We start from the raw sequence: 114859 nt of genomic DNA, 5'->3' as shown, positions 1-114859 counted from the left end.
GAGGCAGGTGACCTCGGTCGCCGGGTCGAGCCGGCGCAGGGCGTCGGCGGTGGCGAGCAGGGGCGAGGTGTGGCCGGCGGAGCCGCCGCCGGCGAGAAGTACGCGCATCGAGGGCAAATCTAGCGAGCGGGACCCGCGGAGAGTCCGGCGGAGCGGTTGCGTCGGCGTGCCGCGAGCGCGGCAGCGGCCTCCGGCTCACGGCGCGCGAAGCCGATCACCAGCCCGAGGGCCACGAGCGAGGGCAGCAGGGCCGACCCGCCGTAGGACACGATCGGGAGCGGGATGCCGATGACCGGCAGGACGGCGAGCACCATGCCGACGTTGATCATCATCTGGCCGAGCAGCCAGACCACGATGCCGAAGGTCGCGTAGCGGACGAAGGGGTCCTCGGTGCTGAGGGCGACGCGGACCGCGGCGTAGGCGATGGTGAAGAACAGCCCGATGACCAGCAGCGTGCCGACGAGGCCGAGCTCCTCGCCGAGGACGGCGAAGATGAAGTCGGTGTGGGCCTCGGGCAGGTCGCCCCACTTCTGCGTGGAGGCGCCGATGCCCTGCCCGAACCAGCCACCGCTGGACAGGGCGTAGAGCCCGTGGGCCGGCTGCCAGCCCGCGTCGGTGTAGTCCTTGAAGGGGTCGGTGAAGTGGGTGATGCGCTCGAGCCGCTCGGGATCGGTGGCCGCCAGGGCGACCGCCGCGACGCCGAGCACCGACAGACTGAGCCCGAAGAGACGCAGTGGCGCCCCGACGACCCACAGCATCCCGAGCAGGATGGCCGCCAGCACCATCGCGGTGCCGAGGTCGCGGCCCACCAGCACGAGGGCGATGACGGCGAACAGCCCGGGCACCACCGGCACGAGCAGGTGGTGCAGCTCGCGCAGGCGCCGCTCCTTGTGGGCGTAGATGTTGGCGGCCCAGAGCACGATGGCGAGCTTGGCGATCTCCGCCGGCTGGATGTTGACGGGGCCGAGGGCGAGCCAGTTCTTGTTGCCGTTGATCAGCACGCCGAAGCGGGCGACGAGCCCGAGGAGGACGAGGGCGACCAGGAACCCGGGGTAGGCCAGCCTGCGGACGTGGCGCACGGGGATCCGGGACGCCACCCACGCGGCGGGCAGTCCGAGCGCGACCCACATCAGCTGGCGCTTCACGACCGCGTAGGAGTCGTCGTAGGTCAGGTAGGACCGCACGCTGGAGGCGCTGAGCACCATGATGACGCCGATGGTGAGCAGCAGGGCCGACGACCCGAGCAGCAGGTAGTAGGACGCCAGCGGCTTGTCGAGCGCGTCTCGCACCGAGCGCCAGCCCGCAGCGAGCCCGGAGCCCAGCGGTGCACGCCCGACCTGCGCTGCCCCGCCGCGCACGTCAGCCTGCGTCTCGGGCGCCGGCTCCGGGCCGACCTCCAGCCCCACTCCTCCGGGGTTCGCGGTGGTCATCCGTCGCGGCTCCCCTCGGGTCGGTGCGGCTCTAGTCGCTGTCGGGCTGGTCGGGCTGGGTGGTGCGGGCGATGTGGGCGTGCACGGCGGCCGCGAACGCGTCCCCGCGGGCGCCGTAGTTGGCGAACATGTCCATGGAGGCGCACCCCGGCGCGAGCAACACCGTGTCACCGGGCCTGGCGAGCCCGGCAGCCGCGTCGACCACGCGCTCCATCGGATCCCCAGTCTCGTCGGCGCCCACATCGATGACCGGCACATCGGGCGCGTGTCGCGAAAGTGCGTCGGCCACGACCTGGCGGTCCCGGCCGAGCAGGACGACACCACGCAGCCGGCCGCCCACCGCGCCCACCAGGTCGTCGAACCGCGCACCCTTGGCCAGGCCGCCCGCGATCCACACGACGTCCTCGTAGGCGGAGAGGGACGACTGGGCGGCGTGCGGGTTGGTGGCCTTGGAGTCGTCGATCCACGTCACGCCCTCGGCCTCCGCGACGTGGGCGATCCGGTGTCCGTCGGGGCGGAACGCCCGCAGCCCGTCACGCACCGCCTGCTGGCCGACACCGTGGGCTCGGGCGAGCGCGGCGGCAGCCAGCGCGTTGGCGACGAAGTGCGGGGCGGGCGAGGCGAGGTCGCCCAGCGTGCAGAGCTCGGCGGCGCTGGTCGCGCGTTCCTCGATGAACGCCCGGTCGACGAGGAGGTCCTCCACGACACCGAGGTTGCCTGCGGCCGGCATGCCGAGCGTGAAGCCCACGGCGCGGGCGCCCTCACCGACGTCGGCCTCGCGGACCATGTCCTCGGTGGCGGGGTCGGCGAGGTTGTAGACGCAGGCCCGCTGCACGCCGGCGTAGACGCGCGCCTTGTCGGCGGCGTAGACCTCCATGCCGGTCCGGGCGCCCGGGTCGGTGCCGGCGCCCGGCTCGTCGTCGTACCAGTCGAGGTGGTCCTCGGCGATGTTGAGCACGACGGCCGACTCCGCGGCCATCGAGTGCGTGTAGTGGAGCTGGAAGCTGGAGAGCTCGACGGCGAGGACGTCGTAGGGCTCGGGGTCCATCACGGCCTCGACGATCGGCAGGCCCACGTTGCCCACCGCGACGGCACGGAGCCCGGCGGCGGTGAGGATGGACTGGAGCATCTGCACCGTCGTGGTCTTGCCGTTGGTGCCGGTGACGGCCAGCCACGGGGCCGGGGCGGCGGGGTCGCGCAGGCGCCACGCCAGCTCGACCTCGCCCCACACGGGGATCCCGCGCCCGGTGGCCTGGGCGAGCAGCGGCGCGGTCGGCTTCCAGCCCGGTGAGGTGACGACCAGGTCGACGTCGTCGGGCAGCACGTCGGTCGCGCCCGGCTCGAGCCGCACGGTGGCGCCGAGCGTCTCCAGCAGCCGGGCCTTCTCCGCCTTCTCGTCGCTGGTGGACTCGTCGAGCGCCGTCACCTGCGCGCCGAGGAAGAGGAGGTTGTCGGCGGCGGCGAAGCCGGAGACGCCGAACCCGGCGACCACGACGCGTACGCCGGACCAGTCGCTGGCGCGGCCGAGCTGGTCGATGTCAGGAGAAGAGCTCATCCGACGCCGGCGACCCACTCGGCGTAGAAGATGCCGAGGCCGGTGGCCACGGCGAGCCCGGTGACGATCCAGAATCGGATGACGATGGTCACCTGCTCCCAGCCGAGCATCTCGAAGTGGTGGTGCAGGGGCGTCATCCGGAAGACCCGGTGGCCCGCCTGGACCTTGAAGATGCTCCGGAACAGCCCGCTCGCCCGGCTGACCTTGAAGACCGACACCTGGATCATCACCGACAGCGTGATGACGACGAACAGCCCGCCGATGACCAGCAGGAGCAGCTCGGTGCGGGTCATGATCGCGAAGCCGGCCATCGCGCCGCCGAGGGACAGCGAGCCGGTGTCGCCCAGGATGATCTGGGCCGGCGAGGCGTTCCACCACAGGAAGCCGAAGCAGGCGCCGGTCAGCGCTGCCGCGACGACGGCGAGGTCCAGCGGGTCGCGGACCTCGTAGCACTTGGCGCCGGCCTCCAGCGCACAGGACTGGCTGTTCTGCCAGATGTTGACGAGCGTGTACGCCGCGAAGATGAGGATGCACGAGCCGGTCGCGAGGCCGTCGAGGCCGTCGGCGAGGTTCACCGCGTTGCTGAAGCCGGTGACGATGAACCAGATGAGCAGCAGGGCCAGCACAGCAGGGAGCGCGAACCGCTCGTAGTCGCGGATGAACGAGATGTGGTCCGACGCAGGACGCCAGCCGCGCTCGTCCTCGAGCACCGGCGAGAGGGCCAGCACGCCGAACACGAGGGCGACGACGGTCTGGCCGATCATCTTGGCGCGGCTGCGCAGACCAGTGCTGTGCTGTCGGCTGACCTTGAGGAAGTCGTCGAGGAAGCCGACGACGCCGAGCCCCACCAGCAGGAAGATCAGCAGCAGCGCCGAGGCGGTGGGCGCCTGACCGGTGATCAGCTTGGCGGCGAAGTAGCCGATGACGGTCGCCAGCACGACGACCGCGCCGCCCATGGTCGGCGTACCGCGCTTGACGTGGTGGGTGGTCGGGCCGTCGTCGCGGATCGGCTGCCCGAATCCCTGTCGGGTGAAGAACCGGATCGCGTAGCGCGTGCCGAGCAGGGAGATCAGCAGGGAGAGTCCTCCTCCGAACAGGATGGCTCTCATGTGGTGGTTCCTTCCTTGCCGCTCCCGGTGAGGAGGTCGTCGGCGATCAGTTCCAGCGCCGCCCCCCGCGATGCCTTCACCAGGACGACATCAGCAGCCGAGACATTGTGCCGCAGCCAGTCGACCGCTTCGTCACGCCCCGCCGTGGTGATGGTCACTCCCCCGCCTCCGGCGGCGTCGAAACCCCGCGAGATCCCGGCCGCGTCGTCGCCGACGGTGAGCAGCACGTCGACCCCGGCACGGGCGGCGTAGTCCCCCACCTCCCGGTGGGCTGCGGCGGCACCGTCGCCGAGCTCGAGCATCTGCCCCAGCACGGCGACCGTACGCCGACCGGTGCGGTCGCCGATGCCGGCAAGGGTCTCGAGGGCTGCCCGCATCGACTCGGGGTTGGCGTTGTAGGCGTCGTTGACCACGACGAGCCCGTCGCGCCGCTCGGCCAGCTCCATCCGCCAGCGGCTGGCCGGGACGGCGTCGGCGAGCGAGTCGGCGACGGCGTCGAGGTCCAGGCCCGCGGCGAGGGCCATGGCGGCGGCCGCGGCGGCGTTGCGCCACTGGTAGGCGCCGACCTGGGCGAGGTGGACGGTGGCGCCGGAGCCGCGGTGGGCCAGCTCGAAGGACTGCCGGCCCAGCTCGTCGGTGGTGACCTCGCTGACGGCGACGTCGGGGGCCGGGCCGTCCGTCGGGCCGCCGAAGGTGACGACCTGTGCGTCGGTGCGCCCGGCCATCGCGGCCACGAGGACGTCGTCGGCGTTGAGCACCGCGGTGCCGTCGGCGGGCAGCGCCTCGACGATCTCGCCCTTGGCCCGCGCGATCGCCTCCCGGCTGCCGAACTCCCCGATGTGGGCGGTGCCGACGTTGAGCACGGCGGCCACCCGGGGTGGCGCGATGGCGCACAGCTCTGCGACGTGACCGACGCCGCGGGCCCCCATCTCGACGACGAGGTAGCGGGTGTCGGGGGTCGCCCGGAGCACGGTCAGCGGCACGCCCAGCTCGTTGTTGAAGTTGCCGCGCGTCGCGACGGTGGGCCCGGCCTCGGACAGCAGGTGGGCGAGGTAGTCCTTGGTGCCGGTCTTGCCCTGGGAGCCGGTCATCGCGAGGACGACGACCTCGGGCAGGTGGTCCACGACGTGGCGCGCGAGCAGCCCCAGCGCCGCGGTCACGTCGTCCACCACGACGGTCGGCAGCTCGGTGGGCCGGCTGCCGAGCACCGCCACGGCACCGGCGTCACCCGCGGCCGCGGCCAGGTCGTGGCCGTCGACGCGCTCGCCGGCCACGGCCACGAAGAGCCCGCCGTCCTCGGGGGTGCGGGTGTCCACGAACGCGCCGCCGACGACGACCGCCTCGCCGTGGGCGGTGCCGCCGACCACGTCGGCGATCTGGTCCAGTGACATCTCGATCATGCGTCGCTCCCGGGCTCGTCGGCGCCGTCGGGGCCGGCCGCGAGCGCCCGGACCTCCTCGGCAGCGACCACGCGGTCGTCGAACGGGTGCACCACGTCGCCGACCTCCTGGCCGGTCTCGTGGCCCTTGCCGGCGATCAGCACCACGTCGCCGGGACGCGCACGGCGTACGGCCTCACGGATCGCGAGCCGGCGGTCGCCCACCTCGACCACCTCGGCGGGGCCGCGGGCGCCGGCCAGGACTGCGGCGCGGATCGACGCAGGGTCCTCCGTGCGAGGGTTGTCGTCGGTGACCACCACGACGTCGGCGAGCCGTGCGGCGATCTCTCCCATCACCGGACGCTTCACGGTGTCGCGGTCGCCGCCGGCGCCCACCACGACGACGACCTGGCCGTCGGTCAGCGGCCGCAGGGTGGCGAGCACCGCCTCGAGGGCGTCGGGCTTGTGCGCGTAGTCGACGACCACGGTGAAGTCCTGACCGACGGAGACCTGCTCGAGCCGGCCCGGGACGCCGCCGACGCGGGCGATGCCGTCGGCCACCTGTCGCGGGTCGAGCCCGGCGAGCGCCGCCGAGGCGATGGCGGCCAGCGCGTTGGAGACGTTGAACTCGCCCGGCACGTGGATCTCCGTGCGCAGCTCGACGTCGGGGCCGAGGACCGTGAAGCTCGCTCCCCCGGCCGTCAGGTCGACGTCGACCGCCCGCCAGTCGGCGCCGGCACCGCGGGAGGAGTACGTCGACATCGGGATGCCGGCGACGTCGAGGAGGCGACGGCCGAACTCGTCGTCGACGTTGGTCAGCCCGACGCGAGCCCGCTCCGGGGTGAAGAGACCGGCCTTGGCGGCGAAGTAGTCGTCGAGGTCGGCGTGGAAGTCGAGGTGGTCGCGCCCGAGGTTGAGGAAGGTCGCGACGTCGAAGACGACGCCGTCGACCCGACCGAGCACGAGCGCGTGGCTGGAGACCTCCATGGCGCAGGTGTCGACGCCGCGCTCGCGCATGACCGCGAAGAGGCCGTGCAGGTCCGGCGCCTCCGGCGTCGTGAGCTGGGTCTTGACGTCCTCCCCCGCGATCCGGGTGCCGACGGTGCCGATGACCGCCGAGGTCACGCCGGCCTCGGTGAGCCCCTGCTCGAGCACCCGGGTGGTGGTGGTCTTGCCCTGGGTGCCGGTGACGCCGATGACGCGCAGGCCGGCGGCGGGGTCGCCGTAGATCCGCGCGGCGAGGCGCCCGAGCACGCGGCGCGGCTCGGACACCACGAGGGCGGGCGTCCCCGGCGGGAGCCGGTCCAGGCCTGCGGCGTCGGTCAGCACCACGACCGCACCGGCCGCGACGGCCTGCGCGGCGAAGTCCGCGCCGTGGACGCGCGCGCCCGGGAGCGCGGCGTACACGTCGCCGGGTCGCACCCGTGCGGTGCTCAGCGAGATGCCGGAGACGGCGACGGCGAGGTCACCGTGCGCGGCCACCTCGGTCGTGGCCGAGAGCCAGTCGGCGAGCTCGGTCGCAGGGGTCGACCGGGACTGCTGCGGACGCGTCGCACTCTCAGGCTCGTGCACCGGCCGAGGGTATCGAGTCACCACTCGACAGGCAGGCGCGACGGCGTGCCGTCGGTCGGCTCGACGCCGTAGCGGCCCAGGACGTAGCCCATGATCCGGGAGAACACCGGCCCCGCGATCGAGCCACCGCCCCCGTCGACCTTGGGAGCGTGGACCACGACGTAGACCGTGAAGCGGGCGTCGTCGGCCGGCGCGAAGCCGCCGAAGGACACCGAGGTGCTGCCGTCGTAGCCGGTGCCGTCGCTGGCGACCCGCTGCGCGGTGCCGGTCTTGCCGGCCACGAGGTAGCCGGGCACCTGCGCCGCGGGCGCGACACCGTCCTCGGGGTCGACGACCTTCTCCATCATCCGGGCGGTCGCGCGTGCGGCCTGCTTGCTGACGACCCGGGTGCGGGTGGCCACGTCGGTGCCGACGGTGACCCCGTCGTCGGTGACCGCTGAGCCGGCGATCAGGCTCGGCGAGACCCGCACGCCGCCGTTGGCGACCGTGTTGACGGCCGCAGCCATCTGGGCGACGTTGACCGAGAGGGACTGGCCGAATGCGACGCGGTCCTTGGTCTGCGAGGTCATCGCCTCGCCCGGCGTGAGGATGCCGGGGGTCTCACCGCGCACGCCGACGTTGGTCCGCTGGCCGAGGCCGAACTTCTGCAGGTAGGCCACCAGCTCGACCGGCGAGAACGCGTCGGCGGCGAGCACGGTGCCGATGTTGGAGGACTTCGCGATGATGCCCGCCAGCGTGAGCCGGATGTTGCCGTGGTCGAACCAGTCACCGATCACCCGGTCCTGCCGGGCGAGGCTGGGCGGGACCTTGAAGCGCTGGCGCGGGAACGCCTTGCCGGCGTCGATGAGCGAGGAAGCAGTGAGGACCTTCTCCACCGAGCCCGGCTCGTAGGTGTCGCTCAGGGCGCGCGACCCGAGGTCGTCCTCGTCGGCCTCCGTGGGCGCGTTGGCGTCGAAGGTCGGCACGTCGGCGAGCGCGAGGATCTCGCCGGTGCGGGTGTCCATGACGACCGCGGCACCGCTCTCCGCGCGGTACTGGCGCACCGACTGCGCGAGGACCTTCTGGGTGAACCACTGGAGGTCGCGGTCGATGGTGGTGCGCAGCGGCGCACCGTTGTGCGCGGCCTTGAGCGTGCTCTCGCGCAGCGGGATCCGCACGCCCTTGCCGGAGTTGGACTGCCACGTCGCCTCGCCGTCGACGCCGGCCAGCTGCTTGTCGAAGGTGCGCTCGAAGCCGCCGAGCGGCTCGTCGGTGCCCATGTAGCCGAGCAGGTTGGCGGCCACGTCGCCGGAGGGATAGGCGCGGATCGGGTCGTCCTGGAGGCTGATGCCGGTGAATCCGGCGCCGTCGAGCTCGGCGAGCGTGTCGCCGGCGAGGGTGCTTGGCACCCGGCGGGCGACGTACTCGTAGCGGCTGCCCTCCTTGCGACCGCGCAGCGCGGTGAGGGTCCGGAAGTAGTCCACGGAGAGCCGGTCCGAGAGCAGCCGCGCGAGCTCGGGCGCCCGGTCGGCGGTGAGGTCGGGGTCGGCGATGACCATCTTGCCCTTGACCGAGTCGGCCAGGGGTACGCCGTTGCGGTCGAGGATGTCGCCCCGTTCCGCCACCAGCGGCAGCCGCACCGCACCCTCGGCGGCCGCGCGGACGGCGTACGAGCGCGGGTCGACGCCCTGGAGCTGGACGAGCCTGGCACCGAAGAAGGAGAGGACGATCGCGATGAGGACGAACCCGATGCGCAGTCGCAGCATCGGCGCGCCGCGCGAGGCGCCGCGCCTGGTGCGGGTGCTCGGCACTGGTCTCCTCATTTCCCGGCCGGCTCCCTGCTGGATCCGACCTGCTCGACAATCTAGGTGTGTGGTGCCGTCGAACGGCGTGACCGCGCCGTCAGCGGTTGCGGTTCTTGCGGGGCTTGGCGTTCGCCACCCCGGGGTCCGTCGTGGCCTGCTCCTCGACGGTGGGTGCGGCGGGCACCTCGACGTACGTCGGCTCGGGCGCGAGGATCGCCGGCTTGATCGGCGCCGGCGGCTGCAGCTGGATGGCGTTCTCACGGGTGGCCGGCGTGCGCACGCCGGTGGTCTTCCCGGTCTCGAGGTCCAGGAACACCGGGGCCGACGGGATCACCATGCCCATCGTCTGCGCCTCGGTCGCCACGCGCTGCGGGTTGCGGAGCTCGTCGAGCTCCATCCGGAGCGTCTGCTCGCGCGCGGCGAGGGTGTCGGCCTCGGACTCGAGGGCGGACGCCGTGAACGACGCCTGCTGCATGGAGGTGTTGAAGAGGAGAAGTCCCACGATGCCGCCGACCAGGACCAGGCTCACCAGCGTCATGAACGGCACCCGCGGCGCGCGGGACCGCACGCGCGGCACCACGGTGAGGCGGGCCTTGTCGACCGCCTCCTGGGCGATCCGCGTGACGCGGGTCCGGGGCTGCAGGGCGGGACTGCTCATCGGGCGACTCCTGGGGAAGAGGGAGAGGACGGGAGGACGCGCTCGACAGCGCGCAGGCGGACGGAAGCTGCTCGGGGGTTCTCGGCGATCTCGTGCTCGTCGGCCTGCTCGGCGCCGCGGGTGACGAGCCGCAGGGCAGGCTCGGCGCCCTCGGGGACGAACGGCAGGTCCGGCGGCACGTCGAGCCGGGTGGCGTCGGCGAACGCCCGCTTCACCAGGCGGTCCTCGAGCGAGTGGTAGGCCTCGACGACCACGCGACCGCCGACTCCGATCACCTCGATGGAGGCGGGGATGGCGCGGCGCAGGACGGCGAGCTCGTCGTTGACCGCCATCCGCAGCGCCTGGAAGGTGCGCTTGGCGGGGTGGCCACCCGTACGCCGCGCCGGGGCGGGGATCGATGCGTAGAGCAGCTCGACGAGGTCGGCGCTGGTGGAGAAGGGCGTCGTCTCGCGCCGGCGGACCACCTCCCGGGCGATCCTGCTGGCGAACTTCTCCTCGCCGTACTCCCGCAGGATGCGGGTCAGCTCCTGGGCCGTGGCGGTGTTGAGCAGCTCGGCCGCGGTCCGTCCGGTCGTCGGGTCCATCCGCATGTCGAGCGGTGCGTCCTCGGAGTAGGCGAAGCCGCGCTCGCGGACGTCGAGCTGCATCGAGGAGACACCGAGGTCGAAGAAGACGGCGTCGACGTGGTCGAGGCCGAGCGAGCCGACCACCTCGGGCAGCTCGTCGTACACCGCGTGCACGGCGGTGAAGCGGTCGCCGTGAGCCGCGAGCCGCTCGCTCGACATCTGCAGGGCGGCCGGATCGCGGTCGATGCCGATCACCCGGGCGTTCGGGAGGCGCTCGAGGACGGCCTCGCTGTGGCCACCGAGGCCGAGCGTGCAGTCGACGTAGACCGAGCCGGGGGCCTCGAGCGCAGGCGCCAGCAGGGCGACGACCCGGTCGAGGAGCACCGGGGCGTGGCGGGGAGTCGTCATCTGCTCAGCCCTGGGAGCCCAGGTGGGTCAGCAGGAGCAGGGCCAGCGCGAGGCCGCAGGCCGTGGCGGCCGAGAACGCGATCAGGGCGGCCGCCTCGCGCGCCTGGTCGCGCACCCGCAGCGGCGGTGCCGCTGCCGTGCGTGCCACGGGCTGGGTGGTGCTCATGGTCTCGACCCCACTGGTGTGCTGCGGATGTGCTGGCTGGTGCTGCTGGTTGGCGGTGCGGCTGACACTCCCCGTCGTGTGGCACGGGGCGAGCCGCCGCACCAGGTCCCTGCCCGCTCCTCTGCCCCTCTCGGGGGTAGGTGCCCTCTGGTGCCGGGGAAGTGCCCCAGATGGCCACGCGAGGAGCGGGCTCGAGACCTGGTGATACGGGTCGCGATGTCAGCTGTGGAGTTGTCGGGCGGTGCTGGCTCAGATGCCGGGGAAGACCTCGTCGCTGAGCTCGGAGAACTTCTGCTCCTGCTCCTCGGAGTAGGTCGCCCACGAGGTCGGGTCCCAGATCTCGATCCGGTTCATCGACCCGATGACGACGCACTCCTTGCGGAGCGAGGCGTACTCCCGCAGTGGTGCCGGGATGTTGATGCGTCCCTGCTTGTCCGGCACCTCCTGGCTGGCGGCGGCGAACAGCATGCGGACGTAGTCACGGGTGTTCTTCTGCGTGACCGGCGCCTCGCGGAGCCGGTCGGTGAGCTTCGCGAAGTCGGCCAGGGACCAGACGGTGAGGCAGCGCTCCTGACCCCTGGTCACCACGAGTCCCTCCGTCAGCTCGTCCCTGAACTTCGCCGGGAGGAAGAGCCGGCCCTTCTCGTCGAGCTTGGGCGTGTAGGTGCCGAAGAACATCCGGCACCTCCCCTGCTCGGCGGGCAGATCGACCCTGTCCCCCACTTCGCACCACAGTACTCCACTTCGCTCCACCGTCAACCAGATCGCGCGTGTTTCACGCACGAATTTCGGGTTGTCGGGGCGTCGACGGCAGGGCTGCTGGGCGCCGCTCCGGCGAACGATCAGGCGTGAGGGAGCACCGATCCACGCTCAGGAGGAGCCGCGGGCACGCCAGGTGGAGCGCCGGTGGGGAGATCGGGCCACCCGTGGTGGAGCAAAGTGGGGGAACCGGCGGTAACCCGGGTGGGTGACGCCCGTGGCGAGGGGCCGCGCGGGCCGGGCCGGGCAGGTATGTTGCGCGCACCACATACCGTGGAGACGAGCACGTACGAGGGGACGGACAAACGTGACGACTGGGTTTTCCGAGCAGGCGCCCGACCTGGACACCGTTCGGCGGGTCACCGGCGCCGTGCGCCAGAACATCGAGCGCGTCATCGCGGGCAAGCCCGACGTCGTCAACGCCGCCCTGGTCGTCCTCCTCGCCGAGGGTCACCTCCTCATCGAGGACGTGCCCGGCGTCGGCAAGACCCAGCTCAGCAAGGCGCTGGCCCGCAGCATCGACTGCTCGGTGGCGCGCATCCAGTTCACCCCGGACCTGCTGCCCTCCGACGTCACCGGCGTCTCGATCTTCAACCAGGACACCCGCGAGTTCGAGTTCCGCCCCGGCGGCGTCTTCGCCAACATCGTCGTGGGTGACGAGATCAACCGCGCGTCGCCCAAGACGCAGTCCGCTCTGCTCGAGGCCATGGAGGAGCGCCAGGTCACCGTCGACAACGCGACCTACATGCTCGAGAAGCCGTTCATGGTCATCGCGACGCAGAACCCGATCGAGATGGAGGGCACCTACGCCCTGCCGGAGGCACAGCGCGACCGCTTCATGGCGCGCGTGTCGGTCGGCTACCCCGTGGAGGCCGCGGAGATCGCGATGCTCGAGGGGCACACCGCCCACAACCCGCTCGACGACCTCGAGCCCGTCACCGACGCCGGGGAGATCCGCAAGGTGATCGAGATCGTCGGCCGGGTGCACGTGTCCACCGCCGTGCAGCGCTACGCCGTGGCCCTCACCACCGCGACCCGCGTCAGCAACGACCTGCACCTCGGCGCCTCACCGCGGGCGACGCTCCACCTCGTGCGGGCGGCCAAGGCGGTCGCCGCCACGCAGGGACGCGACTACGTCCTGCCCGACGACATCCACGGCATCACGTCCCCCGTCCTCGCCCACCGGCTGCTCCCCAACGTCGAGGCGACGATGAGCGGACGCACCACCGCCGCGATCCTGTCTGGGATCGTGGAGTCGGTGCCCGTCCCCGCGGCGTCCGACTCCACCTCGATTCCACGCGGCAGCCGTGCGTGAGGCACTCGCTGCTCTGACCGTCCGCGGACGGGCTTTCCTCGCGGCCGGGATCACCACCGTGGTGGCCGCGATCGTGGTCGGGCACTCCTCGGTCGTACGCATCGGCGTGCTGGTCGCGGTGCTGCCACTGCTCACCGCCTGGTGGGTCGGACGGTCTCGCTACCGCCTCTCGCTCGTCCGCACGGTCACGCCCCAGCTCGTCGTCGCCGGGCAGTCCGCGACCGTCGAGCTCTCCGTCTCCAACGAGTCGCGCACGCCCACGGGCGTGCTGCTGCTGGAGGAGCGACTCCCCTACGTCCTCGGCACCCGCCCGCGCTTCGTGCTGGAGGGACTCGGGCACGGGTGGCGCCGGCACGCGACGTACCAGGTGCGCTCGGAGCTGCGCGGACAGTTCGAGATCGGCCCGATGTCGGTGCGGGTGACCGACCCGTTCGGCTTCGTCGAGCTCGGCCGCACGTTCCACGCCACGACGCGACTCACCGTCACCCCGCGCACGACCCCCCTGCCGAGCATCCCGCTCGGTGGAGCCTGGACCGGGTCGGGCGACAACCGTCCCCGGGCCTTCGCCACCGGCAGCGCGGAGGACGTCACGGTCCGGGAGTACCGGCGCGGCGACGACCTGCGGCGCGTCCACTGGCGCAGCTCGGCTCGCGTCGGCGAGCTGATGGTGCGCCGCGAGGAGCAGCCGTGGCAGTCGCGCGCGACCGTGTTCCTCGACAACCGCGGCACCGCCCACCGTGGCCAGGGGGCGGCCAGCTCGCTCGAGGGTGCCGTGTCCGCGGCCGCGTCGATCGCCATCCACCTCGCCCACCACGGCTACACGGTCCGCATGGTCACCGCGTCCGGCGACAGCCGCGAGACCGAGTGGCACTCCCACACCGCCGAGGCCAGCACCATCCCGCTCCTCGAGGCGCTCGCCGTCGTGCAGCTCGACCACTCCCCCGCTCCCGACACGCAGTGGCTGGCGGAGCCCGGGCACGGTGGTCTCACGATCGGGATCTTCGGCGGACTGGGCGAGCCGGACCTGCCGTTCCTCCGCCGCCTGCAGCACCACGCCTCGTCGAGCCTGGCGATCGCGCTCGACGTGGACGCCTGGGCGCCCCGCCTGCCTGCCCAGCCCGGCCTGCCCGCGTCCGCCCACCTCACCTCGACCGGGTGGCGATCGATCAGCCTCGGGCCGCGCGACCGCCTCGACACCGCGTGGCAGGAGCTCGGCCTCATGCAGAGCCGGGCCACCGCATCACCGGCAGGAGCCGCACGATGAGGTCCTCGTGGAGCACGCTCCCCCACCAGCTCCGCATCGCCGGCATCGCGCTCCTGGCGGCCTGGACGACCGTGCTCTCGTGGCGCGTCCTGACCGAGGACTTCGGCGGGGTCGCGATCCCGCTGCTCCTCATCGGGGTCGTCCTGGGCGGTGCTGGCGCCCTGGCGCGCTGGAGCCGGCTCCCCGGGCTCGCGATCGTCGCCGGCCAGCTCGTGCTCGGCGGCCTCCTCGTGCTCGGCGCCACGACCGGATCGCCCATCCCGACCCCGAGCAACGTCGACACCTTCATGGCCGCGCTGTCCGACGCCCTCGAGACGTCGCGCAGCTACGCCGCCCCGGTGCAGTCCGGCGTCCCGCCGGTGGACCCGCTGCTCCTCATCGGCGGGACGCTCGTCGTGCTGCTGGTCGACCTGATCGCCTGCACCATGCGCCGGGCCCCGGTGGCCGGCCTCGTGCTGCTCGCCGCCTACACCCTGCCGGTCGCGGTCACCGGGAACGCGGTGTCGTGGTGGCTCTTCGCCGTGATCGCCGGCCTGTTCCTCACCCTGGTCTACATCCAGCACAGCGACCACGTCACCAGCTGGGGCCGCGCGCCCGACGGCGAGAAAGGGTCCTTCTCTGTCCGCACCGGCGCGATCGGCAACTCGGCGCTGGCGCTCGGCGCGACTGCCATCGCGCTCGCGGTCGTCGTACCGGTCGCCGTGCCCACCATGAGCATGAGCGTCTTCGAGGGCAACGGACCCGGCACCCGCGAGGTCGAGGTGCAGGACCCGATGGTCGACCTGCGCCGCGACCTGCGCCGCGGCGAGGACGTCCCGCTCCTGTGGGTCACCACGGTCGGACCCAAGCCGACCTACCTCCGCATCGCGGTCCTGTCCCGGTTCAGCGGGTCGCAGTGGACGCCCGGGGATCGCGAGATCCCCGAGTCGCAGGCCGCGACGGGCGCGCTGCCCCCGCTCGACGGCGTGGGCCTCGACGTGCGCCGCCGCGAGTTCAAGTACGACGTCCGCGTCGGGCCGGACTTCGCCTCGTCGTGGCTGCCGATCGCGGCGCAGACGACGCGGATCGCGGCCGGCAACGACTGGCGCTACGACCTCAACACCCGTGACGTCATCGCCGCCCGAGAGGACGTCACGACGGCCAACAGCACCTACGACTACACCGGCGTCGAGCTCACCTACGACGCCGAGCGGATGAATTCCGCGGTGTCCGGTGCCGGCTCGGTGGCCGGGATCTTCACCGAGGTGCCGAGCACGCTCAACAACGAGATCCGCCGGATCGCGGCGAGCATCACCGCGGACGCACCCACGCGCTTCCAGAAGGCGCAGGTGCTGCAGCAGTGGTTCCGCGAGGACGGCGGCTTCCGCTACGACCTGAGCGAGGTGCCGTCAGCGGGCGACGGCAGCGCAGACCTCCTCGCGTTCCTCAACGACCGGGTCGGCTACTGCGAGCAGTTCGCGGCATCGATGGCGATCATGGCGCGCATCATCGGCATCCCGAGCCGGGTGGCGGTCGGCTTCCTCGAGCCCGAGCGGGCCACCAACGGCTCGTGGGAGTTCTCCTCGCGCGACCTGCACGCCTGGCCCGAGCTGTACTTCCCCGGATCGGGCTGGGTGCGCTTCGAGCCCACTCCCCAGACCCGCACCAGCCGGCCCCCGGACTACACCGAGGCGCAGTTCGCCGCGGTCACCGAGACGCCCACGCCGAGTGCCGCCCGCCCCAGTGAGGACCTGCCCGAGCGCGGCGCCGACGCCGCCGCCGACGCGGCTGCCGACGACAGCAGCGCCTCGTCGATCCCCTGGGTGCCGCTCGTCGCAGGCCTGCTGGGCCTGGCGCTGGTGGGCCTCCTGCTGCTGACGCCCCGGCTGGTCCGCACGGCGCGACGCCGGCGCCGCCTCGACGGGGACGTCGAGGACCTCTGGGTCGAGCTCCGCGACGTCGCGATCGACCTCGGCCACGCCTGGCCGGTGGGCCGGTCGCCCCGGCGCGCCGGCGAGTGGCTCGGCCACCTGCTGGCGATGCCCGTCCACGACGGCTCGCGACCCGACCGTCCACGACGCGGTCGCGACCAGGCGCCCGAGGCGGCTCAGGCCCTCGACCGGCTCGTCTCGGCTCTCGAACGCAGCCGCTACGCCCGCAACCCCGAGATCTTCACCGCCGACCACCTCGCCGGCGACCTCGTCCTCGTCGAGGAGTCGCTCGCCGCCGGAGTGACGTCGCGTGAGGCGCGCCGCGCCGAGTGGTGGCCCACGTCCGTCGTGGGGCAGCGCAGGTCGTGGCGTCCGCGTGCCCGCGCGGGCCGGGCCTCGACCACGACCCCGGACCACGAGTCGACCCGGACGGTCGACGAGCTGGTCGGCTGACCCGACCGGCGCTGGGACGGCGGCGTCGTACCGGAACGTCATGGCGTCCGGCCGTCCTGGCCGCCAGCGACCATGACGTCGATCGATGACGTCATGGCGGCCGGCCGCCCGGACGACCACGTCCCATGACGTCCGTGTGCGCGCCGAGGTCGTACGCCGGAGGGTGACGCGCAGCGGACGCACGAACGCCCGGTCCGAGGACCGGGCGATGGGGTGCGATCAGGTGGTCAGAGGCCGCGCTCGCGGCGGCGGCGCCACCGCTCCTCCATGCGCTCCATGAAGTGGCCCCCGGAGCGCTGGCGGCTGGGACGGTGCGGGCGGCCGCCGTCGACGACGCCGAACCCGGTGCGTCCCGAGGCGCGAACCTTGGGCGTCGCGCGGCCGGGACTGCGCGCGGAGGTGAGGGCCAGGATCGCGCCGGCGAGCATCACCACGAAGCCGAGGACGCCGGTGATCGTCTGGAGGACGGCGGTCAGGTCGAGCAGCACCGCGACGATCAGGAGGCCGATGCCGACGAGGAGGATCGCCCCGCCGAGGATCATGCGGCGACGTGCGGCCCGTTGGAAGGAGGTGCCGCGCAAGGTCGAGGCGAGCTTGGGGTCCTCTTCGACGAGGGCGCGCTCCATCTGCTCGAGCATTCGCAGTTCTTCTTCGGAGAGCTCCACGTTTCCTCCTCACCTCTGGGGCAAGTCTAGGCACCCGCCACCACCTACGGTAGGCGTCCCCGGAAAATTCACCCCCGGGGCAGGAGAGGGACGTCAGACCAGGCTCGCCGGACGGACCGCCGCGGCCCCGAACCGCCGTGTCGCGCGGTCCACCGCGCGGTCCGCCTCGGCCCACCCGTGCTCCGGCTCGCCGAGGACGAGCTGCCGGTGCACCGTCGCGCGCGGCACCAGTCCCTCCACCCGTACGCCGACCAGTCGCAGGCGTGCGCGCTGGAGCCCGAGCGCGTCGTAGAGCCGGGTCACCGCGCGGTGCACCTCGACAGTGACGTCGGTGGCCTCGGGCATCGTGCGCGAGCGGGTGATGGTGGTGAAGTCGGCGAAGCGCACCTTGAGGGTGACGGTGCGCCCGGCCACCTCCGCCGCGCGCATGCGTCCGGCCACGCGGGCCGAGAGGCGCAGCAGCTCGCGGACGATCACCTCGCGGTCGTCGGTGTCGCGCGCGAAGGTCTCGTCGGCCCCCATGGACCGCTCGGGCTCGTGCGGACCTGCCGTCGGGGTGAGGTCGCTGCGGTCGGTGCCCCAGGCCAGGTGGTGGAGCTGGCGACCGAGGTGGTCGCCGACCGCACGCTGGAGGGTCTGGAGCGGGGTGTGGGCGACGTCGCCGACCGTGAGCAGGCCGAAGCGGTGCAGGAGCGCCTGCGTCTTCTCCCCCACGCCGTAGAGCTCGCCGACGTCGAGCGGGTGCAGGAAAGAGGTGACCTCCGCCGGAGGCACCACCACCACGCCGTCGGGCTTGGCGCGGCGACTCGCGACCTTGGCCACCGACACCGACGCCGCCACCCCGACGGAGCAGGTGATGCCCTGCTCGTCGTGGATCGTCGCGCGGAGGTGCTCGGCGATCTCGGCGGGGGTGCCGAGGCGGCGCGTCGACCCCCTCACGTCGAGGAACGCCTCGTCGAGCGACATCGCCTCCACCACGGGGGTGACGTCGCGGAAGGTCTCCATCACCGACGCGGAGACGCTGGTGAAGGTGGAGTAGTCGGGCTGGAGCACCACGACGTGCGGGCAGAGGCGGCGGACGCGGGTCATCGGGAGCGCCGACCGGATGCCGTAGCGGCGGGCGACGTAGTTGGCGGCCAGCACCACGCCTCGACCGCTGCCGCCCACCACGACCGGCTGGTCGACCAGGTCGGGGCGCTCGCGGAGCGCGACGGAGGCGTAGAACGCGTCCATGTCGACGTGGAGCAGTGGGGTCTCGGTCATCCTCCGCCCCCCGAGGGGCGATGGTCAGCGGCGCGCGACGACGTGGAGCTGGGCAGCCAGCGGGAGGTACTCGGGGCGGGTGGCCACGGCCTTCTCGAGCTCGACCAGCGCGGCCGTCGCGCCGGGCTCGAGGTCGAGGAGGCTGCCCGGCACCAGGTCGGCGAAGACCCGGACGGCGTGGACCCACTCGGGGTGCAGACCGGCGCCGGCCAGGAGGTCGACGACCTCGTCGTGGGTGAACCGGCGCCCGCCACGTCCGACCGGGCCGCCCGAGGCGTGACCGGCCGAGCCGTCGGGCGCGTCGTCGAGGAGCTCGCGGGCGGCCTGGAAGTGGCCGGCCATCGCGCGTGCCACCACGGCGGCGTGCCGCTGGGCGACCAGCAGGCTGAGGTGGCCGTCGGGGCGCAGCACGTCAGCGATCGAGGCGAGGGAGGCCGCGGGGTCGTCGACCATCTCGAGGACGCCGTGGCAGAGGACCAGGTCGGCCTCGTCGGCGAGGTCGGGCAGGTCGGACAGGTCGCCCTGCTGGCCCGTGACCCGGTCGGCGACGCCGGCCTCGCGGGCGCGCCGGTCGAGGGAGGCGAGGGCGTCGGGGCTGGGATCGATGACCTGGACGGTGTGGCCCAGCTCGGCGAGCGGGACGGCGAAACCGCCGGTGCCGCCGCCGATGTCGACGATGCGGGCCTGCCGTCCGTCGGTCGCGTCGCCTGGCTCGAGGAGGCGGCGTACGCCCTCCCAGACCACGCCGGTGCGGACGGACTGGCGGCGCTCGCTGGCAGAGGAGCTCGCGGTCGGCTGGGCCATGGGCGCAACCCTAGTGGCTCGACGTGCGGGGTCCTGCTGCGGCCGCACGGGCCGCCGGAGCGGCGGGTCGGTGCGGTGGCGCCGTTCATCCGGGGCTCCCAGGACTGCGGTGCCACAGCGTGCGGGACGGAGGTTGGTCGCCCACCCGGGCATCAGCGCCGGCGGCCGCGGCGAGCTTGCGCCCGACGTCGCGGGCGGGGTCCCCGGCCGGTGCGACGTCGGCGTAGGGCGAGAGCCGGAAGCCGCTGGAGTGTACGAGGGCTCGCCTCCCGGTCGGCTCGTCCGCTCCCTCCGGGAGGGGCTCGGGTCGTCGGGCCAGCTCGGCGCGCACCCGCTCGAGCGCCTCGTCGGTGGTGCGTGCGCGTTGCCACAGGGCGTGCAGCGCGGGCAGGTCCCACGCACCGGTGGCTCGCAGCGAGACGCCCCGGCGGCCCGTGCGCCGCAGCTCGCCGCGCACGAGCAGCAACCAGGACGAGAACACGGTCGCGGCGTAGGGCCCCTGGGCGTCCTCGAAGAAGGTCGCGTCGACCGGGCCGGTGCCGTCGTCGAGGGTCAGGAACACCACCCGTCGCCCCGACCTGATCGGCGGCGTCTGGGTCGCGACCTTCACCCCGGCCACGAGCAGCTCGGACCGGCTGCGCCGGCGTAGCAGGTCGCGACTGCGGGTCACCTCGAGCGCATCGAGGAGCGAGGCGTAGGGCGTGACCGCGTGCTGGCTGACGTCGAGTCCCAGGATCTCCAGCTCGGCGCGCATCCGCTCCAACGTGGTCATCTCCGGCAACCCGGTCGCCCGCTCCCCCGGCCGGCCCGGTTCGTCGCCCAGCTCGAGCGTGAGCTGGACCGACTCGGCCTCGACCACCGGCCGCGTCGCCCGCGACTGCGCCGAGGCGCGGGCCCATACGCCAGCCTCGGCCAGCGCGTGCCGCTCCGTCACCCCCGACGAGGCGCGCACCGTCGGGTCGGTGCTGTTGCGGGCAGCCGCGTCCGTCGCAGCAGCGGTCGCCCTCGGCGGCGCGCTCCGCCTGGTCAGGCCCCGACCGCGTGCCCGCGAGGCCCGGTCGACCAGACGCGCATGGAGGTCGAGCTCGGCGACCTGCAGCAGCAGGTCGCGCCGCGTGATCCGACCGCGCCGGTCGAGGGCCTGCTCGCCCGTCGCGATGCCGTAGACCGCGTCGAACCCGCCGGCCAGCACCAGCCGCTCGAGGGTCGGCCGGGAGACCCGGGCTCGGTGGAAGAAGTCGGACAGCGACGCGTAGTGGCCGCCCCCGCGCGCCTCGACGATGCGGGCCACCTCGGCCGCGCTGATGCCCTTGACGTCGGTGAGGGAGAGCCGGATCGCGTGGCTCCGGGGTCCGTCGTCGGCGTCGTCGGCGCGCTCGACGACGTAGGCCGATGCGCTGGCGTTGACGTCGAGCCCTCGCACGCCGACCCCGACCTGGCGGGCGTCGTCGAGGATCAGGCGCTTGGGGTACATGCCCGGGTCGTGGGTCAGCACCCCGGCGAGGAAGTGCGCCGGCCAGTGGGCCTTGAGCCACGCCGACTGGTAGGTCGGCAGGGCGAACGCGGCGGCGTGGGCCTTGCAGAAGCCGAATGACGCGAAGGCCTCGAGGACGCTCCAGATGCGCTCGACCAGCGCCAGGTCGTAGCCCTGGCCGAGCGCCCGCGGGAGGAACCAGGTCCTCGTCGCAGCCATCCCGTCGGCGCTCCCGAGCGCTCGGCGCTTCTCGTCGGCCTCGGCGTAGGAGACACCGCCGAACCTGGCGATGATCTCGATCACCTGCTCGTGGAAGACCACCACGCCGCGGGTGCCCTCGAGGATCGGACGCAGGTCGTCGTGGAGGTAGTGGACGTCTCGCCACCCGTGCTTGGCCTCGAGGTAGGGCGTGATCATGTCGCTCTTGACCGGGCCGGGGCGGAACAGCGAGATGTCGGTGACGATGTCGTCGAAGGTCTCGATGCCGGACTTGCCGACGAGCTCGCGCTGTCCGGGTGACTCGATCTGGAAGACGCCCAATGTCCTGGCGCTGCTGATGAGGTCGTAGGTCGTGGCGTCGTCGAAGGGCACCTGCGCCTCGTCGTCGAGGTCGACGTGCACACCGTCGACGCGTCGTACCTCGGCGACGGCGTGGGCCATCGCCGACTGCATCCGGATGCCGAGCACGTCGAGCTTGAGCAGGCCGAGCTCCTCGACGTCGTCCTTGTCGAACTGGCTCATCGGGAACCCGGCGTGCGACGCCTCGACCGGGGTGCGGTCGAGCAACGTCACGTCGGACAGCAGCACCCCGCAGGGATGCATCGCGATGTGGCGCGGCAGCCCGTCGAGCCGCTCGACCAGTCCGAAGAAGCGGTCGAGCGCGCCGTCGCCGAGCCCACTGGCCCGCAGCTCGGGCAGGTCGCGGAGCGCCGAGCGGGCGTCGCGGGCACGGACGTGCGGGAACGCCTTGGCGATCGCGTCCACCTCCCCCGGAGGCATGCCGAGGGCGGCGCCGACGTCGCGGACGGCGTGGCGGACCCGGTAGGTGTCCATCATCGAGACGGTCACGCACCGCTCGCCGCCGAAGCGGTCGAGGATCGCGCGGTAGACCTCCTCGCGTCGGGCGGACTCCACGTCGACGTCGATGTCGGGCAGCGAGGCACGCAGCGGCGACAGGAACCGCTCCATCAGCAGGCCGTGGCGGATCGGGTCGACCCCGGAGATGCCGAGCAGGTAGTTGACCAGGCTGCCGGCGCCGGACCCGCGCGCGGCCCGTCGGACGCCCATCTCGCCGATCAGGTCGGTGACGTCGGCGACGGTCAGGAAGTAGGAGGCGTAGCCCAGGGTCCGGATGGTCTCGAGCTCGTCGTCGAGCCGCTTCCAGACCCGCATCCTCGGGCCGGTGCCGTAGCGCCAGCCGATCGCCGCCTCGCTGCGGGCGCGCAGCAGGGAGTCGGCCGTGCGGTGTGGGCCGGCGTCGGGGAGCTCGAGCTCCGGGAAGTGCACCTCGCCGATGCCGAGGTCGGTGCGCGGGTCGAGCGCGCACCGGTCGGCGACCGCCCGCGTGCGGGCGAGCAACCGCCTCGCCTCTCGGTCGCTGTCGCCCAACCCGGCGAGGCGGCAGATCTCGTCGGCCACCTCGTGCATCTGCTTGCCGGTCTTGAGGAATCCCTCGGCGTTGCCGCGCGCGCCGTCGGGGCCGACGTCGCGCAGTCCGGCCGAGCCCAGCGGCACCAGTCGCCGGGCCGCGTCGAGCACGTCGACCGTCGGGGCGTCGAGCCGGTCGGTGTAGCGCACCGCGTTGGTCAGCACCGTCGTGAGGCCGGCACGGCGGGCGAGGCCGGCCATCCGCGCGGCGTGGGCCGACGTGCCCGGCCCCCAGGCACCCCCGCGGCCACCGAGCCGGTGGGACACCAGCTCGACGACCAGGTTGGGGCGCGGCACCACCTCGAGCCACGGCGCGAGCACCGCCGGGCCGAGGTCGTCGCGGCGCCGGGTGGCGACCGCGCCGAGCTCCGAGGACGGCCCGAGCAGCACGAGCACGTCACCGCCCGCGAGGTGGGGAGCCAGCAGCTCGAGCGTCGCGACGGGTCGCCCGCGCTCGCCGGACAGGTGGACCGAGGACACCATCCGGCACAGGGCCGCCCACCCGGCCCCGCCCATGGCGAGGAACGTGACTCGGTTGCCTCCCCCCTGCTGCGGGGAGGGGCCACGTGACACGCCACCGCGCGCCGGCGTACGGCGTCGGGGCGGGCGCCCACCTCCCCCGACCGCCGCGCCTCCGGTCGCCGGGTCGGTGGTCGGACTGAGGGCGAGGTCGACCCCGAGCACCGGACGGATGCCGGCCCGGCGGGCGGCGCCCACGAACTTCACCGCGCCGTAGGTGCCGTCACGATCGGTGAGGGCAAGGGTGTCCATGCCGTGCTCGACAGCCCTCTGGACGAGCACGTGGGGGTGGGACGCGCCGTATCGCAGGGAGAACCCGGAGGCGACGTGGAGGTGGACGAACGGGTCTGACGACACCTCGCCCCGCCCTCAGGCGACGCTGGCGTGCGGGACCAGGCCGAGCGCCTGCTCGACCACGGCGAGGAACCGGTCCGCGTCGCGCACCAGGTCGTCGGCCTCCCGCTCGGTCACGGCCCGGGTCGACCCGGCCTCGGCGGCGGCGCGCTTGCCGGCACCGGCAGCGAAGAAGCTCGCCCACTCGGTCAGCTCGGGAGCCACCTCGGCGAGCAGGACCCATGCGTTCTTCTGCCGGCGGCCCCGCGGAGCCGGGCGGGCCCGGGCCGCGAGCAGGGCGGCCGCGGCACAGAGTGCCGCGACGTGGGCGCAGGCGTAGCGGGTCGGCACGTCGCGCGCCGTGATGGAGTCGCGGAGCGACGTCGCGGACCGCTCGAGGTAGGAGTGCGTGGTGGCCGGAAGCATGTGGGGCCCGACGTAGGGGCCGGGACTGGTCGTCGAAGTCATGGCGTGCCCTCAGTCCAGGCACCCGACGAGCTGCCAGCGCCCGTCGGTCCAGTCGAAGGAGAGGTCGAAGACGCCGTAGGACGGCTGGTCGCCGACCTGCTGCCGTCCGCCCTGGATCCCGCGGCCGGCCTCCACCCGCCACAGCTCGCGCTCGGCGACGAGGTCGGTGATCGTCCTCGACTGCGCGCCGTCGGACCCGCCGTCGGCCCCGCCCTGCCACCACGGACCGGTCTCCACCCAGTGCGCGACGACCGCGCGCACCTTCCACAACCTGCCCCGCCACAGGAACTGGTCGGGGTCCTCCGCCTCGCCTCGTCGCACCTCGACGGGGTCGTCGTACTGCCTCATCGCGCCTCCTCGCATCCGTCGACCCCGGGCCGACCCGGGGGACGGTGGGGGTCGAGGTCACCGCCACCCGGGTCGCATCGAACACATGTTCGAACAACGAGAACGGTACTACTCCCCACCGACAGCCCGTCAAGGGCCGACGCGACTCCGGGACGAATCCCGGGGACGGATCCCGAGGACGGAGGGAGTGGACTGCGCGGAGGACGCGCGGGAGGACGTCAGACCCGACGCAGGTAGGCGGTCGTCTCGCGCTGCCAGAGGAAGAACGAGAGCACCAGGCCCTCGACGATCACCAGGGCCGACAGCACCACGAAGATGACCGGGAGGTGGCTGTCGAGGCAGACCACGCCGACCAGGACTCCGACGCCGGCGGTGGCGGTGAGCACCGGACGGGTCCAGCCGTAGCCGCCGACGAAGAAGGAGCCGAGCACCAGCACCAGCAGGGCGAAGCCGACGAACGCGACGACCGATAGGGCGACGAACCCGGGCACGATGGGGCTGTCCCGCAGCAGCTCGATGCCGCCCTGGGCAAGGAGCTCCTGCGCCGACGGGTTGCCCTTGGCCCAGCCGAGGATGACGTCGTCGCGCATCAGCCAGATCAGCAGCGTGATCACGCCGGACGTGGCCACGATCAGTCCGAGCACTCGCATGCTGTTGACCACGGATCCCGGCAGGTCGCGCGCCATCTTGAAGTCCCCCTGAGGATCGTCGTCGTTCGTCGCTAGGCTCGCATCATGTCGACCGAGCACGCATCGATCACCTCATTTCGAGGGGACCTCACCCGGCGCGGCGGCACCGGTGACGTGGTCATCCTGCCCGACAGCGCCCACACAGCGGCACTCGCCGCGGCGGCGCTGGGGTGCGAGGTCGGCGCCATCGCCAACAGCCTGCTCTTCGACGGTGACGGCGAGCCCATCCTCGTCCTCACCTCCGGTGCCCACCGCGTCGACACGGCGGTGGTCGCCGAACGCATCGGCGTGACCCGCCTCAAGCGTGCCGACCCCGACTTCGTGCGCCGACACACCGGTCAGGTGATCGGCGGCGTCTCCCCCATCGACCACCCGGCACCGGTCCGCACCTGGATCGACCCGTGGCTCCGTCGGCACGACGTCGTGTGGGCGGCGGCCGGCCACCCGGCCGCGGTCTTCTCGACGTCGTACGACGAGCTGGTGGCGATGACCGGCGCGGTCGAGGTCGAGGTGGACTGATGGGGACCTGCTGATGGACGCCCTGGCCCTCACCTTCTCCAGCGGGTGGGCGAGCGGCATCAACGCCTACCTCGTCGTGCTGGTGCTGGGCATCGCCGACCGTGTCGGCTCCTACGCCGACATCCCCGACGTCCTGGGCCGGTGGGACGTGCTGGCCGTGGCCGGCTTCATGTTCGCGATGGAGTTCGTCGCCGACAAGATCCCCTACATCGACTCGACCTGGGACGCCATCTCCACCGCGATCCGGCCGACCGTCGGCGCGGTCATCGGCGTGCTGCTCGCCGGCGACGCGGCCTCGCTGGACCAGGCCGTGCTCGGCGTCGTCGGCGGCGGCACCGCGCTGCTGAGCCACCTGGCGAAGGCCGGCGGCCGGCTGGCCATCAACTCGTCCCCCGAGCCGGTGACCAACATCGGGGCCAGCCTCACCGAGGACGCCGCCGTGCTCGGGGTGGTGTGGTTCTCGCTCGAGCACCCGCAGGCCGCCGCGGCGATCGCCGGCGTCCTGCTCCTGACCGGCCTGGGCCTGCTGCTGGTCCTCACCCGGCTGGTGCGACGCGGCTGGCGGCGCTGGAAGAACAAGGAGCCCGTCGACCGGGCGACCTAGCGGACGCCTAGGGTTCCCCCGTGGCACGTGTGGTGGTGGTCGGAGGCGGCTTCAGCGGCATGGCAGCCGCGGCCCGGCTGGCCAGGATGGGCCACGAGGTCACGCTCCTCGAGCGCTCCGAGCACCTCGGCGGTGCGCTCACCACGGTCGAGCACGACGACTTCGCGTGGGACGCCGGGCCGACCACGACGCTCCTGCCGGCGGTCGTGCGCGACCTGTTCAGGAAGTCGGGCCGCCCGCTCGAGCGCGAGCTCGACCTCCAGCCGCTCGACCTGGTCCGCGAGCACCGCTTCGCCGACGGCTCGTCGGTGCGGCTGCCCGGCGGCTCACGAGCCGCCCAGCTCGACGCGTTCGAGTCCCTCGGCTCGGGCCTCGGCCGGCAGTGGGTCGACCACGTGGCGTCGTACGGCGAGCCGTGGGAGCTGCTGCGCAAGGAGTGGTACGAGCGGCCCTTCGACCCCGACGTCGCGCCGCGCGAGCTCATGGCGATGCTGGACCGGCGCGAGTCGCTGCACAAGCGGCTGCGTCGGACACTCGACGACGAGCGGCTGCGACTGGTCGCCGGCCACCGGCTCGTCATGGACGGCCACGACCTGCGCAGGGCGCCGGTGCTCGCCGGCGTCGACGTCTACCTCGAGCAGCGCTTCGGGTCGTGGACCGTCCCCGGCGGGCTCGCCGCCCTCGGCGTGGCGATGGCGGACCGCCTCGCGCTGCGCGGCGTCGCCGTGCAGACCGGCACGCAGGCGATCGACCTCGTCGTGCGCGACGGCCGGGTCGCGGCGGTCCGGACCGCGGGCGGCGAGGTCGACGCCGACCACGTGGTCGTCGCGATCGACCCGCGACGGCTGCCGGCTCTCGCGTCGTACGTCCGACGCACGATGCCTGCCTTCCCGCCGGTCGTGTGCCACGTGGGGCTCGAGGGCGAGGTGCCCGACCTGCCCCACGAGGTGGTGCTCCACGGCAACCCGCTGCTGGTGGTGCGCACGGGTGGCCGGGCGCCGGACGGTGCCGCTGCGTGGACGGTGCTGGCACGAGGCCTGGTCGCGGAGGACGTCCTGACGGCGCTGGCGCGCCACCGGCTCGACGTCCGCGGACAGGTCGTCGCCCGCGTCGACCGCACGCCGCGCGACCTCGTCGAGGCATGGGGCGGCTCGCCGTACGGCGTGCAGTGGCAGGGCCCCCGCACGGCCCGCTCACGGCTGGGTCCGCGGACGCCGATCGCGGGCGTGCTGGCCGCCGGGGCGCACGCCACCACCGGGTCCGGCCTGCCGTTCGCCGGCCTCAGCGCCGCGTTGGTGGCCGAGATGGTCGGCCGGGTCCCACGTCAGTAGGCGAGCTCCCACACGACCGTGACAGTGGTGGTGACCGACGCCTCGCCCGGCTCGAGGCCGTCTGCCGACGCGTGGGCCAGCGCCATCTTCGGCATCGGCGACGGGCCACGTTCGGCATCGCCCTCGACGATCGTCTGCACGGCGCCGAGTCCCGCACCCGCCATTCCCGCCAGCTGGGCGGCGCGCTCACGGGCGTCGTGGAAGGCGGCCTCGCGGGCCCGGCCGCCGGCTCCGTGGTCCTCGGTGACCTCCAGGGCCACCCCGTCGATCGCGAGCGAGTCGCCGACCTCACCTGTGAGGTCGCCCAGCAGCGCCCCGGCGGTCGCCAGGTCCCGGCATGCGATGGCGTAGGAGTGCCGCGCCTCGTAGCCGGTCTCGCGCCCCTCGTGGTCGCGGGCCGGCCACACCGAGATGCCGGACGAGGCGACCCTGCGCTCCTCGGTGTGGCGGTGCGCGACCTCGACGACGGTGGCGGCGGCCGCCGCCATCGCGGCGTAGGCCTCCGCGACACTGCTCCCCCGCGCCACGGCCGCGAGCCGCACCACCGCGCTGTCCGGCACGACGGACGCGGAGCCGGTCCCGGTCACGGTCACGGTCGGCATGCGCGTCAGACGGTGATCTGCAGGTTGGCGAAGATCTCGCGCGTCGCCTTGGACCGGTTGAGCGTGTAGAAGTGGAGGCCCGGCGCCCCGGCGTCGAGCAGCGTCTCGCACAGCTCGGTCGCGATGGCGATGCCCTCGGCCCGCAGCCGCTCCGGGTCGTCGGCGTACGGCGTGAGGCGGGCCGTGGTCTCCTCGGGCAGCTGGCGGCGGGAGAACTCGACCATCCGCTCCATCGAGCGGAGGTTCAGGATCGGCATGATGCCCGGGATGATCGGGAAGTCGGCCCCGGCGGCGGCGGCCCGCTCGACCAGCGCGACGTAGTCGGAGGCTCGCAGCACCATGTCGGTCACCGCGAACTCGGCGCCGGCGTCGTGCTTCGCCTTCAGCACCCGTGCGTCGTGGTCGAGGTCCGGCGCGTCGACGTGGCCCTCGGGGAAGGCGGCGACGCCGATGCGCATGTCGGTCCGCTCCCGGATCAGCGCGACCAGCTCGTTGGCGTAGGTGAGCCCACCCTCCGTCGGCGTCCACGGCGTGCCGGGGCCTCCCGGCGGGTCGCCCCGCAGCGCCATCACGTGCTCGACGCCCGCGCGGCCGAGGTCGTCGAGGATCGCGCCGATCTCGTCCGTCGTGTGCCCGACGCAGGTCAGGTGCGCGACCGGGAGCATGCTGGTCTCCCGCGCGATCCGCTCGGTGATCGCCACGGTGCGGTCACGTGTCGTGCCGCCCGCGCCGTAGGTCACCGACACGAACGTCGGCCCGTAGGGCTCGAGGTCGGTGATCGCCTGCCACAGCTGCTGCTCGCCGGCCTCGTCCTTCGGCGGGAAGAACTCGAACGAGAACGACCGGTCTCCACGCGCGAGCAGCTCGCGCATGCTCTGTCCCCCTGTTGGCGTCATACGCAACAGCGTACGGACGACCGCGCCGTCATCGACGCCGTGTCCAATGTTTAGGCTGAACTGGTGACGACCTGGGACCCAGCCGACTTCCGCGACCGGGTCCAGCAGGTGCTGGATGCCTTCCTCGACGAACGGGGAGCCGAGCTCGCCCCGCTCGGCCCCGACGCCGGTCGCCTGATCGCCGAGGCCCGTACGGCCGTCAGCGGCGGCAAGCGGTTCCGGGCGGCCTTCTGCCACTGGGGACACCGGGCCATCCGGCCGTCGGTCGACGACGACGCAGCGCTGGCCCGGGCATGCGCCTCCCTGGAGGTGCTGCACGCCAGCGCGCTCGTCCACGACGACTTCATGGACGCCTCCGACACCCGGCGCGGCCGCCCCGCGACCCACCGCGCGTTCGAGGCCGAGCACCGCGCCGCGGGATGGCGCGGCGACCCCGAGCAGTACGGCGCCGCCGCCGCGATCCTGCTCGGCGACCTCCTGCTCGGCTGGGCCGAGGACATGCTGCGCCGCAGCGGCTTCCCCGCCGAGGAGGTCGGTCCCGGGCTGGCCATCTTCGAGCAGTGCCGCAACGAGGTCATCGCGGGCCAGTTCCTCGACGTCTCGGTGCAGGCGCGCGGCCGGGCGGACGTCGAGACGGCGATGACGGTGCTGCGCTACAAGTCCGCCAAGTACTCCATCGAACGCCCGATCCACATCGGCGCCGCCCTCGCCGGGGCCACGCCCGGGCAGCTCGAGCAGCTCGGACGCTTCGGCCTCCCCCTGGGCGAGGCGTTCCAGCTGCGCGACGACCTGCTCGGGGTGTTCGGCGACCCCGAGGAGACGGGCAAGCCGGCCGGCGACGACCTGGTCGAGGGCAAACGGACGGTGCTCGTCGCCCTCGCGCTCGATGCCGCTCCCCGCGCCTCGGCCGAGCGCCTCGACGCCGCGCTCGGGACGCCGCTCACCGGCACCGACGTCGACGAGCTGCGCGGCATCATCGACGACTCCGGGGCGCGCGCACAGGTCGAGGCGGTCATCGGCCAGCTCTCCGACCACGCGGTCGAGGCACTCCGGGCAGCCGACATCGACGCGCACGCGCGCGACGTGCTCGTCGAGCTGGCGGCCGCGGCGACCCAGCGCTCCGTCTAGCTGTGCGGTCTAGTCGAGGCTGGTGACCCCGGGCACGACGGGACCCTCGCCCCGCAGCAGCACGCTGAACGGCACGCCTCGCTCGTCGTTGACCCGCGAGCCCAGCACGCTGAGGGCGATGCTGAAGGCCTTCTCGTCCGCGCGGGCGAGCGTCGACCAGCCGTCCCACAACAGGACGACCCCGTCGCGACCGCTCCCGATGTCGTGGAGGCAGTCGGCGAGGGCATCGAAGTTCTGCCCGTAGTGGTCGGGGAAGTCGAGCGCCTCGCCCACCGCTGCGAGGAAGGCCGGCTTGGTGTCGGCGCCGGTCCAGCCGTCCACCCAGCCGAAGCCCCAGCCGGCGTGCTCGACGGAGTGGCGTACGTCGGCGACGTCGAACGCGCCGTGCCAGAGATGGATCCCCGGGGGTTCGTGTCCTGCCAGGACGGCTGCGAGGCCACTCATGTTCCTACCTCCTGATGCGCGAGAACGAGCTGTAGTGGTCGTCGGTCCAGTAGAGCTCCTCGCCGTCGTCGCCCGCCACGATGCGGCGCGCACCGCGGTGGTCGACGCCGGGAGTGGGGACCGTGTACTCCCGGTAGTAGCCCATCGGCTGGTCGGGCAGCAGCTCCTCGCGGTTGCCGAAGGTGCCGCCGTCGTGCTCGGGCTCGGGGAACGGTCCGCCGGCGTCGATCAGCTCGACGGTCCGTCCCGCCTCGGGCGGGAGGGCGGCGAGGCGTACGACGGGCAGGCCGCTCGCCGGGTCGGTCCCGTCGGTCGCGTCGTCCGGGGCCGAGGACGTGGACGAGGACGAGGACGTGGAGGTCGACCCGCCGTCACCCGCGGGGTCCTCGTCGCCCTGACCGCCGCCGGCGACCAGCCAGGCGACGAGCATCATCGCCGCCGCGAGGAGCAGCAGCCAGCGGTAGCGCTGCCTGCCCGTCGACGCGGCCGGGGCCATCAGTACTCCAGCACCTGGGCGCGGCGCTTGACCTCGCTGCCGCGGTTCTCGCGGAGGGCGTCGATCGGGCGGCCGGGGAGGTCGTCGTCGGTGAACAGCCAGGCGATGCACTCGCGGTCGTCGAAGCGGTGGTCGTGCAGGAGCACCAGGAGGCCGGACAGCCCCTTGACCACCAGGCCGTCCTGGATGAAGTCGGCCGGCACCCGCGGGCCGGCACCCGGCTCGGACACTGCGGCGGCGAGCTCGTGATCGCGGATCATCGTGCGCACCTTGCCCGGCGTCACGCCGAGCAGCTCGGCGACCTGGCTCCAGTCGAGCCACTCGGGTACGAGGGCGGCCAGGTCACGGTCGGCAAGCGGGACGTCAGTCATGCCACCAGCCTATGAGAGCGCCCGCGCAGCAGCGAAGTCGCGCGCGGCCGCCGAAGTTGTCACCCCGGCGGGTGGTCCGTACCGTGCCGGGGATGCACCCCCTCCGATCCGCACTCGCAGCAGCCCTCGTGGGCCTGCTGGCGCTCACGCTCTCCCCTGTCGTGTCCCCCGCCTCGGCCGACCACTTCGACGGCGCACCCGGCCCGATCCACGCCGGCAACACGTTCGGCTGGTACCAGCACGGCGTGTTCCGCCAGGAGTTCATCGGCCCCAAGCCGGGCTTCTGGAAGAAGAAGGGTCGCGGCGTCGTCCGCACCCAGAACGGCATGCTCACCCTGATGAGCACCAAGCGCGGCAGCGTGTCCGCCACCCTCGACCTCACGGGCCACACCTACGGTCGCTGGGAGATCCGGATGCGCGCCCGCACCATGTCGAAGGTCAGGGGCGGCAAGCCGTTCAAGGTCGTCACCGAACTGGTCCCCGGCGGCACCCGTGACCAGCACTGCGGCGGTCGTGACATCGGCATCCAGAACTTCACGCTCGGCACCAACACCGTGAAGTCCTACGTCCACACGCTCCCCAACAGCTCCTACCGCGGGTTCCTCGGCCGCCACCTGCGCAACGACCGCTGGCACACGTACGCCGTCGAGGTCGCCAAGGACCACATCTCCTGGTTCGTCGACGCCCACGTCATCCACACCGAGCGCCGCACCGAGGCGCTCGACCCGGTGCCGCGGCAGCTGAAGTTCGAGCTGCGCGCGAAGAAGGGCAAGACGATGGACCCGGCCCGGATGCAGATGGACTGGATGCGCTACTGGTCGATGCGCGCGCCCAACGAGAAGTCCATCAAGGCTCCCCAGTTCGAGCTCAGCACGTTCAACGGAGGCTGCTGACCGGCCTCGGACCGGAGCACCCACGCGCGGCGGCCGTGGTCGGGGCGACACGCCCGGCCCGGCCGCCGTTCGCGTCCCGCGGCCGGCAGTGGCTAGCGTCGACTGCTCGTTCGCGCGCTTCCCTCCCGCGGGCCTCGGACCCTCGGGCGCAGCGGACGTGACGAGGAGCAACCCCGTGCCCCCACACCCCCGACCAGACCGACCAGCCCGACCAACCGGCCCGTTCCGTCGGATCGCGCGATGCGCCGCCGGGCTCGTGCTCGCCGTGACCACGCTGTCGAGCGTGGCCACCCCCGCCCACGCCGACCACGAGCACCTCCCGTCCGGCCGCACGCTGGTGTCGTACGTCGTCGAGCCGGGCGACACCGTCTCGGGGCTCGCCGTGCAGTTCCACGCGTGGACCGCCGAGATCGTCTCGCACAACCACCTCGGCAGGAACGGCGCGCTGAAGGTGGGCCAGCAGATCGAGATCCCGGTCGTCGGCAAGGCCGGCGGGAGCACACCGACCACCATGTGGCAGCACCCCGACCGAGACCGCGAGAAGGTCCGCCGCGTGGTCGCCGGCGCAGCCCGCAACCACGGCGTCGACCCGCAGCTCGCACTGGCGGTCTCCTGGCAGGAGTCCGGGTGGCAGATGGGCCTCGTCTCGCACGCCGACGCCGTCGGGGCCATGCAGGTGCTGCCCTCGACGGGACGTTGGATGGAGCACTACGCAGGGCGTCCGCTCGACCTGGACAAGCTCGGCGACAACGCCACGGCCGGCGTGCTGCTGCTCAAGGTGCTCTCGCGCCACACGCATCGTCGTACCCACAAGATCGGCGCCTACTACCAGGGCCTCGGCGCGGTGCGGCGGCACGGGTTGTACGACGAGACCCGGACGTACGTCGCCAACGTCGAGGCGATCAAGCAACGCCTCGAGGCCGGTCGGCCACCGTCCTGACGCCCGCTCGCCGCCCTCCACCCCGGGCGCGCCCACGTCGGACGCCACGCCGGAACCGTGCCTGAGCGTGGGCGCAGGCGCTGCTTCCGTACGATGGGCGGGCCGGATCCTTCCCCGTCTCGCCCCTGGTCCGGCTTGGAGGTCGACCAGTGGAGCCACCCGAGCACGCCCGCGCAACCGCGCCCGGCGCGTCTGGCGACCCCCTGGTCGGACGGCTGCTGGACGGCCGCTACCGCATCCTCGCCCGGGTGGCGCGCGGTGGCATGGCCAGTGTCTACGAGGCCACCGACACCCGGCTCGACCGCACCGTCGCGGTCAAGGTGATGCACCCCGGGCTCGGCGACGACCAGGAGTTCGCCCAGCGCTTCGTGCGTGAGGCGCGCGCCGCCGCCCGCCTCAACCACCCGCACGTCGTGGGTGTCTACGACCAGGGCGACGACACCTCCGACGGCACCGACACGATCTTCCTGGTGATGGAGTACGTCCCGGGCCACACCCTCCGCGACGTCCTGCGCAAGGAGTCCCCGATGCCGCCCGCGCGGGCCCTGGCCCTGCTCGAGCCGGTCATCTCCGCGCTCGCCGCCGCGCACCGGGCCGGACTGGTCCACCGTGACGTGAAGCCGGAGAACGTCCTCATCGCCGACGAGGCGCACGGTGGCACCGTCAAGGTCGCCGACTTCGGCCTCGCGAAGGCGGTCAGTGCCGACACCCAGCACACCGCGACCGGGGGCGTGCTCATCGGCACCGTCTCCTACCTCGCACCGGAGCTGGTCATCGACGGCCGCTCCGACGCCCGGGCCGACGTCTACGCGGCCGGCGTGGTGCTCTACGAGCTGCTGACCGGCAGGAAGCCCCACGAGGGCGAGTCACCGATCCAGGTGGCCTACCGCCACGTCCACCACGACGTGCCGATGCCGTCGCTGGTCGAGCCCGGCATCCCCGACTACGTCGACGCCCTGGTGGCGCGCGCGACCTCCCGCGACCGTGACCAGCGCCCGGCCGACGCCACCGTCCTGCTGCACCACCTCCACCGGGTCGAGCAGGCGCTGCGCGAGGGGCTGGCCTCCGACCCGGAGCTGGCCGCCGACCTGCTGCCTCGGCGCGCGGTGGCGCTCGACCTGCCCCCCTCCACCGACGACACCACCCCCGAGCCCTTCGACGCGGGTGCGCTCGCGCTGCTGACCGAGGTCGACCCGCGCGACTCGGGGCTCGTCGACGACGGCAGCCCCGACCGCACCACGGCCCTCGAGCGGCACCCCGCCCCTCCTGCCGGACGGTCCCGTTCCGACGGCCCGGCCGGTGGCCCCGTCACCGAGCCGATGCGCACCGCGGTCGCTCCCACGGGAGCCGCGACGACCACCCTCCCAGCCGCGCCGACCAACGCGCGACCCACCCCGGGTCGCGCCCCGACCCGGGTGGCGCCGGTCGAGACGACCGCGCGCCGCCGGTCGAGGAAGGGGCCGCTGCTCCTCCTGCTGTCGCTGCTGCTGGTCGGTGGCGTCGCGGCCGGTGCGTGGTGGTTCGGCTGGGAGCGCTACACCACCACCCCCGGCGTCCTGGGCCTCGACGAGGCGGCCGCCACCGTCGAGCTGGAGGACGCCGGACTCCAGGCCGAGGCGGGCGAGCCGGCGTACAGCGAGAACGTCACCGCCGGGCTGGTCATCGCCACCGACCCGGGACCGGGAGGCAAGGTGCTGGACGGCGGCACCGTCACCCTGACCCTGTCGCTGGGCCCGGAGCGCTACGACGTGCCCGACCTCGCCGGGCAGACCGAGGACCAGGCCCAGGACGCGCTCGCCGCGACCAGCCTCGCCTTCGGAGCGAGCAAGGGGCGCTGGAGCGAGACGGTGCCCGAGGGACAGGTCATCCGCACGTCGCCGAAGGCCGGCACCACCCTCAAGCCCGGCGCCACCGTCGACCTCGTGCTCAGCCGCGGCCGCAAGCCGATCGAGGTCAAGGACTGGACGGGCAAGTCGTTCGACGACGCCTCGGCCGCCCTCGAGAAGCGCGGCCTGCAGGTGAGCGTCACCAGCGAGGAGTACAGCGACACCGTCGCCGAGGGCGACGTCATCTCGCAGGACCCGCCGACGGCCAGCCTCTTCCGCGGCGACACGGTGTCGTTCGTGGTCTCCCTCGGCCCCGAGCTGGTCGAGGTGCCGCGGGTGCAGGCGATGGGCGTCGAGGCCGCGACCGAGCTGCTCGAGGGACTCGGCTTCGAGGTCCAGACCAAGGAGTCGGACACCTACCTCGGGCTCGGCTTCGTCGCCAGCTCCGACCCGGGGTCCGGCGAGGAGGTCCCGAAGGGCTCCACGATCACGCTGTTCCTCGTCTGACCACCTAGATTTCGTCCGTGCACGCCGAGCAGAACCGTCGTACGTCCCTGCTCGCGGCGGCCGCCCTGCTCGCCCTGGCGGCGTGCTGGGGCTCGACGTTCTTCATGATCAAGGACCTCCTCGACCGGGTCCCGACGCTCGACTTCCTGGCCCTGCGGTTCGCGATCGCCTCGCTCGCCCTGCTCGTGGTGGCGCCGAAGGCCCTCGGCCGGCTCTCCCCCGTCGTCCGTCGGCACGCGATCGTCCTCGGCCTCCTCTACGGCGTCGCCCAGATCCTCCAGACCGCCGGCCTGGCGCACACCCCCGCGAGCATCAGCGGCTTCGTCACCGGCCTGTACGTCGTGTGCACCCCGCTGCTGGCCGCCGCGATCCTCGGCACCCGGATCCCGCCGATCACCTGGGCGGCCGTCGCGCTCGCGACCGTCGGGCTCGGCGTGCTCGCCCTCAACGGGCTCAGCATCGGCTACGGCGAGCTGATCACGCTCGCGTCGGCGGTGCTCTACGCGCTGCACATCGTCGGGCTCGGCGCGTGGTCGACCGCCCAGGACGCCGTCGGCATGACGATCCTGCAGGTCATGGTGATCGCGGTGGTGTGCACGGTGGCGACGGCGCCCGACGGGATCGTCCTGCCCGACCGGGCCGCGGACTGGTGGTCGGTGCTCTACATGGCGGTGGTGGTCGGCGCGCTCGGCCTGCTCGGCCAGACGTGGGCGCAGGCGCACCTCCCGCCGACGCGCTGCGCGATCATCATGAGCATGGAACCGGTGTTCGCCTCGTTCTTCGCGGTCTGGCTCGGCGGCGAGGACCTCACGGCGCGGCTGCTGCTGGGCGGGTCGATGGTCCTGGTCGCGATGCTGACCGTCGAGCTCGCGCCGCGCCGGGTGGTCGAGGGCGAGGTCCCGCACATCGCCGTGTAGGAACCCCCGTCCCTCGGGTGGAACCCCGCGTGGGTCCGTCCCCCTATCGTGGGGCCCGTGGACACGTGTGTGGCGTGCGGCGCCGAGCTGGGGGTGGGGCGGTTCTGCCTCAACTGTGGGCACCGCATCGGCGCGCCCGCGCCGGTCCGCCTCGAGCAGGCACCCGCTCCGCCGTCGCCGACCGTGACCGCCACAAGGCCGGCCCCCGAGCGTCCGGCTCCGGACGAGGCGTTGCCGGAGCCGTCCGGCTCCGCCGCCGAACCTGCTGCCGACTCCACGGCCGCTTCGACTGTCGTGGACGGCCCCGCGCCGGGCACGGACCGCTCCCCGGCCCCGGTCGACCCGCGCGTCCAGGCGGCCGACCCCACCCCGGTCCCGCCGACCAGTCCGCCCGACGTCGTACCCGACGAACCGGGCCCTCCCCCCTCGCGGCGCCCGACGTGGGACCCCCACGAGGAGCTGCTGCCCTACGAGGAGGTCGACGACGTCGACGGCGACCTTCCGGTGCACGGCCTGGCGTGGCTCGGGTGGGTCCTGGGCGCCGCGCTGCTGGTGGGCCTGGCCTTCCTGCTGCTGCGGGTCTTCGACACCGACGGCGACGAGGTCGCCACCGATCCCGCTGACGGTGCGACCGGCACCTCACAGGCGCCGGACCCGGGCGCCGAGCAGACGGACAGCAGCCCGGAGCCGACGGACGACGGCGGCGAGACACCGACTGGCGTCGGCAAGGCGCTCGACCTGGCGCGCGGCGCGACGTTCGAGGTCCCCGGCACGGCGCCGCCGACCACCGACTTCGACGGCAACCTGGTGGCCTACGAGGCCAGCCAGATGGGCGACGGCAACCCGGCCACGGCGTGGCGCACGGCGGGTGACGCGACCGGGGAGACCATCACGGTCACGCTGACCGAGCCCGGCGTGGTCACCCGGGTCGGACTCGTCAACGGCTATGCCAAGCAGGTCGCCGGCGTCGACTGGTACCCCAACAACCGCCGCATCGTCGCGGTCAGCTGGGGCTTCGACGACGGCTCGTCGATCGAGCAGACCTTCGCCGAGCAACCGGCCATGCAGCGCCTCAAGGTCCCGCCGGTGGAGACCGCGACGGTCACCATCACGATCACCGCCGTGACCCCGCCGGGGCTCGGCAGCCTCGGTCGCGACTACACCGCGATCAGCGAGGTGAGCGTCACCGGCCGGCGAGCCGGCTGAGCACCGCGGCCGCACGCTCGGCGTCCGGGCGCGAGACGTCGAGGTGGGTCACGAGACGTACGGTCCGCGGTCCCACCGCAGCGATGCGCACGCCGTCGGCCGCAGCTCGCTCGACGAACGACGCGGCGTCCGGACGCTCGACGACGACGATGTTGGTGTCGATGTCCTCCGGGTCGAGTCCCAGCGCCTCGCCGAGCAGCCGCGCGTTGGCGTGGTCGTCGGCCAGCCGCTCGACGTGGTGGTCGAGGGCGTACGCACCGGCCGCCGCGAGCACGCCGACCTGACGCATCCCGCCGCCCATCCGCTTGCGCCGCACCCGCGCCTCGGCGATCGCGTCCGCCGAGCCGACCATGAGCGACCCGATCGGGGCGCCCAGGCCCTTGGACAGACACACCGCGAGCACGTCGGTGACCCGGCCGTAGTCCGCCAGCGGCGTCCCGGTGGCGACGTGCGCGTTCCACAACCGCGCGCCGTCGAGGTGGACCTTGGTCTCGTTGGCCTCGGCCCACGACCGCAGCGCCCGCAGGTCCTCGATCGGCAGGACCGCGCCACCGGCGAAGTTGTGGGTGTTCTCGACCGACACCGCGGCCGTGCGGACGAAGAACGGACCCATGTCAGGGGCGTACATCGCCTCGATCGCGGCCAGGTCGAGCTGGCCCCGCTCACCGGTCCAGGTGCGCATGGTGATCCCGCTGATCGCGCCGTGGGCGCCGAGCTCTGCTCGTGCGATGTGCGCCGAGGAGTCGCACAGCACCTCCTCGCCGGGCGACACGACGCTCGCCACGGCGAGCACGTTGGCCATCGAGCCGGTGGGGGTGAACAGCGCGGCCTCGTGGCCGAACATCCCCGCGACCCGCTCCTCCAGCGCCGCGACCGTCGGGTCCTCGCCGTAGACGTCGTCGCCCACCTCCGCACGTGCCATCGCCTCACGCATCGCATCGGTCGGGCGGGTCAGGGTGTCGGAGCGCAGGTCGATCACGGGGCGAACCTACCCGGGGTCAGACGCACACGTCGTACGTGGTCGGCGGTCCGTTGCTCGGATGGGGCGTGACCGTGGTCGTCGACGGCGTGGGGCACGGTGGACCGGTCTGCCCCGAGCCCGGAACGTCCGGAACGTCCGGGTCGTCCGGGGTGTCGGTGCCGTCGAGCTCGGTGACGACGGGCGGTGGCGGGGAGTCGTCGCGAATGAGGTCACGCACCTCGCTCTCGGTCAGCACCGTCCAGGTACCGGCCGGGTCGCGCCGCCAGACGCCGCCGCGTTGGAGCGTGACGATGACGAGGTCGCCCGCGTCGACGCGCAGTGCGGCGACGTCACTGGCCCCGACTGCGGGCGGCGCGTCGTCGCACCCGTCGTCGGTGCCGACGTCCTCGGTGATCCGGTCGCGGTCCGCCTCCGTCAGCTCCGCCTCGCGCGTCCAGGTGCGGCCGCCGTCGGTGGAGGCGTCGACGGCGTCCTCACCGATGAGGCGCCAGCAGCGGCTGCCAAGGCAGGTCCTCGACGACCGGTCGAGGGGGCCGTCGAGCTCGAACGACGCGGTCAGGAAGTCGCCCGAGCGGTCGACGCTGAACCTCGCGCCGGTCAGCTCGCCCACGGCCAGTCGCGTCTCCTCTTGTCGCGGTGGACCGGTGAACTCGCCCCGCACCACGCCGACCGCCTGGTAGCCCTCCGACTCGCTGCACGACGTCGCGCTGGTCGCCAGCACGCCCACTGGCAGGACTGCCACGCCCAGGGCGACGGAGACCGTACGACGCCAACCGGCGCCGTCGGAGCGCGCCGTACGGCGATGGATCGCCCAGGCGGCACAGATCGCGGGCAGTGCGACCAGGTCGGTGACGTCGGCGCGGATGATCGTGGGTGTGCCGAACAGGCTCCACACGGCGCTGGTTGCTGCCGCTCCGACCGCCGACGTCTTGCAGAAGACAAAGCCGACACCCGTCGCGGCCAGGGCGGCCGGTACCGCCCGCGGAACGCGCAGCAGCGTCAGCAACGCCCCGAGCAGCAGCGGTGCGACGACGAGACCGGCGACGTCACTGAGCTTGCCGGTGACCCACCCCGGCCACGCCTGCTTGAGGACGTGGTCGTTGAGGACGAGCACGACGAGGGCGAGCACCGAGCCCGGGTGCGCGAGTGCCCGCAAGGATGTCCTGACGTCCGCCATGGCGAGAGCATGGGGCACGCCGACGCGGAGCGGACCACGACCTGCTCACGATCAGGTCACGAAAAGGGTGCGGCGCGCCGTCGTACGACAATCCCGCCAGCGGTGCGTCCGCCACATCCGGGCGCCGAGAACGTGGCTCAGCCACCGCTCGCCGGTGTGCGGTCGGGCGATCAGGCCTTGCGCAGCATCTCCGCCACGAGGAACGCGAGCTCGAGCGACTGGACCCGGTTGAGGCGGGGGTCGCAGACCGACTCGTAGCGGTGGGCCAGGCCCACCTCGTCGATCTCCTCGCCGCCGCCGACGCACTCGGTGACGTCGTCGCCGGTGAGCTCGACGTGCACGCCGCCGGGCCAGGTGCCGAGGCTGCGGTGCACGTCGAAGAAGCCCTGGACCTCGTCGATGACGTCGTCGAAGCGACGGGTCTTGTAGCCGGAGGACGCCTCGAAGGTGTTGCCGTGCATCGGGTCGCAGACCCAGGCGACGTTGAGGCCCTCGGCGGTGACCTTCTCCACGAGGGCGGGCAGCCCGTCGCGGATCTTGCCGGCGCCGAAGCGGGTGATGAAGGTGAGCCGGCCCGGGGTGTTCTCCGGGTTGAGGCGCGCGGCGTAGGCCAGCGCGTCGTCGGGCGTCGTGGTCGGGCCGAGCTTGATGCCGATCGGGTTCTTGATCTTCGAGAGCAGCTCGACGTGCGGGCCGTCGAGCTGGCGGGTGCGCTCGCCGATCCACACGAAGTGCGCCGAGACGTTGTAGGGCTCGTCGGTGCGCGAGTCGATGCGCGTGAGGGACTGCTCGTACTCGAGCAGGAGCGCCTCGTGGCTGGAGTGGAAGTCGACGCGGTGGAACTCGTCGGGGTCGGCGCCGATCGCCTTCATGAAGGTGAGCGCGCGCTCGATCTCGTCGGCGACCGACTCGTAGCGCTGGCCGAACGGCGAGCTCTGCACGAAGTCGGTGTTCCAGGTGTGCACCTGGCGGAGGTCGGCGTAGCCGCCGGTGACGAACGCGCGGACCAGGTTGAGCGTGGCGGCCGAGGAGTTGTAGACGTCCACCAGCCGCTGCGGGTCGGGGATGCGCGCCTCGGGCGTGAAGTCGTAGCCGTTGACCGCGTCGCCGCGGTAGGCCGGGAGGGTCACCCCGTCGCGGGTCTCCTCGTCGGAGCTGCGCGGCTTGGCGTACTGGCCGGCGAGGCGGCCCAGCTTCACGACGGGAACCGAGGCGGCGTACGTCAGCACGACCGCCATCTGCAGCAGCACGCGCAGCTTGTTGCGGACGTTGTCGGCAGTCACGCCGGCGAAGGTCTCGGCGCAGTCGCCGCCCTGGAGCAGGAAGGCCTCGCCACGCGTCACCGCTGCGATCTTGGCGGTGAGGTCGTCGCACTCACCGGCGAAGACGAGCGGCGGCACGGTCCTCAGTCGGGCCACGGCAGCGTCGACCGCCCCGGAGTCGGGATAGGTCGGCTGCTGCTTCGGCCCGAGGGCGTGCAACTGCTCGAGCGTGGGGATCGCGGTCACCTGACAAGGGTACGGCGCGCGCCCCGCCTCGCCCGAACCGTGACCGCCCCCTGAACGCGTGACGCAGCGCACGCCGGGCGGGGCTCCTCAGTCGCGCGGTGCGAGCACGCCCTCGGCGTCGTCCACGCGCAGCCCTCCCGAACGGGTGCGGCTGGCGACGAGGGTGCCGGTGACGACGGACGCGTCGGGGTAGCTGATGTGACCGGGCGCCCCCTGGCGCGACGTGGTCCAGAGCCGGTCCTCGAACCCGATCTCCCCGCGGAACTGGTGGTTCTCCAGCACCAGTCGGTCTGCGGTGGCCTGGCCGAGGACGTACGACGCCTCACCGCGGTAGAGGAGCGAGCCGTGCGACACCTGCAGGATGCCGTCACGCTCGTGGACCGTCTGGTCGTGCACCTCTCCGCTCAGGTAGACGTCGACGCCGCCGTCGACCATCGCCTTCCACAGGTCGGAGCGCACGCCCTTCTCGTAGACGAGGTTGCTGGAGTTGCGGACGCGCACCTTCGGGGTCATCGGGACGTGTCCCTGGACCATCACCCACGGCACGTCGTCCTTGCGGGCCTGGCGGAGGACACCCTTCAGCCAGCGCAGCTGCGCGGGGGCGACGGACATGTGCACGTCACCGCCCCGGCGTTCGAAGACGTCGAGCGTGACGAGCAGGACGTCCGCGTCGAGGCGTACGGCGTAGGCGGTGCGGCGGGCCTGCCCGGAGGGCCGGTCGGCGAACCGAGGCGCTCCGCCCCCGCCCGTCAGCATGTGGTCGGCATAGATCCGCTTGAACTCGGGCACGTGGCGGCGCTTGAAGTCGATCCACGGGTCCTTGCGGGCCCGCCACGGGTCGTCACCGATCTCGTGGTCGCCGAGGGCGGGGTAGGTCGTGAGGCCGCGGTCCTCGAACCGCTCGCGCCAGGCGGGGTAGTAGACGTCCGCGGCGCGGCGCCAGGCCCGGAGGCGCTGGGTCTGGGTCCGCACCGGCCCGAAGACGCCGGTGCGAGCGTCATCGCGGCCCCAGCGTCCCTCGACCAGGTCGCCCGCCACGAGGACGTCGTCGGTGCCGTGCGACGCCATCTCGTCGATCACGTGGTCCAGGGCCGCGTCGTACGCGGCGTTGGTGGAGTTCGCGACCTCCCCCGTGCGCTTGTCGACGAACTGCTTGCGCCCGTCGGCGGTGAGGTCGGCGACGTCCTGGTTGAGGAAGTCGGGGGCCGAGACGAACCGGTAGGCCCCGGTCAGCTCGGGGGCCGCCGGCACGGTCGGCCGGTCCCGCGGCCCGAGTTCGGCGGCCGGCTTCCCGGGGGCGTGCGTGGGGTCGGCGCTGGGCTCGACCGGCGGCACGGTGAAGGTGAGCGCAGGGGGGTCGGAGTCCGGGACGGCGCTCGCGGAAGGCGCGGAAGGCGCGACCGTCGAGCAGCCGATCGCGCCGGCCAACAACATCGCCAGCACGGGCCCCACAGGTCGTTTGGTCACCCGCCCCACCGTAGACGGCAGGGCCCACACACGCGTGCGTGACCCCGCCGTGTCGGCGGGGTGCCTCACTCGAGGTGGTCGATGTCGCGGAAGCCGGTCTTCTTGGCGCGCACGCCGCGGTTGGTGAGCCAGGTCAGCGCCCAGAGGACCACGCCGACGGCGAGCAGCCCTGCCGCGATCTTGTACTGGACCATGTCGGCCTCGAGCCGCGCCCACGGACCGAGGAGGTAGCCGCAGCAGATGGCACCGATGACGGGCAGCACCGACGGTGCGCGGAAGGCGCCCTCGGGGGTCGGGTCGCGGCGCAGGATCAGGCACGCGATGTTGACGATGGTGAACACGGCCAGCAGCAGGAGGGCCGTGGTGCCCGACAGCGCCCCGACCACGGAGGACTCCGAGTCGAGGGTGACCACGGTGATCAGCCCGAGCGCGAGGGCGGTGGTGAAGATGATCGCGGTCCACGGCGAGCGACGACCCGGGAGCACCCTGCCGAGGGAGCGCGGCAGCACGTCCTGCTGGGCCATGCCGTAGATGAGGCGGCTCGCCATCAGCATGTTGATCAGGGCCGTGTTGGCGACCGCGAACACGGTGAGGAACGGGAAGATGTTGTCGATCGGCAGGTCGGGCGCCCCGATCTTGACGACGTCGAGCAGGATCCCGGCCTCGGCGTTGGTGGGCTCGGCGATCTGCCCGGCCGGGATGACCGCGACGACCGAGATCGCGACCAGCATGTAGATCACGACGGCGATGCCCAGGCCGGTCAGCATCGTGCGCGGGAAGATCTTCAGCGGGTCCTGGGTCTCCTCCACCATGTTGACCGAGTCCTCGAAGCCCACCATCGAGAAGAACGCGATGGCCGTGGCGATGGTGACCGCCATGAAGAGGCCCTTGTCGTCCGGGCTCTCGAAGACGGTGACCCGGGAGAGGTCGCCGTCACCGCGGGCGATCACCCAGATCCCGATGCCGATGACGATGGCGAGGGCCGTCATCTCGACGAGCGTCAGCAGCACGTTGAACTTCACGCTCTCGCCGACGCCGCGCAGGTTGATCGCGGCGAGCACGAGCATGAACACCAGTGCGGTGAGCAGGGTCGTGCTGGAGCTGGGGTCGTCGTTGCCGAAGCCGATGAGCAGGTTGGCCGCCAGCAGGTTGGACGACGTCGAGGCGCTGGTGATGCCCGAGCAGACCACGGTGAAGGCCACCAGGAAGGTGATGAAGTGGATGCCGAACGCCTTGTGCGTGTAGAGCGCTGCACCGGCGGCCTGGGGGTACTTGGTGACCAGCTCCAAGTAGCTGAAGGCGGTGACGGTCGCGACCGCGAACGCCACCAGGAACGGCAGCCAGGCGATCCCGCCCACCTGGCCGGCGAGCTTTCCGGTGACGGCGTACACGCCGGCGCCGAGGATGTCACCGACGATGAAGAGCAGCAGCAGCTTGGGGCCGAGGACCCTCTTGAGGTCGGTGTCCTCCGGTCCGTTGACGTCCTGCTGCTCGGCTTCCGTCGCGCTCATCGAGACTCCCCTCATCGGCCCGCGCATCGCACGGCGCCTACTCACAATGGACTTGCCGCGGGGGCGTGGCAACCACCGGAGCACTCGGACAACGTCGTGTCGGCGCCGGGGTCACGCCAGAAGGGGTGAGGCGAGCCCGGAGGGGTGGGGTGGGACGCACTTCCGGGCTTGTATCGATCCAACTACCCTGCTCCCCATGCCGAAGCGTGTTGCGATCCTGACCGCGGGCGGATACGCCCCGTGCCTGTCGTCCGCGGTGGGCGCCCTCATCGAGACGTACGACGCCACCGACCCCGACATCGAGCTGATCGCCTACCGGCACGGCTACCACGGCCTGCTCACCGGCAACAGCATCACCATCGGCGCCGAGGAGCGGGCCGGCGCCGCACTGCTGCACCGCTTCGGCGGCAGCCCGATCGGCAACAGCAGGGTCAAGCTCACGAACGACGTCAACTGCCGCCGACGCGGCCTGATCGGCGAGGACGAGACCGCGCTCGAGGTGGCAGCGGCCCGGCTGCAGGCCGACGGGGTGGACGTCCTTCACACCATCGGCGGCGACGACACCAACACCGCGGCGGCCGACCTGGCGGCGTACCTCGCGACCCAGGGCTCGAAGCTGACGGTCGTCGGGCTGCCCAAGACCATCGACAACGACATCGTGCCCATCCGCCAGAGCCTCGGCGCGCAGACGGCGGCCCAGCAGGCGTCACGGTTCGCGCAGAACGTGCTCGCCGAGCACGGCTCCAACCCGCGGATGCTCATCGTCCACGAGGTCATGGGCCGCGCCAGCGGCTGGCTGACCGCCGCAGCCGCGCGCGACTACATGGCGTGGCACGCCGAGCAGGAGTGGCTCCCCGGCATCGGGCTCGACGGCCGGAAGTGGGCGATCCACGCGGTCTACGTGCCGGAGCTCGCGATCGACCTCGCGGCGGAGGCCGACCGGCTGCGAGGGGTCATGGACGAGATCGGCTGCGTCAACATCTTCCTCGCCGAGGGCGCCGGCATCGACGACATCGTCGCCGACCTGGAGGCGTCGGGCGAGACCGTCGAGCGCGACCCGTTCGGGCACGTCCAGATCGACACCATCAACCCGGGCCGCTACTTCGCCGACCGGTTCTCCGAGGCGATCGGCGCCGAGAAGAAGATGGTGCAGAAGTCGGGCTACTTCTCCCGCTCCGCGCCCGCCAACGACACCGACCTCGCCCTCATCCGCGAGATGGCCGAGCTCGCCGTCGCGTGCGCCCTCGACGGCACGCCGGGCGTGATCGGCCACGACGAGGAGCACGACGACGAGCTGCGCGCGATCGAGTTCGAGCGGATCGCCGGGCACAAGCCGTTCGACGCCGAGCAGGCGTGGTTCACCGGCCTGCTCGCCGACATCGGCCAGGACGCCGGGCGGCCATGACGGCTCACGCCGCCTCCGGGGCCTCCTCCTCGACCCGGTTGGTCACCCGCCGGCCCGCCGCCGGAAGGACCTGCGGCAGCCGCTGCAGGTACGCCGCACTGGCGAGCGCGACCAGCGCCAGGACCCACCACAACGTGGTCTGGCCGTGGGCGAGGAGCCAGGTGAACGCCACCGGCGTCACCGCTCCCCCGAGCCCCCAGCTGAGCTGGAACAGGCCGAGGTAGCGGCCGCGGAGGTGGTCGGGTGCGGCCTCGGCCGCGGTCGCGCTGAAGACCGGCCCACCGGTGAGCTCGCCGGCGGTGTAGATCGCCGCTCCGACGAGCATCACCACGATCGCCAGCCAGACCGGGAGCCAACCGGCGACGACGAACAGGGCGTAGGCGACGACGAAGGTCAGCTGCGCCAGGCCCATCATCCGGGCGCGCACGCGCCCGGTCATGCGGCGTACGACGAGCCCCTGGCCGAGGCCGACCAGCGTCGTGTTGAGCGTGAAGATCGCCCCCACCACCCATCCGGGCAGGTCGATCGTCTCGGCGACGTAGACCGGCAGGGCGAAGTTGAGCACCATCATCCCGGCCACGAAGCCGAGCTGCCCGAGCACGAGCCGCAGGTAGGCGGTGTCGCGCAGCACCACTCCCCAGCCCTCGACCGGGGCGTCGGCGGGATGCACCACTCGGTGGTCGGGCACGTCGAGCAGCAGGACGAAGGCGACCACGAAGGTGACCGCGTTGACGACCACCACCGACTGGTAGGCGACGTCGGTGCCGACCTGCAGCGCGAGGCCGGCGAGCACCCCACCGACCGAGTAGCCGAGATTGCGCACGGCCTGCAGGAAGCCGAACCACAGCTCCCGCTCCCCCGGGGCCGAGATCGCGGTGACGACGTTGCCGAAGGAGCCCCAGAAGGACTGGCGCCCGAGGTTGAGCAGCGCCGTCCACAGCGCGACCGCGAGCAGCGAGTCGGCCCACAGGTAGGCCGCCATGCCGGCCGCCTGGACGAGGTTGCCGATGAGCATCATCTTCCTCGGGCCGAACCGGTCGACGAGGCTGCCGATGACGAACGCACCGGGCATGGTCAGCACCGCGGACAGCGACAGCGCGGACCCGACCTGCACGAGGGACAGGTCGGTCATCGCGAGGAAGTAGAGCAGCGTGATCGGCATGAACAGCCCGCTGCCGACGGTGTCGGCGACGATCGCCGCGACGAAGCGGCGGTGCTCCCCCACGCGGGGGAATCCGAGACGAGTCAGCACAGGCGCATCCTCGCACCGGGGTCGGACGATCACGTGCCCCCGACCCTCGACGAGGTGGGTCTCGGTACGTCCCGTCACGACCTCGCAGGCTCGGTCGTGGGGCCACTCGACCTACCTCCCACGCAGCGGGCCCTCGTTCCTCGCGCCCGCTATGTTTCGGCACATGACCTTCTCGATCGTGGCCCGGTCCGACGACGGCGAGTCGTGGGGCGTCGCCGTGGCCTCCAAGTTCCTGGCCGTCGGGTCCGCCGTGCCGGCAGCGGCGGCCGGGGTCGGCGCCATCGCCACGCAGGCGGACGCCAACCTCGCCTTCAAGTACCTCGGCCTGGCGCACCTCGACGACGGCGCGACCGCGCAGGTCGCCCTCGACCGGCTGGTCGAGGAGGACGAGGGCCGCGAGCACCGACAGGTGGGCGTCGTCGACTCCGACGGCAACGCCGCGACGTGGACCGGCTCCGAGTGCTTCGCCTGGGCCGGCGGGGCGACCGGGCGCAGCGGCGAGCGTGGCGGCTACGCGATCCAGGGCAACATCCTCACCGGACCCGAGGTGGTCGAGGCAATGGAGCGCGCGTGGATCGCGGCCGAGGACCAGCCCGTCGAGCGACGCCTGCTCGCGGCGCTGGCCGCCGGCGACGACGCGGGAGGTGACAGCCGCGGCCGCCAGTCGGCGGCACTGCTCGTCGTACGCGACGGGGCCGGCTACGGCGGGCACGACGACGTGGCCGTCGACCTGCGCGTCGACGACCACGCCGACCCGGTCACGGAGCTCGCCCGGTTGGTCGACCTCAACGAGCTCTACCTGACGGCGTCGACCCCCGAGGAGCAGGTGCCGGTCGACGACGCGCTGATGATCGAGCTGGAGTCGCTGGCCAAGGCCGAGGGCAAGGACAGCTTCCACATGTGGGTCGGCTCGGAGAACTACGAGATGCGGGTCGACTCCGGTGCTCGGCCGGCGTGGATCGACCGGCGCATCCTCGAGATCATCCGAGGCGAGGACGCATGAGCGAGCGGAGCGAGCGAATCATTCAGCGCAGTGCTGGTCGTGCCTCGTGCGCGCACGGAGCGAAGCGAGTACGGGCATGAGCATCCTGGCGATCGACGCCGGCACCACCGGCGTGACAGCCGTCGTCGTCACCCCCGACGGCCGCATCCAGGCGAAGGGCTACCAGGAGTTCCGGCAGCACTTCCCGCAGCCCGGCTGGGTCGAGCACTCCGCCGAGGAGATCTGGCAGGCCACCCTGGAGGCGACGCGCGAGGTGCTGACCAAGGTCGACCAGTCCGAGCTCACCGCGGTCGGCATCACCAACCAGCGCGAGACCGTCGTCCTGTGGGACCGCGAGACGCTCGGCTCGCCCCGCCGCGCCATCGTGTGGCAGGACCGTCGTACCGCCGACATCTGCGACCGGCTGCGCGCCGACGGCCACGAGGACCGCGTCGCCGAGCTCACCGGCCTGCGCCTCGACCCCTACTTCTCCGGCACCAAGCTGATGTGGCTGGCCGAGAACGAGCCGCACACGTGGGCGCTGGTGGAGTCGGGACGGTACGCCGTCGGCACGGTCGACTCCTACCTCATCGCCCGGATGACGCGCGGCACCTGGCACGTCACCGACGTGTCCAACGCCTGCCGCACCCTGCTGCTCGACCTCGTGTCGGGTGAGTGGTCCGACGAGCTGTGCGAGCTCTTCGGCGTGCCCCGTGACGCCCTCCCCGACCTGGTCCCCAACTGGGGCGAGATCGCGCCGACCGACCCCGCGGTCTTCCTCGGGCTCTCGCTCCCGATCGCAGGCGTCGCCGGCGACCAGCAGTCCGCGCTCTTCGGGCAGACGTGCTTCGAGGAGGGCGAGTCCAAGTGCACCTACGGCACGGGCTCGTTCATCCTCACCAACACCGGCACCCGGGTGGTGCGCAGCGACGCCGGCCTGCTGTCGACCGCGGCCTGGCGCTCACCCGACGGCGAGCTCACCTACGCCCTCGAGGGCGCCATCTTCGTGACCGGGGCGGCGGTCCAGTGGCTGCGCGACGGGCTGCAGATCGTCGGCAACGCCGCGGAGACGGCGGCGATCGCTGCGACCGTCGACGACACCGACGGGGTGGTGTTCGTCCCCGCGCTGACGGGGCTCGGCGCGCCCCACTGGGACCCTCACGCCCGCGGCACCATCCTCGGCATCACCCGCGGCACCACCCGTGCCCACCTCGTGCGGGCGACGCTCGAGGGGATCGCCTTCGAGGTCCGTGACGTGCTCGAGACGCTGCCCGAGCTCACCACGCTCCGCGTGGACGGCGGGGCGGCGGAGAACGACTTCCTCTGCCAGCTCCAGGCCGACCAGGTCGGTCGCGCGGTGGAGCGCCCGGAGATCGTCGAGACGACGGCGCTGGGCGCCGCGTTCCTCGCCGGGCTGGGCACGGGCGTGTGGGGGTCGACCGACGACCTGCGGGACACGTGGGCGCTCGACCGGCGCTTCGAGCCCGGTGGCGACCGTGCGGCGCTCGACGCGTCGTACGCCCGCTGGACCGACGCGGTGGAGCGGTCGAAGGGCTGGGCGGACTAGAGCCCGTCGGGGGCCTGTCTCACCAACCGGGTGGCGGCTGCACGTCCTCGAGCGAGGCGTCGGGTGACCAGAAGCCGAGCTCTGCAATGTTGTCGAGCAACTGATGGGGGTTCGCCGCGTCGCTGAACTCCAGACTGACCCGCTCCGTGCTCGTCGGGACGTAGGCCGTGAGGTCGTTCATGCCCTGCATGGGCACAGCCATGTCCTGGTCGTCGATGACAGTGACCTCGACCCGCATTCCGTCATCCTTGAACCAGTACCTCGAGCCGACGCCCATCGATCCCGACCCGGGATGGTCAAAACTCTCAACCGGTCGCGGCCGAGCTCCCTTGACCAACTCGAAGCCAGCCTCCTCAAGGGCGCGGATCACGTCCTCGCTCTCGCCCTCGTTGACCAGGTAGTCCGCCGACAGCCGCGGACAGCCGAGCAGGCTTCGAGAACCGAAGGCACACCAGGACCCACCGAGCTCCCAGATCGTGGGATCCACAATGCCCCCGTCGTACCCGACACGATCGAAGGCCTCCCGGACTTCTGCGCGGGTCGTGACCGCCGGCCAGTACGCAGCGCTGAGAGCCACCGTCCCCCAGACGAGCGCGGCAACAACAGCGGTTGCGCGCATGAGCGCACGAGGCCACCAGAGAGCAGCGGCCGAGCACCCGGCGAGGCCGGCGATCAGGACTGCACAGCCGGGAAGCCACTTCCAGGCCCCCGCCACACCGATCTCGACCAGCCAGATCACGGTGAGTGGAACGAGGAGTGCCCCAATACAGGAGCCCAGGATCCTGGCCGAAGCGACCAACAGCTTCACCCCGGACTCCCTCCCCTGATTGCAGCCGCAAGTCTGGGGCATGGCACCGGCCGGCCGCACCGGAATGACGGGGCCGGTCGTGACATCGTCGTTTTCGAGCGGAGTCAGAGCCGATCGCGAGCCTCGCGAGCGGCGTCGACCTCCGACCGCGCCTCGTCGACGGCCTCCTCGACCTCGGCCTGCGCGGCCTCGGCCTCGGCGAGCTCGTCGTCGACCTCTTCCAGCGTGTCCTCGAGGGCCGCGATCTGGCTGCGGAGCTCGTCGATCTCGGACTGGACCTGCAGGGTCCGCGCCTGCAGCTTCTCCACCGCCCTACGCGCGGCCCGGTGCTCCTTCTCGTGCTCCTTGAGCAGGGCACGTGCGTCGGCGAGGCGCTCGTCGGCAGCCGCCCGGGCCTTCACGTCGGCGTCGGGATCGGGTACGACGTGGAGCTGGGGCCGCTGCGTCGGGTCGGGGGCCGGGGCAGGTCGGGCCTTCGCGCTGAAGCCGAGCGCCTCGGGCAGCGCCACGGCACCGCTGAGGTCGAGGTCTCCGAGCCCGGTCGCGGACAACGACGTCACCAGCAGCCCGCTGCGGACGGCACGCGCGGCGTCCGGCTCCAGCATCGCGGCGGTGAGGGTCGCCTCCACCTGCTCGGCGACGGACTCGGTCGTCCGGACCCCCTCCTCGCGCGCCATCCGGCGCGCGGCAGTGGTCACCGTCGCGGTCAGCTGTCGTCGCTGCTTGGTGAACTCCCGCAGCTGGGTGGCGTCGAGGTTCTCCTGCGCCTCCCGCAGGGCCTCCCCCACGGCCAGCACCTGGTCCACCTGGTCTGGGTCGCGACGCACCAGCAGGTTGACCACCCACGCCGCGGCCGAAGCCTTGCGCAGCCCCTTGATCGAGGCCGCGAGGGCCTTGTCCGTCTTGTGCTCCTTGACCAGCGCGTCGCGGGCAGGCGTGAAGTCCGCGAGGGGCAGGGCGTAGAGGTCGTCGGCGATCTCCAGCAGCGGGTCGGCGTCCGGCATGCCCCGATCCTAGGGAGCGGCGTACTCCATCTCGGTCGGGTACGGCGCCCAGGGGCATTCCTGGGTGACCCCGGTCGGGGTCCAGCCCAGCGACTCGTAGAGCCCGCGCGCCCGTCCGTTCGCCTCCAGCACCCACAGCCGTCGCGCCCCGGCGGCCTCGGCCCGGAGGAAACCCTCGCGCCCCAGCCCGGCGCTCCAGTAGTCGGGACGGACCGCCAGGTGCCGCAGCGTGGCACCGTCGTGGGCGGCAAGGACGACCATCCCTCGATCGTCCTCGACCACCTCGACCGTCACCTCCGGGTCGTCGAGGAGCAGCGCCCAACGCGCCAGCACGTCGTCGTCTGGGTAGGGCAGCTCGCCGAACACGTGCGCCAGCCCGGTCAGGCTCGCGATGCGCTCCAGGTCGCGCAGCGCGACGGCGTCCTCCGTCGTCGCGCGACGCCAGGTCCTCGTCCCGCGGTCGCTCATGGCCGCCCCGCCTCGTCCCAGGCCCGGTGGGAGGCCTGCGTCCGTGCCCACAGCGCCGGCCACTCGTCGTCGGTGACGTCGTCGACCGACACCAGCAGGTCGTCGATCAGCGCGCCGCGCCAGTCGTCGTACGACGTCAGGTCGTGCTGGTCCTTCGACGTCGGTGTCATCACGTGGTGCACCAGGCCGCGGACCGTGCGCTGCTGCGGTCCGTCGATGCGCTGGGCGACGACCACGCGCCGGAACGGCGACTCCGAGCCGCCGCTCAGGGTCGCGTGCGCGGTCCCGATAGCGTCCTCGGCGTGGTCGCGGGAGGTGACCACCATCCCTCGCAGCACCCCACCGGGCAGGTGTCGGTAGGTCCAGGCCGCGGGCCCCGTCGGGCGCCCTGCCGCCTGGGCGCCGTAGCCGGCCCCGATCCCGAACGACCAGCCGTCGACGACGTGGTCGCCCCGGACCAGCGGCAAGGGCTCGGAGAACCCCTCACCGAGGCCGGCGTCAGCCCACCAGTGCCCGCCGGGGTTGTCACCGGTGGGCAGCCCGGAGACGACGAGAACGAGGTGGTTGAGCACGGTGCCGAGCTCGTCCTCAGGACGAGCCCAGACGTGGCCGTGCCGCCGGCTGAGGGCGAACCCGAGCCCTTCGAGCAGCCAGCCGAGGGCGCCGTTCTGCTGGAAGCAGTAACCCACCCTGCCGCCGGTGGCGGCACGAGCGGCACATGCGGCCGGGTCGATCGAGTCGGGCCGGCCCAGCATGATGGACAGGTTGTCGTAGGGGATGTGCGCGACGTGGGCCCGGTGCAGCACGCGCAGGTCCTCGATCGTCGGCTGCGGGACTGAGCCCAACCCGACGCGGGTGAGGTAACCCTCGACGGTCCTGTCGACGTCCATGCCGCTGCCTTCCGCCCTGCGCGTCACCCCGGTCTCCACGGCTCAACCCTAGGCGTGTCGGTGCGGACGGACGTACCCCATATCGGGGTTGAGGCGGCTGACCCCGGGGTGTTCAGGTGAGGGCCGGCGTTCCGTTCGGGACGACGTCGTAGTGGGGCCATGGGGGTGTGGTCGGAATGCGTCGACTCTCAGCAGTTCTGGCGGCCGCGTGCCTGCCACTCGTCGCCGGAGCACCGGCCGAGGCTGACGTCCCGGCGCCGCCGACGGCCCGCGTCAACGTCGTGCAGGCCGTCCCCGGGGCGACCGTCGACGTGACCGTCGACGGTCGCCGGGTCGCCGGCGGAGCCGGCGTCGGAGAGGTGCTCGGACCCTTCGAGCTCGAGCCCGGCAGCCACGAGATCTCGTTCCGCGGCAAGGGCGTCAAGGTGGAGTCGACCCTCGACGTCGGGGCCGGCGACACCAGCGACGTCGTGCTGCACCTCCCGGCGGACGTCGGGGGTGACCCGGTCGTCCACTCCTACGTCGCACCGGCTGGACCGATCGGTCCCGGCAAGGCCCGCGTCCTGCTCGCCCACACGGCGACCGTCGCCCCCGCCGACGTCGAGGTCGACGGCCAGACGGTGTTCACCAACATCGCCAACGGCGAGTTCGCCGATGCCGACGTCCCGGAGGGCTCGATCAGCGTGGCGCTGCTGCCGTCGGGCGCCGAGGGCGCCGACCCCATCCTCGGCCCGCTCGACGTGGCCCTGAAGGCACGCACCCTCTCGATGATCTACGCCTACGGCAACCCGCGCGACAACTCGATGAACGTCATCGCCCACACCGTGGACCTGGCAGCCGACGGGAGCGTCCGCCCCTCGCGCATCGAGACCGGGTCGGCGGGGCTGGTCGAGGGCCGGGTGACCACCTTCACCGGCTCGACGCCGGCCGACGACCGCACCCTGCTGCCCCTCGGCGCGCTCGGCCTGGCGGTCCTCCTCACGGCGGGAGCCTGCCGCGTGCATCTGCGGAGGCAGCGGTCCCTCGTCCCACCGTCCGGATGAGCCTCCGCACGCCCGCGCTCATGATCTCCGCCTGCCTCGTCGCGGCCACCGGCTGTGTCGGCAGCACCGGTGCCGCCCGACCTGACGACTCCGGGACTCGCCTCTCTCAGTCGCCGTCCTCCACTCCCTCCTCGTCTTCCGCCGAGCCGGTGCTCCCGGCCCGGCGCGCCGAGTCGGTCGTGGCGCCGCGGCGGCCGGTCCGGGCGACGCTGCCGAGCGGGCGCGTCGTACCCGTGTCCGGGGCCGGCACCACCGGCACCGGCGTGCTGGACGTGCCCGACGACGTGGACGTCGCGGGGTGGTGGCGCGGCGGCTCGCGCATCGGTGACCCGTTCGGGTCGATCCTCGTCGCCGCCCACGTCGACTCCGACTCCGAGGGCCTGGGCCCGTTCGCCGAGCTCCTCACCGTCCGTGAGGGTGCGCGGGTCCGCCTCGAGGCGCACGGCCTGCGCCAGGACTTCGAGGTGCGGTCGCGCCGGCTGGTGCCACAGGGCAGCCTCGTCGACGACGCCTGGATCTACGACGCTGCGGGCGACCTGCGGCTCACTCTCGTCACCTGCGCCCCGCCCTACGACGCCTCCCGCGGTGGCTACCAGAACCTGGCCGTGGTCACGGCTCGGCCCCTCGGCCCACCGGAGGCGGCGTGAGTCCGAAGAAGCCGTACCAGAAGCGGCTCCCCAACGTCCTCCCCCCGGCCCCCCGCCGTGCCCCGGCGCAGGAGGCGATCCGACCACGTCCCGCTCCCCCTCGCGCCCGTCGGTCTCCTCCGGCGGGCCCGTCCGTTGCCGCGCCGGTCGCCCCGCCGCGCGACCCGACACCTGACGCGGCGGCCGCTGCCCCGACTCCCCTCGCCGCGCGATCCCCGGAGGTCCGAGAGCCCCGGGCGACGAGTCCGGCCGAGCAGGACGCGGTCGTCGCACCAGCCGCGCCACCCACCGACCCCCCCGCCGAGCCGACGGCCCGACCGGGCCCTCCACCAACGGGGCCGGGCCCTCGTTCCGGGCGCCAGTCCCGCAGGACGATCGCTCTCGTGGCAGCCGCGCTGGTGGGCGTGGTCGCGGGCGGGCTCGTGGCGTGGCAGGTCGTCGGACCCGGTCAGCAGTCACGCACCCCAGCCGCGTCGTTGCCGATCGACGGGTGGCCGATCGCCGCGGAGTCGCGCGCCGTGACCGAGGTGCTGCCCGGTGGCGACCTGGAGGTCACCCACTGGATCCACGCGGAGGAGCCGATCGACGAGCTGAGCCTCACCCTGCCGGAGCTCGACGGTGCGGAGGTCTCGGCGACCGGCGTGGAGGTGACCGCCGACGGTCGTGCGGCGTCCGGTCCCGCGACGGTCGGGCCGAGCGGGGCGACGTACGCCTTCGCGGACGCGACCCGGATCCAGGTGCGCTACCTGATGTCAGGTGCGGTCGAGCTCAGCTCGTCCGCCGACGGCCGCGGCCTCGCCACCACGACGTCGCTCGACGTCACCGCGACGCAGGCGCGCGACGTCCGGGTCGTGCGGTCTCAGGAGGTGCTGTCGCTCGCGTGCGCCGAGCCGGACGCCCAGCCCGTCCCCTGCGGGGAGTCGGAGGGCGACGACCAGTGGCGGGTGGAGCTCGCCGGCACCGATGCCGGGAACCGCGTGCTCGCCGTCGTGACCGTCCCGTCCTGAGCGAGCAGCTCAGGCGTTGTCGTCGAGGCCGTGCTCGATGGCCCAGCGGGTCAGCTGCACGCGATTGTTCATCTGCAGCTTGCGCAGGGTGTTCTGGACGTGGTTCTGCACGGTGCGGTGCGACAGGACCAGGCGTGCGGCGATCTGCTTGTAGCTCATGCCGGTCGCGACCATCTTGAGGATCTCGGTCTCCCGCTCGGTGAGCTGGTCGCGCGGGTCGTCGGCCGGGCCGTCCGCGATGCGCCGGAACTCCCCCAGCACGAGACCGGCGAGGCCGGGGGTGAAGACGGTGTCGCCGTCGGCGACCCGCGTCACGGCGTCGATGAGCTCGCCGCTCGAGGCCGACTTCACCAGGTAGCCCGTCGCGCCGGCCTTGATCGCCTCCAGCACGTCGTCCTGCTCGCCGCTGGCCGACAGGATCAGCACCCGGGCCGTCGGGTCGTGCTCCAGCATCATGCTGGTGACCTGCACCCCGCTGTGGTCGGGCAGCTGGAGGTCCAGCACGACCACCTGCGGCGCCGCCGCCGGGAACCGTGCCATCGCTTCACGGCCGTTCGCCGCCACCGCCACGACCTGGTGCCCGGCCGCCTGCAGGTCGCGCTCGACCGCGTCGCGCCACATCGGATGGTCGTCGACCACCATCACCCTCACCATGGATCCCCCTCCCAGTTGGACCGCAGCGTAGACGCTCAGTCGCCCGGAGGGACGTAACGACCCCGCCGGTGGACGAGCGGCGCGGGATCCTCGCCGACCATCACCTCGTCCAGCGTGCAGGTCACCAGCCGGGACCAGCCCACCTCGACCTCGGTCTCGACGCTCACCAGCGCCCACGCGGTAGCGGTGGCGAGCCGCGGCCCGTGCGTGTTCTGGTCCCACGCGGCCATCCGCCACGGGCCGCCGGGCGCCGGGGCGATCCCTGCGAAGGCGTCGGCCAGGTCGCGGTCGGCCCAGGACAGGAGCTGGACAACGCCGCGGCCCGTCCCGAGCAGCAGCTCGGTGAGATCGGCGTCGGGGTCGAGCAGCGCGAGCACCCGTCCGGGGTCGCCGCCCGCCACCAGCCACGACGTGACCGTCAGGCCCGCCCGCTCCGTGTCGTCCCCTGCTGTCCAGAGGGAGACCGTCCCACCGAGGCGCCCGCGCAGGCGTCGTACGGGGTCGTCGGGGGTCGGGAACGGGTGTCCGGCGTGGATGGTCACGCGGTCACGCTAGTCAACCCTGTCCTGTCGGGCTCCTGAGGACGGACCGGAACTCGGCGCGCGAAGAACAGCGGGTACAGACAGACGACGGAGATCGAGAACGACACGAGTGGCAGGGGTTGGTACATCACGATCGGGATCGACGTGTGCAGCGCGACGCCTGCAGCGGCTGCAATCCATCGGGTGCGAGCGAACCACAGCCCGATGCAGAGCCCGACTTCCGTCACCACCGCGCCCAGCGCCATCGCCTGAGCCAGCTGATCGGAGATGTCGAGGTGCGAGTTCTCCTGGATGACCCGTCCACTGAGAAACGCAGGGTTGGCCTTCAGGAGGCCGGTGAACGCGTAGACGACGCTCACCTGCGTCATCAGCAGGAACTGATCAGCCACGCGGACGTCTCGCGGTCCATCTATCCGGCTTCGCAGCGACCACCTGGCGTCCGAATGGGCGAGGACCAGCCACAGAGAACACCACATCGAAAGGGCAACGTGATTGCTGTACGTCTGCTGTTCCAACAGCATCGCGGTCGCGAGCACCGTCGCGAGAGCGACCGCACCAGCCCTGGTCGCCAGTCCCCCGATCACGAAGATGGCGCCGATGACGCCCGTGGACATGAGGATCGCCGCGCCCGTTGGCGACAGGTGGGGCAGCCCGTCCCAGGTGGGAACAGTCAAGGCGTCTCGTGCCTCGATCTTGACAAGAACGACCCAGGACTCGGCGCAGTTCAACAGGCCGGCCATGCCGATACCGATACGCGCGATGGCGAGCGGTCGTCCATCCACGACATCGTCGAGCCTCAGCACGAGCGCGTCCGATGCTCGCCCCATTGCCGGACGGTCACCGTCGCGGCGTCGGGCACGGTCGCGCAGATGGCCGGCGCCAGCCGGGGGGCCCAGTCGATGTCCTCGCGCGCCACCACGATCCAGTCGCGCAGGTCGACCACGACCTTTTCGCCACTGCGGTCCGACACATCGACTCCGAAGGCCTCGTAGCCCGTGAACATGTGGAACCCGAACTTGTGCGGCACGCCCTCGACGGTCGCCCACAGCGGAACCGCCACCTGGACGCACACGAGTGCTGCCAGCAGGAGCCGGGTCCTGGTCCGCAGAGCGGACCGCACTGTGCGAGCCACCTGGACCACCTCACTCGACGACGACGGGCAGCCGACGGTAACCCCTACGCGTCCGTGCACGGGGCCGATCGCGGAAAGTCAGATCCGTCGGTCGGGCACGGACAGCTCCCACTCGGTGCCCCACTCGCCACTCTGGACGGTGGCGGTACCACCGAGGCCCTCGATGCGGCCGCGGATCGAGGAGGCGACGCCGAGTCGCCCCTCGGCCGCTGCCTCGTCGACCCGCCCCGGCGCCATGCCGGGACCGTCGTCGCGCACGGAGACGGTGACCGCGTCGTGGGCGGCCTCGGCCAGGATCCACGCGCTCGCATCGGCTCCCACGTGGGCCAGCACGTTGTCGAGGCACGCCTTGACCGCAGCGACGGTCTCGGTGCCGACGTGCTCGTCGACCAGGACGGCGCCGCCCGGCGTCGCCACCTCGACCCGCACCGGGTGCGCGGTGGCCATCGCCTCGAGAGCGCCGGCAAGGTCGACCCAGCCGCCGGACCGGGCCGGCACCGTGTCCTGCTGCCGGATCAGCGAGCGCAGCCCGCGCTCCTGCTCACCTGCCAGCCGGCCGAGCTCGGCCCACTGCCCGCCGGAGGCGGCCCCCTGACGCTGCACCATCGCCAGCACCTGGAGCACGCCGTCGTGCACGGCGCGGGCGAGTCGGGTCCGTTCCTCCGCCGCCGCGGCTGCGTGCTCGGCGGCGTCCCGCTCCCTCGCCATCCGCTGCAGCGACTCGCACATGTAGCCGACGATCGGTCCACCGATGAGCACCAGGAACACGTTGCCGTAGTTGCCCTGGTCGACGACCTCACGCGGCAGGAGATCGGCCAGCGACAGGGCGATCGCGGCGACGAGACCGCCCTTCCAGTGCCAGTGGATCGCCCACGCCAGCAGCGCGCCCATCACCCAGAAGCCGGGCAGCGTCGCGTTGAAGCTCTCCGTCTTCAGCCACGGGGTGACGCCGATCGCCGCCACGGCGATCAGCAGGTCGGCGACGAGGAGCGCGGGCGTACGCGTGGAGCGCCGGCCGTAGAGCCAGATCGCGACCCCGGTCCACACCACGAGCGCCAGCACCACCGCCAGGGCGAGGGTCGGGTAGGAGAAGCTGTCGCGCCGGTAGGCGTTGAGGGCCACCATGTTGATGGTGACCACGACCCGCACGATCGCGAGCGCGGAGTAGAGCCGGTCCTCGACGGCGAGGGCGGAGTCGGCCCGCGGCTGTTGCTGCCGCGGGTACGGGTCGGCGTTCAGGACGCCTTCTGCTCAGGCCCGTCCTCGGCCTGCTCGCGCGCCGCCTTCTCCTGCTCGGCCTTCTCGCGCTCGGCCTGCTTGGCCTTCTCCTTGTCGAGCTCCTTCGCCTTGCTGGCGTACAGGTCGACGTACTCCTGCTCGGAGAGCCGCATGATCTCGTACATGATCTCGTCGGTGATCGAGCGCAGGATGTAGCGGTCGTTCTCCATGCCGGCGTAGCGGGAGAAGTCGAGGGGCTTGCCGAAGCGCACCACCGGGCGCGTCCACGTGCCGTAGACCTTGCCGGTCGGGGCCACGACGTCGGTGCCGACCACCGCGCACGGGATGACCGGGGCGCCGCTCTCGAGCGCGAGCCGGGCCACGCCGGTCTTGCCGCGGTAGAGCTTGCCGTCGTGGGACCGGGTGCCCTCGGGGTAGATCCCGAACAGGTCGCCCTCGGCGAGGATCTTCATCGCCGACTTCATGGCGCCCTCCGCGGCGTTGGCGCCCGACCGGTCGATCGGCACCTGCCCGGCTCCGGTGAAGAACTTCTTCTGGAACCAGCCCTTGATGCCGGGGGTGGTGAAGTACTCGGCCTTGGCGACGAAGGTGACCCGCCGGGTGAGCGTGAGCGGCATGAACAGCCAGTCGGCGTAGGACAGGTGGTTGCTGGCGAGGATCGCGGGACCCTCCTCCGGCACGTAGTCGATGCCGTAGGCCTTTGGCCGGAAGACGAGTCGCAGGACCGGCCCGAGGGCGATCCACTTCAGGAACCAGTACAGCACTGTCCGAGACTATCCCTGCTGCTCGCTGGTGACCCGCTCGATGAACTCGGCGGACTCCGCGAAGATCCGCGGGGCGTCATGGTCGAGCGTGGCGACGTGGTAGCTGTCCTCCAGCACCCGCTCCTCGAAGTCCTTGGACGACAAGCTGGCATGGAGGGCCTTCGACGACGAGATGTCCGCGACGTGGTCGTCCTTGGAGCGGAACGACAGCACCGGGATGGTGACCTTCGGCAGGTCCCGTCGCAGCTGCGCCCACCCGGCGGACATCTCGTACGCTGCCTTCAGCGGCATGACGGGGTAGGCGACCTCGTCCATCCCGGGCTTCTTGATGTCGTTCCGGATCCCGGGGAAGGCAGGCACCACCCGCTTGAGGACGGGCAGCAGCACCGCGTCCTTGCGCAGCGTGTCGACGGCCGCATTGACCAGCACGAGGCCGGCGAGCTCCTCGCCGCGGTCCGCGGCGAGGCGCAGGCACAGCGACGCGCCCATGGACAGGCCGACAGCGAAGACGGCGTCGTTCTCGGCTGCGAGCCTGTCGAACGCCCCCTCGACGGTCGCGACCCAGTCGGACCAGGTGACCTTGTTGCAGTCCTGCCACCGCGTGCCGTGGCCGGGCAGCAGCGGCATCTCGACGGCGTACCCGCGCGCTGACAGCTCCTCGGCCCACGGCCGCATGGAGGCAGGGCTACCGGTGAAGCCGTGCACGACGAGCACACCGACGCGCCGACCACCGGTCAGCGCCGGGTTGGCCGGGGTGGACATCGGCGCGACCAGGGTGGGGTCGAGGGGTGCGGCCTGCGCGCCGCGGAAGAGGATCCTCACGGGCACAGTGTGCACCAGCCGGGCAGCTGTGAGGCCCTCGAACGTCGTGTCGCCGGGTGGTCGAGGTACGAGCGCGGGGAGCGTGGGGACCACGCCCCCGCTACCGTAGATCTCGTGAGTCGCCCGGAGGACGAGAGCCGCGCCGAGCTCGCGTGGCGCGAGATCGTCGAGAACTACGGCGAGCGCGCTGTCCTGGATGACCCGGCTGCCCCGTCGGACGAGGCGACGCCCGCCCCCGAGGACCCTTCCCCCGGCGCTCCCGCGAGCACTGAGAGCCCGTCCTCGGCCGACCTGCCGGAGCACCTGCGGGACGACGACGAGGTGGAGCGGCGCGAGCAGGCCATCGCAAAGGCCGAGCGCTTCCGGCCGCCGCCGGCGCCCCCGTTCCCCTTGCCCCGCACGTGGCAGCGCGGCCTGGCCTGGGCCGGCATCTTCGTGGCTCCGCTGATCGCCCTCGTGATCGGTCTGCTCTCGATCTACGTCAACCCTCTGGTCGGCTGGGCGCTGGTCGGGTGGTTCGTCGGCGGGTTCGCCTACCTCGTCCTGGAGATGCCCAAGTCGCCCCGCGACCCCTGGGACGACGGCTCACGCATCTGACCCGCGCCGCCGACCTCGCTCCGGCGTAGGGTCTGCCGGGTGGGGGCGCGGGAGACGGTCGAGGTCACAGGACACCTGATGGACAGCGGCATCCTGTCGCGTGTCCTCGACGACATCCGCGAGTACGGCGGCGACTTCGTCATCGAGGAGTTCGACGTCGGCCACGAGGCACACGACCCGAGCAGCGCCCGCATCACGGTCGAGGCCCCCGATGACGAGTCGCTCCAGCGCCTCCTCATGCGCCTGCAGACGCGGGGGGTCAACCAGCTAGCCCACGGCGACGCCGCGGTCGCGACCTCCGAGCAGGACGGCGTGCTGCCCGACGGGTTCTACGCCACCACCAACCTCGAGACGCGGGTGCGCCTGGGCGGCCGGTGGTACGACGTGGACCACCCCGAGATGGACTGCGGCCTGGTCGTCGAGGAGTCGGCCTCGGGCGACCTGGGCGTTCGCACGGTCCCCATGTCCGACGTCACCCGGGGCATGCGCATCGTGGTGGGCGCGGCCGGCATCCAGGTGAGCGTGCCCAGCTCCGCCCCCTCGGTCGAGGCGACCAGCCCGTTCGACGCGGACCACGGGCCGGAGCGCCCGCAGACGGTGCTGGTGCGCCAGGTGGCCGACGGGATGCGGCAGGCACGGGCCGCCGGCACTCGGTTGCTGTGGGTGGCTGGACCCGGCGTCGTCCACGCAGGCGGCGTACCGGCCATGGCGGCCCTGGTGCGGGCCGGCTGGGTCGACGTCCTCTTCGCCGGCAACGCGGTGGCCGCGCTCGACATCGAGACCGCGCTCTACGGCACCGGCCACGACAGCAGCTCCCCGCCCGGTCACGAGCACGGTCACGAGCACCGGGTCCGGGCGGTCAACACGATCCGCAAGGCCGGCTCGATCGAACGCGCGGTGCGCGACGGCGTGCTCGCAAGCGGCCTGATGCACGCGCTCGTCACCGAGGGGAAGCGTTTCGTCCTCGTCGGATCCGTCCGCGACGACGGCCCACTCCCCGAGGTCCACACCGACATCGTCGAGGGCCAGCGCGCCATGCGCGACGAGGTCCGCGATCTCGGCTACTGCCTGATGATGGCGACCCAGCTCTACGCCGTCGCCACGGCGAGCATCCTTCCTGCGTCGGTGCCGCTCGTCTGCGTCGACATCAACCCCGCCACCGTCACCCGGCTCGCCGACCGCGGTACCGGTCAGGGACGCGGCATCGTGACCGACGTCGGCCTCTTCCTCGAGCAGCTCGCCCTCGAGCTGGTGGCCGACTACCGCCGCGGCTGAGCCTCCCCGACGAGCAGGGCGCCCCCGATCATGCCGGCCCGAGGGCCGAGCTCCGCCGCGAGCAGGTCGGGGACCCGGCGGTGCGCTGCGCCCACCAACGTACGACGCAGCGCGTCGCGCGCGGGGTCGAGCAGCCGTTCACCGGCGGCCGACACGCCACCGCCGATGACGACCACCTCGGGGTCGAGCGCTGCGACGAGGTTCGCGACGCCGATGCCGAGCCAGTCACCGATGGATGCGAAGGCCCGGCGCGCGACGAGGTCTCCCTGCTCCGCCGCGCTCGTGACCATGGGTCCGGTGACCCGGTCCGGGTTGCCGTCCGTCATGTCGCCGAGAACCGACGGCTGCTCGGTCATCAGGGCACGAGCGTTGCGGACGAGCGCATTGCCTGAGGAGTACTGCTCCCAGCAGCCTCGCCGGCCGCACTCGCAGGGCTGCCCGTCGGGCACGACCTGCATGTGTCCGAACTCCCCCGCCATCCCGTTGGCGCCCCGCACCACCCGTCCGTCGAGCAGCACGGCACCCCCGATCCCGGTGCCCATGGTGACCATCAGCGCCGAGGTGGCTCCTCGGGCTGCGCCGTAGCGGGCCTCTGCGCGCGCGGCGCAGTTGGCGTCGTTGTCGAGACCGACCGGGCAGCCGAGGCGCCCCTCGAGCAGGCCCTTGAGCGGCTCGCCCTGCCAGGGCAGGTGAGGCGCGAACATGACGCGCTCCCCCGCCGAGTCGACGAAGCCGGCCGCGGCGACCCCGACCCCTTCGAGGGGCGCGCTGTCCGCAGCCTCGAGGATGGCCTCGACGAGCGCGTCCTCGACCCGGCTGGTCACCACCCGACGCCCGGGTGTCGTACGCAGTGCCGTGCGCACGACCCGCCCCGCGTCGTCGACCACTCCCGCCAACACCTTGGTGCCGCCGATGTCGACCCCGACCACCACGCCCTCGTTCACGCGGGACATCTTGGCCCACGTCGTGACCCATGGCCCGATCGGTTGGTCTGTCTAGTCACTTCGGGCCATCTTGCGTCACGCACGGTCAAGAGTGTCGTCAAACCAGCGACACCCGAGACCGACACCTCCTACGGTGACGAGCGGACACCTCGGGGAAAGGGGATCTCATGCGCTGGCGCTCACGCCTCCACGATCGCACCGAACGAGGTGCATCGGCAGTCGAGTTCGCGCTCGTCGTGATCCCGCTGCTCCTCGTCGTCGGGGGGATCATCAACTTCGGCGTCGCCTTCGCGAACCAGCTCTCGTTGGACAACGCAGTTCGGCAGGCGGCACGGGCCGGCGTTGTCGACGTCACGCCAGCGCCCGATCTTGAAGCCGTCGTCCAGGACGAGTACCAACCGTTGGCCGGAAGTTCCGACCCAGAGGTCACCTTCGCGGACCGGACGACGTGCGAGGGGAGCAGTTTCGGCGAGAGTCTTGGACTGACGGCCGAGGTCACGACCGATTTCATCTTTCCCTGGCCAGTGCCGGAGTCGGTTATTCCTAGCGAAGTGGTGTTGCGAAGCGAGGCACAATTCCAATGCGAGTTCTCATGAGCAGGCGCGACGACAGGGGCGCAACGGCCGTCTTGGTCGGGATCCTTGCGTTGGTCCTTCTCGGTATATCCGGATTCACTATCGACCTGGGTCAGGCGTACGTGAGTAAGCGAAACCTGCAGAAGGCAGCTGACGCCGGGGCGTTGGCTGCGGCCCAAGCCCTCACAGAATTCCAGGGAAGCTGCGCTGACGTTCGCGATGACCCCGTTGCCTACGCTGCAGCAGAAGACGCCGCGCGCGAATACGGTGAGGCGAACTACGACGAAACCAAAGAGTCGTACGAGTCGGACCAGCTCGAGTTCGACATTGACTGCGACCGCACACCCGGTGTCCTCATCGTCGAGTATGGCCTCAGTGGCGCCACTGCTACCTCGACTTCCCAGCTCATTGGTGCGCCGGACGAAATCACAACCGACCGTCGGTCAGAAGCGACCGTCGACGTGGCACCCCGGGCGCGCGAAGGCGTTCGTCCTCTGGCTATCTGCTCCGCGATGCTCCCACCAATTGATGCGGCGGCGGGCACGTTCATCCGCGTTGACTACCCCGGTGGCGGTCATGCCCCCCCGGCGGGGTGCCCCGTGCCGAAGACCTCTGGCAACTGGTGGATCACGGATTGCCCCGGAGAACGTACGGGGTCAGCAAGCACCTTGGCTGACCAGATCAAGGACGGATGTCCTGAAGCCGTTTCAGTTATCCCGGGTCAGGCGGACGCCTCTACTCCAGGACAGTTGACAGTCGTGCTGGAGGAGGAGTGCCCAGCCGCTCCCTTGTATTCGGAGACCTGCATGAGCGGAAACCCGGGAAACATATCGCAGGGCGGGAAGCAGACAGAAGACGCCTGGAAGTCTCTCATCACTTCTGAGGAGGCTTCGCTCTTCCCAGTCTTCTGTGCTCCCCCCCAGTGCAGTGAGTCGACGATCAACGGCTCAGGAGCCGGCGCCGTGTACCCGGTGTACAAACTCGTCTCGGCGGTTGTGTGCGGCTACTACTTCAAGAGCGGTTCGGGCAATTCGGTGCAGTCAAACGTGAACAAGTGCAAGGGAAATCCCTACTACGGCAAAACTACGGACACAGACTCCAAAGCCAACTACTTGATCTTGCGGTACGAGAATGTGCGCTCATCGGGCTCCAACACCGATTCGGAATGCGGCTTGGGCGACGACTGCGACGGAGGGCTTCGCAGGACGCGCCTGACGCAGTGAGCGGGTCGCTCGTCAGCGCGGCCAGTCGTCGGCCAGGTCAATGCGCTCGAGATCGTCCGTACCATCACCGGTCCGCGGAGGCGTCGCCATGATGAGCGCGGCGGCCTGCACAAGCGAGGCAATCGCGGCGGACAGGTGGGCCGTCACCTCGGGACTAACCTGACGCGCGGCGCTGATGGCTCGACACAGAGGGCAGATGGAGCACTCTGCGGCATCGGTGGCAAGGTGCTCACTTACGTCGTGCGCGGAAGCGGCTGTATCCGACACGAGACCGGACAGCCCCCCGGCCTCGGTGGCGTGCTCGCGCGCCCAGCCGGCCAGGGCACCGAGGAGCTTGGCCGCCTCCTCGCCGAGTGAACCGACCTCATCGCGCTCGGCGTCGGTCACGAGACCTCCTCAGGCAGCTCGGCAGGCGCTGTGAACCGGACCTGCAGCTGTCCGTCGCGCACGCGCGCACCGGCCACGCGGTGCCGCGCGAGTCCCGTCGGCAGCGTCACGAGGCGACGGTACGACGCGACAGAGACGATCAGCTCGTCGCCCTTGCGCACGAGGCCGACGTCTTCCTGGGCGGCCAGGGGCAAGGGAAGGGACAGCACGAGCCCGGCCGGCGTGGTGCTGACGGACATCGGTGGCACGGAGGCGCCGGGCGCGATCGGGTCCGCGTCGTCGTACACCGACGCCGCGAGGTCGAGCAGCTCGTCGCGCCCCACCGGCTCGGCCGCCCGGTAGACCGACGTACGAAGATCGAGCCCGGCAAACGAGTCGGCTGCATCCGCCAGGTGACGCGCCTGCGCAGCGACCCAGCTGCGCCGCCACTCGTCGGCACCCCCTTCGGGGAAGACCCGGTTCACGATCGCCATGTCGACGCGATAGCCGAAGAGCGTCAGGAACGTGTAGGCCCGCCGCGCTTCGGCGAGCACCACCGACTCAGGTGTCAGGACCAGGCGGACCGACGTCTCCGTCCCGGTGAGCACGGCGCGTACGTCGTCGAGGTCGGCGTGGAGCCGCTCGATGGCGTCGAACACCGAGTCCTCGGGCATCGGCACGCCCGCCGCTCGGGTCAGGACAGGCTTGAGCGCCTTGACGACGCGTCGCTCGACCGGGAGGACGCGGGTCATGTACCACCCGAGAGCCTCCGGGAGGGCGAGGAGCCGCAGGGTCTCCGCGGTCGGCGCGCAGTCGACGACCAGCACGTCCCACTCCCCCGACCGCGCCTGGGCGCGCACCTCGAGCAGGGCGAGCACCTCCTCCGCGCCGGGGATGACCGTCAGCTCCTCGGCAGCGACGGGGTCGACCCCCGCCACGTCGAGCACGCTCAGGAGGTAGCCCTGGATGTCGGCCCACGACCGCTCGAACCGTTGCTGCGCATCGACGTGCTGCACCCACAGGTTGGTGGCGGCCTCGGTCGGCTCCGACGTGGCAGGCACGTCCAGTGCGTCGGCCAGCGAGTGGGCGGCGTCGGTCGAGAGCACGAGCGTCCGGTGGCCGGCCGCCGCGCTGGCGCACGCCGTGGCGGCGGCCAGGGTCGACTTCCCCACGCCGCCCTTGCCGGTGAACAGCAGGATCCGCATGCCCGGACCGCGGGTCAGAGCGACTCGACGCGCTTCTTGAGGCCCTTCAGCGCGGCGTCGATGAGGATCTTCTCGCCCTTGCGCTTGAGCATGCCGATCAACGGGATGCTCACGTCGAGCGCGAGTCGGTAGGTGACCTCGGTGCTGCCGTCGCCGCCGTCGACCAGGGTGTAGGCACCGTCGAGGGCCCTGAGCATGTTGCCCTCGACGAGCGTCCAGGTGACCTCCCGGTCACCGTCCCAGTCGTAGGCCAGGGTGTACTCGTCCTTGATCGGCGAGACGTCGAGGGCGAAGTAGACCTGCTCGGCCCGGTCGCCGGCCCCCGGCTCGACGACCTCCGCCTTCTGCACGCCTTTGGCCCACTCGGGGTAGGACTCGAAGTCGGCGATGACGGCCATCACGTCGGCCGGAGGAGCGTCGACGACGATCGATGAAGAGGTCTGTTCGGCCATGGCCGGAGCCTAGTCCACGGGTGCGGCGCCCCCCGGCCGACGGCACCGGGCGTTCTCGGTGCGGCTTACCGGGCGATAGCCTGCGGACCGCAGTCCACCACCCTCAGGAGGTTCCATCGTGCGGGAGTACGCGTCGCCGCTCAGCATCACCATCCCGTCCACCGGGAACCTCACCGACGACGTGGTCACCAACGGCCGCGACTTCGCCGACACCGTGGTGTTCAGCCGGCGCACCGGCGACGAGTGGTCCGACGTCACCGCCGCCGAGTTCCTCGACGAGGTGCAGGCCGTCGCCAAGGGGCTGGTCGCCGCGGGCGTCGAGGTCGGCCACCGCGTCGCGATCCTCTCCAAGACCCGCTACGAGTGGACGCTCCTCGACTACGCGATCTGGTTCGCCGGCGCCGTCACCGTGCCGATCTACGAGACGTCCTCCGCCGAGCAGATCGGCTGGATCCTCCAGGACTCGGGCGCCCGCGCCATCGTGGCGGAGGGCCCGGACCACCTCGCCCGGGTCCGCGAGGCCCGCCGGTCCGGCGACCTCGCCGAGCTGCAGCACGTGTGGTCGCTCCAGGACAACGCGGTCGACGTGCTCGGTCGCCTCGGCTCCGACATCTCCGACGACGTGCTCGAGCAGCGTCGTACGGCGGCATCCCCGCAGGACGTAGCCACGCTGATCTACACCAGCGGCACGACCGGCAAGCCCAAGGGCTGCATGCTCACCCACGGCAACTTCATGTTCGAGCTCGGTGTCGCGGTCGACGAGCTGGCCGACCTGTTCGACACCGACGACGCCTCGACCCTGCTCTTCCTGCCGCTCGCCCACGTCTTCGCGCGCATCATCCAGGTGGGTTGCGTCAAGAGCCGGGCCAAGATGGGCCACAGCGCCGACATCAAGAACCTGGTGACCGACCTCGGCGAGTTCAAGCCGACCTTCATCCTCGCCGTGCCGCGCGTGTTCGAGAAGGTCTTCAACAGCGCCTCCCAGCGGGCCACCGCCGACGGGCGGGGCAAGATCTTCGACCGCGCAGCAGACGTCGCGATCGCCTGGTCGCGGGCGTCGGACGGCAAGCGGGTGCCGGTGCGCCTGCGAGCGCAGCACGCGCTCTTCGACCGCCTGGTCTACGGCAAGCTGCGCCAGGCGCTCGGCGGGAGCTGCGCGTACGCCATCTCAGGCGGCGCGCCGCTGGGCGACCGGCTCGGCCACTTCTACCGCGGCATCGGCCTCACCGTCCTCGAGGGCTACGGCCTGACCGAGACGACGGCGGCCCTGTCCGCCAACCTCCCCGACGCCACGAAGATCGGGACGGTCGGTCGCCCACTGCCCGGCACGAGCGTGCGGGTGGCCGACGACGGGGAGCTGCTCTTCCGCGGCGGTCAGGTCTTCGCCGGTTACTGGCGCAACGACGAGGCGACGACCGAGGCGGTCGACCGCGACGGCTGGTTCCACACCGGCGACGTCGGCGAGGTGGACGACGAGGGCTTCGTCCGCATCACCGGCCGCAAGAAGGAGATCCTCGTGACGGCCGGCGGCAAGAACGTCGCGCCCGCCGTCCTGGAGGACCGGCTCCGGGCCCACGCCCTCATCGACCAGTGCCTCGTCGTCGGTGACGGACAGCCGTTCATCGGCGCGCTCGTCACCATCGACCGCGAGACGTTCCCGGCCTGGGCCGAGCAGCACGGCAAGACGGCGGACCTCGACACCCTCATCGACGACCCGGACCTCGTCGCTGCGGTCCAGGAAGCAGTCGACGAGGCCAACAAGGCGGTCTCGAAGGCCGAGTCGATCCGGAAGTTCACCATCCTGCCCGGTGAGTGGACCGAGGAGGGCGGCCAGCTCACACCGAGCCTGAAGCTGAAGCGACGTGTCGTGATGCGCGAGTCGCGCGAGGAGATCGAGGCGCTCTACCTCGGCTGACGGGCCCGGCATGGTTCGCCATGGGGATCGCCCCAGGGGCGCGGCACACCGCACGTGACTAGGCGCAACTAGTCATTTCGGGTGGCATCGGGACTACGTTCGGGTGGTTTGCTCGGTTTAGCCCACGGCCCTGTCGGGACGCCCCTAGATTCGTCGCGCTGGGATGGCTTCGGGGCCTGTTTTCACGCGACAGACCCCGAATTCTCCTGCGCGCCCGGGACCCCGCCGTGGGGCGCCCACGAACCCGCGAAGGACCGCATCATGGCTCGTCGATCCGTACTCCTCCTCGTCGCCGCCCTCATCGCGCTCGCCGGCACGGCCATGATCGTGCTCTACGTCCAGGGCATCGACGCCAGGGCAACCCAGGACCAGGAGCTCGTCGACGTCCTGGTCGCAACCGAGACCATCGAGACAGGTGAGTCCGTGTCCGAGGCGCAGGAGGCTGGCAAGATCGACTCCGCCGAGGTCCGCCGCGCAGACGTCGTCGAGGGAAGTCTTTCGTCGACCTCGTCGATCTCGGACCTGGTCGCGATCGGCACGATCTACCCCGGCGAACAGCTCATCGCCAAGAAGTTCGGCAGCCTCGGCGACACCCAGACGCTTGTCATCCCCGACGACATGATGGCCGTCTCCGTCGAGCTCACCGACTTCGAGCGAGTGGCCGGCTTCGTCAACCCCGGCAACGAGATCGCCGTCTTCGCCACGGCGCTGGATCCGATGCGGCTCCTGCCGGACGGCAAGGAGCAGCGCCTCGGCAGCTACACACGCATCGTCCTCACCCGCAGCCTCGTGCTCGGCGTCGGCACCACGAGCGTCACGTCGCGCACCACCCAGGACGAGGACGGGGGCACCGCAACCGAGGAGGTCGCCCGGACCATCCTGTCCGTCGCGGTCACGCAGGAACAGGCTGAGAAGCTGATCCATGCCGACCGGACCTCCGAGCTCAACTTCGCCCTCCTCACGGACGACTCCGCGTCGGCGGACAACGAGGGCGCCTATCTCCGCGACGTCTACCCCGAGCTGTTCCGGAGCCCGCAGCCGTGACCGCCATCCTCGAGCCAGACGGTGCACAACGAGCCGTTCTGCAGGCCATGCTCCACGGATCGGTGGCCTTCGCCGACCCGGAGGGCCTGGACTCGCACATCCGCAGCTCGGCCAACGAGTTCGCGGTGGTCATCGGTCCCTCGGTCGCGAGCCACGCCGCCGCCGATCTGGCGCAGTGGGCGCGGGTCCACCGACCCGACCTCGGCGTCATCCTGCTTCGCCACGAGGTCGACAGCAACGCCTTGGCCCTCGCCCTGCGCAGCGGCATGCGCGAGGTCGTGGCCGCGCGAGACCTGGCGGGCATCACGACCGCCGTCCAGCGAGCCCGCAGCGTTGCCAACGCGATCGGGCAGACCATGATGGACGAGGCCCAAGCGGCCGCAGAGACCGTCCGGGCCGAGGTCGTCGCCCAGGCCGCTCAAGCGGCAGCAGTCGCGCAGGCGGAGGCCGAGGCGCCGCGCGGCCGCGTGATCACGGTCTTCTCCACCAAGGGCGGCGTCGGCAAGAGCTTGGTGTCGACCAACCTGGGGGTTGCCTTGGCCAACAAGGGCCGCTCGGTCTGCCTCGTCGACCTCGACGTCAACAGCGGTGACGTGGCCATCATGCTGCAGCTGACCCCCAGCCGAACCATCAACGACCTGGCCACGTTCAGCGGTGTGATCGACGCCGAGGGGATCACGTCCATCCTCACCCGCCACTCCGACAACCTGTCTGTCGTGGCCGCGCCGGTGCGCCTGGACTCGCCCGACCAGGCGTCAGTCGAAGACATCGGCAAGCTGCTCGATGCGTTGCGCCGCATGGTCGACTTCGTGGTGGTCGACACCTCTGGGGTCTTTGATGACCACGCCCTGTGCGCTCTCGACCGGTCCGACCTGATCGTGCTCGTCGGCACCCTCGACATCCCCTCGCTCAAGGCCCTCAAGCTCGCCACCAGCACGCTCGAGGTCCTCAACTTCCCCAAGTCCACCTGGCGCTTCGTGCTCAACCGGGCCGACGGCAAGGTCGGTCTCACCATCGACGAGTTCGAGAAGACCCTCGGGTTGAAGGCCGACACCTCGCTCGTCTCGAGCCGCGAGGTCCTGGCAGCCGTCAATCGAGGCGAAGCGCTCGTCAGCGCCTACCCCAACCACACCAACTCAAAGGCCCTCGTCGCATTCTCTGACAGCGTCGCGTCTGCCGTGTCCGCGGACGACATCGACGAGGGCACCCCGTCCGGTCGGAGATCCAGTGGGTCCCGGCTCCGCCTGAGGAGGGCATGACGTGAGTCTGACCGATCGCCTGGCAGCCGCGCGCAGCCGCAATGCCGAACCGTCCGACACCGTCCCCGGCGCTGCTGCGGGTTCGCCGAGCGCGACAGCGACCGTCGCGCGCCCCTCAGCCAGCGACGCCAAGAAGCGCGCCGGCACGCCGAAGAGCGATCCCTTCCAGGACCTCAAGCGGATCGTCCACCAGCGCCTCGTCGAGGCACTCGGCCCGAAGCTCTACGACGCCCACATGACGCAGTCCGAGCTGGAGCAGCAGGTGCGCCTCGCACTCCAGACGGCCATCGCCGACGCCGACATCCCGATGTCGTCGGCGGATCGCACCCGGGTGTCACAGGAGATCGCGGACGACATCCTCGGCTACGGCCCGATCGAGCCCCTGCTGCGCGACCCCAGCCTGTCCGAGGTGATGGTCAACTCCTACAAGGACATCTTCGTCGAGCGCAGCGGCAAGCTGGTCAAGGTCGACACGGCGTTCACCGACGAGGCGCACCTGCGCCGCACCATCGACAAGATCGTGAGCAAGATCGGGCGCCGCGTCGACGAGACGAGCCCCATGTGTGACGCGCGACTCCCCGACGGGAGCCGTGTCAACGCCATCATTCCGCCACTGGCGCTGGACGGCTCCAAGCTCACGATCCGAAAGTTCTCCGAGGACCCCTACACCGTTGACGACCTGATCAGCTTCGGCACCCTCACGCCCGCCTCGGCGGGGCTGCTCGAAGGGTGCGTGCGGGGGCGGCTCAACATCCTCGTGTCGGGCGGCACCGGCTCCGGCAAGACGACGACCCTCAACGTCCTGTCGGCCTTCATCCCGGAGGACGAGCGCATCGTCACCATCGAGGACGCCGCCGAGCTCCGGCTCGGCCAGGATCACGTGCTCAGGCTCGAGTCCCGGCCGGCCAACATCGAGGGAAAGGGCGCAGTGACCATCCGCGACCTCGTGAAGAACTCACTGCGCATGCGGCCTGACCGCGTCGTGGTCGGCGAGATCCGTGACGCCGCCGCCCTCGACATGCTCCAGGCGATGAACACCGGACACGACGGCTCCATCTCGACGCTGCACGCCAACACTCCGCGCGACGCGCTCGCCCGCCTCGAGACGATGGTCCTGATGGCCGGCATGGACCTGCCGGTCCGGGCAATCCGCGAGCAGGTCGCGAGCGCCGTCGACCTGATCATCCAGCAGACCCGTCTCAAGGACGGCACCCGCCGCATCACCGCGATCACGGAGATCGTCGGCATGGAGGGCGACATCATCACGACGCAGGACGTGTTCCTCTTCGACTACGCCGCCGGCCTCGACGAGAACGGGAAGTTCAAGGGGGGGCTGCTGTCGATGGGCCTGCGGCCCCGCTTCCTGGAGCGTCTCACCGACCACGGCGTGCACGTCGATCCCGCCATCTTCGCCACCGGCGGAACCCTTCGATGAAGCTGTCCAACGCCTCGCGAGCACCGCGACGGGCAGCGGCGCTGCTCTTGGGAGGGCTGGTCCTCCTGGCTGTGACGGCACCGGCGCACGCGGCCGACGAGGTCAACATCGACCACGTCGAGTCCGTCGACGGGAAGGTGTCGATGGTGGTCGCCGTCGACGGAATTCCCGGCGACGCAGCAGTGGACCCCGCGTCCGTCCGGGTTGAGGTCGACGGACGAGCCGTCGAATCCTCCGCAAAGAGCATTGCGGCTGGCGACGTCACGCGTACGACCGTGCTTGTTCTCGACGCGAGCAACAGCATGCAACAGGGTGGCAAGTTCGCCTCGGCCGTCGCAGCGGTCGACGCGTTCCTTGCGGCAGCTCCCCCGGACGTACGCATCGGGCTGATCCCCTTCGCCGGCGACCTCGGCGACGTCATCAAGCCAACCCTCGACCACGAGGCCGTGCGCGCCGCGCTTGCCGACGTCACGCTGCGCAAGGGCACCGCGGTGTACGACGCGATGGCCGAGGGTCTCGCCCAGGTCGGGACCGACGGGTCGCGCTCGCTCCTGGTGCTGTCAGACGGCGGCGACACCAACAGCTCCACCACACTGGAGGTGGTCACCAAGGACGCCCAGGACAACGGTGTCGTCGTCGACGTCGTGTCCTTGGCCAACCCCGGGAACGCCGAGACCATGGCGACCCTCGCGGAAGGCACTGGTGGCCAGGTGATCCCGTCCGAGCAAGGCGCCCTGCAGTCCGTGTTCTCCGCGCAGGCGAATGCGCTTGCCCAGCAGCTCCTCGTGACCTTCGAGCGTCCAGATGACGTGGCGGCGGAGGTCAATCTCGGCATCACCGTCGACGCCGACGAGACGTCCTACACGGACTCGGCCTTCATCTCGCTCGGGGTTCCCTCATCCGCGCCCGACCTCGTGTCCTCTGGCCACGCGCTCGTGGGCACGCCCGGCATGCTCGGCGGCGCCCTCGCGCTCGCGCTCGGCCTGGCTGGGGTCCTCGCCGTGGCGATCGCCGGTCCGAACCGGTCCTCGGCCGATCGCCGGATCGACGCCTACTTCGGCAAGAGCAGCGCCGGAGGCGGCAAGCGGAAGGGCAACACCGGCGCTGACCTGCGTGGATCGGCAGTGGCCTTGACAGACAAAGTCGTCTCGAAGGACCTGGAAGGTCGCATCTCCGGGCGCCTCGCCGGAGCGGGCTCGGCGCTCACCGCGTCCGAGTGGTTGCTTCTCCACGCCGCGATCGCCGTCGGCGCTGCTGTGGCAGGGTTCGTTCTGAGCGGCGCCGGGTTCGCGGTGATGGGGCTCGTCCTTGGACTCGTCGGGCCGTGGCTCTACCTCAAGATCCGGCACGTCCGCCGGCTCAGGACGTTCAACAGCCAGCTCGCCGAGACGCTGGGCCTCATGGCTGGCGGCCTGCAGGCAGGTCTCTCGCTCCCCCAAGCCGTCGACAGCGTCGTCCGCGAGGGCAATGAGCCGATGGCAGGAGAGCTCCGCCGAGCGCTCATCGAGCAACGCCTCGGGGTCGACATCACCGATGCTCTCGAAGGCGTCGGCGAGAGGATGCAGAGCGAGGACTTCTCGTGGATCGTGATGGCCATCCGCATCCAGCGCGAGGTCGGCGGAAACCTGGCCGAGATCCTGCACACAGTTGCGGACACGCTTCGCGAGCGCGACTACCTGCGTCGACAGGTGCGCGCGCTCAGTGCCGAGGGCCGGCTGTCGGGCTACATCCTGACCGCTCTGCCACCGGGACTGTTCTTCTACATGATGTTCGCCAACCCAGACTACGTCGAGGTGCTCTACACGACGATGACTGGCTGGATCCTCATCGTGGTCGCCGGCTTCCTGCTCGCGCTCGGCGGTTTCGCCATGGCCAAGCTCGCGAAGGTAGAGGTCTGAGATGGAAACGACGATCATGCTGGCCGGAGCTGCCTTGCTGTGCGCAGGCGTGACCCTCGCCTTGTCCATCATCGGTGTGGCGACCGCCGAGCGACGCGGCGTGGCCCGCTCGGTGGCCGCGATTCAGGCTATCGACAGCGCCCCCGCCGCACTCAAGGACGAGATCGATCGACCCTTCGTCGAGCGCGTCATCGGACCGATGGGGGATCGCCTGGTCGTCGCCGGACGGCGGCTCGTCCGGGCCGACACGGCGAAGAAGATCCAGTACCGACTCAACGTGGCGGGCAACCCGCCAGCCTGGGACGTGAACCGCATCATCGGTCTCAAGGTCCTCGGGCTCGGAGTCATCGGTGTGCTGGCGTTCCTGTACCTCCTCGGCCTGAGCTGGCCGTTCTACCGGGTGCTGCTCGCCACCGGCATCGCCGCGGCCTTCGGCTACGTGCTGCCCAACATCCTGCTCTACAACGCGGGCACGAAGCGCGCCACCCAGATGCGCAACGGCCTGCCCGACGCGATGGACCTGCTCACCATCTCGGTCGAGGCCGGCCTCGGCTTCGACGCCGCGGTCAGTCGGGTGGCCAAGAACAGCGACGGTCCGTTGTCCAGCGAGTTCGCCCGTCTCTTGCAGGAGATGCAGATCGGCGTGGGCCGCTCTGACGCGATGCGCGCCATGGCCGAGCGGACGTCCCTGCCCGACCTCAAGTCCTTCTGTCTCGCGATGGTCCAGGCCGACAGCCTGGGCATCCCCATCGCCCGCGTGCTGCGCATCCAGAGTCAGGAGATGCGCACCAAGAGACGCCAGCGTGCCGAGGAGAAGGCCCAGCAGGTCCCCGTGCGGATGATGATCCCGCTCGTCATGTTCATCCTGCCCTGCCTGTTCCTCGTCATCCTCGGCCCCGCTGGCATCTCCATCGCCGAGAACTTCAGCTCGAACTGATGACGTGGTCCCGCGTCCGACAGCCGGGTGACGCCGCGCCGACGCGATCGGCCGTCAACGCCTGGAGGACGACGACCGCCGTACGCGTCTTCGCCGTCGCCCTGGCCACGGGCGCGGCCATCAGCGACGGCGTGCTGGTGGGATCGGCGCCCGCCCTGGTCGTGATTCTGCTCGTCACCCTGGTGATGTCCCTGCTCGAGTGGAAGTCGCGCGGGCAGCCGACGCACTGGTACGCCGTCGCCGAGGCGGTCGTCGTGCCCACCGTCATCGTCGCCACGGACTCCACCGTCGGCCTGGGTGCCTGCCTGGCCTTCCCCGCCGTCGTCGCAGGTGTCCGGCACGGCCTCGTGACCACGTTGAACGTGACGCTGATCGCCGGCCTGGCCACCGCGGCGACCCTGGCCACCGATCCGTCAGGCGATGTGGCTGAGCGAGCCACAGGTGTACTGCCGTGGCTCACCATCGGGCTCGGCGTCGGGTTGCTGGCGAGCTGGCAGTCACGCGGGAACCGGGACTTGGCCGCTCGCGAGGCCCCCTATGCCGCTGCGCACCACCTGATGGCCCGGTTCCACCAGCTGGCAGCGTCCGGAACCGTAGGTCTGGACAGTGCCTCCTTGGCGACCGAGCTCGAGACGGCGATGCTACGGGCCACGGCGGGCGCACGCTGCACCGTCTTCGTCGTCGACCAGGACCAGCCGCTCCGCGCGATCAACCCGGGCGGTGACGTGGACCGCCTGCTCCACGAGATCCACCTTCCCGAGGCCGAGCGGACGCCTGGTGCAGCGGTGGTGCCGCTGCGAGGGTCTCAGCAGGTCCTGGGCTACTGCGTCGTCGTAGGCGTCCCCCGTTGGACCGAGGAACTCGACGGACGCGCGCGCGAGGTGGCCGACGAATTTGCCCTCAGGCTCGACACGGCCGTGCTCTTCGAGGACGTGCGCACGCTCGCCACCTCCGAGGAGCGCAACCGCATCGCCCGCGACATGCACGACGGCGTCGCCCAGGAGATCGTCGGGCTTGGATACATCGTCGACGAGATCGAGTCGATCAGCGACCAGGAGCTGACCCGGGAGCTCGCGTCGACGCTTCGAGCAGAGATCACACGCCTCGTCTCGGAGATCAGGTTCTCCATCTTCGACCTGCGCCACGAGGTCACCGACGGTCGGGTGTCGAGCTCGCTCGCCGACTATGCCCGCGAGGTGTCCCACACCTCGGGCCTCCAGGTGCATCTCTCGCTTGCGGAGTCCGGGCCGCCGCTCACTCCCCGCACGGCAACGGAGGTGCTTCGCGTGGCCCAAGAGGCCATCGGCAACGTCAGGAAGCACGCCCGGGCCAACAACCTGTGGGTCACCTTCGACTCCGACGGGGACACCCTCCGGCTGGAGGTGGCGGACGACGGGGTCGGCAACGCCGAACCACGCGAGCACCACTGGGGACTTCAGACCATGCGGGAGAGGGCCGAAGGCGTCGGCGCCCGACTCGAGGTCACTCCCCGAGACGACGGCGGGACCGTCGTCTGCCTGCGATCACCATCGACCGTCACGTCAGAAGGAGAGACCGCCCATGGGCACCACTGTGCTACTGGTTGACGACCACGAGCTGATCCGCCAAGGTCTGGCGCGAGCGTTCGAGCGTGACGTCGACATGACCGTCGTGGGACAGGCAGGCACCGTTGCCGAGGGCGTGTCCGCGTGGAAGGGGCTGCAGCCAGACGTCGTCGTCACGGATCTGCAGCTGCCGGACGGGCACGGCCTCGACGTGGTGCGCGCGATCCGCGACACCTCCGACAGCACCGGCGTCGTGGTTCTGACCATGCACGCCGGCGACGATCACATCTTCGCGGCGATGGAGGCAGGCGCCTCAGCGTTCGTGGGCAAGGACACCCGGGCGAAGGAGGTGGTCAGCGCCGCCAAGCACGCGGCGGTCGCCCCGCGCACCTTCCTCTGTACTGGCCTGAGCCAGGCGGTCATGCGACGCGCCACGTCCCCGGCGCCTCCCAAGCTGTCAGGTCGCGAGGCCGAGGTGCTCGCCCTGCTGGCCGACGGACTCGGCACGGGCGAGATCGCCTCGTCGCTCTACATGAGCGAGTCGACGGCGAAGACCCACATCACCCACATCTACCAGAAGCTGGGCGCCGCCAACCGCGCCCAGGCGCTGGTGACGGCGATGCGGCTCGGCATGCTCGACCACGCCTCCCCTCAGCGTTTCTGAGTAGATGTACTGACCCGGCACGTCGGCCCGGTCCTGACCCAGGGTACGAGGACGAGCCTTGCGCTACCCCATCCTGTGCGCCGTCAGCACGTATACCGATGCGATGTCGGCCGAGCCGCAGTGAGCCGGGGCGCTGCAGCCAGCACGACCGTCCCGGGCCCGGTCCAACGTCGCTCGGAGCAGCTCCACACCATCCCCACTGCGGAGGTGGGTCACCTCCGGTTCCACCGCAGCGATGAAGGCCGGCTCGCAGCCAACGCGCTCACCGGCCCAAGGACGCCCACCAGGTCCCCGAGATCGGCACCACGAGGTGCACGACCTTCGACAGCCGACTCGCCACACGCCAAGGCCCGGGACGACGACACGGCCGGTTGCACCCTTCTCCGGACTGACCACCGCCCCATCAGTACAGCTAGCCGGTTCGGTGGTCCGCGCGGCCGTAGGGGTGGCGCGGAGATAGTCACAAGGAACTACCCAGACGGAGCCGATCACCTGATCCGTCGACCGCGCGATCTTGGCAGAGTTCTTCTCGACGGGTCCTCGTGGGCTCGGAAGCCGAGACTCATCAGACAGAAACAAGGGGAAATACCATGCTGCAGAACTTCTTCGCCATCATGCTCGCGGGCCGCAAGGACGACGAGAAGGGCGCCACCGCCGTTGAGTACGGCCTCATGGTCGCGCTGATCGCCGCCGCCATCATTGCCACCGTCGGCCTCCTCGGCGACGAGCTCGTCACCCTGTTCGACGAGATGACCGCGGGCATGCAGGGCCGCTGATCCACCCGAAGGCCGGCGCCCGCGTCTCGCGGGTGCCGGCCTTCGCCATTCACGCAGGAGGGAGCAGGACGATGACCCGCAACGACCAAAGGCGCGACGAGCGCGGAGCGACGGCCGTGGAGTACGGCCTCATGCTCGGGATGATCGGCGTTGCGATCATCATCACCGTCGGCTTCTTCGGACAGGAAGTGCTCAGTCTCTTCCAGGAGATCCCTCCGCGACTGGGCCGTAACTAGAGTCGAGTTGCGGCTGACAGTGCCAGTCGGCGTCGGGGACTTCGCAGCTGCACCAGATTCGCTTGAAGGCGATCGGATCTCCGATCGCCTTCGGTGCATTTCTGAGCGCGTCATCGCGCGATCTTGCGCAGCACTTCTTGCCAAGTGTGCGACAGGGCGCCGACGGGAAGGCCGGCTGCCGCGAGTGCCTCGGTCACAGGTTGGCTCGAGGCATCGTCGTACACCTGCACCAGGCCCTCCTCCCCCAGCCTCTCGGCGATGATCCGACAGGCGAGCCACGCCTCCTCGTAGCGGGCCTGCAGGTCGCGCGTACGAGTGTCGAAGTCTGCCGCGGTCGGCAATGCATCCGGTACGCCGTCGCGCCTGGCCGCCGCGATGGCACGCCCCAGCGTGACGCGGTCCGGCAGGCGCGTGCCACGGAGCGCGACATAGTCCGCGAAGCCCTCGAGCAGCCACGGCTCGACCGGCTTGCGAACCGCATCGGTCGCGACATGCACCAGCTCGTGGCTCATGACCACCTGCGCGCCCACGCGGCGCAGCCCGTCGCTGACGTCAGGGTTCACGAACACGTGGACGGGCCCGTCACCGTCCGAGGCTCGTCCGACCGGGGCGGTCACCGCAGCGATCCCGGCGTACGTCCCGGGTCGCGCGCCTAGGGTCTCGTCGAGCGCGGCTGCTGTGGCGGGCACCTCCACCACGACGGGCGAGCTCCAGTCCGGGAGGACGCGACGTACGACGTCGATGCCCCGCACCGTTCGTGCGGCCGCAGCCTTGGCCACGCTCGGGGGCCCGTCCGCCATCACGAGGACGTCGTCCGACCGGGAGACTGACAGGCGGCCACGGAGCCACAACGGCAGGCGCGTCCCCGCTGCGTCGGACGACGCGAACTCCACGATGCCCAGTCCATCGCCACTCGGAGCGAAGCTCACGACGACGTCGCTGCGCGCCGGCGCCTCGTCGAAGCCGCGAACACGCCAGGTCAGCTCGGCCACGCCGCTCCACGAGCCGTCCGGGGCGACGGCGCCCACTTGGTCGACGTAGCGTGCGTCCACGGCCGCGAGGTCGAGCGAACGGACATTTGCCGCGATGTCCGACAACAGCTCGTCCGCGGCCGGCAGCTGAGGGGGCGCCAGCTGTGCCAGTGCCTGCGCGTCGCGTGTCTCGACGGCGTCGACGAACGCGGTCAGCGCAGCCGCCGCCTCCGCCGGACTCGCACGCGGCGCCTCACTGAGCTGGCCGGGGGCGACCTCCTGACGTCCGTCCCGCGTCAGGACGACGACCAGGACGACCACGAGGAACAGCGAAAGGCCGGCCGCCCACAGGAGTGGACGACCGGCCTTCGATGTCTGCTGGTCAGCCAGGGCGGACCGCGCCGACGAAGGGCATCGAGTAGAGGCCCGAGACGGCGACGCCGGTGCCGGGGTTGGCGGCGTGGACGATCATGCCGTTGCCGATGTACATGCCGACGTGGCTGATCGGGCTGTAGTAGAAGACCAGGTCGCCGGGCTGCAGGTCGCTGGCCGCGATGCGCGGGCCGGAGCTGAACTGGGCGCTGGACGAGTGCGGGAGCGACACGCCCGCCTGGGCCCAGGCGCGCATGGTCAGGCCGCTGCAGTCGAAGGCGTTCTCGCCCATCGCGCCGTAGACGTAGGCGTCACCCACCTGTGCCATCGCGTACTGCACCGCCGCGGCGGCGCGGCCGGACGCGGGGACGGAGACCGAGCTGGGCGCGCGGGTCGTGGTGCCGCGCGAGGCGAGCACGCGCTCGCGCTCCTCGGCCTCGAGGTCGGCGAGCAGGTCCTTGGCCTCGGCGAGCTTGTCGTCGACCGTGTCCTTCTCGGCGCTCAGCTGCTCGGTGATCTCAGCGATCTCCTTGGTGCGGGACGCGGTGGCCTCGCGGCGGATCTCGAGGGCCTCGAGCTCGGTGTCGTAGTCGGACAGGAGCGACGCCTGGAGGTCGTTGAACGACGACATCGTCGAGAGCGAGTCGAGGAACGCTCCCGGGTCGTCGGAGACGACGATCTGACCGACGGTCGAGATGCCCTCTCCCTCGAGCTGGCGCACGACGGCGTCGGAGACCTGGTCGCGGACGGCGCCGAGGCGCTCGTCCTGGCGATCCTGGTCGGCCTTCAGCCCGTCGAGGTCGCTTCGCAGGTCGGCGAGGTCGAGCTTGGCGTCGTGGAGGCGCTCCTGCGCCGCCTCGGCCTCGTGGTAGAGGCGGTCGACGCGAACCTTGACGTCCTTGATGTCGGGGTCGGCCTGCGCGGGGGTTGCAGGCACGAAAGCGATGGCAGCGATCGCGGAGAGACCAAGAACGGTCGCGCCAACTCGCTTGCGGGTGTGAGCCACGAGCGGGGGAACTCCTCGGGGTGTCGTACGCCTACCAGGTGAGCTGACGGGTTCGGCACGACTGGCCTACTCCTGCTCCTCGTGCCGCTCGCGCAGCACGCCTCACAGGCGATTCACCCCAGGGGGAAGTGTGGTTCCCCGGCTCGTCGACCACGGGTGATGCGGGGGTGTGGTCCACGACTCGGCGCGACGTCCGCGCGGGCCTGGTGACCCACTGCCACGGACGTCAGCCCACACCCTAAACCGCTCGAGGACCCGTCGCCAATCTTCGGGTCAACTTGGGGGTAGTCGTGTCGCGTCCTGGGGGTCAGGCCGACTCGATGACCGGGCCAGCCACCGGCTCCACGAGCCGTAGGGGCGGCACCAGGCCGCCGGAGGCCAGCACGTCGAGCGCGGCCATCTCGTCGTCGTCGATGGTCAGCTCGGGCGGTGGGCCGAGGAGCACCGTCACCACGCAGTCGTGGCAGTGCAGCCCGCGCACCACGCAGGTGTCGCAGTCGATCCGTGTCGTCATGTCCCGAACGGTGACAGGAGCCACCGACAACCCCCCCGGCGTGTCGCGCACCGGCGTGTCGGACGGTGTCGGGCTAGCCGGCGATGACGCCGACGAGCGCCGCCACAGGAACGGTTCTCGCTCCGTCCCGTGCCACGTCGCGGGCGACTGCCTGGTCCCCCGTCACCACGACGACCACCCGGCCGCGGGGCTCGGCAGCCACCAGCTGGCGGATCACGTCGTCGGCGATGACGCTCTCTGGGCTGAACACCACGCGGACCCCGCGCGGCGCCGGCATCGCCGTGCGCACCGTGGACTCCGCAGCGTCGAAGACCACGGTCGTCTCCGCCCCCGTCCTCGCGACCAGCGGTCCCAACGCAGCGACCAGCCGGCTGCGCTGTGCCTCCAGACTCGCGTTGGGCCAGCGTTGCTTGGTGACGTTGTAGCCGTCGATCACGAGCCGGACCCGCGGCAGTGCGAGCGTCTGCTCGAGCAACGCCGGTGTGGCCGGTGCGCTGGAGGAGGGCGCCGCTTCGACGCCGGCCAGGGCGGCCTCGACGGCATCGCCGGGAGCGCCGCTGACAGCGGGGAGCGCGAGCTCGCGACGCAGCCCCGTCGCGGCGTCGACGACCGCGTCGAGCAGGAGCCGTGCCCGGATGCTCGCGGCGTCCCGGTCGGACCGCGTCTCGCGTCGGCCGGCGGCGAGGCCGGCCTCGGCCTCGTCCAGCTGGGCGCGCAGTCGTCGTACGTCTGCCTCGGCGGTGCGGGTCGCAGCCGCTGCAGCAGCCAGGGCCTCGTCCCGGGCGGCGTACGCCGCGTCCCTCGCCTGCTCCGCGGCACGCAGCACACCGCGCGCCTCGCCCAGGCGCTGGCGCAGCACCTTGTGGTCGGCCTTCGCCCGCTCGAGCTCCTCGCGGTGCTCCGCGCGGACGGCACCGAGCTCGGCCTGCAGGGCCGCGACCTGCGCGGTCAGGCGGGCGTGCTCGGCGTGGGCCTGCTCGTCGCGCTCCTCGTGCTCGCCGAGCGAGCCGGCGACCTCGGCGACGACGGACTCCCAGCCCTCGTCCCTGGCCAGCCAGGCGCGAGCGGCGGTGTCGACCGGGTCGTCCGCAGAGGCTGGCACGACCGCGACCTGCACCGCTGCGTGCTCGCGGAACGCGGCGTCGTCGAGCGCTGCCCAGATCGCAGAGCCGCCGAGCCGGGCACGGCGTGCCGGCGCGAAGCCGGCCACCTTGCGGAGGGACGGCGGCATCGGTGCGATCGACGGCAGGACCGCCGAGACGAGTGCGACCACCCGCAGGCGCAGCCGCTCCGGGAGGGCTGCTGGGTCGGTCACGGGTGTCACGTCATCCGGCAGCCGGGTCGGCGGAGGTGTCCGCGGCCGCTCGGTCCACGACGTCGATGGCGTCGCTTCGCCCGCACCACCGGCAGGAGACCGACTCGACCGACTCGGAGCGGACCGTCTCCTCCTCGACCTGGTGCTCGCCCGCGAGGTCGAAGTGCCAGTACTCGGTCGTGCGACGGGTGCGGGTGACGTCGAAGCGGGTGAGGTTGCCGCAGCCGGCGCAACGCCACCGCCCGCCGTCACCGGGAACGCGGAGGTCGCTGGTCTGCTCGGGCACGGAGGTCTCCTCGGTCGTCGGTCGCCCTGGGGGCAGGCGCGGTCAGCGTAGTCCGCGCGCCGCGGCCCCGATGTCGGATCCCACGTCTAGCGTCGTCGGACATGAGCACCACCGCCCACCGTCCGACGCGGGAGAAGTCCCGCTGGGAGGCGCAGCGCAGCTTCGACGAGCTGGGGCGGCCGCTGCGAGACATGACCTTCTGCGTGGTCGACCTCGAGACGACGGGTGGTTCCGCGGCGGCCGGGTCGATGATCACGGAGATCGGCGCGGTGAAGGTACGGGGCGGCGAGGTGCTCGGTGAGTTCCAGACGCTGGTCAACCCACACACGGAGATCCCGGCGTTCATCGCGGTGCTCACCGGCATCAGCAACTCGATGGTCCGCGACGCCCCACCGATCGAGGCGGCGTTGCCCGCGTTCCTGGACTTCGCGGCCGGGTGCGTCCTCGTCGCGCACAACGCACCGTTCGACGTCGGGTTCCTCCAGCACTTCGCACGTGAGCAGGGACGCCCGTGGCCGAAGTTCGAGGTGCTCGACACGGCAAAGCTCGCGCGGCGCGTCATCACCCGCGACGACGCCCCCAACTGCAAGCTGTCGTCGCTGGCCAAGGTGTTCGGCTCGACCACGACGCCCAACCACCGTGCGCTCTCGGACGCCCGAGCCACGGTGGACGTCCTGCACGGCCTGATGGAACGGCTCGGCAGCCTCGGCGTCCACACCCTCGAGGAGCTCCAGACGTTCTCGGCCCGGGTCAGCACCGCCCAGCGCCGCAAGCGCCACCTCGCCGAGGGGCTGCCCCACTCACCCGGGGTCTACCTCTTCCGCGACGACCGGGCGCGCGTCCTCTACGTGGGGACCTCCAAGGACCTCCGCACTCGCGTGCGCACCTACTTCACGTCCTCGGAGACCCGGACCCGGATCGGCGAGATGGTCGGTCTCGCCGAGTCCGTGACGGGCATCGAGTGCGCGACGCCTCTCGAGGCCGAGGTGCGGGAGCTGCGGTTGATCGCCGAGCACAAGCCGAAGTACAACCGCCGTTCTCGCTTCCCCGAGAAGGTCCACTTCCTCAAGCTCACCCGCGAGGCCTGGCCGCGCCTCTCCCTCGTGCGCAAGGTGCTCGACGACGACGCCGACTACCTCGGTCCGTTCTCCTCCAAGAAGACGGCCGAGAAGTGCCTGGCCGCCCTCCACGAGACCTTTCCCGTCCGGCAGTGCAGCGGACGACTTCCGCTGACCCCTTCCCGGTCGGCCTGCGTCCTTGCCGAGATGGGACGGTGCCTGTCTCCCTGCGACGGCTCCACCGACGCCTCGACCTACGCAGCGATCGTCCGTCAGCTGCGCGACACGCTGCTGCGCAACCCCCATGAGGTCGTCGAGGCGATCAACCAGCGCATGACCGCTCTGGCTGATCACGAACGCTTCGAGGAGGCCGGGATCCACCGTGACCGTCTGGCCACCTTCGTCCGTGCCGCCGCCCGCACCCAACGGCTCTCGGCTCTGACCCGTTGCCCGGAGATCGTCGCCGCCAGACGGGAGGACAGCGGCCGCTGGTCGGTGCACGTCATTCGCCACGGGCGGCTCGCCGCGGCCGGAGTGATCCCGCCCGGTGCCGACGCCCACCAGTACGTCCGCGAGCTCACCGCGAGCGCGGAGACCGTCAGCGGGGCGCCCGGCCCGGTGCCTGCAGCGACAGCCGAGGAGTCGGAGAAGATCCTGCGCTGGCTGGAGTCACCGGGGGTGCGCCTCGTCGACGTCGACGGCGAGTGGGTCTGTCCCCTGGGCGGCGCAGCCCGCCACCTCGCTGTCTACGACGCGGCCAACCAGTCCCGGCTCTCGCTCGTGCCGTTCGACGAGCAGCGGCTGCCGGCGCCGGTTCACCGGCCAGTCCGATAGCCCGACGGTCGAGGAGGGCGCCCAGCGCCCGTCACGAGACCTCAGTCGAGGCCGATGCTGAACGCCGACTCGAGGTCGTGCTTGGAGTAGGTGCGGAAGGCGATGTGCGTCTCGGTCTCGGTGACGCCCTCGACCTTGTTGAGCCGGTCGGCAACGACCGAGGCGACGTCCTCGTGCTCGCGCACCCGCACCAGGGCGATCAGGTCGATCTGTCCTGTCACCGAGTAGACCTCGCTCACCCCGTCGAGCGACGCGATCGCCTCCGCGACCTCGGGGATGCGCGCGACGTCGGCCTTCACGAAGACGATGGCAGTGATCATGGGGCCACGGTATCGCTGCCGATTCGGCCAGGATCACCGATCGGTCGGACCCACTAGTCCTTTGTGACTATGGATGTGCCATTTCTCCTCCGCGTCGCCTCGCTCAGACCTAGCGTGTGGCGGTCTGCCACTGCCCGACGAGGGGACCTTCCGGGATGTCACGATCCACGCACCGCACCGCCTTTCGACTGCGGGTTGCCGCCGCACTGACGCTAGGGCTGGTGGCCGCGACGTTCGGCGTCATGGCTCCCGCGTCCGCCGTGCCCCCGGACATGCCCACGGGCCTCGCGGCGAACCAGCCGGACAGCACCACCACCATCCTGTCCTGGGAGCACGTGCCCAGCGCGACGCGCTACTCGGTCGTGGTCAACGGCACCACGACGAACACCGTCAACAACTCCTTCGTGCCCCCGCAGGCGCTGCCCGAGGGCAACATCGACTGGTCGGTCACGGCGTTCACCGGCAGTGAACCGGGGCCAACAGCCACGAGCGGCTTCTCGAGCTCCCGGCTCGCGGCACCAGTGCCGATCTCCCCGGCGTCCAACGCGGTACTGGCCCAGCCGACCAACCCACCGCTGTTGACCTGGTCCCCTTCCGCTGGGGCAACCTCGTACAAGGTCGAGGTCGACGGGGACGCCGACTTCGTCGGCGCCTCGACCTACACGACAGCGAGCACGTCACTCGTCGTCCCGATCAACCTCGTGGAGGGCGACTGGTTCTGGCGCGTCACCGCCACCAAAGGCGCGGGCCTCAACTCGCTTGCGAGCGAGGAGCAGCGCTTCGTCGTGTCACCGCTCGGAGTTCCCGTCATCACCTCCCCACCGGACGACTCCACCCAGACGCTCCAGGACGTAGTACTGGACTGGAACCCTGTGCCCGGCGCCGCGTCCTACGACGTGCAGGTCTCGACCGAAGCGGGCTTCAGCCAGGGGGCCGCCCTCATCGACAGCCAGGAGGGCATCCTCGGCACGCGGTACTCCCCCGACGTGACCTATGACAACGCGAGCTACTTCTGGCAAGTACGCGCGATCGACATGTCCGGCCAGGCGACGCCCTGGACCCAAGCCCGCTTCAGCTTCACCCGCAACTGGCCGCACCGCCCGATGGCGGTGTTCCCGGCGGACGCCGGCATCGAAGACGTGCCGTCACCCCTGTACTTCCAGTGGACGCCGGTCCCGCACGCCTCGGAGTACGAGATCCAGGTCGGCACCCAGGCCAACTTCACTGTGGGCACCTTCGCGAGTTGCCGCACGGCGGGCACCACGTTCGCCCCTGGCATGTTCGCTGTGAACACCACGGGCATCCTGGCGCCGCCTAGGAACAACGAGGACTGCAAGCCGCAGGCCGGTCAGGTGAACTACTGGCGTGTTCGTCCGCTCGACCGCCCGTTCACCAAGGGTGGAGACATCCCGGGCGTGCAAGGACTGTTTTCCGAGACCCAAGCCTTCCGGTACATGCCGTTGAGCGTGACCAACATGGCCCCCCGCGGGGGCGTGACCGTCGACGTGCCCACGCTGTCCTGGGACACGGCCACGGGCGCCGAGTCGTACAAGATCCGCATCTTCAGCGCTGGTGGAACCAAGGTGAGCGAAGCCGAGACCGCCGCCACGTCGTACACGCCGAGCGGCGAGGACTCGCTCGATCCGGCAGACGGTCCCTACACGTGGCAGATCACCGCGATCGGCGCGGACCGAAGCACATCGGTCACATATCAGAACCAGTTCCGGCTCTCGGGGAACCTTCCCACCAGTCCAGCCCCGGCGCCGCTCGCGCTGACGCCGCTGACGCCGCTGACGCCGACATCGTCGACACCCGACATCATGTCGGCACCGTCACTGACGTGGGAACCGCTCGAGGGCGCGCACCATTACTCGGTGAATGTGGGTGATGCCGCGGGCCAGAACCAGGTGTGGTTCGGCCACGGCACCGACGACCTCTTCGGGCAGGCCGTTTCCTACCCTGCGATGACCGACACCTCGACCCGCCTGCTCCTGCCAGGCGACTACGACTGGCAGGTTACTGCGTACGACAAGGACAACCGGGTCCTCCGAGTGGGAACGGAGGGGCGATTCACCGTTCAGCCGATCCGATCCTCGAGCGGCCACGCGCTGGCGCAGGGCGGACAGCAGCTGGACGACAACCACACCGGCGCCCAGAACCCCTGCACCCCGACGACCGGTGGCTGCACGGTCCCCAGCACCCCGGTGCTGAAGTGGGAGCAGGACCCACGCGCCTCGTACTACATGGTGTACGTCGCCAGCGATCCCAGCTTCACCAACCTGCTCGAGCCGAGCAACGCCGTTCCCGCGACGACCAACTCGATGTATGCGCCCGCACTCGACAACCGGGCTCACACCTACCCAGACAGCCAAGCCGGCCAGTCCTACTACTGGCACATCAGGCCGTGCCGGACGAGGTTGAACTGCGGACCCGACCCGGTGTCACAGACGGACGTGGCACAGGGCACGTTCAAGAAGCGATCGCCCCAGGTGCAGGGACTCACGAACACAAGCCCGGCGGGCACCGAGATCACCTTCAGCTGGCGTGACTACTGGGCGAGCAACCAGGAGCAGCCCTGGGCCCAGACAGGCGAGATCCCCAACCAGTCAGGCAAGCAATATCGCATCGAGGTCGACGACGACTCCTCGTTTGCGGGCACGCTGGTGGACTCCGCTCTGGTCGACCAGGCCACCTACACCTCGCCTGAAAAGCTCTATCCCGAAGGCACTCTCTACTGGCGGGTGCAGGCTGTGGACAGCGACGACAACGGCCTTGCATGGTCTGACGTGCAGACCCTCGTCAAGCAGAGCCCGCAGGTGTCCCTGACATCTCCTGTCAGCAACGCCAGCGTCGCCGGAACCGTCCCGTTCCGCTGGCAGCCGCAGTCATTCGCGCGGTCCTACGACATCGAGATCTACGCCAACGACGACGCCACGTTCTCCTCGGCGAACAGGGTCGCGTCGGCGACAGGCTGGCGCAACGCTGCCTATGTTCCCCTCGACACGCTTCCCGTTGCCGACCAGTACTACCTGTGGCGCGTGAGACGAACCGATGCCGATGGCAACAAGGGGCCCTGGTCCGTGTCCGGCCGTTTTCGGGTCACGGCCGGCGCGATGAACCTGCTCGCCCCGGCCCTCGGGGGCTCGACTCCGCCCAACGGAACGGTACTTCAGTGGAACCGGGTCGCCGGCGCGGCCTCCTACGGCGTGACACTAACGGCACCCAATAACGCCACTCAGACCTTCACGACGGCGGCCAGCGCCTACTCACCCCTGACCAACCTGGTCAGCGGCACTTACCAGTGGACGGTCACGGCCAAGGATGCGAGCGGGAACGCGATCGGCTCCGCGTCCTCGTCCTTCCTTGTCAACAGTCAGCTGCAGGCCACCCTCAAGCCGATCATCGAGACACCGGAGGGCGCCGGGCTCGGCAAGACGCTCACGGTGTCAGCTCCTGGCTGGTCCCCCGGGGGAGTCAGCGTCACCACGACGTACCAGTGGCAGCGCGACGGGATCGGGATCACGGGCGCCACAAGCACGTCGTACACGCTGGTCAACGCCGACTTCGGCAAGTCGATCAGCGTCAAGGCGATCGGCAAGGCTCCCGGTTACATCGACGGCGTCAGCACGAGTCTCCCGATCTCGCCCACGTCGGGTGACGCCATCGCGAACGTGACGGCGCCCACGATCACCGGCAGCCCGGTGGCTGTCGGCAACCGGCTCACCGGAAACCGGGGAACATGGCCGACGTCCTACGGCACGTTGTCCTACACCTACGCCTGGTTGCGAGACGGTGTCCCGATCCCGGACCAGACGACGACGAACTACACGCCCGTGGCTGCCGACGTGGGCACCGACATCGTCTTCCGCGTCACGGCCTCGGCCTCCGGGTACGCCGACGGCATGGCCACGTCCAACCCGGTGAGGGTGGAGACCCTCGCCCCCGTCGCGGGCCCGCAGGTGTCTGCACCGTCCGGTACCGGCATCGGCGCCGGTCTCGTCGGCCAGGGCCCCGTGTGGAACCAGCCCGATGTGACGACCACCTACCAGTGGCTGCGGAACGGGTCGCCCATCTCCGGCGCCACGATCCTCACCTACACCATGACCATCACCGATCTGGGCAAGGAGATCAGCCTCCGGGCGACGGGCAAGAAGTCCGGCTTCCAGGACAGCGTCGCTGTCAGCAACGCCGTCGTCGCCACCGCTGGCGGTGCCCTCCAGGCGACCGTCGAGCCGGTCATCACCGGGACGCCGGCCCCGGGAAGCGTCCTCAACCTGCAGTCCGGCACGTGGTCGCAGCCGTCGCCGACCCTGAAGTACCAGTGGCTGCGCAACGGCACCCCCATCCCGGGTGCGACCAACCCGACCTACCGACTGACGGCCGATGACGCCGGAACGAACGTGGGGGCGACCGTCCTCGCGTCCAAGACGGGCTTCAGCGATGGCTCTGCCAACGCAGCGGCCGTGGCCGTCGCCAGGCTGAAGTCGACCACCGCGGGTGCGCTCAAGGCGTCCCGCATCAAGGTGGGGTCGCGGGCCAAGCTGAACATCACGGTCACGGTCGCTGGACTCAGCACGCCCACCGGCGTCGTGCAGGTCCTCGACAAGGGCAAGAAGATCGCTCAGTTCACCATGGCGCCGGTCCACAAGGGCAAGAAGACCCTCAAGCTGAAGAAGCTCCCCAAGGGCAAGCACAAGCTGCAGGTGGTCTACCTCGGCAACGCCCAGACGTTCGGCGCGAAGTCGAAGAGGATCATCCTCTACGTCGTGAAGTGACGCGTCCGCACCAGGTCACGGCGGGGGGATAGTCTCCCGCCGTGACCTGGCTCGCTGACCACTGGCTCGACGTCCTCGGGTGGGGCGGGAGCGCCCTGCTCGTCTACTCGCTGTTGCAGGCGAGCGTCCTCCGTCTGCGCGTGCTCAACGCGATCGCGTGCGTGATCCTGATCGTGTTCAACGCCGCGCTCGAGGTCTGGCCGATGGTCGGCATGAACACCGTGCTCGTCGCCATCAACGCCTGGTTCATCGTCCGGCTCCTGCACGACCGTCACGACGAGACTGCCTTCGAGGTGCTCGAGGTCGGCCCCGCCGACGAGTACCTGCGCCACACCCTCCGTGTGCACGGAGCGGACATCCTGAAGTTCAACCCGACGTTCGTGCACGACCCCTCGGACGACCAGGACGCGTTTCTCGTGCAGAAGGGCGACGAGACCGTCGGCGTCGTGCTCCTGCGCGAGACCGGGGACACGGCCGACGTGCTGCTCGACTACGTCACGCCGCGATACCGGGATTTCTCCCCCGGCGAGTTCGTGTGGCGCAAGAGCGGCCTCCTCACCGACCGCGGGGTCCGCCGCGTGGTGACCCCGCCGGGAATGGTCGGCGCCTACTACGACCGGCTCGGTTTCCGCCGTGAGGGCGAGTCCTACGTCCTCGAGCTCTGACTCAGGCGGAGGTCGCCGCCACCCACCGCTCGAGCGCGGCCTGAGCCGCACCGGAGTCGATCGCGTCGGCGGCCCTCGTCACCCCGGCGGCCAGCGCGGAGTCGACGGCGGATTCCGGTGAGTCGTAGACGGCCAGCGCGGCGCCCGCGTTGAGCAGCACCGCGTCCCGGACCGGGCCCCGCTCCCCCGCCAGGAGACGTCGTACGACGTCGGCGTTGTGCGCGGCGTCGCCGCCACGGAGGTCCTCGGTGGTCGCCCGGGCGATGCCGAGGGACGCCGGGTCGACCGACGACTCGGTGACCTCGCCCTCGCGGACGCGCCAGAGGGTCGACGTGGTGGTGGTCGTCAGCTCGTCGAGGCCGTCGTCGCCGCGGAAGACCCACGCGTCGACCCCCCGGCCGGCCAGCACGCCCGCCATGACCGGCGCCATCCGGGGGTCGGCGCACCCGATGGCCTGCGCCTGTGGCCGAGCCGGGTTGGTCAACGGACCGAGGATGTTGAACGTCGTGGCGATGCCGAGCTCACGCCGCGGCACGGCCGCGTGGCGCATCGCAGGATGGAACGCGGCGGAGAAGCAGAAGGTGATGCCGGCCTCGTCCGCCACCTCGGCGACGCGCGACGGCGGCAGGTCCAGACGGATGCCGAGCGCCTCGAGCACGTCGGCGGAGCCGGACTTCGACGAGGCCGAGCGGTTGCCGTGCTTGACCACGCGCGCGCCGGCGCCGGCGGCGACGATCGCGGACATCGTGGAGATGTTGACCGACATCGACCGGTCACCGCCCGTGCCGACGACGTCGAGCAGCCGGCCGGGCACCGAGATCGGGTTGGCCGCGGCGAGCATCGCGTCGGCGATGCCGGTGACCTCGTCCACCGTCTCGCCCTTGGCGCGGAGCGCCACGACGAGTCCGGTCAGCTGGACGGGCGTCGCCGCGCCGGCGAAGACCTCGTCCATGGCCCATCGCGCCTGCTCGGTCGTCAGGTCGTCACCGGCGACCAGCGTGGAGAGGACGTCGGGCCAGGTGTGGGACATGGGCATCAGGCTAGTGGCGCGGCCGCCCCACGCCCGAAGGGTGTCAGGAGGTGGCCGGGACCGACGGCCGGAGCAGGCCGATGACAGCCTCCGCGAGCTGGATCGGGTCGATCGGGTGCGGGACGGCGGCCTCGGCGCGCGACCAGGTCGCGAGCCAGGCGTCCTGCGGCCGGCCGGTCAGCACCACGACGGGCGGGCACTCGTAGATCTCGTCCTTGAGCTGCTTGGCGATGCCCATGCCGCCGGCGGGGACGGCCTCGCCGTCGAGGATGGCGAGGGCGATGTCGCCGCGGTCCATGTTCTGCAGGACGACCGGCTCGGTGGCCACCTCGACGTACTCGAGCTCGGGGAGGTCGGGGTGCGGACGGCGCCCGAGCGCGAGGATGACCTGCTGGCGGGTGTTCACGTCGTCGCTGTAGACGAGGACCTTCAGGGCGCGGTCTGCGGCGGCATCAGTCACGAGAGGCATCGTAACCGTCGTCACCGGCGCCGCGTGCCGAGGCATGCGTCACAGCACCGGCCGATCGCGTACGCCGCTCCGCGAGGTCGAGTCGCCGGTCCTCCCGGGTCGCTTCCTTCATCGACGAGCGCACCCACTGGACGAAGAGGACGCCGAAGAACAGGAGGCCGATGAGGTCGCCGCTGGCCCAGAGGATCCCACCGGCGAGGTGCTGGTCCTCGAGCATCGGCGGCAGCCAGGCGCCCATCGGTCCCTCCCGCAGCTCCTGGTAGTGCTCCTCGCCGATGAGCGTCGTCTGGCCCATGATCGTGACGCCCAGGAACGCGTGGAACGGCAGCGTCATGATCACGAGGAGGACGCGGAACGGGTAGCCGACCCGGCCGGGCACCGGGTCGATGCCCATCAGCGGCCAGAAGAACAGCGTCCCGACCAGGACCAGGTGGATGTGCATCATCTGGTGGACGAACGACGAGCTGAGGCTGGCGTCGTACCAGGGGCTGAAGTAGAGCGCCCACGGCGAGGCCACGTAGAGCACGAACGCCAGCGGCGGGAAGGACAGCACCTTGGCCACCCGGGAGTGGAGCACCACCAGCAGCCACCGCCGCGGCGTCGGCGGCAGCGTGCGCAGGGCGAGCGTGACCGGTGCACCGAGCGCCAGGGCGAGCGGCACGATCATCGACAGCACCATGTGCTGGACCATGTGGACGCTCAGCAGCGTGGTGTCGTAGATGCCCAGTCCCGACATGGTGGCGACGGCGAACGAGCCCATCCCCAGCACCACGAACGACAGCGTCCGACCGATGGGCCAGCGGTCGCCGCGGCGGTGCAGGACGGCCACCCCGAGGCTGTACAGCCCGACCGCCCAGACGGTCACCACGAAGGGGATCGGGTCGATCCCCCAGCCCGTGAGCGCACGGCCGAGCGTGAATCTCGGGAGGACCTCGGCGGCGTCCGCGGAGAGGGCGAGGAGGGCGGTGAGCACGCTGTGAACTTTATGACGGGACAACACAGGGGGTCGGGGTGCCCCTTGTCCCCGCCAACGGCCATAATGTCTCCGTGGCGACAGCAACTGCGACGATTCCGGCCTCCCGTCTGCACGGGCACCACGACCGACCCAGCATGGTCAGCGTGGGCACGATCATCTGGCTCTCGAGCGAGCTGATGTTCTTCGCGGCGCTGTTCGCGTCCTACTTCACCATCCGGGCGGTGAGCCCCGAGCTGTGGGCGCAGGAGACCGACAAGCTCAACGTCCCGTTCTCCACCGCCAACACCGCGATCCTGGTGGCGTCGTCCTTCGCCTGCCAGTGGGGCGTCTTCGCCGCCGAGCGGGGCCAGGTCGGGCGCACCGGCGGCCTGCTCAACTTCACCAAGTGGGGCCTGCGCGAGTGGTTCATCCTCACCTACGTCATGGGCGCCGTGTTCATCGGCGGCCAGGCCCTGGAGTACGCCGAGCTGATCGAGCACGGCGTGACCATCCCGAGCTCCGCCTACGGCTCGATGTTCTACCTGACCACCGGTTTCCACGGCATCCACGTGGCCGGCGGACTGATCGCCTTCCTGTTCGTCCTGGGCCGCACCTACCTGGCCCGACGCTTCACCCACGAGCAAGCCGTCACCGCGATCGTCGTGTCCTACTACTGGCACTTCGTCGATGTGGTCTGGATCGGCCTGTTCTTCACGATCTACGTCATCCAGTAAGCACCGAACCGCAACCGGCAAGGACTTCATCGTGCGTTTGCTCAACCGAACCGCTGGACGCCTCTCCCGGCACCGTCGGGGACCGCTTGCGGGTCTCGCCGTGCTGCTGCTGGGACTGTTGATCAGCGGCTCCCTCTACACGGTCCTCTCCCCCGCCCAGGCTGACTCGCAGGCGAGCGAGACCGAGCAGGTCGCGAAGGGCAAGGAGCTCTTCCTCGCCAGCTGCTCGTTCTGCCACGGCCAGAACGGCGAGGGCGTGGCCACCGTCCGCGACGGCTACCAGCTCGGCCCCTCGCTCGTGGGCGTGGGCGCGGCTGCCGTCGACTTCCAGGTCGGCACCGGCCGCATGCCGATGGCGAGCCCGGGCCAGCAGGCGCCGCGCAAGCCGGTCGTGTTCGACGACGACGAGGTCGCCGCCCTCGCCGCCTACGTCGCCTCGCTCGGCCCCGGCCCGGCCATCCCCAACGAGGCCGACTACTCGATCGACGAGCTGTCGGAGGAGGAGCGCCAGGAGGCGATCTCCCGCGGCGGCCAGATCTTCCTCACCAACTGCACCGCGTGCCACAACTTCAACGGCGCCGGCGGCGCGATGCCCCGTGGTGGCTACGCCCCCACGCTCCACGGCGTCGAGCCCAAGTACATCTTCGAGGCGATGCTCACCGGCCCCCAGCAGATGCCCAACTTCAGCAACGGGAACCTCTCCCCCGAGGAGAAGCGGGACGTCATCGCCTACCTCGGTAGCCTCGAGGAGACCCCCGAGTACGCCGGCTTCACGCTGGGTGGACTGGGCCCGGTCTCCGAGGGCCTCTTCGCCTGGGTGATCGGCATCGGGGGACTGGTGGGCGCGGCCGTCTGGATCGCCTCGCACACGACCCGCACGAAGAAGAGCAAGGTGAACGCGTGAGCAACGACAACTCCTCGACGACGGAGCACCCCGTCAACGCGCCCGACGGCACACCTGTGCCGTACGACACGCACGTGCCTACGCACCGCGACGCCGAGCCGATCTCCGACCCCGGCCTGCCGGCCCACACGTGGCGCCCCACCGACGTCGACCCCAAGGCCGAGAAGCGTGCCGAGCGCCAGATCGCGGCCATGTTCATCGCCGCCATGATCAGCGCCGTCCTGTTCGTGGTCGCCTACTTCTCCTTCGAGGTCGGCGACAACTGGGACACCTTCGCCGGACTCGGCGCGTCGACGATCACCCTGGGCCTGACCCTCGGCGTGAGCCTGCTGCTGATCGGCACCGGCATCATCCACCTGGCCCGCAAGCTGATGGCCGACCACGAGATGGTCGAGATGCGCCACCCGGCCGCGTCACCGCAGGAGGATCGCGACGCCACCGTCCAGGCCCTCAACGACGGTCTCGCGGAGGCCGGCATCGGCCGCCGCCCGCTGGTGCGCAACACCATGCTCGGCGCGATCGGCGTGCTCGGCCTGCCCACGATCGTGCTGCTGCGCGACCTGGCCCCCGGCGACGCCCTCGACGTCGACAAGCTCGGGCAGACCATCTGGGAGCCGGGCATGCGCCTGGTGCGCGACGTCGTCGGCACCCCGATCCTCGCCAGCGAGGTCGAGATGGGCGACCTGATCAACGCCGCCCCCGAGGCCATGTTCCCGACCGAGGAGAACGGCTACCCCGAGCTCCACGGCGCCGAGGAGCAGGCCGAGAAGGCCAAGGGCGCCATCATCGTCGTCCGGATGGATCCCGACGACATCACCCCGCTCCCGGGCCGCGAGAAGTGGACCGTCGACGGCATCATCTCCTACTCCAAGATCTGCACCCACGTAGGCTGCCCGATCTCCCTCTACGAGCGCACCACCCACCACGTGCTGTGCCCGTGCCACCAGTCGACCTTCGACCTCGCGGACCACGCGAAGGTCATCTTCGGTCCGGCTGCCCGCCCCCTCCCCCAGCTGCCCATCGCGGTGGATGACGAGGGATACCTGGTCGCCCAGAGCGACTTCAACGAGCCCATCGGGGCCAGTTTTTGGGAGCGTGAGAAGTTGTGAGCGTCGACACCAGCAAGGTCGCGACGAGCAACCGCACCAACGCCGCAACCGCGTCGAAGCCCGGCCCGGCCGGCTCGCTGGCCTCGTGGGCCGACGACCGCCTCGGCCTGGCGACCGCGATGAAGAAGAACCTGCGCAAGGTCTTCCCCGACCACTGGTCGTTCATGCTGGGCGAGATCGCCCTGTGGAGCTTCGTGGTCCTGCTGCTCACGGGCGTCTTCCTGACCCTGTGGTTCAACCCCTCGATGGGTCACATCACCTACGAGGGCTCCTACGACCAGCTGCGCGGCGTCGGGATGTCGGAGTCGATGGCCTCGACCCTGCACATCTCCTTCGACGTGCGCGGCGGCCTGCTGATGCGCCAGATGCACCACTGGGCGGCGGCGATCTTCATCGCCGCGATGATGGTCCACCTGCTCCGTGTCGCCTTCACCGGCGCCTACCGCAAGCCGCGCGAGCTCAACTGGGTGATCGGCTGCCTCCTGCTGCTGCTCGGCACCCTCGAGGGCTTCACCGGCTACTCGCTCCCCGACGACCTGCTCTCGGGCACCGGCGTCCGCGCGGCTGACGGGTTCCTCAAGGCGACCCCGGTCGCCGGCAGCTACATGTCGTTCCTGCTCTTCGGCGGCGAGTTCCCCGGCGAGTCGATCATCCCGCGCCTCTACATCATCCACGTGCTGCTGATCCCGGGCATCCTGCTCGCGCTGATCGCCGCCCACATGCTGCTGCTCGTCTACCACAAGCACACGCAGTGGCCCGGCCCCGGCCGCACGGAGCAGAACGTCGTCGGCTTCCCGATGCTCCCGGTGTACGCCGCCAAGGCCGGTGGCTTCTTCTTCATGGTCTTCGGCGTCATCGCCATCATGGGCGGGCTGTTGTCGATCAACCCGGTGTGGAAGTTCGGCCCCTACGACCCGACCAAGGTGACGGCCGGCTCGCAGCCCGACTGGTACATGGGCTGGCCCGACGGCCTCCTGCGCATCATCCCGACCGGCTGGGAGTCGGTGATCTTCGGCTACACGATCTCGTGGAACGTGATGCTGCCGATCCTCATCGTGCCCCCGATGATGCTGGTCATCCTGATGCTCCTGCCGTTCATCGAGGGCTGGATCACGGGTGACAAGCGCGACCACCACCTGCTCCAGCGTCCGCGCAACGCGCCGACGCGCACGGCGGTCATGGTGTCCCTGATGACCTTCTACGGTCTCGCCTGGGCCGCGGGCGGCAACGACATCATCGCCATCAAGCTGCACCTCAGCATCAACCAGATCACCTACTTCATGCGGGTCGCGATCTTCCTCGGTCCGCTCCTGGCGTTCTGGATCACGCGCCGCTGGTGCATCTCGCTGCAGCGTCACGACAACGAGAAGCTGCTGCACGGCTACGAGACGGGCATCATCACCCGCTCCCCCGAGGGGCAGTACGCCGAGCGGCACCTGCCGATCAACGAGACGTCCGCCTACACCCTCACCGCGCGCGACCGCGACGAGGTCCACACGGTCGGGGGCGACACCGACGCCTCCGGTGTGGCTGCGCCCAACTCGCGCTCGGAGAAGCTGCGGGCCAAGCTCTCGTCGTGGATGTACAGCCACAACGTGCAGAAGCCCACGCGGGCCGAGCTCGAGGAGGCGCACCACCACGCCGAGCACGAGGCCGAGCTCCAGGCGGGCCTCGACCACCCGGTCGACGGTCACCAGTTCGACGACCACCGCCTGCGCGACACCGACGACGTGCCGCTGCGCGACCACTGATCGTCGTACGACGTGCACGAGGGCCCGCCGGGATGACTCCCGGCGGGCCCTCTGCTCGTCCGCGGTGGCTGGGCCCGTGGCTCAGTCGCCCTTGACGTTGACCAGCTGCCGCAGCACGTGGCGCACCTCCACCAGGTCGGCCGCGTCGGCCATCACCTGGTCGATGTCCTTGTAGGCCGCCGGGATCTCGTCGATGAACGCGTCGGTGTCGCGGTACTCGATCCCCGCCATCGCCGCCCGCAGGTCCTCGGCGGTGAAGGTCTTCCGCGCCCGGGTCCGGGAGTACTCCCGGCCGGCCCCGTGGGGGGCGGAGCTGAGCGACACCGGGTCGCCCTTCCCGACGACGACGTACGACGCCGTGCCCATCGACCCCGGGATCAGGCCCGGCCGACCCGCCTCGGCGTTGATCGCGCCCTTGCGGGACAGCCACACGTCGCGGCCGTAGTGGTGCTCGGGCTCGGTGTAGTTGTGGTGGCAGTTGATCTCCTCCACCCGCTCCACGTCACCGTCGACCCACTCCCCGAACTGGCGCACGACCCGGTCCATCATCTCCTCACGGTTGAGCAGCGCGTAGGTCTGCGCCCACCGCATCTCGCTGATGTAGGCGTCGAACTCCTCGGTGCCCTCGGTGAGGTAGGCCAGGTCGCGGTCCGGCAGGTCCTCGCCGGCGCAGAGCTCGCGGGCGACCGCGATGTGCTTCTGCGCGATCCGGTTGCCGACCCCTCGCGAGCCCGAGTGGAGGAACAGCCACACTCCCCCGGTCTCGTCGGCGGTGACCTCGATGAAGTGGTTGCCCGACCCGAGGGTGCCCAGCTGCAGGTCCCACCGCTTGGCGTACGACGCCGGGTCGAAGCCGGCCTCGGCCGCCAGGGACCGCAGCTGCTCGAGCCGCTGCTCGGTGTGCTCGCGGCTGACCGTGCGGTTGGCGGCACCGGCGTTGAGCGGGACGGCCCGCTCGATCGCCTGGCGCAGCGGCTTGCGGTCGCTGGGCAGGTTGCCGGTGGCGTACTGGGTGCGCACGGCGATCATGCCGCAGCCGATGTCCACGCCGACGGCGGCGGGGATGATCGCACCGAGGGTCGGGATGACCGACCCGACGGTGGCACCCAGACCAAGGTGTGCGTCCGGCATCAGCGCGACGTGGGGGTGGATGAACGGCATCGTGGCGGTCTGCTCCGCCTGCGCGCGCGTGTTGTCCTCGAGGATCGACGCCCAGCTGATGAGCGTCGGGGTCAGGTTCTCCATCGTCCTTCCTTCTCTGGGAGGGCCCGCGGTGTTGCGGGCCGACCCAGGACCCTACGCACGAGGAAACGGCTTGCACCGCCCAATTCCGGTGCCGTAGGGGCGACGGCGGAGAGTGCGTCAGCTGAGTGCGGAGCCCTGCTTCCAGGCGGCCGGAGCGAGGTTCCAGTCGCCGTAACCGTTCTCGAGGGTCATCTGACGATCGGTGCCGGTGTACTCCACGACGTCGCCGCGCCGGGTCATGGCGTAGAGCCAGCCGGCGTCGGCGGTCGACATGCCCGTGCAGCCGTGGGACACGTTGGCATAGCCCTGGGAGCCCGCCGACCACGGTGCGGCGTGGATGAACTCGCCCGAGTAGGTGACCCGCATCGCCCAGCGCACGTCGTCGATGTCGTAGGCCTCGGGGCTGTTGCGGTTGATGCCGACCGTCTCGGAGTTCATCCGGCGGGTCTCGAACTTCTCCATGATCACCTTCACCCCGGAACGGGTGGTGAAGCCCGGCTTGCCGGTGGTGATCGGCAGCGTGCGCAGCAGGTCGCCGTTGCTGAAGACCTGCATCTGGTGGGTCTGGGCGTTGACCCTGTAGACGTGCGCGTCGCCGACGTGGAAGGACAGCTGACGGTCCTCCTGGCCGTAGATGCCGTTGCCGGCGGGCAGGCTGTTGAGGTCGAGGTCGACCGACACGTCGGTGCCGGCCTTCCAGTAGCGCGCCGGGCGGAAGTGCGCCTCGCTGTCGCTCAGCCAGTACCACGAGCCCTTCTGCGCGGGAGTGCTGGTGACGTTCATGTGCTTCTCGAACAGCGCCCGGTCGGTGACCGGGATGTCGAACGTGACCACGACGGGCATGCCGACGCCGACGGTCTCGCCATCGAGCGGGGCGATCGAGGGGTAGGTCTGCTGGTCGAGGGTCAGGTCGATGGTGTGGAAGGCACGGGTGCGCTCGACCGCCTCGCCGTCGGAGCGGGTCGCCGAGGCGGAGATCCGGTAGTCGGTGCCCGGCTCGAGCAGGGAGGTGGAGGTCCAGGTGCCGCCCTGGACGCGGCCCTCGACCGGCCCGGCGGCGGACGTGACGCGTACGTCGGACAGGTCGCCACCGTCGGCCGACACGGTGACCGGCGCGTCGATCGGCACCGACGTGGGGTCGGTGAAGCTGGTGGTCAGCCGGACGGGGTCGACCTGGGCGGCCTGTGAAGCGCCCGGGGTGTCGCCGGGACCGCCCGGGGAGCCGTCATCGGACGTCGGGCTGCTGCTGCACGCGGCGAGGCCGGCGGAGAGCATCAACAGCGCCGCCGCGGCCGCCGTACGACGGTGCGCGGGACGCGTGGACCTGAGCGCGCGAGTGCGCATGCGACGTGACCCCCATGGAGTGCCCGCCCGGACGGGCGGTGGAACAGAAGAACCCGTCCAGCGTACGTCGCGGACGGGATCTTCTGGAATTCCCACTCAGGGGGGCGGCTCAGTGGGCGTGCTCGCCCCGGTAGTACTCGAAGACGAAGCCACACGTGGTGACGGCTCCGGCGGTGAAGCCGATGATGACCAGCCACCAGGCCGACATCGCGACGCCGTAGACCATGAAGCCGAGGGCGAGGGCGCACCACAGCGGCCACCAGGAGTAGGGCGGGAAGAAGCCCAGCTCGCCTGCCCCGTCGGCGATCTCGCCCTCCTTGCGGTCCTCCGGCCGCGGGTCCATGCGCGAGGCGTGGAACCCGAGGTAGAGGGTGATCATCGCGGTGAGGAGAGCGGTCATCACCAGCGCGGACGTGCCGGTCCAGTCCCCGGAGAGGAACCAGTAGCCGGGAGCCACCACCGCCACGAAGACGGTGGTGATCCCGAAGATCCATGCCTCGGCCTTCATCGGTCCCTCTCCTCGTCGGTGCCGTCGACCGGAAGGTCGGCACGGTCGCGCAGCATCTCCTCGCGGCCGTGCACCTCGGGTGCGTCGGCCACCTGGCCGTCGCGCTCGGCGTCGTTGTCGGCCAGCTCGAGCAGCGCGATCTCCGGGTGGTGCAGGTCGAAGGCGGGCGACTCGGAGCGGATGCGCGGCAGCGTGTGGAAGTTGTGGCGCGGGGGCGGGCAGCTGGTCGCCCACTCGAGCGAGCGGCCCCAGCCCCACGGGTCGTCAACGACCACCTTCGGCGCCTTGGCCGAGAGGTAGACGTTGAGCAGGAACGGCAGCGTCGACGCGGCCAGCAGGAACGAGCCCACCGTGGAGATCTGGTTGAGCGTGGTGAAGCCGTCCTGCGGCAGGTAGTCGGCGTAGCGACGAGGCATGCCCTCGACGCCCAGCCAGTGCTGGACGAGGAAGGTGGTGTGGAAGCCGACGAACAGGATCCAGAAGTGGAGCTTGCCCAGGCGCTCGTCGAGCATCCGGCCGGTCATCTTGGGCCACCAGAAGTAGAACCCGGCGAACATCGCGAAGACGACGGTGCCGAAGACCACGTAGTGGAAGTGCGCCACCACGAAGTAGGAGTCGGACACGTGGAAGTCCAGCGGCGGGCTGGCCAGGATGACACCGGTGAGGCCACCGAAGAGGAAGGTCACGAGGAAGCCGATCGACCACAGCATCGGGGTGTCGAAGGACAGAGATCCCCCCCACATCGTGCCGATCCAGTTGAAGAACTTCACTCCTGTGGGGACCGCGATCAAGAAGGTCATGCCGGAGAAGAACGGCAGGTCGACCGCACCGGTGACGAACATGTGGTGCGCCCAGACGGCCACCGACAGCATCGCGATGCCGAGGGTCGCGGCCACCAGGCCGACGTAGCCGAAGATCGGCTTGCGGCTGAAGACCGGCAGGACCTCCGACACGATGCCGAAGAACGGCAACGCGATGATGTAGACCTCCGGGTGGCCGAAGAACCAGAACAGGTGCTGCCACAGGATCGGGCCGCCGTGCGACGGGTCGAACACGTGGGCGCCGAGGATCCGGTCGGCCTCCAACGAGAGCAGCGCCCCCGCGAGGATCGGGAACACCATGATCACGAGCATGCTGGTGATCAGCGTGTTCCACACGAAGATCGGCATCCGGAACATCGTCATGCCGGGCGCGCGCATGCAGATGATGGTGGTGATGAAGTTGACGCCACCGAGGATCGAGCCGAGACCGGCCATCCAGAGGCCCATGATCCACAGGTCGCCACCCACGCCCGGACTGCGTACGGCGTCGGAGAGCGGCGTGTAGGCGAACCAGCCGAAGTCGGCCGCGCCCGAGGGCGTGAGGAAGCCGGACGCGGCGATGAGGCCACCGAACAGGAACAGCCAGTAGCTGAACATGTTGAGGCGCGGGAACGCCACATCGGGCGCACCGATCTGCAGCGGCATGATCACGTTGGCGAAGCCGAAGAACAGCGGCGTCGCGAACAGCAGCAGCATGATCGTGCCGTGCATCGTGAACAACTGGTTGTAGAGCTGGTCGTTGACGATCTGCTGGCCCGGGTAGGCGAGCTCGGAACGGATCAGCATGGCCATCAGGCCGGCGACGAGGAACCACCCGAACGAGGTGATCAGGTACATCTTGCCGATCAGCTTGTGATCGGTCGTGGTCAGGATGCGCACCGCCTGCTCACCGAGCGGCTTCTTGCGCTCCGGCGGAGGTGCCGCGGCGTGCGGGGTGGCTGTGGTTGCAGCGCTCACTCGCTGTGTCCTTCCGAGTCGTCGTCGAGACCCGCCTGTTCCCGGACGTAGTCGCCACCGAGCACGGGCTGCTCAGCGGTGTTGCCGGCGTCGGCCAGCTCGAGGAGGTACGCGTCGTACTCCTCCTGGCTGACGACCTCGACGTTGAAGAGCATCCGCGAGTGGGAGACACCGCAGAGCTCGTAGCACTTGCCGGCGTAGGTGCCCTCGACGGTCGGGGTGACCTGGAGCCTGTTGACCCGGCCGGGGATGACGTCCATCTTCACGAGGAACGACGGGACGCCGAAGTCGTGGATGACGTCGGGAGAGTGGAGGTTGAACTGGATGGTCTGGTCGACCGGCAGCACGAGCGTCGGGATGTCGGCGCCGGTGCCGGACGCGTAGACGTAGGACTCGTAGGCGAAGTCGCCGTCCTCAGCCGTCGCGGAGGGGTTCTGCTCGCCGACACCGTGGTTGAAGGTCCACGACCACTGCTGGCCGAGCACCTCCACGGTCATGTCGGGGTTGGCGTCGAGGTAGAGCACCTCGTCCTGGACCCGCACGGTGTGGAAGAAGAACACGACGCACATCAGGACCGGGGCGATCGTGTAGAAGACCTCGAGCGGCAGGTTGTAGCGCGTCTGCCGCGGCACCTCGTCGGGGCTGCGGCGACGGAACTTCACCACGGCGTAGAGGATGAGGCCCCAGACGATGACGCCGGTCACCATGGCGGCGACCCAGGCCCACTTCCAGAGCTCGTAGGTGTAGGGACCCTCGGCGGTGGCCCGGTCGGGCATCGCCAGGTTGCGGATCTGGTGCGTGTCGGCCTCGGAACATCCGGCCAGCACCAACATCGTCACGCCCAGCAGCGCGACCCTCAGGGTGCGCTTCAGGGGCGCGCCTGAAAGGTTGGGGACTTGCAGACCCACTGACGAGCCTCTCTCTCGGTCCTTCACGACACACAGAGAGTATCCCCATCTGACCGCGTCGTGCGGGGCAGGGTCGGGTGTCGGCCGATCTGCGCAGGTCAGGGTCCGTCCGCCCGCGCGCAGGCGCCTGCGCGTGGCATAAGTTGCCCCTGTGACTGCCCCTCCGGCCCGGTCCGCCGACCTCGACAGCGCGTCCTCGGCGCCGCTGCACCCGGCGGCGCGCGAGGTGCTCCTGGCCGCTCTCGACCGGGGGTACGCCGACCCGCGCCGGCTGCACCGCACCGGCCGCGACGCACGGCTGCTGCTCGACAACGCGCGTGAGGCCACGGCCGACGCGCTCGGCGTGCGGCCCGACGAGGTCACCTTCACCCCCAGCGGCACGCACGCCGTCCACCTGGGGCTGCTCGGACTGCTGCGGGGCTCGCGGCGCGGGAGCGCGGTCGTGCGATCTGCCGTCGAGCACTCGGCCGTGCGCCATGCGGTGGCCTGGGGAGCCGACGGCGACCGGGAGGTGCGCGTCGACCGGTCGGGGCTCGTCGACCGGGACGGCATCGTCGAGGACGCCCGCTCCCCCGGCGTCGGCGTCGTCGCCCTCCAGACCGCCAACCACGAGGTGGGCACCCTCCAACCGGCCGGCGGGCTCGAGCTGCCCGACGACGTCGCGCTCTTCACCGACGCGTGCGCGTCGATGGGTCGGCTGCCCCTGCCCGGCGGCTGGGCGGCTGCCGCGGGGTCTGCCCACAAGTGGGGTGGACCGGCGGGCGTCGGTGTGCTGCTGGTCCGCAAGCGGGCGCGGTGGCGCAACCCCTTCCCCGGCGACGACCGCGCCGACGAGAGGTCGACGGGCTTCGAGAACGTCCCTGCGGTCCTCGCGGCGGCGGCCGCGCTGCAGGCGGTGGTGGCCGAGCGCGACGAGGTCAACGCGCGCCAGCACGAGCTCGTGGACGTCGTACGCCGGCGGGTGGCCGCGGAGGTGCCCGACGTGGAGGTCGTCGGCGACCCCGACCGTCGCCTGCCCCACCTGGTGACCTTCTCCTGCCTCTACGTCGACGGCGAGGCCCTGGTGACCGAGCTCGACCGGCGCGGCTTCGGCATCGCGAGCGGCTCGGCCTGCACCGCGTCGACCCTGACCCCGAGCCACGTGCTGGAGGCGATGGGCGTGCTGACGCACGGCAACGTCCGGCTCTCGCTGCAGCGCGACACCACCCGCGCCGACGTCGACGCCTTCTGCGACACGCTGCCCGGGGTCGTCGCCGAGATCCGCTCGCGGGTGGGCCTGTGACGTCGCCTCATGACCAGGGCCTCGACGTCGCCCTCGAGCTCGACTGCCGCGAGATGCCGTGCCCGATGCCGGTCATCGAGCTCGCCCGCCACCTCGGCGACGTCGAGGTCGGCGAGCTGCTGGCGGTGGTCGCCCGCGACCCGGCGGCTGCGGTCGACGTACCGGCGTGGTGCCGGATGAAGTCGCAGGACTACGTCGGCGCGGACACAGCGGACGACGGCGCGCCGCGCTACGTCATACGACGCCTTACCTGACGACGCGACGTCGACAGGTCAGGAGCGGATGGTGCGCAGGTGCGGCTCGAAGTCGGCCGCCGCCTCGTCGCCGTAGGCCGCCGCGCAGCGCTCGAGGAAGGCGGTGCGGGAGATCTCGTACTCCTGGGTGCCGACCATCTCGACCACGTGCACGGCCAGGAGGCAGCCGAGCTGGGCGGCCCGCTCGTGCCCGAGGCCCCAGGTGAGCGCGGCGAGGAACCCCGCCCGGAAGGCGTCACCGACGCCGGTCGGCTCGACCTTCGCGATCTCGGGGACCGCCCCGACGACGATGGACTCCGCGCCCTCGCGGTCGATCCGCACCCCGGCCGCGCCGAGGGTGACGACCCAGGTGCCGACCCGCGAGAGGATGTCCTCGCGGCTCCATCCGGTCTTCTGGGTGATGAGGCTGGCCTCGTACTCGTTGGAGAAGAGGATCTCGGCACCGTCGATGAGCGGCCTGATCAGGTCGCCGTCCCCGAACGCCAGCTGCTGCGAGGGGTCGGCCAGGAACCGGTAGCCGCGCTGGCGGCACTCCTCGGTGTGGCGCAGCATCCCCTGCGGGTCGTCCGGGCCGATGATCACGTAGTCGGGCGCACCCACGCGGTCGACGATCGGCTTGAGCTCGATCTCGCGGGACTCGCTCATCGCGCCGGCGTAGAAGCTGGCGATCTGCGCCATCGAGGCGTCGTTGGTGCACACGAAGCGGGCGGTATGGCGGGTCTCGGAGACGTGCACCGAGTCGCAGTCGACGTTGTGGCGTTCCAGCCACGCGCGGTAGTCGGCGAAGTCCTCTCCGACCGCCCCGACCAGCACCGGGCGCAGGCCCAGGTTGCCGAGCCCGAAGCAGATGTTGGCGGCGCAACCGCCGCGTCGTACCTCGAGGTCCTCGACGAGGAAGGACACCGAGAGCTTGTCGAGCTGGTCGACCACCAGGCTGTCGGCGAACTTGCCGGGGAAGGACATCAGGTGGTCGGTCGCGATCGATCCGGCTACGAGGAGGGACACGCCGCGGACACTACCCCGCGGTACGGCTCGGGATACGCATCAGTAGCCAATAGCGTCGACCCCATGACGACGTCCCGACGCCCCGCACCCCTCTTCAGCGACGAGCTGGGCACCCCCGCCGAGATGGCCGCCGACGGCCGGGAGGCCAGCCGCAACCTCGGTCTGCAGGGCCGCCTTGAGCGCGCCGCGCAGGCCGCTGTCGCCCCCGCGCCGAGCTTGCACTACGACGACTACCCCGCCGAGGTCGGCAAGCGCGAGATCCGGGTCTCCGACGCCGCGGCCCGCATCGCCAACGCGCTCCACCTGCACCTCGACTGAATCGTCCCCGAGCACGACGAAGGGCCCCAGCCGGTCGGCTGGGGCCCTTCGCTGCGTCAGATCAGTGGAACGAGTCGCCGCAGGCGCAGGAGCCGGTGGCGTTGGGGTTGTCGATCGTGAAGCCCTGCTTCTCGATGGTGTCGACGAAGTCGATCTCGGCACCGTTGAGGTAGGGGACGCTCATCCGGTCCACGACGACGGTCACGCCGTCGAAGTCGGTGGTCACGTCGCCGTCGAGGGTGCGCTCGTCGAAGAAGAGCTGGTAGCGGAGGCCCGAGCAGCCACCCGGCTGCACGGAGATCCGCAGGGCCAGGTCGTCGCGACCCTCCTGCTCGAGGAGGCTGTTGATCTTGCTGGCGGCGACGGCAGAAAGGTTGATCTGGTCGGTGCGGCGCTCAGTGGTCTCGACCTGCTCGGTCATCTCATCACTCCAGAAGTCTCGGGTACTGCTTGCCTCAATGGTCGCACACCGAGGGTTATTCCCCGGGGTCGTCGACGCAATCGTGCCCGCCAGTGAAGGTGGCGGCACATTGCGCGCCTGCGGGCCGATCGTGGCCCATCTGCTGCCACCTTCCGTACGCCAGGCCGCGGGGTGGCGGCACATTGCGCGAGGACGGGCCTGTGGGGTGCGATCTGCCGCCACCCTCAGTGGGTACGACGACGGGGTGGCGCGACGGGGATCCGCTCGAGGAACGCGATTCTCCCTGCCGGGGTGAACAGCGAGTCCCGAAGGAGCCGGTGCCACTCCCGTATCCGCGCGGGATCGTGGTCCCTCCCCAGCGACCGATCGGCATCCTCGAGGACCGTCGCAGCTCGATGGATGACGTCTCCCCCGGTGTAGCCACGGCGCACGAATCCCTGCCGATCGACCCGCCGGTCGCGTCGCCGGTCACTGACCCTGCGTCGTGCCTTCTCGTGCTCGTCCCCATCGAATTCGTGAAGCGCCGTCGTCCCGACGAGCCACAGGTCGGCCCGCGCCACGAGCACTCCGTCGGCGTCCACCAGCTCCCACTGCGGCTCCACCTCGATGTCGCACACGACGTGCAGCAGGCGGAGCAGCGACTCCCACAGGGACTCGGCGCGACCGTCCACCAGGGGCAGCACCGTTCGCAGCCGCCGGCTTCCCGGACGCCGGGTCCTCGCAATCGCCTCCAGCTCCTTCACGGAGACCAGTTCGAGGTAGATGGCGGCATCGACCAGTGCGACCAGGTCGACCACGCCGATCCACCGCGCCGCCGCCGTGAGCGCTTCAGGGACCGTCGCCACACGCAGGCCACGCACGACGACGTGCTCGACCGGCCGGACGTGGCGGCTCGTGTGCACCCGCTTGCGCATGGGCCGCGGGTCGTCCTTCGCCAGCGCGATGAAGACGGGGCACCTGCCGGGCACCGGGGGCAGCGGCACCCCGTGGACCTCGAGCGCCGTGAGCCCGGCGAAGCAGCCGATGTCGGTCATCAAGAGCTGCCACCCGGCCAGGTCGTCCTCAGCCCAGACCGGCGGGTGCTCGGCGGTCATCGCGAGACCTGTCGGTCTGTGGACGCCGTACGTCACGGACGCCCAGGTCGCCCCACGTCGATGGCCACGGACCGCCTCGAGCTCACCCATGCCTCGAGGGTCATGGCACACCCGTCCGGTGGTCACGGGACCGTGTGGGCCCCTGTGGACAACGTCGTCGATGGCCCGCTGTGGACGGTTTCCGGCCTGCCAACGACATCCGGGGTGGCGGCACATTGCGTGCAGGGACGACCCCGGCGTGCAATGTGCCGCCACCTCCGAGCGGGCACTCGGGACCGTGGCGGCACATTGCGCAGATGGGACCTTCGGAAACTCAATCTGCCGCCACCCCGACAGGTGCAAGCCGCGTCAGCGCGACCAGGTGCGCGCGACCCGGGCGGCGAGGTCGGCGAGGGCGTCGGCGGGGGCGCTGAAGGCGCGCTCCTCCCCCACGAGGTCGACGAGGGAGTACGCCGACTCGATGCCGAGGGCGCGCATCTCGCGCGAGCCGACGAGCACCTGGCCGGCGAGGGCGATGCAGGGGCGCAGGGCCTCCGAGGCGACTGCGGCCACGCCGTAGGGCACCTTGCCGGCCCGGCTGGAGAAGTCGAAGGCGCCCTCGCCGGTCACGACCAGGTCGGACGCGCGGGCGCGCTCGGCCAGCGACACGGCGGAGGCGACCAGGCCGATGCCCGGCTCCCGGGAAGCGCCGAGGACGAGGAGGGCGTAGCCGATGCCGCCTGCGGCGCCGGCGCCCTTCTCCAGCGACGTACGCCGGTCAGTGGCGGCGGCGAAGGCCTCGAGCCACCCGTCCACCTCGGCGATCCGGTCCTCGGCGACGCCCTTCTGCGGGCCGAAGGTCTTGGTGGCCCCGAAGAGGCCGGTCAGGGGGTTGTCCACGTCGCTGGCCGCGACGAGCGTGACTCCGTCGAGCCGTGAGCGTGCCGCGGCCAGGTCCACCGTCGTCACGGCCCCCAGCGGGGCGGCCCCGCCGTCCAGCACGCCGTCGGCCTGCGCCCCGAGGGCGGCCAGGACACCCGCGCCGCCGTCGTTGGTGCCGGTCCCGCCCAGGCCGACCACGACCGTCGTGGCGCCACCGGCCACCGCGGCCAGCACCAGCTCACCCACGCCCGCGCTCGAGGCGGTCTCGACGGGACCCGAGGACAGGTGCAGGCCGGCCGCCTGCGCGCTCTCGACGTACGCCGTCGTGCCCACCCGCAGCACCACCGCGGGCACCGGGTCGCCGTGCGGTCCGCTGACCGTCACGGCGTCGAGCGACCCGCCGAGGGCGGCGTGCAGGACGTCGACGAAACCGGGGCCGCCGTCGGCCATGGGAGCGAGGTCGAGCTCGTCGTCCGGCGCGTGCCGGCGCCAGCCGGCGGCGACCGCCTCCGCGGCCTGGACCGCGGTGAGGGTGCCGGCGAACTTGTCCGGGGCGATCAGCACGCGCATGGCTGCATCCTTGCAGCGAGTGCGTCGGGCATGCTTGCCGCATGAGTGAGCGCAGTGAACGAGTCGACAAGTACAGCGTCCCTTGTGCCTCGTGCGCGAACGAGGCAAAGCGAGTACGCGCATGAGTCTCGAACCCATCACGGCCGACATCGCGGTCCCGGTGACCCCCACCGAGGCCTTCGTCGGCTTCACCGCTCAGATGGGTGAGTGGTGGGACCCGATGCTCAGCCCCGACCCGCCCACCTTCAACGGCATCGCCATCGACCCCAACGGCCCCGTCGCCTCCGTGCACGGCGACGAGCAGTACGTCTGGGGCCGGGTCCTCAAGTGGGACCCGATCGGTCACTACACCCAGGAGTTCTGGCTCGGTCACGCCAAGGAGCAGCCGACCCGGCTCGACGTGACGTTCACGGACGCGGAGGGCGGGGGCACCCTGGTGCACCTCGAGCACAGCGGCTGGGTCGACGGCAGCGAGGACGTCCGGGCCACGTACACCCACTGGGACGACCTGCTCCGGCGCTACGCCGCGCACGTGTCGTGACCGCGCCGGTCGTCCGGCCGATGCGGGCGGAGGACCTCGAGGCGTTCGCAGAGATCACCGCGACCTCCTACCACGAGGTCGACACCCGCACCCACCAGCGCGCCTGGCCCGACCCCGTACGACGTCCCGCCGCCCGCAACGGTCACTGGATCCGACGGACCGGGCAGGCGCTGGTCACCGACCCGGGGGGCTGCTGGGTGGCGGAGGTCGACGGTGAGGTGGTCGGCGGTGCGGTCTCGCGGGTCCGCGAGCTGATGTGGATCCTCGCGTCGTTCGCCGTCCGGCCCGAGCACCAGGGTCGCGGCATCGGCACCGAGCTGATGGCGGCGGCCATGCACCACGGCCGGGGGTGCCTGCGCGGCATGTTCGCCGCCAGCGCCGACCCCGGCGCCGTACGCCGCTACCGGCTCGCCGGCTTCGACCTGCACCCGCAGATGATGCTCACCGGGGTGGTCGACCGGAGCGCGATCCCGGTGGTGGACCGGGTCCGCGAGGGCACGGCCGGCGACGTCGACCTGATGGACTCCGTCGACCGCCGCACGCGCGGCGCGGCCCACCTCGGCGACCACGAGCTGCTGCTCGCCCAGTTCAGGCTGGTGGTGACCGACCACTCGACCGGGTCGGGCTACGCCTACGTCGACGTCGACGGCTCACCGGTGCTGGTGGCGGCCACCAACCGGCGTACGGCGTCAGGGCTGGTGTGGGAGGCGCTGGCGTCTTCGTCACCGGGCGCGCAGGTGGCGGTCCACCACATCACGGCGGCCAACGCGTGGGCGCTCGACGTCGGGCTGGCCGCGCGGATGGCGATCTACACCAACGGCTACCTGTGCCTGCGGGGGATGAAGCCGCCGGCGCCCTACCTGCACCACGGCTCGCTGCTCTAGTCCGACGAGCCGTCCGGACGGTGAATCAGGTCGCCGAGCCCGGCTCCAGGCGCGCGCCTGCTGCCACGGTGCCCGAGACCCGGGAGTCGCGGCCGACGAGCACGAGGTCGTCGTCGTGGGCGAGGCGTCGCGACGGCTCTGCGCCGAGCCGGGTCTTCTCGAGCACCTCGGAGCGCTCGTCGAGGACGGCAGTGCGCACCACCGCTCCCGCGCGGATGACGCAGTTCTCCATCACCACGCTGTCGTGGACCTCCGCGCCCTTCTCCACCACGACGCCGGGACCCAGCACGCTGCCCGTGACGAGGCCGGCGACGTCCGCCCCCGGCGACAGCATCGAGTCGCGGCACTCCCCCGTCGCCCGGACGCGGGCGGCGGGACGGTCGGGCCAGTGCGAGATGACCGGACGGCCCGGGTGGTCGAAGACGTCGACCCGTCCGGCGAGCAGGTCGCGGTGGGACTGCAGGTAGAGGCTCGGCTGGCCGACGTCACGCCAGTAGCCCGTCAGCGGGACCGCGACGGTCTTCCCGGTCTCCACCATGCGCGGGAGGAGGTGCTCCCCGAAGTCGCCGATCCCGCTGTCGTCGTCGTCGGCCTCCGCCGAGAGCTCGCGACGGAGGTCGCGCAGCGTCGCCAGCAGCACCTCGGTGTCATAGAGGAAGATCTCGGTCGCGACGGTGCCCGTCGAGGGGCGGGACGGCTTGTGCTCCACGCCGGTGACCGTGCCGTCGCGGCCCGCGATCACGACGACGTTGTCCGAGGCGTCCTTCTTGGTGACCTCGCTGGTCAGCACGGTGGCCACGCGGCCGGCGGCGACGTGCTCCTCGATCACGGGCGCGAGGTCCATGTTGAAGACGTGGTCGGCGCTGCACACCGCGAGCGTGCGCGCTCCGAACCTCTCGATGTCAGCCGACATCCGCAGCAGCAGGTCGCCGTTGCCGTGGGCGAAGCCGCTCTCGGTCGCAGGTCCGGTGCCGGTCTGCGGGACGATGCGACGGAAGCCGCCGCGGTTGCGGTCCAGGCTCCACGGGCGGCCCCCCGAGAGGTAGTCGTCGATCGAGGTCACCTGGTACTCCAGCGACACCCACACGTCGGCCAGGTCGGCGTGCACGAGCCCCGAGAGGGCGAAGTCGATCAGCCGGTGCACCCCGCCGTACGGCAACGCAGGCTTGGCCCGCTCGCGCGTCAGCACGTCCATCCGGGACCCTTGGCCCCCGGCCTGCACCAGGGCAAGCACCTCACCGCGTCGTGGCATGGCCGAAGCATGGCACCCGGGGCCTCACGTCTGCGCCCCCTCCTAGGATGAGGCCATGACCCTCGTCGACCTGCCGCTCCTCCCCCTCGGCAAGGGCCGCGACCTCGACGCCGAGCGCGGCGTGGAGTGTCCCGGCGACCTGCCGGCGGCGTCCGACCCCGACCTGGTCGCCCGCGCGCGCGCGGCCAAGGAGGCGCTGGGCGAGCGGGTCTTCGTCCTCGGCCACCACTACCAGCGCGACGAGGTCATCCAGTTCGCCGACGTCACCGGCGACTCGTTCAAGCTGGCCCGCGACGCGGCGGGCCGCCCCAACGCCGAGTTCATCGTCTTCTGCGGCGTCCACTTCATGGCCGAGTCCGCCGACATCCTCACCTCGCCGAGCCAGCAGGTGGTCCTTCCCGACCTCGCGGCCGGCTGCTCGATGGCCGACATGGCCCGTCTGCGGCAGGTCGAGGACGCCTGGGACGCGATGGCCGACGCGGGCATCCAGGAGTCCGTCGTCCCGGTGACCTACATGAACTCCAGCGCCGACATCAAGGCGTTCTGCGGGCGCAACGGCGGCGTCGTGTGCACCTCGTCCAACGCCGACTCTGCGCTGGACTGGGCGTTCGCCCAGAAGGCCGATCTCGGCGAGGGCGCCAAGGTGCTCTTCCTGCCCGACCAGCACCTGGGTCGCAACACCGCGGTGCTCCAGATGGGCATCGGCCTCGACGAGTGCGTCGTGTGGGACCCGATGCAGCCCGGCGGCGGCCTGACCGCGGAGGAGCTCCAGAAGGCGCGGATGATCCTCTGGAAGGGTCACTGCTCGGTGCACGGCCGCTTCTCCGAGGACGTCGTCGACGAGCTGCGCGCCAAGCACCCCGGCATCAATGTGCTGGTCCACCCCGAGTGCAAGCACGAGGTCGTGCTCAAGGCCGACCTGGTCGGCTCCACCGAGTTCATCATCAAGACCATCGAGGCCGCTGAGCCCGGCACGGTGTGGGCCATCGGCACCGAGCTCAACCTGGTCAAGCGCCTCGCCGACGCCCACCCCGACAAGACGATCGTCTTCCTCGACCGCAACGTCTGCTACTGCTCGACGATGAACCGCATCGACCTGCCGCACCTCGTCTGGGCCCTCGAGAGCCTGGTGGCCGGCACCGTGGTCAACCGGATCACCGTCGACCCCGACACCGAGGCTGACGCGCTCGTGGCGCTCCAGCGGATGCTCGACCTGCCCGGCAAGTCGCACCGCGACTGAGCGGCCGGGTGCGACGACGATGGCACGACGGCGGATCAGCGACTCCGAGCGCCGCAGCCGGATCGCCGTACGGCACGCGCTGGCGCCGGCGCACCGGCTGGCTGACGTCGCTGCGGTGACCCGCGCGATGACGGTCCTGCACGCGACCGAGGCGGCCACCGTGCACCTCGCGGTCGCCGCCCGCGCCGAGGGAGTCAAGCCCGAGGACGTCGACGCGGAGCTGTACGACGCCCGGTCGGTGGTGAAGCAGCTCGCGATGCGACGGACGCTGTTCGTCTTCCCACGTGAGCTGCTGCCCGCGGCGTGGGGCAGCGCCTCGGCGCGGGTGGCGACCTCGGAGCGCAAGCGGATCGCCAAGGCCATTGCCGCCGGCGGCATCGCCCCCGACGGGGAGGCGTGGCTCGACGCCGCGCGCGACGCGACCCTCGCCCGCCTGGCGGCGGGGCCGGCCACCACCGCCGAGCTGCGGGCCGAGGTCCCGGAGCTGGCCGGGATGGTCGGCGGCACCACCGACAAGACGTGGGACCGACCCGTGTCGGTCGCCCCCTGGGTGCTCACCCACCTCGGCCTCGAGGGAAGGGTGCTGCGCGGGCGCAACGCCGGCCACTGGCGCCTCAACAAGCCGACCTGGACGACCGCCGACGACTGGCTGGGCGTCGTGGACGAGCCGCTCGAGCAGGACGCCGGCTACGCCGCCCTGGTGGACCAGTGGCTGACCACCTTCGGACCCGGCACCGCGGCCGACATCCAGTGGTGGCTGGGGTCGACGAAGACGGCCGTCACCCGAGCCCTGGCCGACCTGGGCGCCGTCGAGGTCGATCTCGAGGACGGGACGACGGGCTGGGTCCACCCCGCCGACGAGGACGCCGGACCGGTCGAGCCGTGGGCGGCGCTGCTGCCGACGCTCGACCCCACCGTGATGGGCTGGAAGGCACGCGGCTTCTACCTCCCCCCGGAGCACGTCCCCTACCTCTTCGACACCAACGGCAACGCCGGCACCACGGCCTGGTGGGACGGCCGCATCGTGGGCTGCTGGGTCCAGGACGAGGAGGGGGTGGTGCGGCTGTCCCTGCTCGAGGACGTGGGACCCGACGGGCTCGCCGCCCTGGAGCTCGAGGCCCAACGGCTCACCGCCTGGCTCGACGGCACCGTCATCGGCAACGTCTACGCCTCGCGGCAGATGAAGCAGGCCAAGCTGCCCTGACCCGGCTGACCTGCGCGGGACGGGGCTCAGGCGTCGGCGCGGGGCAGCTCGAACCAGAACACGGCTCCACCCCCGTCGCGGTCCTCGACCCCCATCTGTCCGCCGTGGGCCTCGACGATCCGTCGACAGGTCGCCAGCCCGATGCCCGAGCCCTCGACGGTCTTGTCGAGGCGCGCCAGCGGCGCGAAGACCCGCTCGCGCTTCTCCTCCGGGATCCCGCGGCCCCGGTCGCGCACCTCGACGCGGTGGTGCCCGTCGATCGGCACCGAGTCGACCTCGACGTCGGGCTGCTCGCCCGCGACGGTGAACTTCGCCGCGTTGTCCACGAGGTTCATCAGCACCGACCGCAGCTGTCCGGCATCACCGCGCACGAGCGGCAGCTCCCCCACGCCCACCTGCTCGCGAGGGACCCGCCCGGCCAGGTCGTCGAGCGCCGACTCCATCTCCACGGCGAGGTCGACGACGTCCTCCCCCGGGGCCTGCCCCTGCTGCGCGAACTCCAGGAGGTTGTTGATCAGGTCGGTCATCCGGTCCACGCCGCGGCGCGCCCGGGCCACGGTGTCGAGCTGGTCGGGCTCCTCGATGTCGAGCTCGAGCGTCTCGAGCGACAGCGAGATGGACGTCAGCGGGTTCTTGAGGTCGTGGCTGA

General features: G+C 71.3%; 110 protein-coding genes and 1 riboswitch (2 of these 111 running past the window's edge). Of the genes, 46 read left to right on the top strand and 64 right to left on the bottom strand.

The window, feature by feature from the left end:
• The 11 genes from murG to mraZ all read right to left on the bottom strand — a co-directional run.
• Window positions 1-108: the 5' end (the start) of an undecaprenyldiphospho-muramoylpentapeptide beta-N-acetylglucosaminyltransferase gene (gene murG, locus JOD65_RS11665; RefSeq protein ID WP_191196908.1), read on the bottom strand. The gene continues 972 nt to the left of window position 1, outside the view; 108 of the gene's 1080 nt are visible here — the first part of the coding sequence; the start codon lies at window positions 106-108; its stop codon lies beyond the left edge, outside the window.
• Window positions 109-119: 11 nt separating this feature from the next.
• Entirely contained in the window at window positions 120-1430 is a 1311-nt protein-coding gene (ftsW, locus tag JOD65_RS11660; protein WP_191196907.1) for a putative lipid II flippase FtsW, read from the bottom strand.
• 31 nt (window positions 1431-1461) lie between these two features.
• Window positions 1462-2985, bottom strand: a complete 1524-nt coding sequence (gene murD / locus JOD65_RS11655; protein ID WP_191196906.1) for a UDP-N-acetylmuramoyl-L-alanine--D-glutamate ligase — start codon at window positions 2983-2985, stop codon at window positions 1462-1464.
• The gene (gene mraY, locus JOD65_RS11650) at window positions 2982-4094 is read right to left on the bottom strand and encodes a phospho-N-acetylmuramoyl-pentapeptide-transferase (RefSeq protein WP_191196905.1); all 1113 of its coding nucleotides are present in this window, start codon (window positions 4092-4094) and stop codon (window positions 2982-2984) included. Before mraY ends, murD begins: the two co-directional genes overlap by 4 nt.
• Window positions 4091-5494: a UDP-N-acetylmuramoyl-tripeptide--D-alanyl-D-alanine ligase gene (locus JOD65_RS11645; RefSeq protein WP_191196904.1), complete on the bottom strand. Its 1404-nt coding sequence runs from the start codon at window positions 5492-5494 to the stop codon at window positions 4091-4093. The genes mraY and JOD65_RS11645 overlap by 4 nt, the downstream gene beginning before the upstream one ends.
• A complete protein-coding gene (locus JOD65_RS11640) occupies window positions 5491-7044 on the bottom strand; it encodes a UDP-N-acetylmuramoyl-L-alanyl-D-glutamate--2,6-diaminopimelate ligase (protein ID WP_191196903.1) in 1554 nt (517 codons plus the stop codon). The genes JOD65_RS11645 and JOD65_RS11640 overlap by 4 nt, the downstream gene beginning before the upstream one ends.
• Window positions 7045-7061: 17 nt before the next feature.
• Window positions 7062-8834 carry a peptidoglycan D,D-transpeptidase FtsI family protein gene (locus tag JOD65_RS11635; RefSeq protein ID WP_307821111.1) on the bottom strand — a complete coding sequence of 591 codons (1773 nt, stop codon included), beginning with the start codon at window positions 8832-8834 and terminating at the stop codon, window positions 7062-7064.
• A 91-nt stretch (window positions 8835-8925) separates the two neighbouring features.
• Window positions 8926-9486 carry a cell division protein FtsL gene (gene ftsL, locus JOD65_RS11630; RefSeq protein ID WP_191196901.1) on the bottom strand — a complete coding sequence of 187 codons (561 nt, stop codon included), beginning with the start codon at window positions 9484-9486 and terminating at the stop codon, window positions 8926-8928.
• Window positions 9483-10460: a 16S rRNA (cytosine(1402)-N(4))-methyltransferase RsmH gene (rsmH, locus tag JOD65_RS11625; RefSeq protein ID WP_191196900.1), complete on the bottom strand. Its 978-nt coding sequence runs from the start codon at window positions 10458-10460 to the stop codon at window positions 9483-9485. Before rsmH ends, ftsL begins: the two co-directional genes overlap by 4 nt.
• 4 nt (window positions 10461-10464) lie before the next feature.
• Window positions 10465-10626 carry a hypothetical protein gene (locus JOD65_RS11620; protein ID WP_191196899.1) on the bottom strand — a complete coding sequence of 54 codons (162 nt, stop codon included), beginning with the start codon at window positions 10624-10626 and terminating at the stop codon, window positions 10465-10467.
• 249 nt (window positions 10627-10875) lie between these two features.
• On the bottom strand, window positions 10876-11304 hold the full coding sequence (mraZ, locus tag JOD65_RS11615; protein WP_191196898.1) for a division/cell wall cluster transcriptional repressor MraZ: 429 nt from the start codon (window positions 11302-11304) through the stop codon (window positions 10876-10878).
• Window positions 11305-11692: 388 nt separating this feature from the next.
• Between mraZ and JOD65_RS11610 the strand changes: the two genes are divergently transcribed.
• Genes JOD65_RS11610 through JOD65_RS11600 form a run of 3 tightly spaced genes read left to right on the top strand, consistent with a single transcriptional unit; the run spans window position 11693 to window position 16327 of the window.
• Entirely contained in the window at window positions 11693-12700 is a 1008-nt protein-coding gene (locus JOD65_RS11610) for an AAA family ATPase (protein WP_191196897.1), read from the top strand.
• The gene (locus JOD65_RS11605) at window positions 12693-13964 is read left to right on the top strand and encodes a DUF58 domain-containing protein (protein ID WP_191196896.1); all 1272 of its coding nucleotides are present in this window, start codon (window positions 12693-12695) and stop codon (window positions 13962-13964) included. Before JOD65_RS11610 ends, JOD65_RS11605 begins: the two co-directional genes overlap by 8 nt.
• A complete protein-coding gene (locus tag JOD65_RS11600; protein WP_191196895.1) occupies window positions 13961-16327 on the top strand; it encodes a transglutaminase TgpA family protein in 2367 nt (788 codons plus the stop codon). The genes JOD65_RS11605 and JOD65_RS11600 overlap by 4 nt, the downstream gene beginning before the upstream one ends.
• 227 nt (window positions 16328-16554) lie before the next feature.
• Here the strand turns inward: JOD65_RS11600 and JOD65_RS11595 are convergent, their stop codons facing one another.
• From JOD65_RS11595 to JOD65_RS11565, 7 genes are all read right to left on the bottom strand, one after another.
• Window positions 16555-16992, bottom strand: coding sequence for an SCO2097 family morphological protein (locus tag JOD65_RS11595; protein ID WP_191196894.1), 438 nt, complete (start codon window positions 16990-16992; stop codon window positions 16555-16557).
• Window positions 16993-17085: 93 nt separating this feature from the next.
• On the bottom strand, window positions 17086-18255 hold the full coding sequence (gene dinB / locus JOD65_RS11590; protein WP_191196893.1) for a DNA polymerase IV: 1170 nt from the start codon (window positions 18253-18255) through the stop codon (window positions 17086-17088).
• Window positions 18256-18279: 24 nt separating this feature from the next.
• Window positions 18280-19059: a methyltransferase domain-containing protein gene (locus tag JOD65_RS11585; RefSeq protein ID WP_191196892.1), complete on the bottom strand. Its 780-nt coding sequence runs from the start codon at window positions 19057-19059 to the stop codon at window positions 18280-18282.
• Between the two features lie 85 nt (window positions 19060-19144).
• Window positions 19145-23056: a DNA polymerase III subunit alpha gene (locus JOD65_RS11580; protein WP_191196891.1), complete on the bottom strand. Its 3912-nt coding sequence runs from the start codon at window positions 23054-23056 to the stop codon at window positions 19145-19147.
• Window positions 23057-23068: 12 nt separating this feature from the next.
• On the bottom strand, window positions 23069-23500 hold the full coding sequence (locus JOD65_RS11575) for an SAV_6107 family HEPN domain-containing protein (protein ID WP_191196890.1): 432 nt from the start codon (window positions 23498-23500) through the stop codon (window positions 23069-23071).
• 9 nt (window positions 23501-23509) lie between these two features.
• Entirely contained in the window at window positions 23510-23848 is a 339-nt protein-coding gene (locus JOD65_RS11570) for a DUF6504 family protein (protein ID WP_191196889.1), read from the bottom strand.
• Window positions 23849-24066: 218 nt separating this feature from the next.
• Entirely contained in the window at window positions 24067-24534 is a 468-nt protein-coding gene (locus JOD65_RS11565) for a hypothetical protein (protein WP_191196888.1), read from the bottom strand.
• A gap of 48 nt (window positions 24535-24582) precedes the next feature.
• On the opposite strand from JOD65_RS11565, the gene JOD65_RS11560 reads away from it, so the two are divergent.
• From JOD65_RS11560 to JOD65_RS11550, 3 genes are read left to right on the top strand one after another with little or no spacing between them, the layout of a single operon-like run.
• Window positions 24583-25056, top strand: a complete 474-nt coding sequence (locus tag JOD65_RS11560; RefSeq protein WP_191196887.1) for a YbaK/EbsC family protein — start codon at window positions 24583-24585, stop codon at window positions 25054-25056.
• A 13-nt stretch (window positions 25057-25069) separates the two neighbouring features.
• A complete protein-coding gene (locus JOD65_RS11555) occupies window positions 25070-25660 on the top strand; it encodes a DUF4126 domain-containing protein (RefSeq protein ID WP_191196886.1) in 591 nt (196 codons plus the stop codon).
• A 20-nt stretch (window positions 25661-25680) separates the two neighbouring features.
• Window positions 25681-26991: a phytoene desaturase family protein gene (locus JOD65_RS11550; RefSeq protein ID WP_191196885.1), complete on the top strand. Its 1311-nt coding sequence runs from the start codon at window positions 25681-25683 to the stop codon at window positions 26989-26991.
• Here the strand turns inward: JOD65_RS11550 and JOD65_RS11545 are convergent.
• Window positions 26985-27593 carry an SIMPL domain-containing protein gene (locus tag JOD65_RS11545; protein WP_191196884.1) on the bottom strand — a complete coding sequence of 203 codons (609 nt, stop codon included), beginning with the start codon at window positions 27591-27593 and terminating at the stop codon, window positions 26985-26987. The genes JOD65_RS11550 and JOD65_RS11545 overlap by 7 nt on opposite strands.
• A 5-nt stretch (window positions 27594-27598) precedes the next feature.
• On the bottom strand, window positions 27599-28465 hold the full coding sequence (metF, locus tag JOD65_RS11540) for a methylenetetrahydrofolate reductase [NAD(P)H] (RefSeq protein ID WP_191196883.1): 867 nt from the start codon (window positions 28463-28465) through the stop codon (window positions 27599-27601).
• An 87-nt stretch (window positions 28466-28552) separates the two neighbouring features.
• On the opposite strand from metF, the gene JOD65_RS11535 reads away from it, so the two are divergent.
• The gene (locus JOD65_RS11535) at window positions 28553-29617 is read left to right on the top strand and encodes a polyprenyl synthetase family protein (RefSeq protein ID WP_307821109.1); all 1065 of its coding nucleotides are present in this window, start codon (window positions 28553-28555) and stop codon (window positions 29615-29617) included.
• 9 nt (window positions 29618-29626) lie between these two features.
• On the opposite strand, the gene JOD65_RS11530 is transcribed toward JOD65_RS11535, so the two are convergent.
• From JOD65_RS11530 to JOD65_RS11520, 3 genes are read right to left on the bottom strand one after another with little or no spacing between them, the layout of a single operon-like run.
• Window positions 29627-30061 carry a barstar family protein gene (locus JOD65_RS11530; protein WP_191196882.1) on the bottom strand — a complete coding sequence of 145 codons (435 nt, stop codon included), beginning with the start codon at window positions 30059-30061 and terminating at the stop codon, window positions 29627-29629.
• Window positions 30062-30065: 4 nt separating this feature from the next.
• Window positions 30066-30557, bottom strand: coding sequence for a guanyl-specific ribonuclease (locus JOD65_RS11525; protein ID WP_224748073.1), 492 nt, complete (start codon window positions 30555-30557; stop codon window positions 30066-30068).
• Window positions 30557-30928, bottom strand: a complete 372-nt coding sequence (locus tag JOD65_RS11520) for an Rv2175c family DNA-binding protein (protein WP_191196881.1) — start codon at window positions 30926-30928, stop codon at window positions 30557-30559. Before JOD65_RS11520 ends, JOD65_RS11525 begins: the two co-directional genes overlap by 1 nt.
• A gap of 92 nt (window positions 30929-31020) precedes the next feature.
• Here JOD65_RS11520 and JOD65_RS11515 point away from each other — a divergent pair, with 92 nt between their 5' ends.
• The 5 genes from JOD65_RS11515 to JOD65_RS11495 all read left to right on the top strand — a co-directional run bounded on the left by JOD65_RS11515 (window position 31021) and on the right by JOD65_RS11495 (window position 37217).
• A complete protein-coding gene (locus JOD65_RS11515) occupies window positions 31021-31821 on the top strand; it encodes a family 16 glycosylhydrolase (protein WP_191196880.1) in 801 nt (266 codons plus the stop codon).
• Between the two features lie 283 nt (window positions 31822-32104).
• The gene (locus tag JOD65_RS11510) at window positions 32105-32761 is read left to right on the top strand and encodes a transglycosylase SLT domain-containing protein (RefSeq protein ID WP_191196879.1); all 657 of its coding nucleotides are present in this window, start codon (window positions 32105-32107) and stop codon (window positions 32759-32761) included.
• Window positions 32762-32910: 149 nt separating this feature from the next.
• Window positions 32911-35094 (top strand): Stk1 family PASTA domain-containing Ser/Thr kinase, encoded by a 2184-nt coding sequence (locus JOD65_RS11505; protein ID WP_191196878.1) that lies wholly within the window; start codon window positions 32911-32913, stop codon window positions 35092-35094.
• 17 nt (window positions 35095-35111) lie between these two features.
• The gene (locus tag JOD65_RS11500; protein WP_307821107.1) at window positions 35112-36011 is read left to right on the top strand and encodes a DMT family transporter; all 900 of its coding nucleotides are present in this window, start codon (window positions 35112-35114) and stop codon (window positions 36009-36011) included.
• 57 nt (window positions 36012-36068) lie between these two features.
• Window positions 36069-37217 (top strand): NADase-type glycan-binding domain-containing protein, encoded by a 1149-nt coding sequence (locus JOD65_RS11495; RefSeq protein WP_191196877.1) that lies wholly within the window; start codon window positions 36069-36071, stop codon window positions 37215-37217.
• Here JOD65_RS11495 and JOD65_RS11490 read toward each other — a convergent pair.
• From JOD65_RS11490 to JOD65_RS11470, 5 genes are all read right to left on the bottom strand, one after another.
• Entirely contained in the window at window positions 37195-38196 is a 1002-nt protein-coding gene (locus JOD65_RS11490; RefSeq protein WP_191196876.1) for a threonine aldolase family protein, read from the bottom strand. The two genes, JOD65_RS11495 and JOD65_RS11490, sit on opposite strands and share 23 nt — an antisense overlap.
• A 19-nt stretch (window positions 38197-38215) precedes the next feature.
• On the bottom strand, window positions 38216-39376 hold the full coding sequence (locus tag JOD65_RS11485) for a hypothetical protein (protein WP_191196875.1): 1161 nt from the start codon (window positions 39374-39376) through the stop codon (window positions 38216-38218).
• 170 nt (window positions 39377-39546) lie between these two features.
• A complete protein-coding gene (locus tag JOD65_RS11480; protein WP_191196874.1) occupies window positions 39547-40884 on the bottom strand; it encodes a class II 3-deoxy-7-phosphoheptulonate synthase in 1338 nt (445 codons plus the stop codon).
• 87 nt (window positions 40885-40971) lie between these two features.
• Window positions 40972-42351: a metallophosphoesterase gene (locus JOD65_RS11475; protein WP_191196873.1), complete on the bottom strand. Its 1380-nt coding sequence runs from the start codon at window positions 42349-42351 to the stop codon at window positions 40972-40974.
• Window positions 42352-42416: 65 nt separating this feature from the next.
• A complete protein-coding gene (locus JOD65_RS11470) occupies window positions 42417-43862 on the bottom strand; it encodes an APC family permease (protein ID WP_191196872.1) in 1446 nt (481 codons plus the stop codon).
• A gap of 196 nt (window positions 43863-44058) precedes the next feature.
• Between JOD65_RS11470 and JOD65_RS11465 the strand changes: the two genes are divergently transcribed.
• A complete protein-coding gene (locus JOD65_RS11465) occupies window positions 44059-45267 on the top strand; it encodes a pyrophosphate--fructose-6-phosphate 1-phosphotransferase (protein WP_191196871.1) in 1209 nt (402 codons plus the stop codon).
• Between the two features lie 4 nt (window positions 45268-45271).
• On the opposite strand, the gene JOD65_RS11460 is transcribed toward JOD65_RS11465, so the two are convergent.
• A complete protein-coding gene (locus JOD65_RS11460) occupies window positions 45272-46519 on the bottom strand; it encodes an MFS transporter (RefSeq protein WP_204811120.1) in 1248 nt (415 codons plus the stop codon).
• 163 nt (window positions 46520-46682) lie between these two features.
• Here JOD65_RS11460 and JOD65_RS11455 point away from each other — a divergent pair, with 163 nt between their 5' ends.
• Both JOD65_RS11455 and glpK read left to right on the top strand, forming a co-directional pair.
• Window positions 46683-47522 carry a DUF1028 domain-containing protein gene (locus tag JOD65_RS11455; protein ID WP_191196870.1) on the top strand — a complete coding sequence of 280 codons (840 nt, stop codon included), beginning with the start codon at window positions 46683-46685 and terminating at the stop codon, window positions 47520-47522.
• 76 nt (window positions 47523-47598) lie between these two features.
• Window positions 47599-49068 (top strand): glycerol kinase GlpK, encoded by a 1470-nt coding sequence (gene glpK / locus JOD65_RS11450; RefSeq protein WP_191196869.1) that lies wholly within the window; start codon window positions 47599-47601, stop codon window positions 49066-49068.
• A gap of 19 nt (window positions 49069-49087) precedes the next feature.
• Here glpK and JOD65_RS11445 read toward each other — a convergent pair whose 3' ends face one another.
• The 4 genes from JOD65_RS11445 to JOD65_RS11430 all read right to left on the bottom strand — a co-directional run bounded on the left by JOD65_RS11445 (window position 49088) and on the right by JOD65_RS11430 (window position 52238).
• On the bottom strand, window positions 49088-49876 hold the full coding sequence (locus JOD65_RS11445; protein WP_191196868.1) for a hypothetical protein: 789 nt from the start codon (window positions 49874-49876) through the stop codon (window positions 49088-49090).
• 104 nt (window positions 49877-49980) lie between these two features.
• Window positions 49981-50880: a hypothetical protein gene (locus JOD65_RS11440; protein WP_191196867.1), complete on the bottom strand. Its 900-nt coding sequence runs from the start codon at window positions 50878-50880 to the stop codon at window positions 49981-49983.
• A gap of 9 nt (window positions 50881-50889) precedes the next feature.
• The gene (locus JOD65_RS11435; RefSeq protein WP_191196866.1) at window positions 50890-51348 is read right to left on the bottom strand and encodes a GNAT family N-acetyltransferase; all 459 of its coding nucleotides are present in this window, start codon (window positions 51346-51348) and stop codon (window positions 50890-50892) included.
• Complete coding sequence (locus JOD65_RS11430) at window positions 51345-52238, bottom strand: arylamine N-acetyltransferase family protein (protein WP_191196865.1); 894 nt, start codon at window positions 52236-52238, stop codon at window positions 51345-51347. The genes JOD65_RS11435 and JOD65_RS11430 overlap by 4 nt, the downstream gene beginning before the upstream one ends.
• A 176-nt stretch (window positions 52239-52414) precedes the next feature.
• Between JOD65_RS11430 and JOD65_RS11425 the strand changes: the two genes are divergently transcribed.
• The 3 genes from JOD65_RS11425 to JOD65_RS11415 all read left to right on the top strand — a co-directional run bounded on the left by JOD65_RS11425 (window position 52415) and on the right by JOD65_RS11415 (window position 54935).
• A complete protein-coding gene (locus tag JOD65_RS11425) occupies window positions 52415-53281 on the top strand; it encodes a DUF4397 domain-containing protein (protein WP_191196864.1) in 867 nt (288 codons plus the stop codon).
• The gene (locus tag JOD65_RS11420; RefSeq protein WP_191196863.1) at window positions 53278-53928 is read left to right on the top strand and encodes a class F sortase; all 651 of its coding nucleotides are present in this window, start codon (window positions 53278-53280) and stop codon (window positions 53926-53928) included. Before JOD65_RS11425 ends, JOD65_RS11420 begins: the two co-directional genes overlap by 4 nt.
• Before the next feature lie 383 nt (window positions 53929-54311).
• Window positions 54312-54935, top strand: coding sequence for a hypothetical protein (locus JOD65_RS11415; RefSeq protein ID WP_191196862.1), 624 nt, complete (start codon window positions 54312-54314; stop codon window positions 54933-54935).
• A 9-nt stretch (window positions 54936-54944) separates the two neighbouring features.
• On the opposite strand, the gene JOD65_RS11410 is transcribed toward JOD65_RS11415, so the two are convergent.
• The 7 genes from JOD65_RS11410 to JOD65_RS11380 form a co-directional block, all read right to left on the bottom strand.
• The gene (locus JOD65_RS11410; protein WP_191196861.1) at window positions 54945-55589 is read right to left on the bottom strand and encodes a response regulator; all 645 of its coding nucleotides are present in this window, start codon (window positions 55587-55589) and stop codon (window positions 54945-54947) included.
• Window positions 55590-55624: 35 nt separating this feature from the next.
• Window positions 55625-56131, bottom strand: coding sequence for a flavin reductase family protein (locus JOD65_RS11405; RefSeq protein WP_191196860.1), 507 nt, complete (start codon window positions 56129-56131; stop codon window positions 55625-55627).
• Window positions 56128-56934, bottom strand: coding sequence for an HTTM domain-containing protein (locus JOD65_RS11400; protein WP_191196859.1), 807 nt, complete (start codon window positions 56932-56934; stop codon window positions 56128-56130). The genes JOD65_RS11405 and JOD65_RS11400 overlap by 4 nt, the downstream gene beginning before the upstream one ends.
• The gene (locus JOD65_RS11395; RefSeq protein ID WP_191196858.1) at window positions 56928-57263 is read right to left on the bottom strand and encodes a hypothetical protein; all 336 of its coding nucleotides are present in this window, start codon (window positions 57261-57263) and stop codon (window positions 56928-56930) included. The genes JOD65_RS11400 and JOD65_RS11395 overlap by 7 nt, the downstream gene beginning before the upstream one ends.
• A 78-nt stretch (window positions 57264-57341) precedes the next feature.
• A complete protein-coding gene (gene macS / locus JOD65_RS11390; RefSeq protein ID WP_191197062.1) occupies window positions 57342-58502 on the bottom strand; it encodes a MacS family sensor histidine kinase in 1161 nt (386 codons plus the stop codon).
• Complete coding sequence (locus JOD65_RS11385) at window positions 58499-59266, bottom strand: lysophospholipid acyltransferase family protein (RefSeq protein ID WP_191196857.1); 768 nt, start codon at window positions 59264-59266, stop codon at window positions 58499-58501. The genes macS and JOD65_RS11385 overlap by 4 nt, the downstream gene beginning before the upstream one ends.
• A gap of 9 nt (window positions 59267-59275) precedes the next feature.
• Complete coding sequence (locus JOD65_RS11380) at window positions 59276-60088, bottom strand: alpha/beta hydrolase (RefSeq protein ID WP_307821105.1); 813 nt, start codon at window positions 60086-60088, stop codon at window positions 59276-59278.
• A 114-nt stretch (window positions 60089-60202) separates the two neighbouring features.
• Between JOD65_RS11380 and JOD65_RS11375 the strand changes: the two genes are divergently transcribed.
• Both JOD65_RS11375 and JOD65_RS11370 read left to right on the top strand, forming a co-directional pair.
• Entirely contained in the window at window positions 60203-60685 is a 483-nt protein-coding gene (locus JOD65_RS11375) for a hypothetical protein (RefSeq protein ID WP_191196856.1), read from the top strand.
• 39 nt (window positions 60686-60724) lie between these two features.
• Window positions 60725-61960: an ornithine cyclodeaminase family domain gene (locus JOD65_RS11370; RefSeq protein ID WP_191196855.1), complete on the top strand. Its 1236-nt coding sequence runs from the start codon at window positions 60725-60727 to the stop codon at window positions 61958-61960.
• On the opposite strand, the gene JOD65_RS11365 is transcribed toward JOD65_RS11370, so the two are convergent.
• Window positions 61945-62913 (bottom strand): ROK family protein, encoded by a 969-nt coding sequence (locus tag JOD65_RS11365; RefSeq protein ID WP_191196854.1) that lies wholly within the window; start codon window positions 62911-62913, stop codon window positions 61945-61947. The two genes, JOD65_RS11370 and JOD65_RS11365, sit on opposite strands and share 16 nt — an antisense overlap.
• Window positions 62914-63071: 158 nt before the next feature.
• Here JOD65_RS11365 and JOD65_RS11360 point away from each other — a divergent pair, with 158 nt between their 5' ends.
• Together JOD65_RS11360 and JOD65_RS11355 are read left to right on the top strand one after the other, a co-directional pair.
• The gene (locus JOD65_RS11360; protein WP_191196853.1) at window positions 63072-63500 is read left to right on the top strand and encodes a TadE/TadG family type IV pilus assembly protein; all 429 of its coding nucleotides are present in this window, start codon (window positions 63072-63074) and stop codon (window positions 63498-63500) included.
• Window positions 63497-64702: a TadE/TadG family type IV pilus assembly protein gene (locus tag JOD65_RS11355; protein WP_191196852.1), complete on the top strand. Its 1206-nt coding sequence runs from the start codon at window positions 63497-63499 to the stop codon at window positions 64700-64702. The genes JOD65_RS11360 and JOD65_RS11355 overlap by 4 nt, the downstream gene beginning before the upstream one ends.
• A gap of 12 nt (window positions 64703-64714) precedes the next feature.
• Here the strand turns inward: JOD65_RS11355 and JOD65_RS11350 are convergent, their stop codons facing one another.
• Genes JOD65_RS11350 through JOD65_RS11340 form a run of 3 tightly spaced genes read right to left on the bottom strand, consistent with a single transcriptional unit; the run spans window position 64715 to window position 66725 of the window.
• On the bottom strand, window positions 64715-65089 hold the full coding sequence (locus tag JOD65_RS11350; RefSeq protein ID WP_191196851.1) for a hypothetical protein: 375 nt from the start codon (window positions 65087-65089) through the stop codon (window positions 64715-64717).
• Window positions 65086-66273, bottom strand: coding sequence for an ArsA family ATPase (locus JOD65_RS11345; protein ID WP_191196850.1), 1188 nt, complete (start codon window positions 66271-66273; stop codon window positions 65086-65088). The genes JOD65_RS11350 and JOD65_RS11345 overlap by 4 nt, the downstream gene beginning before the upstream one ends.
• A 14-nt stretch (window positions 66274-66287) precedes the next feature.
• Window positions 66288-66725: an SRPBCC family protein gene (locus JOD65_RS11340; RefSeq protein WP_191196849.1), complete on the bottom strand. Its 438-nt coding sequence runs from the start codon at window positions 66723-66725 to the stop codon at window positions 66288-66290.
• Window positions 66726-66843: 118 nt separating this feature from the next.
• Here JOD65_RS11340 and JOD65_RS11335 point away from each other — a divergent pair, with 118 nt between their 5' ends.
• The 10 genes from JOD65_RS11335 to JOD65_RS11290 all read left to right on the top strand — a co-directional run bounded on the left by JOD65_RS11335 (window position 66844) and on the right by JOD65_RS11290 (window position 78433).
• Window positions 66844-68640: an AMP-dependent synthetase/ligase gene (locus tag JOD65_RS11335; RefSeq protein WP_191196848.1), complete on the top strand. Its 1797-nt coding sequence runs from the start codon at window positions 66844-66846 to the stop codon at window positions 68638-68640.
• A gap of 261 nt (window positions 68641-68901) precedes the next feature.
• Window positions 68902-69684, top strand: coding sequence for a Flp pilus assembly protein CpaB (cpaB, locus tag JOD65_RS11330; RefSeq protein WP_191196847.1), 783 nt, complete (start codon window positions 68902-68904; stop codon window positions 69682-69684).
• Window positions 69681-70943 carry a CpaE/TadZ family protein gene (locus JOD65_RS11325; RefSeq protein WP_191196846.1) on the top strand — a complete coding sequence of 421 codons (1263 nt, stop codon included), beginning with the start codon at window positions 69681-69683 and terminating at the stop codon, window positions 70941-70943. The genes cpaB and JOD65_RS11325 overlap by 4 nt, the downstream gene beginning before the upstream one ends.
• 1 nt (window position 70944) lies before the next feature.
• The gene (locus JOD65_RS11320) at window positions 70945-72378 is read left to right on the top strand and encodes a TadA family conjugal transfer-associated ATPase (protein ID WP_204811118.1); all 1434 of its coding nucleotides are present in this window, start codon (window positions 70945-70947) and stop codon (window positions 72376-72378) included.
• Window positions 72375-74276, top strand: coding sequence for a type II secretion system F family protein (locus JOD65_RS11315; RefSeq protein WP_191196845.1), 1902 nt, complete (start codon window positions 72375-72377; stop codon window positions 74274-74276). Before JOD65_RS11320 ends, JOD65_RS11315 begins: the two co-directional genes overlap by 4 nt.
• A 1-nt stretch (window position 74277) precedes the next feature.
• Window positions 74278-75213 carry a type II secretion system F family protein gene (locus tag JOD65_RS11310; protein ID WP_191196844.1) on the top strand — a complete coding sequence of 312 codons (936 nt, stop codon included), beginning with the start codon at window positions 74278-74280 and terminating at the stop codon, window positions 75211-75213.
• Window positions 75213-76799 carry a sensor histidine kinase gene (locus JOD65_RS11305; RefSeq protein ID WP_191196843.1) on the top strand — a complete coding sequence of 529 codons (1587 nt, stop codon included), beginning with the start codon at window positions 75213-75215 and terminating at the stop codon, window positions 76797-76799. The genes JOD65_RS11310 and JOD65_RS11305 overlap by 1 nt, the downstream gene beginning before the upstream one ends.
• Window positions 76774-77421, top strand: coding sequence for a response regulator transcription factor (locus tag JOD65_RS11300; protein WP_191196842.1), 648 nt, complete (start codon window positions 76774-76776; stop codon window positions 77419-77421). Before JOD65_RS11305 ends, JOD65_RS11300 begins: the two co-directional genes overlap by 26 nt.
• A gap of 590 nt (window positions 77422-78011) precedes the next feature.
• Window positions 78012-78197 carry a Flp family type IVb pilin gene (locus JOD65_RS11295; RefSeq protein WP_204811116.1) on the top strand — a complete coding sequence of 62 codons (186 nt, stop codon included), beginning with the start codon at window positions 78012-78014 and terminating at the stop codon, window positions 78195-78197.
• A gap of 71 nt (window positions 78198-78268) precedes the next feature.
• Window positions 78269-78433, top strand: a complete 165-nt coding sequence (locus JOD65_RS11290; RefSeq protein WP_191196841.1) for a Flp family type IVb pilin — start codon at window positions 78269-78271, stop codon at window positions 78431-78433.
• A 110-nt stretch (window positions 78434-78543) separates the two neighbouring features.
• Here JOD65_RS11290 and JOD65_RS11285 read toward each other — a convergent pair whose 3' ends face one another.
• The 5 genes from JOD65_RS11285 to JOD65_RS11265 all read right to left on the bottom strand — a co-directional run bounded on the left by JOD65_RS11285 (window position 78544) and on the right by JOD65_RS11265 (window position 82897).
• The gene (locus JOD65_RS11285; protein ID WP_191196840.1) at window positions 78544-79725 is read right to left on the bottom strand and encodes a hypothetical protein; all 1182 of its coding nucleotides are present in this window, start codon (window positions 79723-79725) and stop codon (window positions 78544-78546) included.
• 61 nt (window positions 79726-79786) lie between these two features.
• On the bottom strand, window positions 79787-80713 hold the full coding sequence (locus tag JOD65_RS24020) for a C40 family peptidase (RefSeq protein ID WP_307821103.1): 927 nt from the start codon (window positions 80711-80713) through the stop codon (window positions 79787-79789).
• A 99-nt stretch (window positions 80714-80812) separates the two neighbouring features.
• Window positions 80813-80947, bottom strand: a riboswitch (cyclic di-AMP (ydaO/yuaA leader).
• A 142-nt stretch (window positions 80948-81089) separates the two neighbouring features.
• On the bottom strand, window positions 81090-81296 hold the full coding sequence (locus JOD65_RS11275; protein WP_191196838.1) for a hypothetical protein: 207 nt from the start codon (window positions 81294-81296) through the stop codon (window positions 81090-81092).
• Between the two features lie 73 nt (window positions 81297-81369).
• On the bottom strand, window positions 81370-82611 hold the full coding sequence (locus tag JOD65_RS11270) for an NYN domain-containing protein (RefSeq protein ID WP_191196837.1): 1242 nt from the start codon (window positions 82609-82611) through the stop codon (window positions 81370-81372).
• Between the two features lie 10 nt (window positions 82612-82621).
• Complete coding sequence (locus JOD65_RS11265) at window positions 82622-82897, bottom strand: hypothetical protein (RefSeq protein ID WP_191196836.1); 276 nt, start codon at window positions 82895-82897, stop codon at window positions 82622-82624.
• 101 nt (window positions 82898-82998) lie between these two features.
• Here JOD65_RS11265 and JOD65_RS11260 point away from each other — a divergent pair, with 101 nt between their 5' ends.
• Window positions 82999-84789 (top strand): DEDD exonuclease domain-containing protein, encoded by a 1791-nt coding sequence (locus tag JOD65_RS11260; protein WP_191196835.1) that lies wholly within the window; start codon window positions 82999-83001, stop codon window positions 84787-84789.
• A gap of 41 nt (window positions 84790-84830) precedes the next feature.
• Here JOD65_RS11260 and JOD65_RS11255 read toward each other — a convergent pair whose 3' ends face one another.
• Window positions 84831-85109, bottom strand: a complete 279-nt coding sequence (locus JOD65_RS11255) for an Lrp/AsnC family transcriptional regulator (RefSeq protein ID WP_129457122.1) — start codon at window positions 85107-85109, stop codon at window positions 84831-84833.
• Window positions 85110-85330: 221 nt separating this feature from the next.
• On the opposite strand from JOD65_RS11255, the gene JOD65_RS24015 reads away from it, so the two are divergent.
• Window positions 85331-89884 carry an Ig-like domain repeat protein gene (locus tag JOD65_RS24015; RefSeq protein WP_191196834.1) on the top strand — a complete coding sequence of 1518 codons (4554 nt, stop codon included), beginning with the start codon at window positions 85331-85333 and terminating at the stop codon, window positions 89882-89884.
• Window positions 89885-89925: 41 nt separating this feature from the next.
• The gene (locus JOD65_RS11245) at window positions 89926-90549 is read left to right on the top strand and encodes a YgjV family protein (protein ID WP_191196833.1); all 624 of its coding nucleotides are present in this window, start codon (window positions 89926-89928) and stop codon (window positions 90547-90549) included.
• Between the two features lies 1 nt (window position 90550).
• Here the strand turns inward: JOD65_RS11245 and trpD are convergent, their stop codons facing one another.
• The 3 genes from trpD to JOD65_RS11230 are packed head-to-tail and all read right to left on the bottom strand — an operon-like array spanning window position 90551 to window position 93021.
• A complete protein-coding gene (trpD, locus tag JOD65_RS11240; protein ID WP_191196832.1) occupies window positions 90551-91579 on the bottom strand; it encodes an anthranilate phosphoribosyltransferase in 1029 nt (342 codons plus the stop codon).
• 43 nt (window positions 91580-91622) lie between these two features.
• On the bottom strand, window positions 91623-92039 hold the full coding sequence (locus tag JOD65_RS11235; protein ID WP_397189942.1) for an Rv3143 family two-component system response regulator: 417 nt from the start codon (window positions 92037-92039) through the stop codon (window positions 91623-91625).
• A complete protein-coding gene (locus tag JOD65_RS11230; protein WP_307821102.1) occupies window positions 92032-93021 on the bottom strand; it encodes a cytochrome c oxidase assembly protein in 990 nt (329 codons plus the stop codon). Before JOD65_RS11230 ends, JOD65_RS11235 begins: the two co-directional genes overlap by 8 nt.
• Window positions 93022-93059: 38 nt before the next feature.
• On the opposite strand from JOD65_RS11230, the gene ctaE reads away from it, so the two are divergent.
• From ctaE to qcrB, 4 genes are read left to right on the top strand one after another with little or no spacing between them, the layout of a single operon-like run.
• Window positions 93060-93737 carry an aa3-type cytochrome oxidase subunit III gene (ctaE, locus tag JOD65_RS11225; RefSeq protein ID WP_443678556.1) on the top strand — a complete coding sequence of 226 codons (678 nt, stop codon included), beginning with the start codon at window positions 93060-93062 and terminating at the stop codon, window positions 93735-93737.
• Between the two features lie 31 nt (window positions 93738-93768).
• Window positions 93769-94641, top strand: a complete 873-nt coding sequence (qcrC, locus tag JOD65_RS11220) for a cytochrome bc1 complex diheme cytochrome c subunit (RefSeq protein ID WP_307821101.1) — start codon at window positions 93769-93771, stop codon at window positions 94639-94641.
• Window positions 94638-95750 carry a cytochrome bc1 complex Rieske iron-sulfur subunit gene (qcrA, locus tag JOD65_RS11215; protein WP_307821100.1) on the top strand — a complete coding sequence of 371 codons (1113 nt, stop codon included), beginning with the start codon at window positions 94638-94640 and terminating at the stop codon, window positions 95748-95750. Before qcrC ends, qcrA begins: the two co-directional genes overlap by 4 nt.
• Window positions 95747-97501 carry a cytochrome bc1 complex cytochrome b subunit gene (gene qcrB / locus JOD65_RS11210; protein WP_191196827.1) on the top strand — a complete coding sequence of 585 codons (1755 nt, stop codon included), beginning with the start codon at window positions 95747-95749 and terminating at the stop codon, window positions 97499-97501. The genes qcrA and qcrB overlap by 4 nt, the downstream gene beginning before the upstream one ends.
• Before the next feature lie 81 nt (window positions 97502-97582).
• On the opposite strand, the gene JOD65_RS11205 is transcribed toward qcrB, so the two are convergent.
• The 5 genes from JOD65_RS11205 to ctaC form a co-directional block, all read right to left on the bottom strand.
• Entirely contained in the window at window positions 97583-98746 is a 1164-nt protein-coding gene (locus JOD65_RS11205; RefSeq protein ID WP_191196826.1) for an RtcB family protein, read from the bottom strand.
• Window positions 98747-98863: 117 nt separating this feature from the next.
• Window positions 98864-100090 carry a L,D-transpeptidase gene (locus JOD65_RS11200; protein WP_191196825.1) on the bottom strand — a complete coding sequence of 409 codons (1227 nt, stop codon included), beginning with the start codon at window positions 100088-100090 and terminating at the stop codon, window positions 98864-98866.
• A 109-nt stretch (window positions 100091-100199) separates the two neighbouring features.
• Window positions 100200-100598, bottom strand: coding sequence for a cytochrome c oxidase subunit 4 (locus JOD65_RS11195; RefSeq protein ID WP_191196824.1), 399 nt, complete (start codon window positions 100596-100598; stop codon window positions 100200-100202).
• Window positions 100595-102376, bottom strand: a complete 1782-nt coding sequence (ctaD, locus tag JOD65_RS11190) for an aa3-type cytochrome oxidase subunit I (RefSeq protein WP_307821097.1) — start codon at window positions 102374-102376, stop codon at window positions 100595-100597. Before ctaD ends, JOD65_RS11195 begins: the two co-directional genes overlap by 4 nt.
• Window positions 102373-103284 (bottom strand): aa3-type cytochrome oxidase subunit II, encoded by a 912-nt coding sequence (gene ctaC / locus JOD65_RS11185; RefSeq protein WP_307821095.1) that lies wholly within the window; start codon window positions 103282-103284, stop codon window positions 102373-102375. Before ctaC ends, ctaD begins: the two co-directional genes overlap by 4 nt.
• A gap of 151 nt (window positions 103285-103435) precedes the next feature.
• Between ctaC and JOD65_RS11180 the strand changes: the two genes are divergently transcribed.
• Together JOD65_RS11180 and JOD65_RS11175 are read left to right on the top strand one after the other, a co-directional pair.
• Complete coding sequence (locus tag JOD65_RS11180) at window positions 103436-104566, top strand: cysteine desulfurase family protein (protein ID WP_191196823.1); 1131 nt, start codon at window positions 103436-103438, stop codon at window positions 104564-104566.
• Complete coding sequence (locus tag JOD65_RS11175) at window positions 104563-104820, top strand: sulfurtransferase TusA family protein (RefSeq protein WP_307821094.1); 258 nt, start codon at window positions 104563-104565, stop codon at window positions 104818-104820. The genes JOD65_RS11180 and JOD65_RS11175 overlap by 4 nt, the downstream gene beginning before the upstream one ends.
• Before the next feature lie 18 nt (window positions 104821-104838).
• On the opposite strand, the gene JOD65_RS11170 is transcribed toward JOD65_RS11175, so the two are convergent.
• Complete coding sequence (locus JOD65_RS11170; RefSeq protein ID WP_191196822.1) at window positions 104839-105825, bottom strand: carbohydrate kinase family protein; 987 nt, start codon at window positions 105823-105825, stop codon at window positions 104839-104841.
• Between the two features lie 63 nt (window positions 105826-105888).
• Between JOD65_RS11170 and JOD65_RS11165 the strand changes: the two genes are divergently transcribed.
• Window positions 105889-106143, top strand: coding sequence for a hypothetical protein (locus JOD65_RS11165; protein WP_191196821.1), 255 nt, complete (start codon window positions 105889-105891; stop codon window positions 106141-106143).
• 61 nt (window positions 106144-106204) lie between these two features.
• Here JOD65_RS11165 and erpA read toward each other — a convergent pair whose 3' ends face one another.
• From erpA to JOD65_RS11150, 3 genes are all read right to left on the bottom strand, one after another.
• Complete coding sequence (gene erpA, locus JOD65_RS11160; protein ID WP_191196820.1) at window positions 106205-106564, bottom strand: iron-sulfur cluster insertion protein ErpA; 360 nt, start codon at window positions 106562-106564, stop codon at window positions 106205-106207.
• Between the two features lie 224 nt (window positions 106565-106788).
• Window positions 106789-107748 carry a hypothetical protein gene (locus JOD65_RS11155; RefSeq protein ID WP_191196819.1) on the bottom strand — a complete coding sequence of 320 codons (960 nt, stop codon included), beginning with the start codon at window positions 107746-107748 and terminating at the stop codon, window positions 106789-106791.
• Between the two features lie 258 nt (window positions 107749-108006).
• Window positions 108007-109089: a glycerate kinase family protein gene (locus tag JOD65_RS11150; RefSeq protein ID WP_191196818.1), complete on the bottom strand. Its 1083-nt coding sequence runs from the start codon at window positions 109087-109089 to the stop codon at window positions 108007-108009.
• 121 nt (window positions 109090-109210) lie between these two features.
• Here JOD65_RS11150 and JOD65_RS11145 point away from each other — a divergent pair, with 121 nt between their 5' ends.
• Together JOD65_RS11145 and JOD65_RS11140 are read left to right on the top strand one after the other, a co-directional pair.
• Window positions 109211-109630: an SRPBCC domain-containing protein gene (locus tag JOD65_RS11145; protein WP_191196817.1), complete on the top strand. Its 420-nt coding sequence runs from the start codon at window positions 109211-109213 to the stop codon at window positions 109628-109630.
• Window positions 109627-110514, top strand: coding sequence for a GNAT family N-acetyltransferase (locus JOD65_RS11140; protein WP_307821092.1), 888 nt, complete (start codon window positions 109627-109629; stop codon window positions 110512-110514). The genes JOD65_RS11145 and JOD65_RS11140 overlap by 4 nt, the downstream gene beginning before the upstream one ends.
• A gap of 25 nt (window positions 110515-110539) precedes the next feature.
• Here JOD65_RS11140 and JOD65_RS11135 read toward each other — a convergent pair whose 3' ends face one another.
• The gene (locus tag JOD65_RS11135) at window positions 110540-111766 is read right to left on the bottom strand and encodes a glucose-1-phosphate adenylyltransferase family protein (RefSeq protein WP_191196816.1); all 1227 of its coding nucleotides are present in this window, start codon (window positions 111764-111766) and stop codon (window positions 110540-110542) included.
• A 55-nt stretch (window positions 111767-111821) separates the two neighbouring features.
• On the opposite strand from JOD65_RS11135, the gene nadA reads away from it, so the two are divergent.
• Both nadA and JOD65_RS11125 read left to right on the top strand, forming a co-directional pair.
• Complete coding sequence (gene nadA / locus JOD65_RS11130; protein ID WP_191196815.1) at window positions 111822-113006, top strand: quinolinate synthase NadA; 1185 nt, start codon at window positions 111822-111824, stop codon at window positions 113004-113006.
• Between the two features lie 19 nt (window positions 113007-113025).
• On the top strand, window positions 113026-114210 hold the full coding sequence (locus tag JOD65_RS11125) for a winged helix DNA-binding domain-containing protein (protein ID WP_191196814.1): 1185 nt from the start codon (window positions 113026-113028) through the stop codon (window positions 114208-114210).
• Window positions 114211-114236: 26 nt separating this feature from the next.
• On the opposite strand, the gene JOD65_RS11120 is transcribed toward JOD65_RS11125, so the two are convergent.
• On the bottom strand, window positions 114237-114859 hold the 3' portion of the coding sequence (locus tag JOD65_RS11120; protein WP_191196813.1) for a GAF domain-containing sensor histidine kinase. The gene runs 547 nt beyond the window's last position; the window shows 623 of its 1170 coding nt (coding positions 548-1170); its start codon lies off the right edge, out of view — the gene reads right to left on this strand; the stop codon is at window positions 114237-114239.

This window comes from Nocardioides cavernae (genome assembly GCF_016907475.1).
In the GTDB taxonomy this organism is placed as follows: Bacteria; Actinomycetota; Actinomycetes; order Propionibacteriales; family Nocardioidaceae; genus Nocardioides; species Nocardioides cavernae.
This window is presented reverse-complemented; position numbering and strand designations above follow the sequence as displayed.

Coding starts and splice junctions, on each gene's coding strand:
- JOD65_RS11195 (WP_191196824.1), bottom strand. CDS start 100,598: ATGAAGGCCGAGGCATGGATCTTCGGGATCACCACCGTCTTCGTGGCG.
- JOD65_RS11315 (WP_191196845.1), top strand. CDS start 72,375: ATGAAGCTGTCCAACGCCTCGCGAGCACCGCGACGGGCAGCGGCGCTG.
- rsmH (WP_191196900.1), bottom strand. CDS start 10,460: ATGACGACTCCCCGCCACGCCCCGGTGCTCCTCGACCGGGTCGTCGCC.
- dinB (WP_191196893.1), bottom strand. CDS start 18,255: ATGACCGAGACCCCACTGCTCCACGTCGACATGGACGCGTTCTACGCC.
- JOD65_RS11135 (WP_191196816.1), bottom strand. CDS start 111,766: ATGCCACGACGCGGTGAGGTGCTTGCCCTGGTGCAGGCCGGGGGCCAA.
- JOD65_RS11520 (WP_191196881.1), bottom strand. CDS start 30,928: ATGACTGACGTCCCGCTTGCCGACCGTGACCTGGCCGCCCTCGTACCC.
- JOD65_RS11525 (WP_224748073.1), bottom strand. CDS start 30,557: ATGGCCCCGGCCGCGTCGACGGGCAGGCAGCGCTACCGCTGGCTGCTG.
- JOD65_RS11560 (WP_191196887.1), top strand. CDS start 24,583: ATGTCGACCGAGCACGCATCGATCACCTCATTTCGAGGGGACCTCACC.
- JOD65_RS11455 (WP_191196870.1), top strand. CDS start 46,683: ATGACCTTCTCGATCGTGGCCCGGTCCGACGACGGCGAGTCGTGGGGC.
- JOD65_RS11435 (WP_191196866.1), bottom strand. CDS start 51,348: ATGAGCGACCGCGGGACGAGGACCTGGCGTCGCGCGACGACGGAGGAC.
- JOD65_RS11275 (WP_191196838.1), bottom strand. CDS start 81,296: ATGACGACACGGATCGACTGCGACACCTGCGTGGTGCGCGGGCTGCAC.
- JOD65_RS11565 (WP_191196888.1), bottom strand. CDS start 24,534: ATGGCGCGCGACCTGCCGGGATCCGTGGTCAACAGCATGCGAGTGCTC.
- JOD65_RS11420 (WP_191196863.1), top strand. CDS start 53,278: ATGAGCCTCCGCACGCCCGCGCTCATGATCTCCGCCTGCCTCGTCGCG.
- JOD65_RS11620 (WP_191196899.1), bottom strand. CDS start 10,626: ATGAGCACCACCCAGCCCGTGGCACGCACGGCAGCGGCACCGCCGCTG.
- JOD65_RS11430 (WP_191196865.1), bottom strand. CDS start 52,238: ATGGACGTCGACAGGACCGTCGAGGGTTACCTCACCCGCGTCGGGTTG.
- JOD65_RS11340 (WP_191196849.1), bottom strand. CDS start 66,725: ATGGCCGAACAGACCTCTTCATCGATCGTCGTCGACGCTCCTCCGGCC.
- JOD65_RS11645 (WP_191196904.1), bottom strand. CDS start 5,494: ATGATCGAGATGTCACTGGACCAGATCGCCGACGTGGTCGGCGGCACC.
- glpK (WP_191196869.1), top strand. CDS start 47,599: ATGAGCATCCTGGCGATCGACGCCGGCACCACCGGCGTGACAGCCGTC.
- JOD65_RS11575 (WP_191196890.1), bottom strand. CDS start 23,500: ATGACTTCGACGACCAGTCCCGGCCCCTACGTCGGGCCCCACATGCTT.
- erpA (WP_191196820.1), bottom strand. CDS start 106,564: ATGACCGAGCAGGTCGAGACCACTGAGCGCCGCACCGACCAGATCAAC.
- murD (WP_191196906.1), bottom strand. CDS start 2,985: ATGAGCTCTTCTCCTGACATCGACCAGCTCGGCCGCGCCAGCGACTGG.
- JOD65_RS11205 (WP_191196826.1), bottom strand. CDS start 98,746: ATGGAGAACCTGACCCCGACGCTCATCAGCTGGGCGTCGATCCTCGAG.
- JOD65_RS11470 (WP_191196872.1), bottom strand. CDS start 43,862: ATGAGCGCGACGGAAGCCGAGCAGCAGGACGTCAACGGACCGGAGGAC.
- JOD65_RS11165 (WP_191196821.1), top strand. CDS start 105,889: ATGACGACGTCCCGACGCCCCGCACCCCTCTTCAGCGACGAGCTGGGC.
- mraY (WP_191196905.1), bottom strand. CDS start 4,094: ATGAGAGCCATCCTGTTCGGAGGAGGACTCTCCCTGCTGATCTCCCTG.
- JOD65_RS11355 (WP_191196852.1), top strand. CDS start 63,497: ATGAGCAGGCGCGACGACAGGGGCGCAACGGCCGTCTTGGTCGGGATC.
- JOD65_RS11570 (WP_191196889.1), bottom strand. CDS start 23,848: ATGAGGCAGTACGACGACCCCGTCGAGGTGCGACGAGGCGAGGCGGAG.
- JOD65_RS11150 (WP_191196818.1), bottom strand. CDS start 109,089: ATGCGCGTGCTGATCGCCCCGGACAAGTTCGCCGGCACCCTCACCGCG.
- JOD65_RS11600 (WP_191196895.1), top strand. CDS start 13,961: ATGAGGTCCTCGTGGAGCACGCTCCCCCACCAGCTCCGCATCGCCGGC.
- JOD65_RS11425 (WP_191196864.1), top strand. CDS start 52,415: ATGCGTCGACTCTCAGCAGTTCTGGCGGCCGCGTGCCTGCCACTCGTC.
- JOD65_RS11310 (WP_191196844.1), top strand. CDS start 74,278: ATGGAAACGACGATCATGCTGGCCGGAGCTGCCTTGCTGTGCGCAGGC.
- metF (WP_191196883.1), bottom strand. CDS start 28,465: ATGCGCGAGCTGCTCGCGCGTGGAGACCGGTCGTTCTCGTTCGAGTTC.
- JOD65_RS11365 (WP_191196854.1), bottom strand. CDS start 62,913: ATGTCCCGCGTGAACGAGGGCGTGGTGGTCGGGGTCGACATCGGCGGC.
- JOD65_RS11300 (WP_191196842.1), top strand. CDS start 76,774: ATGGGCACCACTGTGCTACTGGTTGACGACCACGAGCTGATCCGCCAA.
- JOD65_RS11125 (WP_191196814.1), top strand. CDS start 113,026: ATGGCACGACGGCGGATCAGCGACTCCGAGCGCCGCAGCCGGATCGCC.
- ftsW (WP_191196907.1), bottom strand. CDS start 1,430: ATGACCACCGCGAACCCCGGAGGAGTGGGGCTGGAGGTCGGCCCGGAG.
- trpD (WP_191196832.1), bottom strand. CDS start 91,579: ATGTCCCACACCTGGCCCGACGTCCTCTCCACGCTGGTCGCCGGTGAC.
- JOD65_RS11305 (WP_191196843.1), top strand. CDS start 75,213: ATGACGTGGTCCCGCGTCCGACAGCCGGGTGACGCCGCGCCGACGCGA.
- JOD65_RS11255 (WP_129457122.1), bottom strand. CDS start 85,109: ATGATCACTGCCATCGTCTTCGTGAAGGCCGACGTCGCGCGCATCCCC.
- JOD65_RS11295 (WP_204811116.1), top strand. CDS start 78,012: ATGCTGCAGAACTTCTTCGCCATCATGCTCGCGGGCCGCAAGGACGAC.
- JOD65_RS11410 (WP_191196861.1), bottom strand. CDS start 55,589: ATGGTGAGGGTGATGGTGGTCGACGACCATCCGATGTGGCGCGACGCG.
- JOD65_RS11515 (WP_191196880.1), top strand. CDS start 31,021: ATGCACCCCCTCCGATCCGCACTCGCAGCAGCCCTCGTGGGCCTGCTG.
- JOD65_RS11555 (WP_191196886.1), top strand. CDS start 25,070: ATGGACGCCCTGGCCCTCACCTTCTCCAGCGGGTGGGCGAGCGGCATC.
- JOD65_RS11440 (WP_191196867.1), bottom strand. CDS start 50,880: ATGCCGGACGCCGACCCGCTGCTGGAGATCGCCGACGACCTCTACGCC.
- JOD65_RS11200 (WP_191196825.1), bottom strand. CDS start 100,090: ATGCGCACTCGCGCGCTCAGGTCCACGCGTCCCGCGCACCGTCGTACG.
- JOD65_RS11345 (WP_191196850.1), bottom strand. CDS start 66,273: ATGCGGATCCTGCTGTTCACCGGCAAGGGCGGCGTGGGGAAGTCGACC.
- JOD65_RS11145 (WP_191196817.1), top strand. CDS start 109,211: ATGAGTCTCGAACCCATCACGGCCGACATCGCGGTCCCGGTGACCCCC.
- JOD65_RS11155 (WP_191196819.1), bottom strand. CDS start 107,748: ATGGGTGAGCTCGAGGCGGTCCGTGGCCATCGACGTGGGGCGACCTGG.
- nadA (WP_191196815.1), top strand. CDS start 111,822: ATGACCCTCGTCGACCTGCCGCTCCTCCCCCTCGGCAAGGGCCGCGAC.
- ftsL (WP_191196901.1), bottom strand. CDS start 9,486: ATGAGCAGTCCCGCCCTGCAGCCCCGGACCCGCGTCACGCGGATCGCC.
- JOD65_RS11545 (WP_191196884.1), bottom strand. CDS start 27,593: ATGCCGACCGTGACCGTGACCGGGACCGGCTCCGCGTCCGTCGTGCCG.
- JOD65_RS11290 (WP_191196841.1), top strand. CDS start 78,269: ATGACCCGCAACGACCAAAGGCGCGACGAGCGCGGAGCGACGGCCGTG.
- mraZ (WP_191196898.1), bottom strand. CDS start 11,304: ATGTTCTTCGGCACCTACACGCCCAAGCTCGACGAGAAGGGCCGGCTC.
- JOD65_RS11360 (WP_191196853.1), top strand. CDS start 63,072: ATGCGCTGGCGCTCACGCCTCCACGATCGCACCGAACGAGGTGCATCG.
- JOD65_RS11530 (WP_191196882.1), bottom strand. CDS start 30,061: ATGAGTGGCCTCGCAGCCGTCCTGGCAGGACACGAACCCCCGGGGATC.
- JOD65_RS11465 (WP_191196871.1), top strand. CDS start 44,059: ATGCCGAAGCGTGTTGCGATCCTGACCGCGGGCGGATACGCCCCGTGC.
- JOD65_RS11485 (WP_191196875.1), bottom strand. CDS start 39,376: ATGGCGGACGTCAGGACATCCTTGCGGGCACTCGCGCACCCGGGCTCG.
- cpaB (WP_191196847.1), top strand. CDS start 68,902: ATGGCTCGTCGATCCGTACTCCTCCTCGTCGCCGCCCTCATCGCGCTC.
- JOD65_RS11585 (WP_191196892.1), bottom strand. CDS start 19,059: ATGGCCCAGCCGACCGCGAGCTCCTCTGCCAGCGAGCGCCGCCAGTCC.
- JOD65_RS11260 (WP_191196835.1), top strand. CDS start 82,999: ATGAGCACCACCGCCCACCGTCCGACGCGGGAGAAGTCCCGCTGGGAG.